Genomic DNA, 115343 nt, shown 5'->3' with positions numbered 1-115343 from the left:
GCGTCACCGTGACGTCTAACTGGGGATCGCTCTCAAAATCAAGCGCCACCCCGGCCGACAGGAACAGCTCCGTGCCGTCAATCTCGAAAAGGCCTGCATCCGCACCGGCCAGCGCCAGCGTGTTCGCGCCCAGCGCGTCGTCTGTCACCACGATATCGGCCACCTTCGTGCGGGTGGTGGTGTTCACATCCTCCGCAAGGCTGGGCAGGACATTCAAAAGCGAAAGCGAGGGCGCTTCGTTGACGTCGAGCAGTGGCAGCGCGGCGATGATCGTTGCTTCCGGCCCTGATCCGATGCTTGGATCATCCACGGCTATCGTAACTTCAAAGGGGTGCTGCATTTCGAAATCGAGTGGCTGGCCAGCTCTAACATAAAGCTCGGTTCCATCGAGTTGGAACAAAAACCGGTTCGGCCCTTCTAGCGACAGGATCTCATCCCCCAGTGCATCATCCGTGATAACAACATCTGCGACCTTCACCCGGCCGAGCAGAAAGCCGGTTTCTTCAAGGCCCAGATTGAGGTTGATCAGCGATAGACTGGGCGCCTCGTTTACATCTGTAATGCTCAGGACAAGGTCGACAGAGTCGTCCGGCGTGCCCCCCACCGCGGGGTCATCAACGGCCACGCTCACGGCGAGGCTGAGTTGCGTTTCAAAATCCAGCGCCGCACCAGCGGCAAGGAACAGCTCTGTCCCGACAATCGTAAATAGCCCGGCATCCGCCCCTGAAAGAGACAGTACGTTGGTGCCTAGCGCATCATCCCGAATCTCCAGATCGGCAATCTTGATATCGACAGTGGTGTCGCTGTCTTCGGGCAGGCTGCCAATGACATTTCTGGCCAACACTGACGGCGGTTCGTTCACGTCTGTCACATTCAGCGTGAATGCCGCCCGGTCCTCACGACCGGTGCCCAGCGTGGGGTCATCGACATCGACAAAGACATCGAGCTCCGCCTCACCCTCGAAATCCAACGCAGCCCCGGCTCTGAGGAACAGCTCCGTCCCATCCAGCTCAAACGCCCCGCTGTCCGCGCCACGCAAGGTCAGCAGATTATCGCCTCGCGCATCATCGGTGATCACCACATCCGCCAACTTGATCCGCGCGGAGGTGTCCGTGTCTTCGGGCAGTTCATCGAGAAGCGTGGTGATGGAAACCGTCGGGGGCTCATTCGGCGGCAATATCTCTACCGAGAAGCTCACAGGAACGGAGGTTGCTGCAAAGTCGCTGTCACTGTCCGTGATCGTCAGGTCAAAGGTGTGAATGCCCACCTGATCAGAGGAGAAGGTCAGCCCCTGCAGCAGCAGCGACAAGACGTCATACTCATTGGTGATCGGATCATCAGCAAAGTCGATTCTCAGGGCGGCGCCGTTCTGCCCGTCTTCGGTCGCGGATACATCTCCTATCAAAGAGAGACTACCATTCGAAGGAGACACCCAGATATTCTCACCGGCGGAAATCTCAGTGTCCTGAGTGCCGATGATCAGGGGAATGCTCGCCCCGACATCCCCCATCTGAAGGGGGAAGTCCCCACCGATCACACCGAAATCGCCCGCCAGACCGCTCGTCGGGGTGATGAGCACATGGCCGAGTGGCGCATCAGGCGCATCCCCATCAGTAATCAGCGCATCGCGGCCTGCGTCGATCAGGACGATCTCGCTCACTTCCGCCGTCACACTGTCGCCGTCGAGGTTGTCGATCACCGGCGGGAGAGACCGGACAGCGATGGTGAAATCGCCGTTGTCCGTCTCATCGCCACCATTTGCCGTGCCATCCCCGTCATTGAGGGTGACCAGAAAATCCCGGTCGCCCTGACCGCTCGGCGCGGCATAGGTCAGGTTTTGCAACAGCAGCGCCACGTTGGCTGCGGTCGCATCGGCGGTCGTGAAATCAATGGTCAGGTTATTGCCACCCTGACCGTCATCGGTCACATCAACCGTGCCGATGGTCACGCCGTTGATCTGAACGGTCTCGCCCGCAGAAATTGTGCCGTCGCCCCCAGAGGTCGCGACCGTGCCATCCACGCCCCATGCGCCGTTTGCCGTCCCGGATGATTGCGCCAGCGTCAGCAAACCACCGCTGAAATCACCAGAATCGGGGTCAGCTACCGTGGCATCATCCAGATGATCCAGGTTCATCAATCCGCCCTGGCTGATGGTGGATGTCTCGGTATAGGCATTGCCCACCACAGGCGGATCGTTGACAGGCACAACCGTGACTGTGGAGGTGAGGGAGAGCGCCGCAGAGTTGTTGCTGGTGCCGCTGTCGGTGATGTTGGTGATCGTGACAACCCGGTTGGCACCGGTCGAGGGGGCATCGTTGTCGTTGCGATAGGTCAGACCATCAACAAGGGTGTTCATCTGCGCCTCGGTCAGCGTGGCACCGGTGAAAGACACTGTGGCGGTCGAGCCAGAAACCGACACGCTGACCAGCAGGCTATTGTTTGCTGTGGTGACCATCGTGCCATCGGTCAGCGCAACATCGCTGCCGTCGATCGTCAGAACCTCATCGGCACCGTCCGCCAGGTTCGTGACTGTCAGGGTCAGCCCGGTGAAGTCTTGCCCGTTATCAACCGTGTCGGCACTCACTGTCGAAAACAGATCTGTCGACTGGCCCTCATTCGCGCTGGGGTTCTGGCCGGTTGCGGCCAGCGTAGGGGCATCGTTCACATCTGTGACCGTGATCGAGGCCGTGGCGGTGTTGCTGGAGAACGCCGTTGACCCGCCATTTGTCGTCGTATCGACCTTGTATGTTGTCGCGCTGATGGAGGCCGTACCACTGCTCCGGTCCCAGCCACGGAACGTCAGCGTTGCTGTCTCGCCGTTGTCGCCATCGGGGACATAGCGCACGAGCGTACTGCTGGACAGCAACAGCGATGAGGTATCCGATACCGCCCCAAATGGGCTATAATTAAAGACATCCGTCGAGAATTCCCACGTGCCATTGCCGGTGGTGCCCGTGACGGCCATGCCTTGCTGACCGCTGCCATCCGGGTCGGAAAAACCACGGTTGGATAGAAGAGTGGAGACCGCGGTGCCGCTGGATGTGGTGTCTTCGTCTGTTCCCGGCAGCGTTGCTGTGCCCGAATTGACTGTCGGCGCGTCGTTCACCGCCACAACCGTCACAGTGGAGGCAAGGTTGAGCGCCGCTGCATTGTCGTTCAACCCAGTGTTTGATCCGCTGTCGGTCAGGCTGGTAATGGTGACAACCCGGCTGGCCCCTGTCGTCGGAGCGTTGCTGTTGTTGGTGTAGGTCATCCCATCAACAAGGGTCTGCATCGCCGCCTCGCTCAGCGTACCGCCTGACAATGTGACCGTCGCGGTCGAGCCTGTAACCGAAACACTGTAGCTCATCGAATTTGTGGCTGTTGTGCCGGATGTTCCGTTGGTCAACACAACAGCGGTGCCGTCGATGTTCAGCCGTTCGCTGGATCCATCAGAAACATTGGTGACTGTGAGCGTCAGACCCGTCAGGGTCTGCCCTGTTTCAACTGTGTCGGCGGTTACCGTGGAGAAAAGATCAGTGGCGGTCTGTTCATTGGCATTCGGGTTCAAACCCGTTGCGGTCAGCGTGGGTTCGTCGTTGATCGGGGTAACATTGATCGTCACGGTATCGGCTGTGCCATTGATGGTGCCGTCATTGGGCGTGACGGTTAGCGTCGCGGAAGACGTATCATTCTGCCCTGTGGTAAATGTGATCTTGGTCGTGATATTGAGATAGGCGTTGATATCTGCGACAGCGCCGGTCAACGTCATGGACGTTGTTCCGCTGCCGGCAACGGTGACGCTGGACGCTGGACCATTGCCATCCGTAGATGCAATTGTCCCCTTGTTCACCGCCAAGGTCAGCGTAACGGTATCGCCTTCTGCATCGGTGAGATTGTAGGCCGACAGGTTAACCGCACTGGTCACGTCTTCGTTGACGGTTGCATCCGGCGGTGTCCCGCCCAGCGCAGGCGCGGTGTTAACCGGCGCGGCAGGGCCGGTGGAAAACGTGGAATAGGCGGCAGAACTGACAGAGGTCTGGGAAGTGACGGAAAAAGCCGTTCCGTTATTGAGCGTGGTGTAGGCGATCTCGTTTGTCGGGATCACAAATCCGCCAGCGCTGCCGGCCCCCCAGACTGCGGTTCCACCATCGCTGAAAACCAGAGTGCGCAGGCCATAAATGCCCGATACCGAAGGCGCGCCCGTATATCCCAGTTCAGCAGTCGTTCCACTTGGGTTGTTATCGATGTCGCCATCGGGGCTAGTTTCAATGCCGTCACGACGTCCACCAAAAACATTGCCACTGCCCGCGAATGATCCTGTTACTCCAGAATCCGTCGCCCATACATAAAAGGGTGCTGGCATTTGAAATCTCCTAAATCTAAATAACGACTTGCTACCCGTCAAACGCTAGCAATATGACTTTTTCTGCTGCTGAAATGCGGCGATTTTGTGCGTTCGATGCACAGCACTACCTTCAATGCCGAAAAACCTGTACTGTGTGAGCACCATGTCGCGGCTAGGGGTTTTGCGCAAGGCCGATCAACTTTGCATTTAATGGGAAACCAACGGCACAGACCGGCTCACATTGGACTTGGGGGGCCATTGCAGCTTTAGCGGCTTCACAAAAGAACGCAAATTATGTTTTTTAACAGAGTGTTGCGTGGTAAATTTGGTATGAAAACCCACTATTCTCACCCGTGACTGGAAAAGTGCCGCAAATTGGCAAAATGGCGTGAGCCAAAAAGCCGATAGCAGAGATCGCGGATCGCTTGGGTAGAGAAGCCTCGACCATCCATCGAAATTTCAAGCGGAACCGATACTCGAATTCCGATCTGCCGGGGCTGAACGGCTATTGCGATAAGCGCCGCCCGATGCAGCGCAAGATGATGATTAATCGGAACTCAAGGACGCCATTGAAGATCGGCTGAAGGCCGCTTGTTCCCCAGGACAGATCGCAGGCAAGACGCCTGCCTGGAGCGCCACCCGATTCGGGTCAACCACCAGGCGATCTACCAGCCGCACAGAGCCGTTCTATCGCCACCTGCCCGAGTACCGCCGTCACCGCAGGGCACGCAGCTATCGGCGACTGACATCTCTGATCTTCGCACGCATGCAGATTTCGCGTATCTCTGTGTCGTCATCAACCTGTCCTAGTGGCGTGTTGTTGGCTGGGCTTTGTGTCGTGTCAGAGGGCAGAACGCGCCATGCAAGCATTGCTGATCGCGATCTGGCGGCGAAAATCTGGACCCGGCCAGTTGATGCACTCGGACCAAAACGCAGAATTCACCAGCCGAGAATGGGCCGCGTCCCAGCGCGAACACAAACTCGAACACTTTTTGAGCCGTAAGAGAAATTGTCAGGAAAACGCCGTCGCCAAAATCTTCTTTCAATTCTTGAATCAAGAAAAGTCAGGCGGCGAAAGAAACACGGGAGCAAGCCAGGCACGACGTATTGAAATACATCGAGCTATTCTACAACACGAATCGCAAGCACACGAACACCGGCATATTGTCGCCGGTTGATTGCGAAAACAGACTGCGCAAACTGGCAAAAGCTGGTGTCTAGGAAATTAGCTGCACCTCTGCCTTCTATTCTTGAGGTTACTTGTCCTTCATGGTTCCAAGGATTTGTTTGTTCAGGCAATAATCTGGCGGCGCGTCCAACCGATCGTTTTTCGACAGCAACTCAAGACAATCCGTCTGTTGGTCACACTTTGAACACCGCAACGTAATTGAGCGGAAAACCTTGCCCGCTGCCACAGGGTCTTGCGCGATCCTGCCGCTGATATCCACGCCAACCTTGTCCGCCATCTGCTGGGACAAGTCAGCGCTCTTGCCTACTTTTAAAAACATACTCAATTCTCCACCCTCCGATTTTGCCGCACCTTGACACAGTATTAGTTGGCGGGGCAGACGGTGTCTTTGACATGTATCAAGAGAGCGAAATGGGGGTCAGTGCCTGACTTTTGGGGTTAGAACAGGGGCAGTCTTGCCAAAATTAAACACATGTTTCCTGTCTGTCTGGCAGACTTTCCGGTTCCTACCGGCAATGAAGCTTATGGTTTTGTCACGGTTCACGCAGACAGGGCAGATGTAATGAATGGGCTGTTCATCAGCCATGTTGTTCTTGATCCGGAACACAAAGTCGCCCTCGGATGTTTCAACCAATTCATATCGGGATCTCTCTTTTTCGAACTCCTCATTGCGCGAAATCTCTTCGTTCAGGCTTGTTAGCTTGGCACTGAGCCGTGCATGAACGACTGCTGTGGCCAAGAGATCGGCATCCAGTTTCTTCAGTGTTTCAGTGACCTCGGGATCCCGTTTCGGTTTTGCGCGGTTCAGAAGTTCACGCAGTGCTGAAACCGCGTGAATGGTTCTGTCGCAGAACGCAGCGGCAGCAGAGGCAAGCCCAAGCATTTCTTGAAGTCTGTTTGGGTTCATTTTCGCTGCTCTTCTCTTGCTCATGCCAGGTTGCATCTGTGAAATCTGACACTGACAGCAAGACGGCTGCATCTCAAGCGGCGTCAGACAAGGGGTCGCCGCTGGGATGGCATGAGACAATGCTCGGCAAAGAAATTCAGGTTGGAAACGCGAGCCAGCGCCTGAGTTGCCTGAATGATCCCCCGAGGTTTCGGTTTTCGCAACAATCATCCCAGAATGCTCCGATTGCGCCATAATTTAAGCGCTTTCTCAGGGCAATGATAGAGTTCGGGCCAATCGTGCCAGAACGGGATGCCCTGCGCAGTCCGGCTTTCTAACGTTATGCCGAAAGGGGGTATTCAGTGTCCTCAAAAAACAAAATCGAGTGGTTTCAGGCAGTTATTCTGGTTGTCTTCCTCGGCCTGTCATACGTTTCCTTCCTTCTTGTGCATTCCATTGCCCAAAGCCGTTCGCATGAGAGTTTTCAGATTCTGGTTGATCAAAGTCTGGTGTCGCTCGACCGGCGTTTCGAGGAATACAGCCGCGTTCTGGACGGGGTGTCCGGTTTGGTGCTGGGGTCGGATCTTGTCACAGCCAAGGATATGTCGAATTACGCCAATGCCCTGAAGGTTCAGGATAACATGATCGGTTTGGATGCAATCGGTCTGGCCATGCCCAAGGACATGGGCAAAGGTTTGACGGGCGCGACTGCTGCTTTGAAACAGAATATCTCTGTGGTGCAATATGTCGAACCCTCGCTCGATCATGGCAATCTGGTTGGGTTGGCGTTTTCCAAGCACCCCGAACTACTTGCAGCCTCGCAAGAGGCACGCAGGACAAGACAAACCCTCGCGGTAAGGGATCTTCCCGGCCTTTCCGCGCCGGACGGTCAGCCTTTGGCATTATTGATCAAACCGATCTTCAGACCTTTCAGCGATGGGCAAAATGCCCAGTCGCCCGGTGAGGAATTGGTCGGATTTGCATTTGCCGTGATGAATATCGAAAATGCATTCAAGTGCCTGACGGCCGCACAGTCGGAGCTTATCGAATTGAAGGTGATGCCAGACCCCGATGGCCTCGCCGCAGGTCAGGGCGATCTGGCCGTCACCGCTCCCATCACATCAGATTTCACGGCCAGCCAAACGATCAATAAACTTGGTCAGACCTTTGCGCTGTCTTGGAGCAGCACCGAAAAATTCGATGCTTCTCAGCCATTTCGGGCCCGGTGGATTGTCCTGATGCTGGGGCTTTTGATCACTGCATTGGTCAGTATGATGTTGCGCTTTCTGATCAGAAAGAACCAGACGATTGCACTGACCGTTGCCCAAAAGACCCGCGATCTGGAAACCCAGGACAAAGAGAAACGCTCGATCCTCGAAAACGCGATGCTTGCCATTGTTTCCGTGACACCGGCAGGGCGGATCTTGCATTCAAACGATGCGGCACAGAAACTTCTGGTGCCTGCGGCCACCCAGATCGACCTGACGCGGTTTTCCCTTGGGGAGGTTCTGCCCGATTATGATCTTTGCCGCAGTCAAGGCAGGACAAAATTGCATCTGCCTCCGGCCGGGGGCGATGCAGAGCCCTGGATCGTCGAGATTGAAAAGAATACATGGTTCACAGCAGACGGTGAAACACGGTTCACACTGATGATGCGCGATATCACCCAAAGTGAGCGCCACACACAGGAAATTGCCAAGACTGAACAACGCTGGAACCTCGCCCTGACCAGCGCCGAAATCGGCGTCTTTGACCTGGACCTGCACAATCAGACCTCTGTGGTTTCAGAAACCTGGAAAACGCTCTTGCACCGACCTGAAATGGAAGGCGGTGCCGACCCCTATTCCTTTCAGGTTGCACTGATGCATGACGATGACGTTGCCCTACTGGAGGAAGCCAAGGCCGCCTGCATTGACGGCGGCGCGGATCGTGCATCTGTGCGGTTCCGCGTGCAAGTGGCCCAGAATGAGTGGCGCTGGATGCAATCCGATGCCGTGGTGGTGGAGCGTTCTTCTGATGGCACGGCGATCCGGATGCTGGGCATCCAGATGGACATCACCGAAAGCTATAAGTTGGAGCAGCTCAAACGCGATTTCGTCGCAACGGTCAGCCATGAATTGCGCACGCCCCTGACATCCATCAAAGGGGCACTCGGGTTGTTGCAGGTTCAACTGAAAGACGTGGACACCAACGGCGCGGACCGTTTGATCGAAATCGCCTCGTCCAACTCAGAACGGCTGGTCAGTCTGGTGAATGATATTCTGGACATGGAAAAAATCAGTGCAGGCAGTATGGCGCACGACGCAAAGCCTGAGCGCTTGAGTGACATTATGGCCCTCGCCAGCAAACATACCGAGACCTACGCATCGCAATGGGACGTGCAATTGTCCGTAGAAGCCCCCGAAGGCGAGCAAGACATCTGGACTGACAAGAAACGGACCATTCAGGTGTTGAGCAACCTTCTGTCCAATGCATGCAAATTTGCCCATTCCGGCACGACTGTCCGCCTCTGTGCGGAGTTTCTGCCCGATTGCGCAAAAATATCAGTGATAAACCAGGGGATCGGCATTCAGGAGGAATTTCGCGAAAAGGTTTTCCAACCGTTCTCACAGGCTGACAGTTCCGACACTCGCCAAAGGGGCGGAACCGGGCTTGGCCTGAACATCTCGCGCCAACTGATTGAATCGATGGGCGGGCAAATCGGCTTTGAAAGCGAGCCGGACAAAGAGACCGTGTTCTGGTTTACTTGTCCTTTGGCCAAAGGGGACGAGATCGCGCAGGTCGCGTGAGGGTATCGGTGCCTTCTAGACCGCCCTGCCGACCGAGCCCCTGAATTTCGGACGTAATCTGGCGCGCTCAGGAATATGCAAAAGACCGATAAGCCGCACGCGCGACATCCAACGTCCATGACCCGAATTGAATAGGTAGGGGCACCAAACCGCCACACGCCCAGCTCAAGCCCGTCCGAACCTTAGGCTGGACAACCGATCGTTATCTGCACAGTCTTTTTGTATCTCGATGCTCGTTTCCTCAAAGGATCTTATGCAGAATGCGAATTTACCACAGTGAAGATCACCGACTACATTTTCCACAGGCTGAATTGTCGGGTGGGCAGTTCGTCACGCCTTTTGAGCGGCCGTCACGGGTGGAATACGTTCTGAACCGCCTCAAGGCGCAGGGGCTAAGCGATATTCTGGCACCTGATCCCGTCGATATGGAGCCGGTGAGGGCCCTGCTTGATCCCGGATATCTGACATTCCTTCAAACAGCGTGGGACGAGTGGAAACAGGCGGGGATGGCGGGCGAGATCATTGCCGCCAATGTTCCCGCCCGTGGCATGCATATGGACCGCATCCCGACAAATATCGATGGGAAGGTCGGCTATTACTGTCATGCGTCCGAAACGGCAATGACGCAGGGGACGTGGCAAGCGGCACTTGGATCACTTGGCTGCGCGCAGGCCGCACAGCGCCATGTTGCGGCAGGAGCGCAGAGTGCTTTTGCCCTGTGCCGTCCACCCGGACACCATGCGACTGCAGATCAATATGGCGGCTATTGTTTTATCAACAATGCGGCCGTTGCGGCCCAGATGTTCCGTGCATCGGGCGCAGAACGTGTTGCGATCCTCGATATAGATTTTCACCACGGAAACGGCACGCAATCGTTGTTTTATGACCGTGCGGATGTGATGTTCGCCTCCCTGCACGGCGCGCCGGCAGAAACCTACCCTTATTATCTGGGATATGAGGATGAAACCGGTCGGGGCGCAGGTGAAGGGAGCAACCTGAACTACCCAATGTCGGAGGGCACTGGATATGACATCTGGTCGGCAGCTTTGGACGATGCGATTGGCAAGATCAGGAACTGGGGCGCCGAAGCGCTGGTGCTGTCGCTGGGTGTGGATGCCTACAAAGAGGATCCGATCAGTTTCTTCAAATTGGAAAGCGATGATTTTACCGATGCCGGTCGGCGGATCGGGCGCATGAAACTTCCCACCGTAATCTGCATGGAAGGCGGATATGCGATCGAAGCTGTCGGCATAAATACCGTGAATGTCCTTGAAGGTTACATGGGTGCGTAAGCTGGCTTTTGCCGCCTTGAAAATTGCGACAGATCCCGATGACGCTCAGAATATGGATCAAGCCGGCGCGGGATCGGCATGCGTGGGGAATGTTTCGCGTCCGCCGAACCGATCTTTACGGTGTGCCGGGCAGCTTTGACTCAGCGCGGCGCTGATCCCGCAGCAAAAATGCGGGGCGTTACACCGCCCCGCATTGAGGGTTTATTTCAGCAATTCAGTCCAGATTGCCGTATAGAGATCAGTCGCTGATTGCGGGCATGTCGGAAGGAACTTACCACCTGCCGCAAATTCCGCTGGCGTGACGATCTCGGGCGCGGTTTTCATGTCTTCAGGCATGAACTCTTCTGAGCCTGCGACGCCATTCGCGTAGCGTGCAAATGCTGAAATCATCGCGGCGTTTTCCGGCTCAAGAATGAAGTTGATGAACTGGTATGCCTCATCGACGTTTTGCGCATCGGCCAGCAAGGCGACAGAATCCATAAACAACGGATAGCCTTCCTTGGGGTATCCATAAACCACGTCAGGGTTATTGATCCGTGCGCGCATGGTCGAACCGTTCCAGTTAACCGACGCGGCATAGTCACCCGAGGATAGTTTGTCTGTGGTGCCGTAATCCATCGATAGCCACTTCGGCTTGGCTGCCATCAGACGGTCGCGCACTTTCTTGAGAACTGTCAGGTCTTCGGTGCAGGCCTCACCGCCCACATTGAAGATCGCCATGTTCAAAACATCCGTCATCTCAGGAACCACGTTGATCTTGCCAACCAGTTCGGGCGGCGGGTCCATGAACAGTTCAGAGGTGTTCACATCGCCGCTATAAACGGAAGTATTGACCGCAATCCCGACCGAGCCCCATTGCCACGGTACGGAATGGGTGCGGCCCGGATCCCATGGAACATCTTTCCACTCAGCAGCAATATTGCCGATGTTCGGAATTTTGGAATGGTCCAATTCCGCGATCAGGCCCTTGCGGACATAGACAGGAATATAGTTGGCCGAAGGCACCACCAGATCATAGCCCGAGCCGCCTGCTTCGACCTTTGTCAAAGCGGTTGTATTGCTGTCGTAATCGGTGACAGTGACAGTAATCCCTGTCTCTTCGGTAAATTTCTCCAGCATCTCGGGGCTGGTGTAGTTGCCCCAGTTAAAGAGGTTCAGTTCCCCTTCGGCATAAGCGCCCATGGTGCTGCCCAGTAAGGCTGCTGTTGCGATAATGTAGGTCTTCATCTTAATCTCCCTTATTGGTTTTTTGCAGGTTATTCCCGCTTCTTGGTTACGAAAACGAATGCCGTCAGGATCAGCACCGTAAGCGCCAAAAGCGCTGTTGAAATGGCGTTGACCTCGGGTGTCAGGGCGCGGCGCAACTGGCCGAGCATATATGTCGGCAGTGTATCCTGCCCTGCAGATTTCACAAATTCCGTTATAATCACATTGTCGAGCGAGATAATGAAGGCCAGCATCACACCAGCGATCACACCGGGCAACAGCAGCGGCAACGTAACATAGTAAAACGTCTGCCATGGGGTCGCGTAAAGGTCAGCGGCCGCGGTTTCCATACTGGTGTCCATCCCCTCCAGTCGGGCCTTGATCGGCAGATAGGCGAAGGGGATGCAAAAGGCGGAATGGGCAAGGATCAGATAGCCAAGGCCGCTATAACCCGTTGCGATCTTGACGGAGGAAAAGAAGATCAGCAGCGCCACAGCCGTCACAATCTCGGGCACCATCAGGGGTTGGTTGATGATGATATAGATCACCGTCTGCCCCTTGAACTTGCCCCGCCGCGTCGTGCCAAGTGCGGCCATTGTTGCCACGGTGGTTGAGATGACAGAGGCCCAGAGCGCAATGATCAAGGAACGCGCAGTGGCGTCCTGAACGGCCTCATTGTTCCAGGCCACCATATACCATTGCAGTGAAAGCCCGCCCCATTGATTGACCGATTGTCCACCGTTGAACGAGTAGATAACAAGCGTCACAATCGGCGCATACAGCAAGACAAACGCGAGGATCGCGATAAAAGTGAACCCCGGCAGCGTTGTCACATCAAAGGCGCGCTTTTTAGTCACGGGGATCATCCTTGGTGGAGACGCGGGTATAGATCACCAAAGAGATCAGAACCACCGCGAGCAGGAGGGTTGAGAGAGCGGCCCCCAAGGGCCAGTTTTGACCTTGTCCGAATTGCAGCTCAATGAAATTCCCAATCATCATATTCTTGCCGCCGCCCAGCACGCGCGGCGTCACATAGGCTCCGAGACTGGGAATGAAGACCAGAATACTGCCCGCGATAATCCCCGGTTTGATGATCGGTATGATCACACCGCGCAGCACCTGCCAGCGCGAGGCATAAAGATCATATCCCGCCTCGATCAGACGGAAGTCAAAACGGTCGATGGCGGCATAAAGTGGCAGCACCATGAGCGGCAGATAGACATAGGCCATCCCGATCAGCACCGCAGTATCGGTATACAGAATCTGTATCGGCTCGGAGATCAGACCCGTCCACATCAGAAAGGTATTCAGGATCCCCTGATTGCGGATCACCTCCATGATCGCAAAGGTGCGGATCAACAGATTTGTCCAGAACGGAATGGTGATCAGGAACAGCCAGAACGCACGTGCCTTTGCGGGCCGTGTGGCAATGAACCATGCGGTTGGCAGGCCGAAACCGAACGTAATCAGGGTTGTCATGATCGACAGTTTCACCGACCGCCAGAAAATCGTGAGGTTTGCATCTGCAAGGCTGATTGTCTGATCGAAAATATCGCGCTGCAGGAACACGCTGAACCAGCCATCACCCGACAGTATCCAGCGCACGCCGGAATAATCGCCCTTCTCCAGCACCGAATAGAGCGCGACGATCAGCAGCGGACCGCTTGCAGCGAGGATCAACAGAACAAGCGCAGGTGCCGAGAGCAACCAGCCGTTCACCCCTTTGCTGCGGCCGATGGTTTTCCTGTTCATGAGGTCAGCACCTGCACGGCCTGCGTATCGATGTTGACCGACACATCCTGACCCACCGCAAAGCTGATTGCAGAGTTGGACTGGACCCGCGCGACAAGGTGGCTGTCGTCACTTAGGGTAAGTTTGTAATGCGTGTCGGTGCCCATGTAGGTTTTCTCGACAATGCTGGCGGTCATCCCCCTGCCCGTCGGGGCAAGGCTGACCTGCTCCGGCCGAATGGCCAGAGTGACCTTGCCTTGTGCCGCGCCCAGCGTCACAGCCAGCACATCGCCGGTTCCGATGCGCACACCGCCCTGTTCGACCTGTCCGTCCAGAAAGTTGGTCTCGCCAATGAAATCCGCAACAAAGCGGTCGACGGGTCGATCATAAATATCGTGGGGTGTTCCAACCTGCAAAAGCGCGCCTGCAGACATTACGCCGATGCGGTCGGACATCGTGAGTGCCTCTTCCTGATCGTGAGTCACAAAGACAAAGGTAATACCCGTTTCTGTCTGGAGGCGTTTTAGCTCGCTTTGCATTTCCTTGCGCAGCTTGAGATCCAGCGCCGACAAAGGTTCGTCCAGCAGCAGCACCTGAGGTTCAGGTGCGAGGGCCCGCGCCAGCGCGACACGTTGTTGCTGACCACCTGACAACTGCGTCGGCAGACGGTTTGCAAAATCCTCCAACTTCACCAACGCCAGCACACGCTCTACCGCGCGCTTGACTTCCGATGCGGGCTTCCCCTGCATTTTGAGGCCGAAACCGATATTTTGGGCCACCGTAAGATGCGGAAACAAGGCGTAGGATTGAAAGACCGTGTTCACCGGTCGCTCGTTTGGCGGGGTGTAGGTAATGTCCTCGCCAGACAAGTAAATGGAGCCGGCTGTCGGGGTTTCAAAACCTGCGATGCAGCGCAGCAAAGTGGTTTTTCCGCAACCCGATGGACCCAAAAGCGTGAAAAACTCGCCTTTTTCGATCGCAATAGACACGTCTCCCAACGCTGTGATTGCGGTTTGTCCTGCGCCGTAAATCTTGCCTACGTTACGTGCTTCGACGGCTATCTGTGTGTGCAATATTGGTCCCCCATAATTAATCTTGCTATGCATTTTGGTCCCGCGCAAGTGAATCTGTCAGCATGGCGTGCTGTATGGGTTTTCGGCCCAAATTCCAAAGATGCCCGCTTGGGGACGTGGACCTTTGGCCTTATTGGATCGTCGCTGGCACGCCCTCAAGGCACGTCCGCGTCCTGTTTCAAATCAATGGTGGGGCCACAAAACAAAACGGTGCCGTCCCATCAACGAAGGAGCAACACATCTCAATAATCCACTATCAGCGGGTCACGGCACAATGGCACGCTACCGCCAGTTGACTTCGAAGTAGAACAGATCAAACTGAAAAAGGCAGGTGTCTAAGAAACCGGGGGCGCCTCAACCTGCATTGGTGCCAACAATAACTAGACGGGTTCCTTCTGGGGAACTGTGACTTAGGGAGAAGAAAGTGGCAACTGCAAAGGTATATTTCAGATTTTCGGGAGTAGGCAACGGCTGGGGCGGCGCGCAAGGGTATGGAAGCAGCAACATGGCGGACAATAACGGCGCCGAAAACCATGCAGAGCGGCAGGCGTGGCGCGAGGCCCAAAAGAAGCTTCAGTCATGGTACGATAACGCTCATGAAAACTTTGATGGCAGTCCTGAAGTAAAGATATGGGTTGATCAAACCATCTGTCCGCAATGCAAGCTTTGGATGATCGCGGGGGTGCTGCGAAATCTCGCTGCGTTCGAATTCAAGCCGAAGCTTTTCGTCGAGGTTAAATCAGGAGGTCATACGCGGATAAACGAGGTCACGCGAGACGCCATCTGGGAGGCTGGCATGAGCGATCACAACGGAACGTTGGCTGAGCTCAGCGCTGCAACGACAATCCGGGATTGACGATTTGTCGCCTTCGAAGGGGTGTTGGGCGTAAATCTGAGAAACGAGAGAAACAGGTTACGGGAACCACTGAGGCGGGGCGGCGTATCAGTCAGGCAGATCAAACATTACCCGCCAGAGCAGTCTGGACAGTTCAGGCTGCAGTGAACAACCCGGAAATCTCGGCCTTTGCCAAGAAGGGTCGCGCTGTCTCACCAAAAGCCCGCTGGACATCGGCATCTTCTGTGCAGCCCATCAGTCTCGGGAAATGGCGGAAAAGGTCCGAACGCGCGTCCTTCGACATCATCTGCATCGCCATCTGGCCAGGGTAAAAGCTTTCGCTCGGAGCGCCCTCCGCAAAGATGACTTGATGTGCATCGAACATCAGATGGAAATAGGTCACTTCACGTTTGCCATGGGCGACCCTGACCCCTTGCATCGTTTCCGCCAAATGGATCGCCCTGGCGAAATGGTTCTGCCCCAACAGCATTGCATGCTGGCGCGACACCAACAAATCCCGCTGAACTCCCAATACGCCTTTTCGGATCAACACGGGCCGCAGCGTTTCATCCCTCTTAAGGTCTTCAAAGTTGCAATGGCGTTGGCCGATCCAGGCGATTGGCTGCGGACCATTGTCCAAAGTGGTGACCATGTCGCCCGGAGATAGGCTTTCTATCGGAACTTCGCCCCTTGGCGTGAGGATCATCGTGTTCATTGTAAAGCAGACCACGCCGGTGTTGTCATAGGTGTAGCTGGAGGCATCCGCACCCTGCACCGTCATTGAGCCGCTGCCGAATTGGGCGTTGTCGGAATAATCGACAGCCTTGCCTTCATCATCGACGGTGTTGGACTGATTTAGAACACCATCGTCCGCTTGGTCCGCCCGTAGCTCGCCGAGGCTGTCGTAGTAGCTTCCAACCGACAGGAAATCGTTGTTGAAAATATCTCCGTCACCCAGCGCACCGGTATTGCCAGTGTTGAAATCGCTGATGGTGTCGTTGCCATCGCTGACCAGGAACAGATCGTTTCCAGCCCCACCAACCAAAAGATCGTCACCAGCATTGCCGTTCAGAACGTCGTCACCGGCTTCGCCATAAAGCGTGTCATTGCCCCCGACCGATGAGAAATCGTCGCCGTTCAGAACGTCAGCTTCATTCCCGCCGTAGAGCACGTCGGCGCCTTGGCCACCGTAAAGCGTATCCGCTCCGTCGCCGCCGAATGCAAAGTCATTTCCATCGCCGCCCCAGATAATGTCATCGCCGGTTTCGCCATGGAGATAATCTGTACCGGTGTTCCCGGAGATATTGTCTCCTCCGGTACCACCCCAAACAGTGTCATTGCCGTCACCGCCATCAATCTGGTCAGCGTCATCACCGCCAAAGAGACTGTCATTGCCTGATCCGCCGTCGATCGTATCGTTGCCGGAGCCGCCGTAAACAGTATCGGCGCCCAGACCGGCTGCGACGGAATCATTGCCGTCCAGCGCTTCGATGAGGTTGTCGTTTGTTCCAGCGCCGCCAGCCCAGCCGTCATCGACTTGATCGCCCTGTGGGTCACCGGTGTAAGACGCATCAATGGTGTCATTGCCCGCCGATCCTGAAACAGTGCCGTCGCGTGCATCAACTGTGGTGTAAGGCTCGGCCGAGGCAACACCATCGGCACTATCGGCCGGATCACCGTCGCGGCCACCTGTGGGCGTGAATGTTTCGCCAGCGGTTGGTTCTTCGCCGGATTGATATACGAAACCTACATTTTTGCCGGCAATTCGAAGCACCCAAACCTCGTTGCCGAGGCCGTCAATCAAGGAAAATTCGTTCTCTACCTGCGATCCGGCTGTGTAAAGCGTGCCGTTGATCGTTACATCTTGCGCAAGAGTTTGGATGCCGCCGGTTTCTACATACCCGTCTTCGAAGTTGCCATCATCATCGTCGACCAGAATCTGGTAACCGACGCCACCATTGAAGGTGAAATCTTCACCGATCCACGTCGGAGCGCCGCTAGAGTAATCAGGATGCGCCGGATCATTGGGTTGGGTGTTGCCCTCAATATCCGACATCGGAATACTGGATGGCAGAGTATATAGCGCCCAGTCAAAAAGCTTGAGATAATAGCTCATTGCAAGTCATCCTCATGGCTTGCTTCGGCTGAACAAATGAGGTGAGGAACAGGGCGCACACTGCATCCCTTCGCAGGTTTGGCTGTGCCAAAAGCATGAGCAACGTGAACCGCTGCTTTGCTCAGGTTGCAATGGTGTACTGGCATCGTGAAGTTCCCTTCATGATCGTACGACAATCATACGCCTTCTGCCGTGACTGTTTTCCTCATGTTCATCAATACGAGATCATCCAGACGCGATCAGGACGAATAAAAGGCGGTATCAGGGCGGGTATGCACCCCCTTGCCCAATTCATGACACAAAGTCTGAATGACCGATGAACCGGCCGGCTTATCTAAACGTCTGATTGAGGTGTGAAGCCGGCTTTGCAATAGCGCCCGGACAGATACAGCCAGGACCCCACCAAGGTCACCGTACCTCCGGGAAATTGTCGCGCCAGTCACCCACTACCGCGACATCTGCCCAATCCGGGTATCTCACCCCCAGCATCGGAATTTTGATCTCGCCCCCTCCTTTGGGGTTATCAAGAAAAACAGCTCTTCCATGGCCGATTGCCATGAGGTTGAGATTCATCGTAAAGCCCTGCGGAAAAATGCAACCGGAACCATTGTGCCGGAACGTGGATGTCAACGGACGTGGCTTGCGGGCGTGCCACAGAGATTCTCAGGACGTGTTATCTGAATGCAGGACCATGGGCCCAGACCGTCAAGGAATGGCGCACTCAACATCGGACGGGCACGACCTGGTGAAGTGTAAAGCTAGGGAAGATGCTGACACACCCTTGGGAGCGGCTGGCGGACAGGATTTGAGCACTTGGCATGATTTCCAGTTCGCCGCCCTCGTATGAGCTTGGCAAGCTAAGCTGAAGCACCAATGTGAGCTTGCGTTTGCGTGCTACGGGACCATCTCCAATGTCGGAATGCCAAGCAAAATGTCCACTGTCAGTAGCCCTATAGCTTGCGACCTGCGGGCTTTCGGCAAATTCGTGCAGGTCGAAATCAAACTGGTCTACATTGGATTTTCGAACTATTTCGATCAGCCGCTCCATGACCCAGCCCAGCCCGTCAACGTCGTCGATCCATACCAGCTGAGCGGTCCGCAGAACGTGATCCTCATTTTGCCCCACAAGCATCGCATCTTTGGAAGGGACCGCGGTGATAGCCGCAATAATTCGGTCACATTCGCCCGGACTGAACGCCTCCGGCTTGGAGTAGAGTGCAGGCATGGTGGTCACCTTCTATTATTTGGATTGAGGCTTCAGTCCGGGTATGGGCTGCCAATCTGCGCGCGATTCAACCCGGCCAATGCGGTCATGCTTGCGATCTATACGCTTGGGGTGACCGTTTTTTACGGCTGGTCCATGCTACAGGCGTAGTTTGAAATTGTTTATAGGTCCGGGGTAGACGTGCGCTTGGCAGGCAAGATCGGGGTTTCCCTAACGGCCCCCCGTTCTGCCAAACCCGCCCATAACGACAATCCGACTTTGTCCGCTTACCATACCTCGGGAATGCCGCGGCGCATTCAGGGTCGGCAATGAACCCAAAGCTGCCGGTTGCTGCATCAAGTGTGAATGTCGGCATTCTTGCGATAGCCTAATCCTCCTTCATTCGATAACTTCGCTTTCGAAGAGGTGTATTATGGCGCGGCGACTTGCAGCGATAATGATGGCGGATGTGGTCGGGTTTTCACGCCTGATGAACGATGATGAACTGGGCACGCTGTCCGCTTTGCAAAAGCATAGGGCTGAGGTGTTTGATCCGGTTATCGCAGCGCGAGGTGGCCGTGTAGTCAAACTGATGGGCGACGGTGCTTTGGTCGAGTTCACCAGCGTGGTCGAGGCGGTCGAGGCCGCTTTGACGATCCAACAGCGGACAGTCCAAGCGGACGGCCAGATCCGCATGCGGATCGGGATCAATCTTGGCGATGTAATCATTGAAGGGGAGGATATCTTTGGTGATGGGGTGAACATCGTCGCTCGGCTTGAAGCTTTGGCAGACCCAGACGGGATTTGTATCACCTCAATTGTTCAGGAAAGTATCGATAATCGAATTGATGCCAGCTTCGAAGATGCCGGTCAGCATAAGGTCAAGGGGATTGCACAACCGATTCATGTCTATCGGTGGCCCGCGACCGGTGCCGTACAAAGACAAAGCGAGATACCCTCAATCGCAATTCTGCCCTTCGAGAACGTCTCTCGGGATTCAGAAGATACGTACTTTGCACATGGCATGACGGATGACATCGCCACTGACCTCTCAAGGATATCAGGCGTGCTTGTCATCGCCGGCAGCGCGACCCTTGCCTATAAAGATCGGTCTGTTGGCCCAAGCCAGGTGGCTCAGGAACTGGGCGTCCGCTACGTACTTGAAGGAAGCGTTCGAAGGGGCGGCGGGAGGGTTCGGGTCAACGCCAGACTGACGGACGCCGAGAGTTCAGCCCAGCTTTGGGCAGATCGCTTTGACGGAGATTTGCAAGAAATTCTCGACCTTCAGGATCGGATTAGTGAGAGCATTGTCGCAACTCTGTCCATAACTCTATCGCGGGCCGAACAAGAACGGGCATTTCGAAAAGACGTCAAAGATCTGCGTGCCTATGATTACGTTTTGCAAGCGAACGCACTGCACAGTCAATTCACAAAGGAGACGAATGCACAGGCATTGGAGCTCTACAAACGTGCGATGGAATTGGACCCTGACTATGCCCCGGCCCATGCCGGTTTTGCCTGGGCGATGACCCATGAATCAAACCAGGAATGGAGCCCGGAGCCCAAGCAAGCACTCGAACTGGCATTAAAACATGCGCGCTTGGCCGTGCGGCTGGCGTCAGGTCTGGCGAAGGCGCATATGGTTCTTGGGGATGTGTATTGTTGGATGAGACAGCATAGCCTTGCTGTTTCTGAGGGGAGAAAGGCGGTTGAGCTGGATCCGAACAATGCAGATGTGCATTTCGCGCTTTCCTACTATCTGGTGACGGCAGGTAAATCTGATGAAGCGGTGGAAGAGGCGCGGCTCGCACTGAGATACAATCCGATTTATGCCCGCTGTGACTACTATGAAATGCTTGGCAAATCGCTCTACCTGACAAAGCGATATGCAGAGGCGTTGATACCTCTCGAAGAGGGCTTGGCGCGCTTCCCTGATTATGACGGACTTCATCAGTGGCTGGCACCCACCTATGCCCAATTGGGAAAGCAGGTAGAGGCGAGAAAACACGCAGAAATTTACATGGCTCTCAAACCAGGCGTCACTCTGAGTGGACTGGCAAAAAAGTTGCCTTACAAAAATCAGGCTGATCTGGACCACTTGTTTGACGGGATGCGCAAAGCAGGTGTGCTTGAATAATCATGACCCTGAGGCGATAGACCTGCTGTGCGTCTGGCAAATTTCAAAGTAATTTTGAGCCAGATCGAGATTGGAAAATAGACATTGAATTGATCTCACTTGATGTTTGTTTCGCGCCAGCAAGCTGACATCGGGCAGTTGCAAACGTCCGAACCCGACTTGATCGACAGAGGCCCCTTTAAAACGCGTCCGCACCTCCGCATGTGGGGTAAATTACAGCAAGGACATCGCATTGACAGGAATTCCCCGCCAGATTGAATTGACGTAACTTCAATGAACGTCAACGACTCTCAAGACCCAAAGTGATAAGGTGCGCTATCGGCAGAAATGAATTGCAGATCATCTGCATCGATTTGCCGTGCTCCATATCCTTGGAAGATTTTGCAAAATGGCTCTTTACATGCTGATGATAAAGTACACCCCGCAGGCGACAAAAAACGATTGTCGAAGGGGACACAGATCGAGAAGACGTCGCGCGTGCAGTCTGTGAAGCTGCCGGAGGGAAGCTGATTGGTTTTTACGGCCTTCTTGGCCAAGAGCACCACGTCGCCCTCATTGCAGATATGCCCAGTGTTTCTGAATATGTCGGCACGGTTTTGGCTGCGACTATGGGCGGTGCGATTGAGAGCTTCAAAACAATTCCAATGTACAGCAGCGCCGAAAGCCATAAGGCACGAGATGTCTACAAGCAGGTCAAGGGCACCTACGCACCTCCGACGAACTGACCTTCGGATCCCATCAAATCAAAGCCAGTTAGGTTTCTGTATGCTTGCTGAACGGGCTATAAAATTTCGATCCGCCTGCCGGTTTGTCTGGGCGGTCGACAATTTGTGGCTGATGGCTGCAAGCCCGTTCGCGCCCGGCACATATGGTTCGTCGTCGGCGTCAGGACCAAGTTTAGGTCAACTGACATTGTAATTCGGGCATTTAGCGGCTATGTAATGGGTACAAAGTTGTGGATTTTCGCGGCACAGGCGCATCGCCCGCCATCGCAAACTGCAATTATCCTTCACGAAAATTCGAATGTCACATGCCGTAGCGGGATTTGATGCTTGAGAGGTTGCCGATGCGATCGCGCACAACCTCATCGTCCGTGCTGTAGGTTCATGCGTTTTGGCGGTTGGAAATGAACAGAGTGCTGTCGGTCTAGCGACGATGCGACGGCGCTGACAAAATGTTTTGTCAGTGCCAAAAAACAGTGAGGCGGCGCTTTCCCCGTCAAAGGATCAAAAGATGACTTTTCCAGAATGGACGAAACCCGGTATCTACGGGGCGTTGGTTGGCGCGATTGCGGTTTCTATCCTTGGCTTTACTTGGGGAGGCTGGACAACAAGCAGCAGCGCCCAAACCATGGCACAGAACCTGGCATCCGAAGAAGTGACCTCGGCAATGGTTCCGGTTTGCCTCGACATTTCGGCAACCGATCCAGAACGCGCAGAGAAACTTGCAGCGCTTCAGGATCTCTCGGGCTTCGGCCGCCGCAATGCAATGTTGGAAACCGGTTGGGCAACGCCTCCAGGCTCAGATGCGCCAGACCGTGATCTTGCCGTTGCTTGCCTCGCGGGGCTTGCCCTGGATGGATCATAATTCAAAAACAGAATTGCCTTTGCAAAGATCGCTTTGCGAGACCGGTGGATCAACGGACGCCAGAGTGTTCTGGCTCGTTTTTCTCGGACCTGTTTTTGGTTTGCTTCTCTTGGCGATGCCCGCATTTGCCCAAACCATGCCGGAAAACGCCAGCGCAAAGAGCTATGGTGAGGGCTGGGATTGCGACATCGGATATCGGCCGGATGGCGACAATTGCGCAGCCGTAGCCGCACCGGAAAACGCATATGAAACAAACCGTTCATATGGGACCGGATGGGCATGCGTTCATGGCTATCGCCAGGTCAATGAAACAGCCTGTGTCGCGGTCATCGTTCCCGAGGGAGGGTTCCTGGACCCTTCTGGCGAACGGTGGCACTGCTTGCGCGGATTCCACAGAGTTGACGACAGCTGCCAAAAGGTCGTCGTGCCTGAAAACGCCTATCTGGTGGAAGCCTCCTTTGGGTCTGCTTGGGACTGTGAACGCGGGTTCGAGAAAACCGGTCAAAGCTGCACCGCAGTTGTGGTTCCGACCAACGGGTATTTGAACGGATCTCGCTATGGCCAGTTATGGAGCTGCGAACGCGGGTTTTTCGAACAAGACGCCGTTTGCAAGCCCGTTGTTGTCCCGGAATTCGGATATTTGGACGATGCCGCTTATGGCGAAGGATGGAAGTGCCACAGGGGGTACGAAGCCTCCGGCGCTGCCTGCAAAGAGATCGATATCCCGGAAAATGCCCATCTCGACCGGTCAGGAAATCGTTGGGAATGCAATTGGAATTTCCAGAAGTCCAAGGGGCTATGCGTTCTCAACCACTGAACGTGTCGGACCCTGACACCCGTTCAGACATGCCGCCCGGCGACACCTAAGACTTTACAAGGAAAACACGATGAAAACCGATTTCCAGACGGTAGATACCGTTCGCCGTCCCTCTGAGGCCTCTCAAGCGCCTTCCATGGTCAGCAACACACCGACACGCCCAACTTCGCTAACCCCGATCACCGCCCAGCCTACAGCAGTTGTCTATTGCGAGGGCAACTTTGCCAAGATTGATGGCAAGACAGCCAACGGCCTTGTGCGTCACTCCGAGGCCTACAGGATCGTATCGGTTATCGATAGCACCCACAGCGGCAAGAACAGCGGGCAGGTTCTTGATGATGTGATCAACACCATACCAATTTGCAAAAACCTAGACGCGGCCATCGCGACCGAAGCAGCCATGCCTGATACCTTTATCTACGGAATGGCCCCCTCAACGGGGCGGCTTTCACCCGCAGATCGTGGCGTCGTACTGGACGCGATTGCACGGGGAATGAATATCGTCAGTGGCCTGCACGAGTACCTGAGCGATGACACCGAATTTGCGCAGGCCGCTTTGGAACGACAGATCACCATCCGCGACATCCGCAAACCCAAGCCCAGCAAAGACATGCGCTTGTTCGATGGCAGTATCGCAAACGTCCATGCGTTGCGCATCGCCGTGCTCGGAACCGATTGCGCCATAGGAAAGCGGACCACTGCGACGGTTCTGGCCCGTGCGTTGAACGCGAAGGGCATCAAGACTGTATTGATTGGTACCGGCCAGACGGGTCTGATGCAGGGGGCAAAACATGGCGTGGCGATGGACGCCGTCCCGCCGCAGTTCTGCTGTGGTGAACTTGAGGGTGCGATTGTTGCTGCCTCAGAGGCAGAGCAACCGGATGTTATCTTGATCGAAGGGCAAGGTGCGCTCAGCCATCCGGCATTCTGTACATCGGCCTTTATCTTGCGCGGCAGCCAACCAGACGCGGTCATCCTTCAGCACGCCCCAAAACGTGCACATCGCTGCGATTTTCCCAATATGCCAATGCCCACCCCGGCGAGTGAAATCGCGTTGATCGAGGCGTTCTCGGACACCAAAGTGATTGGCGTTACGCTCAATCACGAGGGCATGTCCGAAGCCGAGATCACCAGCACGATTGAAGCGCAAAGCGAAAAACTTGGACTGCCTGTCACTGACGCGCTTAGCCGGCCAGTGGCGCAGTTGCTCGCGATGGTTGTTGCCGCCTACCCCGGCTTGCAGCAAGGAACCCCCATGGCCACAATTTGAATAGCCCGCGCCTGGAAGTTGATCTGCGCAAGTTGCGCCACAACACGCGGACCCTTGTCGAACGGTTGGCGGTGGGTGGCATCCGCGTAACGGCGGTAACCAAAGCGGTTTGCGGGCATCCGGCCATTGCGCGTGCCATGCTGGATGGTGGCGCTGTGGGCCTGGCTGAATCGCGTTTGAGCAACGCAAAGCGATTGCGCAAGGCAGGAATAGACTGTCCGATCACGATGATCCGAACTCCGATGCTAAGTCAGGTTGATGATGTCGTAAAAACCTGCGCGGCGAGCTTTAACACACAGACCGCCGTGATCTCGGCTTTGGCCGCCGCTGCGCTGCGCCAAAACAAGGTTCACGGCATTCTTCTGATGGTCAAAATGGGCGACCTCCGCGAAGGGATCAGGCCAGATGATCTGGGCGATATCGCCCAGAAGGTGACGGACATGCCCGGCGTGGCGCTGACGGGTATCGGGGCCAATTTTGCCTGCATGCAAAGCATCGCCCCGACCGCTGCAAAGATGCGGGCCCTGTCGGCCATGGCCAATGATGTCGAGGCAAGATGTGGCCCGTCTCTTCGAACGGTGTCTGGGGGCAATTCTGCGAACCTGCCTTGGGCGCTTGGCCCGCACGCGACAGGCCGGATCAACGATCTGCGCATCGGCGAAGCGATACTGCTTGGTGTTGATCCGATCACGGGGGAGCCGATTGCCGGTCTGCATCAGGACGCCTTCACGCTCGTTGCCGAAGTGATCGAAACGGACGCAAAGCCCATGCGCCTGCTTACCGGCAAGGTGGATCATACCTTGGTTAGAATTCGGCCCGTTCCTGAAGCATCAGATGTCACACGGATCATTCTTGCCCTCGGAAACCAAGACACCGATGCAGCATCGCTTTTGATGCCCTCCGGATGCAGCCATATCGGCGCGACGAGTGATCATCTGGTCATTGGTACGAAAGATCCCGCGCTGTGCGTCGGGGCGGAAATGCGGTTTGGGATGACCTATAGCGCTCTCATGCGCGTCATGGTCGCGCCCGATATTCAGATAGAACTCTACAATGGCCGACCGGAGCCAACGGTGCGCAATACCGATGGCCCAGCAAAACACCTGGCGTTGGTTTGAACTGCTTTGTTCAGACAAGGGTTAGGACAAATCAAAGAGGAGAGTGCCCCATGGCAAAGCTGACAAAAACAAGCGTGTTCAAAGCAAGCAGCCCGAAAGCGGAAACCGCGATGGACAAGACAACCCGCATCGTTCGGCAAATGGTCTAAGAAGAGGCGGAGAAGCGACAAGCCAGAAACGCCCGCCTCCGCAAGGCGCGCCTTGAACGGGAGGCAAATACGCCGACACCGCCCTCGCGCTAGTGAATGTGAAAAAGTTCATGTAAAGCCGCAGCAAAGATATGATGCATGTTTCTGGAACACCTCTTTTTTTGCGGGGCGACCGGACACACCTGAAGGGACCGCCCATGACCGACACGAACGAGAGCACAGAAAAGGTTCATTATATCTGCCAGACATATGTGGAACAAAAGCCCGTGCGTGACGGACAGGCAATCCTGAAGATCGACAAACAATTTCAGTATTCGACAGCAGCAGAAGCCCAGAACAGAGCCGAGCGGGAAGCCCAATCAGAGAATTGCGCCGGCGCCGATGCCTATATGATTTCGGAAGACCCAGACAGTGGCGAAGTCGGATCCCCCAGCTTTCTTGTCAGGCTTGGGATCGTCCCGGAGTCTGATGATTTCTGAGAGTTGTGACAGGCCAGGGAGGCCTGCACGAGACATCGGATAGAAGATAGGTGTCCGTCCAAACGCGTCGCCCAACAGAGATGCGTTCAGGATGCTTGTTCCCAATAGCGCCTTTCGAAGGGCAAAGCCGCTATCCCGACCAATCCGGTGCGGACAAGGCGTGATGAACCTGCTGCAATTCCTTGCGCAAACTCTCCTGCGAAATCGGTCCTCCCAAACAAATCCGCAGTTTGTCCTGCCCTGCCCCGCTTGGAATGAAAAAATCGCTAGGCAGTATGCCTATTTGCCGGCCAAACAACCGCGCGAGTGCTTCTGCCCGATTTAATCCATCTGGAAGTGTCAGCCAAATATTGAATGCATCCGGAGCACTGTCAAAGGTCATCCCGGTCAGGGCTTCCTTGGCGATCTGCTGCCGCTCTCTGGCGGCGCTGCGCACAAATGCCTGCACCTGCGCGGCGGTTCCATCTTCGATCCAGGTGCTGAGCAAGGCCAGACTGATCGGGGAGGTCATGACATGCGCCGCCCGCACCGCTTTTACAAACGGGCCCAGGAAAGCCGCATTAGGCACCTGTACATAGGCAAGGCGCAGCCCTGCACCGAACACCTTGGATATGCCCGCGACATGCCAGCCAAGATCTGGCAAACTGTCACAGATCGGCGCGGGCGCATTTGTGGCCACAAACCGGTAGGCATCATCCTCAATCAGTGGTGTCTGATGGGCCCGCAAAACGCGGGAGATTTCGCTGCGCCTCTGCGCAGGAATGGTGTGCGTTGTCGGGTTTCGCAGGGTTGGATTGAGGTACAGTACAGCGGTTGGATGGCCGGCGATCGCGGCCTCAAGAGCGTCAGGGGAAATCCCATGTTCATCTTCGTCCACCTCGACCAGTTCCAAACCAAGACGGGCGGCAATGGCGCGGATGCCCGGATAGGTCACCTGTTCGCACAGAACAACGGTGCCTGGCTGGCGCAAAACCGTTAGCGCGGCATCAATCGCGGCATGCGCCCCCGGCGCGACAGCAAACCGTTCCGGCACAAAGGACAATCCGTTTGCATGCAGCCATTTTCCGGCGATTTCCTTGTCCTTGTCGCCTCCCAATGGGGTTTGATACCGCAACAGCGGGACGATGTTGGCGGCAACATGGCTCAGCCCAGCCTGCATCTTTGCAATCAGCTTGGGGTCTTCGGGTTCCGGCGGCATGTTCATGCGCGGATCTTCTTCGCTGGTGCGCCTCGGATCGGCCGATGGTTTACCCGCGCGTGGATCCAAGACAAAGGTGCCGCGCCCGACATGGGCTTGCACATATCCGCGCCGGGCGGCTTCTGCGTACCCTCTTGAAATAGCGGATATATCCGTCCCAAGAACCTCTGCGATCTGCCGCTGCGGCGGCAAGCGATCGCCGGGTTTCAAGCGGCCTGATGCAATGTCGGCGCCAATCGCTTCGGCGATCCCGACATAGCGCGGCAAGTCGGTTTGCCGGATTTCGGGAACCCAGTTTTTGGGGGACATCAAGCTCACCTTTTACCGCAGGACACAGCCGGAATGGTAAGGGCGCACAGCCATTGCCGCAAGTCAGATCATAAAATTGCACCACATTTATTCGAAATTGATTGCATTCAATTTGAGCAAAGTGTTAACATTGCCACATATGACAGGCTGGAGGCCAGACATGACCGGGATTATCCGTTTATCGGTGGACACAAGAGCCATGGCGCGCGCCCTCCTCTTGCGGCACTGACATGCCAAGCGTCACTGCATCATTCATTCGCGCCACCGCACGCGCCGCCGGGCTGGCCATGACCGAGGGCGATGCAATTCTTTCCGATGGCGCGGTTGTGCAGCGGGTGAGAGCGTCAGACAGCGGGCTGGCTCCGAACATGGAATATTTTGCCCTCATCGACTGGATCCGGGCCACCCAAGACGACGAGGCAGAGCTTGTCGCCGCCTATGCCGAGATGATTGAGCCAGAAGACCTTGGCGTGCTGGGCCTTGCGGTCAAGTCAGCCCCCACCCTGCGTACTTCCCTTGAATTGCTTGCCCGGTATTTCCGGCTTTTGTCAGATGGCGCGGCTTACGGGTTTGAGGAACGCGGCGCCCTGGCATTTCTGACGGTAGAAGAGCCGAACACCCCACACCCGACCCAGCAGTTTCGCAACGAATGCGCATTGGCGGCGATTGCACGCTACATCCGGCACTATATCTCGGCGGATATCCGGTTTGACTCCGTCTCGTTTCGCCATAGCTGCCGCAGTACGCCCGGAGCATATAATACCCTCTTTGATTGCGAGGTCCGTTTTGCAGCGGATCGTTGCGCGATCTCGATCCCCCGGACAATGCTGGATGCCCCCAATATGTCCGGCGATCGGGCTGTCTGCACTTTCCTGACGCAACACCTCGAACAGGAGCTGGGCAAGTTGCGCAGCGAGTCGCCGCTGGGCGTTGAACTGCTTGGCCTGCTGGCAGAGGCGCTGGATAACGGGGCACCGCAGGCCAGCAAGATTGCCGCGCAGATGGGGATGAGCGAACGCACGCTCTATCGCCGCCTTTCCAATGAGGGGCTGACCTACCGCGATGTGTTGCGACAGGCCCAGACTACCTTGGCGCAAAAATTACTGATCGACAGTGATTTTTCCATTGCCGAGATCGCCTTTCTGACCGGGTTTTCCGAGCAAAGCACCTTTAGCCGCGCCTTTAAACGCTGGGTCGGCCAAGCGCCCGCGCAATTTCGGCAGCAAAGATCCGCGTGATAAGCCGCGCAGCACCACAAGATGGCAGAAACAGCCCGAAGCTTGGCAGACCCGGCTAAGACCCTGACCCCTTCGATTGAATAGACCAAAGGCAACAAGCCGCATTGGCAGCCTTCCGCGAAGGAAGGGCTTTTGTCGGCACTGATCTATTGGAGATGTTCAATGCCGATTTCAGACAGAACCAAAGCGAGCGCTGCGCCGACACCGCGCTCGGCGGGCATTCCCCCATTCTGGTCCAAGGTTCGCCCCGATGCCTGATATGAAATGTTTGAAAACCATCGCAATGGCTGTCGGCCTCACCTTTGGGCAAGCCGCGCAAGCCTCTGAACTTGTTATTGGTTCTGGTGTGGTGGAATTCAACTCCAACCTCGCCGCCAATGACCGGCAGTTCACCTTTGAATATCGGTTCGATCCCTACCGCGAGTGGGACAAGGGCCAGATCAGCTGGGGCGTGGCGGTTGTTGGCCATGCTTCGGGTGATGTCTGGGCAGGTGCAGGGTTGATCGCGCAGCGTCATTTTGGTGATCGCTGGTTTGCCGAGGCAAGCCTGATGCCCGGTCTTTATTTTGAGAACGGGCCAGCGACGGCATTGGGCCATACCATCGAATTCCGGTCGGTGCTGGCGGTTGGCTATGAAATCACAAAAACCTCGTCGATATCTCTCGCCATTGATCACCGATCCAACGGAGGTTTGTCGGAATTCAACCCCGGCTCAAATGGTTTAAGTCTTAGATTTCACCACAAGTTCTAACTCCAATCTCATGCCGAGTGAGATCAGTCTGAAAGGCCGCCGTCAATTTCACGGGTAGCCACGAATGTCGGCTGCCGCACTGCCTTCACGCTTGCATCATTGTTCCGGCCAAACAAAGCCTTGGACATTGCCACGGGCAAAAGCAGAACGCTGACCGCGATACCTGCGGCGATGGCTGTGAGGGTCAATGAAGTCAAGCTTTGCATCTGGCTTGTCCTTAAATTTGCCGGGAGGCAGAGGTGGGTTTTTTCGATATCAGAACACTCTATAGGACGTTTGTGATACGCTCTTGCCCGCCACCGCCAAGGGGATGGCATTTTCTGCCAAACACAGCATGCCTATCTGCATTAACCCACTGTTTATGCTGAACTTGCTCAGCAGCATATAACGCCAATGGCATCATCGCACGCAACTGACCATCATTTAGCCTATCCATACAGATTGGTCTACGGGAGAAAGTGAACAGAAACACCGTATTTTGAATGATTTGGCTTTGCCAGGCGTGGAAAACTATGCAAAATATAGACAGAACAGTCTGATTGGTTTTGAGAACATGGCAAACCCTCGTCGCGACGATCTCGTCGAAACAGCGTTAAAGCTCTTCTACACGGGCGGCTTTAATGCCACCGGGATCGACAAGATCCTTGGCGAGTCCGGCGTGGCCAAGATGACCCTCTACAATCACTTCCGCTCCAAGGATGAACTGATCCTTGCCGCTCTGCGCCGCCGTGATGAGAAGTTCCGCAATTGGCTCATGGGCGAGATGAAGAAAGCTGGCCCTGACCCGCGCGCCCAGATTTTGGCAATGTTTGACGCGCTTGAGGATTGGTTCAAAGGCAGAGCTTTCAAGGAGTTTGGTTTTTACGGCTGTGCGTTCATCAATGCAGCCAGCGAATTTGGCGATCAAAAGCATCCGGCCCACCGTTTGGCCGCAGAGCACAAACAGAGCGTTGTTGACCACCTTGAGCAGATTTGCCGCAAGGCGGGTGCGGCCGCGCCCCTCGAACTGGCTGAGCAGATTGCCCTGATCAAGGAGGGGGCGATTGCCACGGCCCATGTCCGCGGCATGCCTGAGGCGGCGCTAAATGCCAAACGCGTCGCAGCCGCGCTGATGGATGCGGCGCTTGGCGCGGATGGACCCAACGGTTACGCGTGATCTTCTTTCCCGCCGCGTGGGGCCTTTAGATATCTCGCGAATATCCGGATCGAGGCAGGAGAATTTGCCCGCCCCCTTCCATCTGCCACTTGCCCTTTAGAACTTCCAACGGGCACCGATCACGGCGACGTTGATATCCTCAACGGCAACGGCGGCCCCTTTCAATTCATAGCGGCGGTAACCTGCGTAGAGTTCAGTGTTGTAGCGGTCCCATTTCTGGACAATCCCAATGCCATAGGACGTGGACTGTGACCCGATTCCGGCCAGATCATCCCCCTCAAACACATCAAGGGACAGTGCTGTTTCGCCCAGATCATTCCAACGCCGCTTTAGACCAAGTTTGAGGTAGGCGTAATTGGCCCCCGTTTCCTGTTGCCGCCCCGTGGCAGCCGCAAGGTTGAGGCCGCTGGATGTGTGCAAGAACGCGATGGAAGAGGCGACCGATGACCGGTCAGAGCCCGCACGGGCGTAGCCGATGCGTCCGGAGACTTTGAACTGGTCCAGATCCCGATCAAAGCGGAGCGCCAGATCGTAATAATCTCGATCATCGCCATGGCGCAGCACTTCTTGTCCGGCGGAAACCGTGAGGGCGAAACCACTGACCGCGGGGCTGTCATAACGCAGGCGAAACCGGCGCGCGCCATCGAAGTTTCTGAATGCTGCGTTGATGTTGCTGCCGGACCCCGCGCCGCCCGCGTCCCGGAATTCAATGGTGCCCGCCAGTGCATTGATACTGGAATAATGCACAACGCTGGTGCCGGAAAAGTCCGTTTCTGCAACGCCATCTGTTGCGGTGCTTCCCTGACCAAAAGACAAGGCGCCATAGGCGGGCGTGCTGTACACCACCTCCAATTTTCGCAACTCGGTACGCCGCCATTTCAGGTTCAGGTCATTGTCGTCAAGGGTTGCCGCCGCCGATCCGGAAAATCCCAATCCGCTTTCGAAATGGAATTTCAGCCTGTGGCCATTGGCCAGTTCGGTCTGGTGGATGATGCCGATCCGGCTGTTCGAATTGTCATTGTCGGTAAGGTAGGTGTCATAGTCCTGCCCATCGTCGACATGAAAAATGCCGAAGTTAAGCTGCCCGTAGAATTTGAATGCTGTCTGCTTGGCGCCATCTGCGCGGGCCAAACCGGCAGTGGCCAGAAAGGCGACAACCGTTGCCGCCCCAACGCCGGACAACCGCAACCTGATTTTGCTTTTGTTAGGATACTGATGCCCCGCTGCGGTTGCGTTGTGATCTGTTGTTTGCTGCATTTCAGATGCTCCTTTTTAATGCGCCTCTGGGGCAAACCGGCATTTGATATTGTCGTATGGCACCGGCCTTCCCCAGATCTAGTCAGGCTCGCGACCGTCTTCTTGGCCCTACCGGTCAGGGCTTTGCCCCGCCCTGCCAATCGTTGATTTCTCCTGAGAAATATCGGGCTTACGCATCACTGCGGCATGGTCAGATATTTGTGTCCTTTGTGCAGGGAACCGACCGACAGCGCGATGTTCGGGGGATATCAAAGCGGCAGAAGGCAAAGCAAAAAAGTCATTCTGATCAGCTAGAAAGAGCGCGCTGCCTTCCAAGAGACATCACATCTGCGCAAGCCCCTTTGCCGCACAAAATCGCCGGCGAAGGCCATAAGCGGTGCAGCCGAACAGCCCGTCAAAGCATGGCAGGATTTGCCCAAACCTTGGCTGAAAGGGCCAATATTTGCGGAGCCGCACCGCCTACATCTGGCTCATCGATCAACCGAGAGGTGCCAATTGGCCGATGCCCGATTTCCCTAGGGCAAAGGCTTGGCATCACTCCGCACGGAGAAGCTGGAATGACCCATCCGGACCACATGACCTGCCCCGTCAGGCGCACTGCGGCACCGTCCCCCCGCCGCAATGAGCGCCGCGGTTCCGGGCGCCTTCCGGCTTCTCCGCCCGTGATCTTCCAGACCCCATTTGGGTCGGGAACACGGCGCCCCGACGACCGGCTGCTTGCGATCGCGACGACCCTCATCGTCTGGCTTGTGTTGGCAACCCTGGTGGAGGCCTGCCACCTTGGCCCCACGGTCAGACACCACATTTCCCCAAGCCATTTTCGGACCCTCCCATCTGTCCAGCTCCCGAATGTGGCAAACTCCAGCGCCCCGGCATTTACCCGACCTACCACTTTGTCCGGGGCGCTTTTTTCTCAAACCACGAGGCCTTGATATGACGCGTCCACCCTTTCCGCCGTTCACATTGGAAACCGCCGAGCAAAAGGTTCGGATGGCCGAAGACGGCTGGAACTCCAAGACCCCAGAAAAAGTCGCTCTCGCCTATTCTGTTGATAGCGTTTGGCGGAACCGCACGACCTTTTTGCAAGGGCGCAAAGAGATTGTGTCCTTTCTGACAGACAAATGGGCGCAAGAGCTGGAGTACCGCCTGATCAAAGAGCTTTGGGCGTTCTCGGGCAACCGGATCGCCGTGCGGTTCGCCTATGAATGGCACAGCGCGGCGGGGCAATGGTTCCGGTCCTACGGCAATGAGAATTGGGAATTTGCTCCCGATGGCCTGATGCGGAGGCGGATCGCGTCGATCAACGATTTGCCGATCGAAGAGGCAGACCGTCTGTTTCATTGGTCCGAGCCCGCCCGCCCGATGAGCCACAAGGGGCTGACCGATTTGGGCCTCTAGCCCCAAGATCAAATGAATTCCGGCCTGCGTTTCATGCGGGCTGGCGCAAAAGGAAGGTGGATCCACCGCAGATGCATTCTGACCAACACGGCCCGTTTTGCCGTGAACGGGAAAGATCTGTCCAAAGGTCCGCCGCCCTGACACCCGCAGCGCGATCTGCGCTGCACAAGCAAACCAAGGAGACAATCAATGACACATAAACCTGACCACGGTTGCGGATGCGGCCACACCGAAGAAACCGTAGATCTGGCCCGCCGCCGCGTTTTGGCCAGCGTTGCCGCTGCTGGTGTGGCCGGTGTAGCGGGCAGTGGCGCTCTGGCTGCAACAGACGAGGCCAAGGCGCTTTATGCCGATCCGGAAAATCCGGGCCTGCCGCAGATTGATATGACAATCGAACCGGGGCGCACCGCATTGGTGGTCACAGATCCTCAAATCGACTTTCTGTCCGAGGACGGCGTAACCTGGGGCGTGGTCGGCGAAAGCGTCACCGAGCAGGGCACCGTAGACAACATCGAAGAGCTGTTCAAAGCGGCGAAGGCAGCTGGCATGCCGGTTTTTATCTCGCCCCACTACTATTATCCGCATGATCACAAATGGAACTTTGAAGGCACCCTTGAGGCCACAATGCACTCCATCGGGATGTTTGACCGGCTTGGCCCGCTCAACCTCGACAATTTCGAAGGATCCGGCGCCGATTGGATGCCGCAGTACAAGAAATACATCGAAGACGGCGAGACCATCGTTTGCTCCCCCCACAAGGTTTATAGCCCAGCGCAGAACGATCTGAACCTGCAGCTGCGCAAACGCGGGATCGACAAGGTGATCCTTGCGGGCATGTCCGCGAACCTGTGCACACAGGCCCATCTCTATGACCTGCTTGAGCTGGGCTATGAGGTTGCCGTTGTGCGCGACGCAACCGCCGGCGCGAAGGTGCCAGAGGGTGACGGCTATCTCGCGGCGCTGATCAACTTCCGCATGGTGGCCAATGGTCTTTGGTGGACGGATGACGCCGTCAAACGCATCGCCAGCTCTGCCTGATCTCTCCCCTCTCAAAACTTCAATTCATAAAGGAAATAGCAATGAAATACTCTCGCACTCTGACCGGCATCGCCACCGCAATGACCTTGGCCCTCGCAACATCCGCCTTTGCCGCGGACGAATACAACGTCAACAACGGTTTGACACTGGCAGGCCATCCCCTAGGCCTGCACGGCGTTGATCCTGTCTCGATGTTCCAGGGCGGCAAACCGGGGCAAGGGGACGCCGCCTTTACCTCTGCGTATGATGGTGTTGACTATTACTTTTCCTCCGCCGAGGCACAGTCAAAGTTTGACGCCGATCCCGCGGCATACCTTCCCCAGTTTGGCGGTTTTTGCGCCTTCGGTGTTTTTGTTGGCAAGAAACTTGATGGCGATGTCCGCTATGCCGATATCGTTGACGGCAAACTGTACCTCTTCGTCAACGCAGCCATCTTTGACAAATACCTCGAAGACAAGGACGCCGTGATCAAGGGCGCCGAGGCCAAATGGCCAGAGATCGTGAACACGCCCATCAGCGCGCTCTGATCCGGCTTAAGGGGGGACGGCAAAACGACTTTTGTGCCGTCCCCCCTGCCCTTCTCAACCGGCGAAACGACCTCTTCCCTCCCTCAAAGGATACCGACCCAATGACCAACTTTGTCACCCATGACCTGAACACTGCCCCTGACGCTGCCAAACCCATCCTGCAGCGCGCCCTGAATGATTATGGATTCGTGCCCAATCTTTATGGCGCAATGGCCGAAGCACCTGCCATTCTCGAAGGCTACACCACCCTTTCGGCGATCTTTGGCAAGGCCAAACTGTCGGAAACCGAACGCCAGATCATCCTCATGACCAACAACCGGATGAATGGTTGCGCCTACTGCATGGCGGCCCATACGACCCTTTCGCAGATGGGCGGTGTGTCTGAAGATGTCATCGATGCCCTGCGCAACAATACACCGATTTCCGATCCCAAGCTGGAGGCCTTGCGTCAATTTGCGATTGCTATCAACGACAGCCGGGGCTGGCCCACGCAAGCGCAAACCCAAGCGTTTCTGGAGGCCGGCTATACCCGCCAGACCATGTTGGAGGTGATCTTGGGCACGGCGCTCAAGACCATGTCCAACTACACCAATCACATCGCCGAGACCGAGTTGGACACGGCCTTTGCGCCGAATGTCTGGACCGGACTTGCGAAGGACGCGGCCTAATCGCAGATATTGATCGAATATGGCCACTTTCAAAAACTGCGAATTGGGAGTGGCCAAACAACCTCAGGATTGTGACTGCAGCCAAAGGTTCTGTGGCATTTGGGCCAAGCCGCCGTTTCAGTTGCGGGGAAACGGCATGAAGAAAAACCATCCCAACCTGATGCGCACAGCTCTGTCCCAGTTCAGGTGGCCCCTGCTTCCAAGGACATCTGTCACCGGAACACCGCCACGGCATCTGGCAGCTTTGCTGTGCTCACCGTTATGCAGCAAACCTTCTTTGATCTTCATTCCGCTTTGCAGGCGGCGGATTGCCATCCCCACAAGCATTGCATTCGACATCCGTCAATTCTTCGAGGCCAACAATGGGTCGCGCTGTCGGGCCGTAGATACGCTTAATGTCTTCAGGGCTGTTTGCGGTCGAGAGTTCAGGGAGAACCTGAAGCAAGTCCTCCAATGCGCCCTCGGTCAGCATTTTGACCGCGTTTGCGCCTGGGTAGAAGCTTTCGGATGGCACGTTTTCGACAAATACGATTTGGTGTTCATCGAACATCAGGTGAATGTAAGTGACTTGCTTTTTCCCGTGCGCGATCCGTGCTGGCAGGCCTTTGGCGCCGGTCAGGTGGATGGCTCTGGCCAAACGGTCACTGTCAACGAGCACTGCGTGCTGGCGTGACACCAAGAGGTCGCGTTCGGCCCCAAGCATACCTTGAGGGATCAAAACAGGCCGCAATCTCACGTCCGCGGCAAGCTCTTTGGAACTCACCTCGCGTTGCCCGATCCAACGGACGGGCTGTGGCCCATTGTCCATGGTGCACACCAGATCCCCAATACGCAGATCATCGATCAGCACATCGCCTTTGGGGGTTCGAATGCTGGTCCCGGATGTGAAACAGACCACGCCTGTGTTGTCCGCAGTGAAGAACGAATTGTTGCTGCTTGCGCCGGTGAAGGTCAGCGATCCTGTGCCAAAGCTGGTGTTGTCGCTGTAGTCCACCTTGCCAACGCCATCGTTGGATTGGTTGAGGATGCCGTCATCCGCTTGGTCAGCGTAAAGTTCCGACAGTCTGTCGTAATAGCCGCTCAGGTCGATGAAGTCGTTGTTGGTGCTGTCGTCATCGGCAATTGATCCGGTGTTGCCGGCGTTGAAATCGGTAATCGTGTCGGCACCATCACCTACGTTGTAGACAAACGTATCGTTGCCCAGACCGCCGGTGATCGTGTCATTGCCGGTGCCACCGATCAGGACATCGTCGAAAGATGTGGACAGGTTGGCGCTTTCCAATCCGATAGGCACGCCGCCTGTATCCGGCCCGGTCAAATCCACGCTCAGTGTTTCGGCGCCGCTCTGGTCGAAATAGAGAATCTCGATGAGGTGCTCACCTGCGTCCAATGGGGTGGACGCCGACGCACTTGATCCCGAACCGGTGATTTCGATCAGCGATACGCCGTCGATGTAGATATGTGCGCCATCATCGGCGGACACACCAAAGGAATAAGAGCCAGCGTTGGTGACCGTCAGGGTGGTCGACAGTTTGACCGCAAAGGTATCGCCGTTGCCGCCATGGAAGGCGTCGATTGCGGCGGGGTCAATGCTTTGTACAACGCCTTCGCCATCGGGGGGGTTGTCGTTTTCAGTCCCTGATGTGAAACCGGCATCCGCAAAACTGTTGAGCGAACCTGCGCCGTCCAGCTCGTAATATTCATAAGCGAAAAGCAGGTTCGGCTCGACCAGACCCGTGGTCTCGAAGTCGCCCATGAGGACGTCATCACCGGAGCCGCCATCCAGGCTATCATCGTCGATCCCGCCAATCAGCGTATCGTTGTCTGCGCCCCCTTCGAGGGTATCGTCACCTGCCGAGGCAACCAGTTTGTCATCGCCAACGCCGCCAACAAGGCTGTCATCGCCGGAGGAGTTGTTCAGAATATCGTTACCCTCACCGCCGACGAGCGTATCGTCGCCCGTACCGGTGTAGAGTACGTCATCGCCATCACCCCCTTCGATGAAGTCCGATCCGCTGCCGCCATGGATCGTGTCCGCACCGCCGCCGCCAAAGACGACATCAGCCCCCGTGCCGCCGGAAATTTCTTCGTTGTTGGAAGACCCGACAAGTTCATCATCGCCCCCGCCGCCATAGATCTTGCCCGCATCGGTGAGAAATTTGTTCTGAAAGTCGCTTGTGTCATTGGAGGCGAAAAACCCCATGGTCTCAAGCGTTTCAGGGTCGAGCGATGCAGGATCGATGCCTTTCAACGTGATGGTCGAACCATCAGGCAGGTTCAGGACGGCATCGCCCCTGCCATTGCCGATCGTGTCGGTGATCTTCACGTCATTCGTCGACAGCCCCATGGCCCCAAGATAGTCGTGTGACGACAGAACCAACATATCGGTTCCGATCTCGAAATCCTCAATGGTGACGTCCTTTGCCAGATCGAGGATGTCCTGCCTGCCAATTGCAGATGGGTTTTGTTGGTCAGCAAGATCATTGTATTGCTGGTCGATGTCCTCTTCGACGGCATCCTCGATCCGCTTTGCGGTTCTGTCGCCATAGATCGGTTTCAGGAGATCACTTATGTCTTTGGACACATCTATGGCATCAAGGTGGCCAAGAGGGTTGGTCAGAACCATTCCGGTTATCGTGGTCTCAACCAATGTGGCAATCGCTTCGACGGTTATGTCATCGAGATCTGCAGGTGCTGCGTCACGCACGGCGGCACCAATGGATTGAACATCAAGCGAAGTCGCCTGAAAATCAGGAGTGTCGTTCGAAGAGGGGTCATGCGCCTTCTTGGCGGCCCAACCTCTGAGATCCGAGAGATTTGAACGCAGGATTGCGTTGGACACTTCTTCTGAGTTGCCAAGAGGAGAGAAATCGGCCTTTTCGATCACAAAGCTGTCAGCGCCGCGGCCGCCAACCAAGATGTCCTCGCCCATGCCACCATCAAGGGTGTCATCGCCATCGCCACCCATCAGCAAATCATCGCCGCCGCCGCCCGAAAGGCTATCGTCGCCCTCATCCCCGATGAGAGTGTCGTTGTCCGTGCCGCCATCAAGCGTATCTGCGCCATCGCCACCGGACAGGTGGTCTCTGCCCTCACCGCCATCAAGGCTGTCATTGTCACTGCCACCGTCCAGCGTGTCGTTGCCGTCACCCCCACGCAACGTGTCAGTTCCAGATCCACCGGAAAGATTGTCATTCTGGCTGCCGCCATCAAGAATGTCGTTTCCGGAGCCGCCGTCCAGCGTGTCGTTGCCATCCCCGCCGCGCAGCGTGTCTCTGCCATACCCGCCGGTCAAGCTGTCGTTGTTGCTGCCGCCGTCGATATAATCATTGCCGCCATCACCATGCAGCGTGTCATCGCCTTCGCCACCTTTCAGAGTGTCATGGCCAGAGCCGCCTTCAATGACGTTGTCGTTGCGATCACCGGTCAAGACATCGTTGAACCGCGACCCTTTCAGATTTTCAATATCCGTGAGGGTATCACCTTCCGCGTCGCCGCCTGCGCCGGTGCCCTCTTCCAGATCGACCGTCACCCCGGCATCGGAGCTGCTGTAATCCGCGACGTCAGACCCAATGCCGCCGTCCAGTTCATCTGCCCCGGCGCCCCCGATCAGCGTGTCCGACCCAGTGCCCCCGAACAGGGTATCCGTGCCTTTTCCACCGTCGATGTAATCATTACCGCTATAGCCATAGATGGCTTCGTTGGTGCCGTCGGTGCCGTCAATCTGGTCCCCCTGACGGTCCGTATATTCGCTTTCCATGACGTCATCTTGGTTTGTCCCGTCAACGGTAACGAGCCAAGGCGTTTGGTAGTTTGCATAGTCGGTCGACCCGATGTTGCTGCCGCCAACCTTTTGATAGTTGGTGCCCGGCTCCAACAGCGTATCGGTCGCAAATCCCCAAATATCTCTGGTGACGCCGTTTTGAGAAAGAACATAGATGTTGATGACCGGGCCGGTCGGTGTACCTGCGTCTGTCAGCTCGCGCAGCTGAATGACGGATTCCGCCTCGATCCCGGTTCCATTGCTGACCAGTCCCTTGCCATCAATAACAACATGGTTCCAATGGTTGTCATCCTCTAGCCTGTCGGCATTGCCGCCGCGATCATCGACAATGACCTGCCGTGTCGAATATCCTGTGCCAAAGGCATATTGGGTTCCGTTCGGAGAATCCGAATTGTTGATGACATTATCCCCAACGCTTTGCGTTCTGGAATACGTCACTTTCAATGCTTCACTGTCGATGGCGTATAGACTACGAGCGACCATGGATTTCTCCTGAGATAGAACTTTCCAACGCCGACAAGTAGACGAGAATTTGGCCATAATAATGGCGCTCATTCGTCAGAACGGGGTCAATATGCCTCCCCGCGGCGAGGTCTTTCCCAGTCAAAACCTGGCGGTGAGAACGGGGCGGGACACCATCCCCAGTTCTTTCGTTTTGTGGATCGCAGTCAGCCGTGGAGCAGGAAACTCTCAAGGACTGGATATAACGGGCCTTCGGCTGTGTTGCCCTTATGCGAGTGCCGGATCTTTCATGTGCAGTCTGCTGATCGAAGTGAAATCGTCACTACAATGGACGACTGTCTCCAGCCCCATCGCAAGCCGGCCAAATTGCCCCGGCTCCCTGAGCAAAGCGGTCGGAGCTGATGTTGCCCTGCGGATTGCCAGTGTTTCGCTGTCGCCGACCTGATCCCTCATCACCGCAATCGCGCGGGGCATTTCAAGATCGGCCCCTGCCAATGTGCCATCGGCCAGAGTGAGGCGTTGATCCTTTCGGAACACGTCACGTCCGTTGATGGAAAACTTCTGGATGGAAGAACCCGCTGTTGCCATTGCATCCGTCACCAGAAAAATCCGTTCGGAGTGGTCGCAGGCGGCCAAGGCCGCGCGGATGGTCGCCGGGTGCACATGGATGCCGTCCGCAATGAGGCCTGCGCATATGTCATCGCGGACAAGGGTTGCACCGACCAGACCCGGTTCGCGGTTTCCCATCTGGCTCATTGCATTGAACAGATGCGTCACACAGCGCGCGCCTGCATCAAACGCGCCCATGCAGGTGGCAAAATCGGCGTCTGTGTGACCAAGCGATACAACGATCCCGGCGTCAGACAGGATTTTGATCTGGTCGCTGGTGGCGTTTTCCGGGGCAAGTGTGACCATCACATTGGGCAACCGATCTGCCGCGTCCTGCAGGATCGCGAGATCTTCATCCGTCATGGTTCGGATTAGATTTGGATCGTGGGCACCTTTGCGGGCAACGGACAGATGAGGTCCCTCAAGGTGAATGCCGACAATACCGCCGACGCCATCTGCGATGGCCTGTTCCACGGCGTCAATTGCCTTGCGGGTGCGCTCAATCGTGTCGGTGATCAAGGTGGGCAATATCGCGGCTGTGCCTGTCGCCTGATGAGCCTGTGCAATGGTGCGCAACGCGCGGACTGATTGATCATCATTGAACATCACCCCGCCGCCGCCATTGACCTGCAAATCCACAAAGCCGGGCATAATGATCCCGCCCTTCAGCACGTGTGTGGGGCATCCCTGCGGAAGGCTGCCCTTCGGTCGCACGCTCAGAAGATCCCCCTTGCCGACCACAAGCGCGTGATCGGCATAAAGATTGCGACCGTCATGGATTTTTGCGCCGACAAAGGCCTTGGTTATGCGGGTCATACCGTTTCGGTCACCTTTTTCAGATGGCGCGGTGTGTCTGGATTGATGCCGCGTGCCGCCGCAGTTTGTTCGACCATTGCATAGAAACTTGCGATCAGGGCAATGGGATCGGTCAGCGCGTGGCCGGTTCTGATAGCCGGCAAGGGGGTCGCCTTTTGCACCTTGTCGCTTGTGGCAAAAACAGTGGCACCCTTGGCTGCGATCTCATCCGTGACGGCGGCCAGCGCGGTTTCGGCCTCGTCTTTTGCACCCAGGGCAATCACGGGGAACCCGCCATCCACAATGGAAACCGGACCGTGCAGCACTTCGGCAGAGGAGTAGGATTCAGCGTGGATCTGGCAAGTTTCCTTGAATTTCAAAGCCGCCTCATTGGAGATGGCGTTGGTTGTTCCCCGCCCAAGGCAAAAGATGGAGCTGCGTCCGGCCAAGGCCTCTCGGACTTCGGGCCAGTCGTTTCTGACGGCCTTTTCCAATGCCGCGGGCAGGTTCCGAATGGCGGAGCGGAGTGCGTCATCCTCGGCCCATTCTGCCAGCAACCAAATGCCAGCGACGGCCGAGTTGACGAATGTTTTTGTGGCTGCGACGCTCAGCTCCGGCCCCGCGTGCAGATTCAACGTGTGATCCGACACCTGCGCCAATGGGCTGGCAGGGTCGTTGGTCATGGCGATGGACAAGGCCCCGCCTTCGCGTGCCATCTTGGCCATCTGCACGATGTCAGGGCTTTTGCCCGATTGCGACACGGACAGGCAAACAGAGCCATCAAGGGCCAGCTTGCGGTGATAGATCGAGGCGACCGATGGGCCGATAGAGGCGATGGGCGTGCCCATCAGCAACTCTGACGCATACTTGAGATAGGTTGCAACGTGGTCAGAAGACCCCCGCGCGACACTGACCATAAAGGCAGGCGCACAGGCGCGCATTGCATCCGCAGCGCGGGCAATATCAGCGCCGCCATTTTGCAACAAACGGTCCACAGCAACAGGAATTTCGAGCACTTCACGGCGCATTTGTGTTTGAGAGGCAGACATTGGACGTCCTATTCTTTTGCAAGTCGAAGCTCGGCCACAAAATTGTAGGCGTCTCCGCGATAGATGGATTGGGTGAATTCAACAGTGCGTCCGTCCGCAAGATACGACGTTCGCTCGATGCTCAGACCGGCCATACCCGGCTCAACCTCCAGAAGTCTGGCGTTGTCCTCTTCGAGGTTGATCGCTGAAATTTTCTGCAAGGCCCGAACCGGGCGCAGGCCCGTTTCCGCAAGCACTTCGTAAAGTGAGGTTTTGACCAAAAGCGGATTGGGCAGCATTTCGGTAGACAGTGACGCGCGTTCGATCGCCATGGGTTTGTTGTCAGCGGTTCTGAGCCGGGCAATGCGGGACACGGATGCATCCGGAGACAACGCAAGGGCAAGCACTTCGTCGGGGGATGGCATAAAGATGCCCCGCTCAAGCCAGATGCTGGAGGATTCCATGCCGCGCCGGGACATATCCTCACTAAAGGAAGTCAGCCGCGACAGGGATTGTTCGATTTGCGGGGTATCCGAGGCGACAAATGACCCCGAGCCCTGCTTTTGAACGATTATACCATCCTCGGCGAGGGCATGGATCGCCTTGCGAACCGTCACGCGGGATAATTCGGTGATTGTTGCAATTTCACGCTCCGGAGGCAGGGAGCTGCCCGCCTTGAGCAAGCCCTGATCCACACCATCGCTGAGGCGTTGACGCAGTTGCAAATACCGCGGCCCTCCGCCTGGCTCCAGCCAGTTATGCGGCGCGAGAAATTCAGTGATGCTCATCCGAAGCTCCTTCGCATTTCAGGGGCAGATGACTTGACCAGATGGAGGGCTGCGCCAGTTCGACGCGCGCACTCAACCCCGGCAAAATGACAAGCACAGGTGCCGCGCTGCAAGTCCGTTACATGCTTTGATGCAAGATCTACCATAAGATACCTTTATAATACCTATTTAGAAAAAGGAAAGACCTATATGGGCATATAAGCATGTATTTGGTATTATAATCCCGCAAACTTCCAATCAAGAATTAAATGGTAGACAAAAGGTATCTAAAAGGTATTAGATTAGGCAGGGAGATTCGAATGCCGCCACCAACCACTGAACAACTGCCCCAGATAGGCGCGATTGACATGCTTTCACCGCATGCTGCCACTCAGGCACTTCTGGATGGCCAGATGGCTGCGCTCGACGCGGTCAGGTCCGCATTGCCCACCCTGGCGGATGCGTCAGAAACGATGGCTGCGACCATTCGGACCGGCAACTCTCTTATCTACATCGCGGCTGGCAGCTCCGGCCTTATGGCCCTCGCCGATGGGTGTGAGCTGCCCGGAACCTTCGGTATCCCCCCATCATCGATCCAAATTCACATGGCAGGCGGCATCCCGACAGATGCCAGCATGCCCGGCAACACCGAAGACGACACGCAGGCCGCAGAGCTGGCCACCCAGAACATCCAGAAGGGCGATACCGCCATCGTAATAAGTGCCAGCGGATCAACCCCCTTTGCCGTGACTGCCGCGAAATCAGCCAAGGCAAAGGGTGCTACGGTGATCGCCATCGCCAACAACCCGGCATCACCGCTGCTGAAGATCGCGGATATGCAGATCTGCCTGCAAACGCCGCCCGAAGCCATTGCCGGGTCGACCCGCCTTGGGGCAGGCACGGCGCAAAAGGCCGCGTTAAACATGTTGTCTTCGATGATGGGCATCCGTTTGGGCCATGTTTATCAAGGGCAGATGGTTAACGTTGTCGCAGACAACGCCAAACTCGTGCAGCGCGCGACTGGCATCATTACCAACATCGCCGGCGTGCCATCCGAAATCGCCAAGGCCGCGTTGCATGACAGCAACGGCAACACCAAGCAGGCCATTTTGGTGGCGTCTGGCTGTTCTGCACAAGAGGCCAACGACCTTTTGCTCGCGCATGACGGTCAGCTCGGGCCTTGCCTGCAATCCATAACATCAAACAAAGACGCAATCGTCTAACCAGGGAGAAGACCATGAAAAAATCCAATCTGATCGGTGCCATGCTGGCCTCGACACTCATCGCAGGCGCAGCCTCGGCCGAGGATGTGACACTGACTATCGAAAGCTGGCGCAATGACGATCTTGCCATTTGGCAAGACAAGATCATTCCCGCGTTCGAGGCCGCACACCCCGGCATCAAGCTGAATTTCACCCCCTCCGCCCCCGCAGAATACAACGCGGTGCTGAATTCCAAACTCGATGCGGGCTCTGCCGGTGACATCATTACCTGCCGCCCTTTCGACGCCTCGCTTGCATTGTATGAAGCCGGCCACCTGGCCGACATCAGCGGACTTGAGGGCATGGCCAACTTTTCGCCTGTTGCCAAGTCTGGCTGGAGCACGGATGACGCTTCCGTTCAATTCTGCGTGCCGATGGCCTCGGTGATCCACGGCTTCATCTACAACAAAGAAGCTTTCGAAGAGGTCGGTGTCGAGGTTCCAACCACCGAAGCCGAATTCTTTGCGGTCCTCGACAAGATCAAGGAAGACGGCAACTACATCCCGATGGCAATGGGCACCAACGATCAGTGGGAAGCTGCGACCATGGGCTACAACAACATCGGTCCGAATTACTGGAAAGGTGAAGAGGGCCGTCTGGCGCTTCTTTCTGGCGATCAGAAGCTGACGGATGAGGCCTGGGTTGCACCATACCGCCAGCTGGCAAAATGGGGTGCCTATCTGGGTGATGGTTATGAGGCGCAAACATACCCGGACAGCCAGAACATCTTTACCCTTGGCCGCGCGGCGATCTATCCGACCGGTTCATGGGAAATCTCCGGCTTCAACGGGCTGGCAGATTTCGAGATGGGCGCCTTTTACCCACCAGTCCAGAATGCCGGTGATACCTGCTATATTTCGGATCACACGGACATCGGTATTGGCATGAACGCCGCAACACCCAACAAGGAAGCGGCGGAAACCTTCCTGAACTGGGTTGGCTCGTCCGAGTTCGCGACCATCTTTGCCAACGCCCTGCCCGGCTTCTTCCCATTGTCATCGGCCCCGGTCGAGCTGGAAGACCCGCTGGCGCAAGAGTTCATCTCATGGCGCGGCGAGTGTGAAAGCACCATCCGCTCAACCTACCAGGTTCTCTCGCGCGGAACGCCCAACCTTGAAAACGATACGTGGAATGCCTCTGTGGCCGTTATCAAAGGCGAAGAAACTCCGGAGGCCGCCGGTGCACGCCTGCAGGAGGGTCTGGCCAGCTGGTACGCGCCTCAGCAATAAAAGGCTAAGACAGCCCGCTTTGTCCCGGCGTCCTTCCAGCCGGGGCAAGCCCCCCTGTTCGACCCGGTCAATCCATTGAGGGTATCGCCGGGTTGAATTCGCCGCCGATCGGGCAATCACTTTCTGCCCCAATCGTTCCATTCGCAATACTGTGTCGCCGTCCACCGGATTGTCAGGAGATCACCATGTCAGACCAACCTTCGCGTCCAAAGTTTCGCTGGCACATTGTCGTTTTCCTAGCCCCTGCCGTGCTGGTCTATACGGCGGTGATGATTTACCCGCTGTTCAACACGCTGCGTTTGTCACTGTTCACCGAAATTGATCAGGAACGGGTGTTCATTGGCTTGCAGAACTTCCAGACGCTTTTTGGCGAAACCGTTTGGTCCAACCAGTTCTGGAATGCGCTTGGCAATAACTTCTGGTTCTTCATCATTCACATGCTGGTGCAAAACCCCATCGGCGTGGCGTTGGCCGCAATCCTGAGCCACCCCAAATTGCGTTTTGCCAGTTTCTATCGCTCTGCCATCTTCATCCCGACCATCCTCAGCTTTGTGATTGTCGGTTTCGCCTGGAAACTCATCCTGTCGCCCATATGGGGCATCGCGCCGGGCATGCTGGATGCGATCGGGCTGAAATCGCTTTATGCTCCTTGGCTGGGCAAGGAAGCCTATGCACTGACCACCCTATCGCTGGTCTCTGTCTGGCAGTTCGTCGGGATCCCGATGATGCTGATCTATGCCGCGCTTCTGTCGATCCCTGACGAGATCCTCGAAGCTGCCGAAGTCGAAGGCATCACGGGTCTCTCTGCATTCTGGAAGATCAAGCTCCCGCTGATCCTGCCATCCATCGGGATCATCTCGATCCTGACCTTCGTTGCCAACTTCAACGCTTTTGATCTGATCTATGCCGCGCAAGGGGCGCTGGCCGGGCCGGATTTCAGCACCGATATTCTTGGCACATTTATGTATCGCACCTTCTTTGGCTTCCAGCTGCAACTGGGCGATCCTCACATGGGGTCCACAATCGCATCAGCCATGTTCGCCATCATCCTTGTCGGTGTGTGCCTGTACCTCTTTGGTATCCAGTCACGCATGCGCCGCTATCAGTTCTGAGGAGACAGCCATGAACGCCGCCCGCCAGAACCGCCTGAACACCGTTGCCGCCCATGGCGCGTTGATCCTCTACACGTTGATTGCGCTCTTCCCTGTTTTTGTGATCGTCATCAACAGCTTCAAGACCCGCAAGGCGATCTTTCGCGAACCGCTGGCATTGCCCAGCGCCGACAGTTTCTCACTGATTGGTTATGAGACCGTGCTGAAACAGGGGGATTTCTTTCTCTACTTCCAGAACTCGATGATCGTCACCGTCGGATCACTGTTCTTTATTCTTCTGTTCGGGGCGATGGCGGCCTTTGCATTGGCCGAATACCGGTTCAAGGGGAACATGATTATGGGCTTATACCTGGCCCTTGGCATTATGATCCCGATCCGGATCGGTACGGTCGCCATTCTCGAAATGATGGTGCAAACCGGGTTGGTGAATACGCTCTGGGCGTTGATCCTTGTCTATACGGCGCAGGGTTTGCCGCTGGCCGTTTTCATCCTGTCTGAATTCATGCGCCAGGTGAGTGATGATCTCAAGAACGCGGGACGGATTGACGGGCTGAGCGAGTACCGCATTTTCTTTCGGCTGGTGCTACCGCTGGTGCGGCCAGCCATGGCGACTGTGGCTGTGTTCAACATGATCCCGATTTGGAACGATCTTTGGTTCCCGCTGATCCTCGCCCCCGCAGAAGAGGTCAAAACCCTAACTCTTGGCAGCCAGGTGTTCATCGGGCAATTTGTCACTGACTGGAATGCGGTGCTCTCCGCACTATCGCTCGCGATCCTGCCGGTCATGACTCTTTACGTTATCTTTTCACGCCAGCTTATCCGCGGCATTACATCTGGAGCTGTCAAATGAAAGTCGTCGTCGCCGGTCTCGGCAATATGGGGCAAAGTCATGCGCTGGCCTATCACGCACATCCGGACACCGAGATTGTTGGGTTGGTCAACCGTTCCGAAGTCGAGCTGCCCGACGTATTGAAGGGGTATCCACGCCTGAGCACCTTTGAAGAAGGTCTTGCCCAGGCACCTGATCTGGTCTGCATTGCGACCTATTCCGACAGCCACGCCAGCTATGCCATAGCGGCGATGGAGGCCGGGGCCGATGTGTTTATCGAAAAACCTTTGGCCACCACCATCGAAGACGCAGAGCGTGTCGTTGCCACGGCCAAAAGGCTGGGCCGCAAAGTGGTTGTTGGCTATATCCTGCGCCACCACCCCAGCTGGAAGCGCCTGATCACAGAGGCGCGGGCACTGGGCGGGCCTTACGTGTTCCGGATGAACCTCAATCAACAGTCGGACGGCCCCACTTGGGAAACCCACAAGGCGTTGATGCGCGACACCAGCCCCATCGTGGATTGCGGCGTGCATTATGTCGATGTGATGTGCCAGATCACCGATGCCGCGCCCGTGCGTGTAAGCGGCATGGGCCTACGGCTTTCGGATGAAATTGCGCCGGACATGTACAACTATGGCCAGTTGCAGGTTTGGTTCGCCGATGGCTCTGTCGGCTGGTACGAGGCCGGATGGGGCCCGATGATGTCCGAGACCGCCTTCTTCGTCAAAGATGTGGTGTCGCCCAAGGGCGCCGTGTCGATTGTCGACAGCAACAAGGGCGCATCGGATAATGTGGATGGTCACACAAAGGTCGGCGGTCTGCTGGTGCACCGCGCCGAAGGCGATACCCTTATCGAGTTGCCCGATGAGCCAGATCACCAACGTCTGTGCGACGCTGAACAAGCCTTCATGATCGATGCGATCACCAAGGACATCGACCTCACACGCCACATGAATGACGCGGTGAAATCCCTCGCAATCTGTCTGGCAGCGGACGAAAGCATCCGCACAGGCCGCCCCATAGAACTAGGAGACATCTGATGACCGCTCTTACCCTGACCAATGTCTGCAAGTCGTTTGGCAATGTCGAGGTTCTGAAGGACATCAACCTGACCGTTGAAGACGGTGAGTTCGTGGTGTTTGTCGGCCCGTCCGGTTGTGGAAAATCCACCCTGCTGCGGGTCATCGCGGGCCTGGAAGACGCGACCAGCGGAACGGTGGATATCGGCGGCACCGTGGTGAACCACATCCCTCCCGCCAAACGCGGCATCGCGATGGTGTTTCAGTCCTACGCGCTTTATCCGCATCTCACTGTGCGCGACAACATGGCGCTGGGTCTCAAACAGGAAAAGCAACCCAAGGCCGTGATTGATGAACGGGTGAGCAAGGCCGTCGATATGCTTGACCTTGGCGCCTATGTTGATCGCCGCCCGTCCGACCTGTCAGGCGGTCAACGGCAACGTGTGGCCATCGGACGCGCCATCGTGCGGGAGCCGAAATTGTTCCTGTTTGACGAACCGCTGTCCAATCTTGACGCCGCTTTGCGTATGAACACACGGATCGAGATTGCGGAGCTTCACCGCACCCTCAGCGCGTCGATGATCTATGTGACCCATGACCAGACCGAAGCGATGACATTGGCCGACAAGATTGTCGTGTTGCGCGACGGTCAGGTTGAGCAAGTTGGCTCTCCGATGGAGCTTTACAATAACCCCGCCAATCAATTCGTTGCAGGGTTTCTTGGCTCTCCCGCAATGAATTTCCTGCACAAAGCGCCACTGCCTATTCCCCAAAACGGTGCCTTGGGCATCCGCCCTGAGTATTTGCGTGTTCAGAAAGGCGGGCGGATCAAAGGCACTGTCACCCATGTTGAACGCCTTGGCGGAGATACCAATCTGCTTGTTTCCACGGCGCAGCAGGAGCCGCTGACCGTGAGGATCTTTGGACAGGACAACACACAGGTGGGCGAGAGCATTCAGTTGGATTTTGACGACCGACAATCCTTTGCCTTCGACGAAAACCGCCAACGCATTTCGGCGTGATCAGCTTCTACGAGAGCGAAAATTCGTCAAAACAAGGAAGCTACAGCGATCCGGATTTGCTGGAGTGAAACGGTTGGCTTTTTCCGGTTCCACCACGAAGACAGTAGACAAGCAGGTTAAAACTTTGAATGGTAGCGCAAACATTTGAGTGCAACGCCAATCACGGTGAGCCGGCCTGACGCCGGTTTTCATCGGGAAGAAAGTTCAAACCTATGAAGACGCTCGACCTGATCACCATCGGACGGTCATCCGTCGATCTTTATGGCGCACAGATCGGTGGCAAGCTGGAAGATGTACGCAGTTTCCGCAAATACATCGGCGGCTCTCCCACCAACACCGCCTGCGGGACCGCCAAGCTGGGGCTGAAATCCGCGGTGATCACCGGCGTGGGCGATGAACATATGGGCCGCTTTGTCACCGAAGAACTTGAGCGGCTTGGCGTTGATACCACGGGCGTTAAGGTTGATCCTGAGCGGCTGACAGGGCTGGTTCTCTTGGGCATTCGCGACAAGGAGCAGTTTCCCCTGATTTTCTACCGCGAGAATTGCGCCGATATGGGGCTGACGCCGGATGACATAGATCCCGATTTCATTCGCCAGGCGCGTGCGCTGGTCGCCTCGGGCACCCATCTGAGCCATCCACAAGTGGCGGCGTCCACCATCAAGGCACTGGAGATTGCGCGCGAAGATGGGATGCAAACTGCGCTGGACATTGATTACCGGCCCAACCTCTGGGGTGTTGCCGGTCATGGGGACGGCGAGAGCCGCTTTGTCGAAAGTGCCGAGGTAACAGCCAAGCTGCAAACGACGTTGCATCTGTTTGATCTGATCGTCGGTACCGAAGAAGAGTTTCATATCGCCGGGGGGTCAACAGACACCGTGGCGGCCCTGCGTGCAGTGCGGGACAAATCCGATGCCACGCTGGTGTGCAAGCTGGGGGCCAAGGGGGCTGTGGCCTTTACCGGCGACATTCCCGATCATGTTGAGGCCGGACCTGTTGTGCCAGGCTTTCCGATTGAGGTGTTCAATGTCCTGGGCGCAGGTGACGGTTTTATGGCCGGGTTGCTTAAAGGGTGGCTTGATGGCGAAGACTGGTCACAGGCGATCACTTACGCCAACGCTTGCGGCGCATTGGCGGTCTCGCGTCACGGCTGCACCCCCGCCTACCCTTCCTTGCAAGAGTTGCGCTTTTTCCTGTCGCGCGGCGTGACCCGTCCGGATTTGCGCAACGACGCCGCATTGAACCAGGTGCATTGGGCCACCAACCGAACCGGCGACTGGCCGGATCTGCGGGTCTTCGCCTTTGATCACCGCATGCAGTTGGAAGAACTGGACGGCGCAACCCCTGACAAGATCGGCCGGTTCAAAGAATTGTGCCTTGATGCGGCTCACCGCGTGGCCGGGCGGCAGGATGGATATGGATTTCTTTGTGATGACCGGCTGGGCGAGACCGCTTTGCACAAGGCGGCGGGCGGCAGCCTTTGGATTGGGCGTCCGGTGGAGTGGCCGGGATCGCGGCCCTTGACGCTAGAACCCTCACTCGGGCCCGATTTTGGTGGGCTTGATACATGGCCGGCCGGTCAGGTCGTCAAGGTCTTGTGCTTTTGCCATCCGGACGATCCGGCGGATATTCAGCGTGCGCAAGAGGACACAATCACCCGCCTGTTCACGGCTTGCCGGAGGCATGATCTGGAATTCCTCCTGGAGGTCATTCCATCCAAAGTTGGTGATGTCGCCGATGACACGACCGCCCGTTTGATCCGGCGGTTTTACGAGATTGGCGTCTTTCCTGATTGGTGGAAACTTGAACCGATGCAATCGGCAAAAGCCTGGGATCTGGCCAGCGCCGCGATCTTGGAAAATGATCCTCATTGCCGGGGGATCGTGGTACTGGGGCTTGGCAAAGACCAGGCGGCACTTGCCGCGAGCTTTGAAGTCGCCGCGAAACAGCCGCTTGTCAAAGGCTTTGCCGTGGGGCGAACCATCTTTGCAAAAAGCGCCGAAGCCTGGATGAAAGGCGCGGTATCAGATGCCGACGCAGTAGCGGAGATGGCCGCGAACTACCAACGTTTATGTGACATCTGGGACAAGGCAAGGGGTTGACCGCTTAGGCCAGCTCTAATGCGTCCTTGTCAAAAGGCACCTCACGGCGGCTGCCGTCTTCGCCACAAAGAACAAGCTGCCCGCCTGCCAACTCGACAGAGCGGATGGCCGAGCCCGATGGCCAGGCAACTGCGCCGATCACATGCGAGACCGACATCGCGCATTCATTATTAAGCTTGAAGTCTCCCGGTCCGGTTAAGGGCAGACCATGATCCTCGCCCAACATGTGCTGCGCCGCGCCCTCTTCGACACCCAGACACGCCCTATGCCGTCCTGACCACGGCTCGTAGTCGCGGCCGCCATTAGAATGCCACAGCATCGTCATCGGCAATTGATCCGTGCGGCGCAGCGACAAGAACACATCCCCTTCAGCGGGCCGCGTCACCGCCGTCCACCCCAAGCGGTGGCCCGGTGCCTCGACCGCCGAAACAAAATCCTCATGCCGATCAAACCATGGATATCGGGTCAGATCAGCCGTGCCAGCACCGGCAGGGAAGGCCGTTGGATCAGTAGAAGTTGCGGGATAGGTCAGCCCGGAGCGCCCTCTGCCTGCATCGGGTTCAAGCGGCGTAGGCGGCGTCACCCAAACCTGTTTCGGCGACGTTCGGATCAGCCCGCCATTGGGCAGCGAAACATTGGCATGGTTGGACACCGGCACCCGGCCGGAGCCGCCAACAAATGTGTGCCGCTGATAGACAAACGGCTGATCGGGGCACAACCACAATTCCTTGGTCACGATCGCCCCTTGAACCGTTTTTGACAGGCGTGCCGACAAGCGGTCCGGTGAGGCGTTTTGCAAGTGCCAGCGGGCATTCGCGGGCCAGCCGTGCGGCGGCGCCCCATCCTTCTCCGCGGCAAAAGGCGCACAGAAAAAATCGCCGCCCAAATGATAGAGATGTGGAGGCAATCCATCGGGCAAAACCTCGCCTGTTTCGTCCCAAGGCGCACGATGAAGCGGCGCGATTTCACGCGCGCCCTCTGTTACCACAAAGCGAACGATCTGGCCCAACGACGGATCGAACGCCAGGCGAATACCCCGAGAAGCAAGAACAATCATGTCAAAGCGCCAGTGCCGCTCAAGACCGTGTCTCAAGTTGGTTGCGGAAAGCGTCCAACTCATTCTCCGGCATCTTCACCAGATGCTCGTCCTGCGGAAAAGCACCGCTATCCACATCCGCGACAAACTCTTGGAAGGCCGCGATCCTCTCCTTTTGCAGGCGATCATATTCTGCCTGAAAGTCACGGTAGACCTTGGCGTGGCGCGGAACGCGGCCTTCGGTGTAGCCAAGGATGTCGTTGGAAAAGAGATATTGCGCATCGCAGCCCGCGCCGGCACCCATCGACCAAACGAGGATATTGACACGTTTGGAAATTTCGGTCGCCACTTCTTCTGGCACCACTTCCAACTCAATCGCAATGGCCCCGGCATTTTCATAAGCCTTTACTTCGTCAAACAGGCGCAAGGCGTCGGCGGCTGTTTTACCAACGGCACGATAGCCACCTGTCCATGTGGCGCGGGCCGGCACCAGACCGACATGGCCAACGACGGGAATATACTCACGCGCCAACATCTCGACCGTCTGCATCGAGCCGGAGCAATAAAGCGCATCCGCCCCGCGTTCGACCGCGTCATTGCACCAACGCAAGTAATCCAGCGGCGTGCCGCATTGCGTGTGGGTTTGGCCGGTCATCGAAAATATCGACGGCGCAACATCGCGGTAACGTGGATCGAACAAAATTTCAGGCGGCACCGAAGCGATATCGATGCCGGCGGCTTCCGCGGCGGCGGCCTCTTCGATCGTGAAATAGCGCAGCATGCTGAGCTGTCTTTTGCCCTTCAGGGCACGCAGATCAGCGACAGTGGGCAATCTACGGCTCACGGCACGTTCACGAATATCCGATCGCCCTCTTTCTTGGTTTCATATGTGCTCAGGTGTTCACAGGCCGGGGCCCGCAGGGCCTTGCCAGTGCGATAGTCAAAGATCCCGTTGTGGCGGGGGCATTCGATTTCGTTGTCCATCACCATCCCGTCAGACAGGTGAACATGCTCGTGCGTGCACAAACCGGCTGTGCAGTAAAATTCGTCGTCAGGGCTGCGGATGATCACATAGGTCTTGTCATCGTGGTCCCAGCGGATGACGTCTTCTTCTTCGACATCATCTGCGGCAATTGCGTCAATCCAGGGCATGTATAGCTCCGCTTGGTTGGGTGAGGGGATCAGCTCGCATCGCTGCGGTCCGGCACGTGTTTGTGCAAAAATTCGTTGTAGGGTTTCGCGGTGGGCGGCAGTGTTTTCCGCACCGCGTAACTGGGGTCGCTCCGTTGCTTCATCACCGCGCCCATCATCTCTTTATAGCCATCCCAGATCGAGGTGTTTGGCGCGGGCAGGTCATGTTTTACCTCCTCGTGCAGGGCAGGAAGCGAATAGTAGGGCACCATCGGGAACATGTGGTGTTCGATGTGATAATTCATGTTCCAATAGATCCACCGGCTGATCGGGTTCATGTAAAGCGTGCGGGAATTCAGGCGGTGGTCGGTCACATCCTCGGGCAGCCCGCCATGCTGCAACAACGCGGTCAACACCATGTGCCAGCAACCATAGACGCGCGGCCCGCCGACCAGCAGGACCGGGATTGCAGATTTCCACCCCATGCCATTTGCCAGCATCAGCAGAACAGCCAGCGCCGTAAGCGCAAAAAGCGCCAAATGCACCCGCGCCCAGAACGCCGCCTTGGGCCATTCGGTTTCAGGAATGTAATTTTTCTCATCCTCTGACAGAATACCAAGTGCATTGCGCGCCAGCGTCTTGAACGAGGTCCATGTATCTACAAACCCAACAAAAGCCAGCGCCTTCAGAAACAGGTTGATCGGATGCATCCACGCAATCTCGGGGTCGCGCCCGACAATGAGCGTGTCCGTATGGTGGCGGGCATGGCTCCAACGCCAATTCACCGGGTTTCGGATGAGTTGGAAGGACGCGATGTGATAGACCACATCGTTCATCCAGCGGGTGCGAAACGGTGTGCCATGGCCACATTCGTGCCAGCGACTGTCGCTTGCCGAGCCATACATCACCCCATAAGCCAGCCAGAACGGCACAGCGATCCATGAGCCCCAGAAATAAATGCCGCCAGCCGCGAAAATAACATGCAGCGCGATCCAGATAGCCGTGTCGCGCAAGGCCGGGCCGTCGCGCCGTTTCATCAACGCTTTCATGGTCTTGCGCGGAACCTCGCTGTGATACCATTCGGCCGCGGCAAGCCCGACCTCTTCGGCGTGGCGGCTTGATGCCCCCGTCAGCGAATAGTCTCGTGCTGCGGGTATCTCGGAATGTGGTTGGGCTGCGTCGCTCATCGGCTCTCATCTGGTTGTCGTTTCGTCTGCGGCCCAAAAAATGCGCGAACTGCTTTGCGTCTTGGCAATTAGCGCGACCTGTCTTCGGGTTCGGTCCAATGTCTTGAGTTCGCTTGTGTCCTGCAAGGCCGCAACACATCAGATCACATCAGACCGGCCCAAGATCTGAGGTTTCGAAGGCGGATTCTGTGAAACCTGTTTTGTTGACATGGCACTTGAACAGGCCGTTGTGAGGCATTTTGATGGAATTGATCGGGACTATTGTCCCCTGCCCCTCCACTATTGCAGTGGAATATTTGATTCGAGAGTAGGAGGCGCCCTGTGCCGCTGGGAACAATTTTGGTCAGGCCCAGGGCAGCGCCGATCGGGCAACGATCCGCAATGGGTTGAACCCGTGATCCAATGGGGCGACCGGACACGCAAACAGAACGGACCTTTCCATGACACAAGGCCTTGAAAATATGGTTCTCGTTATCACCGGCGCGGCCAGCGGCATCGGCAGGGCAGTCGCCATTGAGGCCGCGGCACAGGGCGTACGGCAAATATTGGCCACCGACCTCAACCCAGAGGGAATGGCCTCTTTGGCCGCCGAACTTTCAGGGCATGCAGAGGTTGCCTGCGTCGTGGCCAACCTTTCAGAAACAACGGCGGCACAGAAAATTGCCGATGGCGCGAGGGCAGCATTTGGACGGATCGACGGGCTTGTCAACGCCGCCGGCGTCACCACCCGCGCCAGCGTTGCCGACGGCAACGCCACAGATTTCGACATGATTTTCGCCATCAATACCCGTGCGCCATTCCTGCTTATGCAGGAGGCCGTCAGGGATATGCAGAACCGCAATGCTGGCGGTGTGATCGTCAACATCCAGTCGATGAATGCCCATTGTGGCCCGCCCGAGCTGGCCCTCTATTCCGCTTCAAAAGGGGCCCTCCAGACGCTGACCAAAAACGCCGCCAATGCGCATCTGCATGATGGCATTCGTGTTAACGGGATCAATTTGGGCTGGGTGCTGACCGAAGCCGAGCACAACATGCAAGCGAACGTTCTGGGCCATGGCGAAGACTGGATGAAAAAGGCCGGAGCCAATCTCCCGCTTGGTAGGCTGGTGTCACCTGAGGAAACGGCGTTGACCACGATGTTCTTGCTGTCACCGTCATCGGCGCCAATGACCGGTGTGAACCTGGATTTCGAACAATCCGTCACCGGCGCACCCAATGCAGGTATCGGCTGAGGACCGCGATCAGGTCCGTAGCGGCGCAGTGCTTTCGCGGACAATCAACTCAACCGGGATCGGCACTTCGGGTGTACGCTCAAGGTTTTTGTCTCTCAACCGGTCCAAAAGCACCCTTGCGGCGCGGCACCCCAACCGGTGGCGATCTTGCCGGATCGTGGTCAGCGCCGGAATGTAGTATTCTGACATTTCAATGTCGTCGAAGCCGACAACGGAAATGTCTTCCGGCACGCGCAATCCGCCGCTCTTCAACCCTGCCATCAAGCCAAACGCCACCATGTCCGCGGAACAAAAAACCGCGGTGGGCCGGTCCTCCATGCCGAGAATACGCGTCGCAGCCTCATGACCAGACTCCAGTGAAAAATCGCCCCTGATGATCCATTCCGGCTTCGCAGGCAATCCAAGGCGCGCCCGTTCGGACACCATTCCCTCACGCCGTGCCGTGGTCAGCACATTGCCGTCCGGCCCGGTGATATGAGCGATCTTGCGATGCCCAAGATCATGAAGGTGCCGAATGGCAAGCCGTGCCCCTTCGGCATTGTCACTGGAGATCACAGGGAATTTCTGGCCCTCGACCCATTCGCACAAAAAGACGATCCGATCTTCGACACCCAGATCGACACATTCGCGCAAGGCCGACGCACCCAAACCGCCGTCCAACGATATCGCGCCGTCAACACGGCCATCCAGAAAGTACCCCGCCAGTGCCGTATCTACATTCGGATCGCTATCTGTATCGGCGATCAATACCGCGTAGTCTGTGCCGGAAAACTCTTCGCTGATGCCTGCAAGAATGCCCGAATAAAACGGCTTTCCCAGGTTGGGCACCAAGACAAGGACCGCGTTTGCCCGCTGCAGCCGTAGATTTCGCGCTGCCTGATTGACCCTGTATTCCGTGCTCTTGATCGCATCAAGAACGGTTTCGCGGGTGGCGTCACTGACCAGACTGGGGTTGGTCAAAACCCGGCTAACCGTCGCAGCCGACACACCCGCCGCACGGGCCACATCCTGAATTGTCGCGGGTTTCTGAATCATCTGCGCCGGTCGCCATCTATAATTTTTCTGTTGACACGAATCTCTTGTCTTGCCGATTATGTAATCGATTTCATGATCTGAAAAGACTTAATTGTCCGAAATGAAATCGATTTCAGAACGCATTTTGTGCGTCATAGGGGGATGTCATGAAACCGGCCAAATCCGGCAAAACAACGACTATGTTGCTATGAGCGCAGCGGCGGAATTTGATTTCTCCGGCGCCCGCATCATCGTGATCGGCGCCAGCCGTGGCGGCATCGGGGCCGCGATTGCGCGCGCGTTTCAGGATGCGGGTGGTGACGTGGAAATCACCGGCGCCGAACCCGAATGCTTGCCCGAAGATGCGGCGCGCTTCGGCTATACGCAGCTGGATGTGACCGACACGGACGCCGTAGACAGCTTTGCCAAAAGCCGGGATGAAGTGGATGTTCTGGTCAATTGCGCCGCCATCACAAAACGCGGCGAAGAAATGGACGCAGAGTTCTTTCAACATGTGTTGAACGTCAATCTCGTTGGCTCCATGCGCTGCGCCAAGGCGTTGCATGGAGCGCTTGCAAAACGTCAGGGCCGCGTCATCAATATCGCGTCAATGTATGCCCGCTTCGGCTCCCCCCGGAACCCGGCATATGGCGCATCCAAGGCCGGGGTCGAGCAGATGACCAAGTCGCTGGCAATTGCCTGGGCTTCGGATGGCGTCCGCGTCAATGCCATTGCCCCCGGTTTCATCGTGACGGAACAATCTGCCCGCGCCAGACAAGATCAGGCGTTCACCGATGCCGTCGAGGCCCGCACGCCGCTTGGCCGCTGGGGCCAGCCGGATGACATCGCCGGTCTCGCGCTGTTTCTGGGATCGGACGCCTCGAAATTCATGACCGGGGTCTGTGTCCCCGTGGATGGAGGATATTCTGTTGTCTGAGGAGAAACACCTTGTCTGATGTTTCGCAAATCAATGCGGCGGTCATCGGGACCGGATTCATTGGCACCGTGCATGTGCAGGCGCTGCGCCGTCTTGGTGTGCGCATTGCGGGTGTTCTGGGATCATCGCCAGAACGTGGTGCTGCGCGTGCGGCTGAGATCGGTGTCGGGCATGCCTATGCCTCGCTTGACGATCTGTTGGCCGATGATGCTGTTGATGTGGTGCATGTCACATCGCCCAATCATGCGCATTACCCGCAAGTGAAGGCGATTATTGCCGCGGGAAAACATGTCGTTTGCGAAAAACCATTGGCAATGACAAGCGCCCAGTCGGCGGAAATGGCCGCGCTGGCCAAGGCCTCCGGCAAGATTTGCGCGGTGTGCTACAACATCAGGTTTTATCCCCTCAACCAACAGGCACAGGGCATGGTGAAAGCCGGAGAACTGGGTGACCTGCGCTTTGTCACCGGGCACTATCATCAGGACTGGCTGGCAAAGGCGACAGATTGGAACTGGCGTTTGCAGTCCGAAGTGGGCGGCGCCCTGCGTTCGGTGGGAGATATCGGAACGCATTGGGTGGATTTGACCAGCTTTATCATGGGGCTCAAAGCCAAATCGGTGTTTGCCGACCTCAGCACATTCCTGCCCGAGCGGCAGCGACCAACAGGGCCGGTTGAAACCTTCTCAAGCGCGGAAGGCAAAACAGAACCCGTTACGATCGACACCGATGACGCGGCAGCGATCATGATCCGATATGAGAACGGCGCCAAGGGTGTGATGACCACATCACAGATCAACATTGGCCGCAAAAATTCGCTGCAGTGGGACATCGCCGGCAGCGCGGCAAGTGCCTCTTGGGACAGTGAAACGCCCGATCATCTGTTCATCGGGCATCGCGATGCCCCGAACCAAACGCTTATGCGCGACTTCACATTGATGAACGAAACCGGCACCCGTGCGGCATCCCTGCCGCCCGGTCACGTCGAAGGATTTGCAGACAGCTTCTTTGCCTTTTTTGGCGCGGTTTACGCAGATGTTGCAGCAGGTGAACGCGGGGACCACAGCACTTGGGCCACATTTGACGACGGTCATTACGAGATGAAATTCTGCGACGCCGTCCTGAAATCCGCGCAAGAGGCGCGTTGGGTCAATCTGGACGAGATTTGAGGGGAACGAGATGAAACTTGGGATTCTGAGTGTGCCATTTGAAGACCAGGGCCTGATGGAGGTTGCCGATTGGGCAAGCACCAACGGGTTCTCGGCGATGGAAATCGCCTGTTGGCCAAAATCAAGCGGTGACAAGCGGCGCTATGCGGGGACCTGTCATATCAATGTGGATGGGCTCAGTGCAGCGCAGGGCAAGGACATCAAGGACGGGCTGGAGGCCAAGGGCATCGAGGTTTCCGGCCTTGGGTTCTATCCCAACCCGCTGCACGCGGAGGCGGCGCACCGTGAGGATGTGATTGCCCACCTGAAGAAGGTCATTACCGCGGCTGGTGTCATGGGGGTGCCGGTGGTCAATACGTTTGTGGGCGGGGATCGGACGTTGAACGTCGATGAAAACTGGGCCCGCGCGCAAGAGATCTTTGGCCCCGTTGTGGCGCATGCCAAAGATGCGGGCGTCAAGCTTTGCTTTGAGAATTGTCCAATGATCTTTTCCTATGACGAATGGCCCGGCGGGCATAACATTGCCTATTCGCCCAAGATCTGGCGCCGCATTTTTGAGGAATGGGGCACCGATGTGGGGATGAATTTCGACCCTTCGCATCTGATCTGGCAGTTCATCGACCAGACCAGATTCATCAAAGAGTTTGGCCCCCAGATCGGTCATGTGCACGCCAAAGACCTGATGATTGATCACGATGGTCTTTACGAAAACGGTATCATGTCAGCAGGCATGGGCTGGCAAGTGCCACGCCTTTGCGGGCTGGGGGATGTCAATTGGTCGGATTTCTTTTCCGGCCTTTACCGGGCTGGCTATGACGGCCCGGTCATTATCGAGCATGAAGACAGGCTGTTCGAAGGCACGGACGAAAAGGTCAAGCGCGGCTTTCTATTGGCGCGCGACGTGCTGCAACCGTTCATCAAGTAATTGGGCGTCAAAGCCCAGCAATCACCACACGAAATCTTCATTTGGGAGGAAATAACATGAAGAAACTACTCACAAGCGCGGCGGCTCTTGCGATCGCGGCCACCATGGCCCCGGCGGCATTCGCGGCGGATTATACCATCGGCATATCCAATACTGTGCAGGGCAATGGTTGGCGCGAGCAGATGATCTGCGCCATGCGTGCGCAGGCACTGGTCGAAGAGGATGTGTCCAATCTGATCGTGGCACACCGCAACACTGATTCCGCAGGTCAGTTGGAAGATCTCAACAACCTGATTGAGGCGGGCGTAGACGCGATTGTTCTCAACCCATCCAACCCCGACGCATTGAACTCTGCGCTGGAAATGGCGATGGAAAAAGGCATCGTTGTGGTCGCGGTTGACGCGGGTGTGTCGGCGGAAGGTGCCTACATCCTGTCCAACAACCAGGAAGAATATGCTTATCTCGGCGCCAAGTGGCTGTTTGAGCAGGTCGGCGGCAAGGGCGACATCGTCTATATGCGCGGCATTGCCGGTGTCTCGGCAGACAGTGACCGTGACAATGGTTTCAAGCGGGCCTTGGCAGAATACCCAGGTATCAACGTTGTCCATGAAGTGTTCACCGGCTGGCAGCAGGACCAGGGCAAGCAACAGATGTTTGACTATCTGGCAACGGGCATTCCGTTTGACGGCGTCTGGACCTCTGGCATCGACAACGTGATCGTGGATGCCTTTGTTGAATCCGGTGCACCGTTGGTGCCGATCGTCGGTGCTGACAACGCGGGCTTTGTTCAATACCTGAGCGAAGTGGACGGACTTACCGGCGCTGCCGTGACCAACCCCGGCTCGGTTGGCGGTGCGGGCGTTGCGCTTGCAGTCGACATTCTCAATGGCAAAGCGCCAAGCGAGAAAACCGTGCTGGTTGATCCGGTTCTTTGGGAAAATGCCTCTGACGAGGGCCGTGCCACGATCACCGCGGCGCAGAACCCGAACCTCGATCCTGAATGGCCCGTGTCCGTCACTGTGCCGGGCTGGACCGATTACACGATGGATCAGATCATCGCCTGTAAAGGCCCAGGCGACAGCTGATCAACACCCGGAACGCCCCCGCCCGACCTGTCGGGCGGGGGCACCCATTCGAGAAAAGAACACGCATTCCCATGAACGCAAATCAGATCCTAGATGCCAGCGGCATCGCCAAAAGCTTTGGCGCTGTCAAAGCGCTCGTTGATGCCAGCCTCAGTGTCTCGGAGGGCGAGATTGTCGCGCTGATGGGTGCCAACGGCGCAGGCAAATCGACATTTGTGAAAATTATAACCGGGGCGCTGAACCCGGACAGCGGCAAGGTGCTCATTCGCGGCAAGCAAGCCCGAGTTGGAAGCCCGGCCGAAGCCCGTCGTTCCGGCCTTGTGCCGGTATATCAAGAACCCTCGTTGATCCCCGATCTGGACGTTGCCGACAATCTGCGGCTGACCGATACACCCGTCGCCCCGTTTGAGCGTTGGGTCAAGGAATTGGGCATCGAGGGGCTGGCCCTGTCAGACATGGTGGGCGATCTGCCACTGGCCACTTTGCGCATTCTCGATCTGGCCCGCGCACTGGCAAGCGAGCCGGATGTGCTGTTGCTGGATGAAATGACTGCCGCATTGCCATCGGATCTGGTTGAGCGTGTGCTGAAAGTGACGCGGCAACAGGCGGACAAGGGCATGGGCGTCATCTATGTCTCGCACCGCTTTAACGAAATTTCCGAATTATGCGACCGCGCCACGGTGTTGCGCGACGGGCGAACCGTTGGCGATCTGGTCATTGAACCGGGCGTGGAGGACCGCGCCGTTGAATTGATGCTGGGTCAACGGCTCGACCTCGCAGCACGTGAAGTGGACAAAACGCGCGGCACCATCGGTGACACACCGCGGGTCCGTGTCAAGGGCGTGGCGATTGCCCCGAAGGTCAGTGATATCTCCTTTGACATGTATCCCGGCGAAGTCCTGGGTGTTGTCGCCTTGGAGGGTCAGGGACAGGACGAATTGTTTGAATGTATGGCCGGTTTTATGCCGCCCACGGCGGGCAGCATCGAAGTGAACGGCACCACCACGGCCTTTCGTCATCCGGCAGATGCGATTGCAGCGGGGGTCAAATTTGTGCCCGGCGACCGGGCTGATGCGTTGCTTGCGCAGCGGTCGGTGCGCGAGAATATCGCGCTGCCGTTTTCGGCACGGATGTCGTCTTGGGGGTGGCTCAACATGCGCCACGAACGCGAGCGGGTGGCCCATGCCATCGACCGCTTGCAGATCGATACAAGGGCGCAGGGCGAAGTGCAGCGTCTGTCCGGCGGCAACCAGCAAAAGGTCACTATCGGGCGTTGGCTGGCAACCGGCGTTGAGACGCTTTTGTTGTTTGACCCAACCCGCGGGATCGATGTGCGCACCAAGCGCCAGATCTACCCGCTGGTACGCGAATTGGCCGAACAAGGTTCATCGGTTCTGTTCTACACCTCGGAACTGGAAGAGATCCCCTTGGCCTGCGACCGCGCTGTGGTGATTTTTAACGGCCGCGTTGTTGATATCATCGACGCAGAGAATGCGGACGAGCAGACGCTGCTGAGGGCGGCCTATGGACTAACGGCACAAGAGGGCGCGGCGTGACCGATATTATCAAGAAAAATGCATGGGTTGCTGGCCTTTTCGCCCTGCTCATCGTGCTGTTGGTTCTGACCAAGGTCATCCAACCCTCTTTTGGCATGTCTGGCCTCGAAAGCGTGGCCCGCGCCGCCCTGCCCTTTGCCTTTGCCACCGCTGGCATGGCGGTGGTCGTCATCGTTGGCGGCATCGACCTTTCGGTTGCCTCCATGATGGCGGTCTGCGCGGTCACAGCGGCCGTATTGATGGAAAGGATGGCCGGCGTGCCTGCCATCCTGATCGTATTGGCCTTGGGGTTTGTCATGGGTCTGATCAACGGCGGGCTGATCGTACTGACGCGCGTGCCTGACATCGTCGTGACATTGGCAATGCTCTTTGTCTGGGAAGGTGTTGCCCTGCTCATCTTGGAATCGCCAGGTGGCGCAACAACCGAATGGCTCAAGCAAAGTATTCGCGGCAGCGTGATCCCCTTTGTGCCCAACGCGCTGGCGATCATTGCCGCATGCGTGGCGGTGGTCTGGATCCCGCTGCGCCGCTCGAAACTGGGCATCTCGATCTACGCCACCGGCTCGGACGATCTGGCCGCGTTCCGCTCTGGCGTGGCGGTTGGACGCACCAAGATCATGGCCTATGGCGTCTGCGGGATCTTCTGCGCCTTTGGTGGGCTCAGCCTCGCCTCGCTCACCGGGATCGGGGAGCCGGTGCCGGGGCCATATCTGATGGCATCGGTCGCGGCCGTGGTTCTGGGCGGTGTGGTTCTGGGCGGAGGTCGCGGCGGATTGCTTGGTCCGATCATCGCGGTCTTTATCTTGCGGATCGTGCGGACGATCCTGACACTTTTGGCTGTTGACCCAAATGTCACAACCATCATCGAAGGCACCATCATGGTGGGTGTTGTGATGTTGGGCACAGCCGCAACTTTGCGGGGAGCCAGAAAATGAACATGGCAACGACCGATTCATCGATGATCCGCTTCGGCCGCTTTCTGCGCGACAATCCGGTCATTCCGCTTTTGGCCTTTCTGGTCTTGATGATCGCGGTTCTCGAGGTGATCCGCCCCGGCATCGTGACGCCGTTTCGCGCGGGCCGGGATGGCCTGATCTCGACCTTCTGGGTCGGCAACCTGATCAAGTTCGCAATCCCGCTTGCGATGCTGGCGGCCTGTCAGGTCTTGACCATGCTGACCGCCGGCATTGACCTGTCGGCAGGTATTGTCGCGACCGTGGCTGCCTTTGTCTGTGCAACCCTATCGTCCATTTGGGGGCCGGTCCCCGCCGTGCTGGTTGCGATGTCGATGGGACTTGTGGTTGGTGTGGTTAATGGTATCGGCGTAGGCATCGTGCGGGTGCATCCGCTGATCATGACGCTGGGTACCGGCCTGATCGCGACCGGCTGTATGCAGGTCTATCAGCGCCTTGTGATCAATGCCGGATCTGACATCCCCGCCGCTCTGTCATGGCTTGGCACGGGTCGCACGCTGTCTATGCCGAATGGCTTGTTTTTGTTCGTGCCCTTCGCGCTCTTTATCTTTTGGCTCATGCGCTTTACCGGATTTGGCCGTTTGCTTTTTGCGCTTGGCTCTAACGAGAACGCGGCCAAGCTGTCCGGGGTGCGGTCATGGCAGGTCTATATTGCACTCTATGCCCTTTCAGGTCTGATCGCCGCACTGGCCGGCTTGCTTTATCTTGGCATGATCCGCCAAACCTCGCTGAGCCTCGCCACGCCGTTGTTGCTGCCATCCGTGGCTGCGGCGGTGATTGGCGGAACCTCGATCTTTGGCGGGCGTGGCAGCTTTGCCGGAGCGATTGTCGGCGCGTTGATCATCCGGGTTCTCGATACGATGCTGACCCTGATGCAAATGCCCGAAGGCGCCCGCACGATGTTGTTCGGGCTCATTATTCTTACCGTGACTGCCATCTATGTGCGCATCACGGGCAGTCGATAGGAGAAAAGCCACATGACCAAATTTCGCGTCGTTGGAATTAGCTTTGATCACATGCACATGGGCGATCTTTTGCGGATGGTGCATGCGCACCCCGAAGCGGAGATCGCAGGAATCTACGATCCCGACCGCGCCAAGATGCAGACGGCGATTGATGCGTTTGATCTGCCTGAAGATCGCGTCTTTACCGATTTCGACGCCTGCATGGCAGCCGGCCCTTATGACATGGCATTGCTTTGTGTGGCCACCGCCCAACACGCCGAGATGACCGAGCGGTTGGCGCCGCATGGATGTCATGTTCTTGTAGAAAAGCCCTTTGCGGCCTCGGCAGATGATGCCCGGCGGATGATTTCGGCGATGCAAGGCACCGGCAAACAAATGCTGATCAACTGGCCCCTGCGCTGGGTCGAAAGTCACGTGACCGCCAAGCGTCTGATTGACGAGGGGCTCATTGGCGAGCTGCGCGAGGTGCATTTTTATGACGGCAATCGCGGCCCGCTTTATCATCTGGCCGACAAGGTCGAGGTTAGCCCCGAAGAGGTCGAACGCCAGAAGCCGGACTCCTGGTGGTACAAGAAGGCGTCCGGTGGCGGCGCTTTGTTGGATTACATGGGATACGGCGCAACGCTAGGCACCTGGTACATGGACGGTGAAGCGCCATTGGAAGTAACCTGCACCGTGGATGAAGCCGCCGGGATCGAGGTGGATCAACACGCCATCGCCGTGTGCCGTTACGCCCGAGGTCTGTCCAAGATGGAAACCCGTTGGGGCACATTTACCGACCCATGGGCGATCCAGCCGCAACCGACCTGCGGCTTTGTGTTTGTTGGCTCCGATGGGACCATATCCTCGCCCGATTATGCCAGCCACGTCACCGTGCAAACGCGGGACCGCCCCGAACGACATGAGATTGCTGCCGATCCGCTGCCCGCAGGCGAGACCAATGTCATCGAATACGCCGTCAGCCGCCTCAATCGGGGCGACGCCATCGACGGCCCGCTGGCCCCTGATCTGTGCCTGACTGCGCAGCGCATCGTCGATACGGCCATGCAATCGGCCACAGAAAAACGGACATTGAGCTTGCTGCCATGAGTGACGATTCTGCCGATAGCGATACCTATGCACTGAAATCCGGCGCCCTGCCCGAAATCGCCGCGCCGGAGGTGAATTACCTGCCGCCCGCGCCCAAAACTTATCGCCCAAAGATCGGGATGATCGGCACAGGTGGCATTTCGAACAGCCACCTTGATGCCTATCGCAATGCAGGTTGGGAAGTTGCAGGCCTGTGGAACCGCAGCCGCGACAAGGCCGAGGCAAAAGCCGCCGAGTTTTGCCCAGATGCGCAGATCTTTGACGATGTGCAGTCCCTTCTGGAACGAGATGACATCGACGTTCTCGACATCACCTTGCCGACCGAGGTCCGCGCCCCGGTAATCGAAGCGGCCTTGAAGGCAGGCAAACATGTCCTCAGCCAAAAGCCGTTTGTGTCCGATCTTGATACCGGCGAGGCGCTGGTCAAGCTCGCGGAAGACCAAGGCGTGCAATTGGCGGTAAACCAAAACGGCCGCTGGTCGCCGCATATGGCGTGGATGCGCAACGCCTGCCGGGACGGTGTGGTTGGCGATGTCATATCCGTGCACGCCTCCCTGCATTGGAACCACGGCTGGACCGCCGGCACACCGTTTGACAAGATCGAAGACCTGATCCTTTACGATTTTGGCATCCATTGGTTCGATTTCCTGTCCTCCATCGTTGGGGATCGCGCCGAGAGTGTGACCGCCTCAGCCGCCCATGCCCGCGGTCAGGCCAACACCACGCAACTGCTCGCGCAGGCGTTGATCAAAATGGACGGCGGTCAAGCCAGCCTTGTTTTTGATGGCGGCACGCCGCATGGCCCCCGCGACACCACTTACATCGGTGGAACCGAGGGCAGTATCGTGGCCAATGGTCCCGACCTTGGCAGCCAGTCTGTGACCCTGACCACAGGCGAGGGTATCGCCCATCCCAAACTACAAGGCACATGGTTCAATGACGGGTTTCAAGGCGCGATGGGCGCTTTGCTTTGTGCCATCGAAGAGGGTCGCGCTCCGGTCAATTCGGCACGCGAAAACCTGACCTCACTGGCGCTGACCTTCGCCGCAATCGCCTCACGGAAAACTGGGCAGGAGGTTCGGATTGGCGACGTGCGCAGCCTGCCCTAGGTGTTTGCCACTGCGCTCGCGCCGCGGCGTTCTCATAGTGTCGCGGCACCGAATGTTCAGAGGCCAAGCCAAAGGCAGACCGATCGCCCACATCGAGGATCAAGGTCTCCCTCGAAGTCAGATCCGGCTAACGCTTTGTACCCTTTCCACGCCTGCCAGCTAACAACCAGGGCCAGACCGGCGAATACACATATAGAATAGAGCGTTGCAAATGAAGCTGCGTTTACAAAACGGTGCGCTCTCCCGCTGCCTGCAGCCAGACCACCATCACCCAGCAGGGGTGAAGTCTCTGGAGTGTCTCCGTCCGCTGCGCAGCAAGGCAGCTCTGGTCATTGTTCTGGTCGAACAATTCTTTGAGCTCGCCCAGTTGGGGCGGGCAGGTTTGGTATGCGCGTCGCGGCGGCATCATGATTTCAGGACCAACAACGCCTACCAAGCTGACTGCGCCTGAAACGGATTGGACCTGCCGCAACACATGAAAAAAGCGGCACCTCGAAAGGTGCCGCTCCTTGGACGCTACTGATCTTGGATCAGATGATGAATTCTTCCATTTCATCACCCGAAGTAGCATCCGTGTCTTCTTCGGTGCCTGCCCCGCTCATCAAGGACATGACATCTTCGAGAACGATATCGCTGTCGGCCTCACCGTCGCCATCCATAAAGTCAGGATGATCACTGCCCGAGACACCAAGAACTTCACCGCCGGTTCCGTCGCTGTCGACGATCACCCGCATTCCGTTCAGGTCAATATCGTCAACCGTCACCGGTCCGTCGTCTGACCACAGGGTAAAGCTGGCGTGATTAACACTGCCCTCTGAGCTGTCAGGCTCCGTGCCGAATTGCAGCCCAACATCAAAGTTTTGACCGACCCCGGCGCCATTTGGCAAGGCAGAGACACCGTTTGCATCGGCTTGGATATCCGTGACGTTATGACTGTTTTCTTCAGGGTAGAAGTTGAGCGAGCTCAATTTACTGTCATCGCTCAGATCAAAGAAGATCCCGTCGATATCCGAAGGCTGATCTGCGAAATCGGTTTGGCTCAAGTTGAAGTGCAACTGACCATGGGGGGTTTCAGTGACGGAGATATTGATCTCAGCCGGATCGCCCATCACGAAGTTCAAAACCGATTTGTCGTTTGCAGGTGGATCGACAGGTCCACCGCCGCCAGCGGTACCACCAGAGCCGGAGCCTCGCGTACCACCAGAGCCGGAGCCCTTCGTGCCGCCAGAGCCGGAACCTTTCGTACCGCCAGAGCCGGAACCTTTCGTACCGCCAGAGCCGGAACCTCTCGTACCGCCAGAGCCGGAACCCCGCGTGCCGCCAGAGCCGGAACCTTTCGTGCCGCCAGAGCCGGAACCTTTCGTACCGCCAGAGCCGGAACCTTTCGTACCGCCAGAGCCGGAACCTTTCGTACCGCCAGAGCCGGAACCTCTCGTACCGCCGGAGCCGGAGCCTTTCGTACCGCCAGAGCCGGAACCCCGCGTGCCGCCAGAGCCAGAGCCCTTCGTGCCGCCAGAGCCGGAACCTTTCGTACCGCCAGAACCGGAGCCCTTCGTGCCGCCAGAACCGGAACCCTTTGTGCCGCCAGAGCCAGAGCCCTTCGTGCCGCCAGAGCCGGAACCTTTCGTACCGCCAGAACCGGAGCCCTTCGTGCCGCCAGAGCCGGAACCTTTCGTACCGCCAGAACCGGAGCCCTTCGTGCCGCCAGAGCCGGAGCCCTTCGTACCGCCAGAGCCAGAGCCCTTCGTACCGCCAGAGCCGGAGCCTTTCGTACCGCCAGAACCGGAGCCCTTCGTGCCGCCAGAGCCGGAGCCCTTCGTACCGCCAGAGCCGGAGCCTTTCGTGCCGCCAGAACCGGAGCCCTTCGTGCCGCCAGAACCGGAGCCCTTCGTGCCGCCAGAACCGGAGCCTCTCGTGCCGCCAGAGCCGGAGCCTTTCGTACCGCCAGAGCCGGAGCCTTTCGTACCGCCAGAGCCGGAGCCCTTCGTGCCGCCAGAACCGGAGCCTCTCGTGCCGCCAGAGCCGGAGCCATTGGCTTCTCCGTCGTCATCCGCAAACTTGGCTGCAAGGTGCTGGTCATACCACTTGGAGAACCGTGATCCTTCTACACCACCATTGTGATAGGATTTCGTTCCGCTGGCACCGCTGCCATCAGAGTCTCTATCCTGTGACGACTTCCAATTGCGAAATCTGTAACCCATAGCGTCTTGCTCCAATTCTGTTGTCGGCGGCCAAGAAGGGAAATGCGGGCACGTCCAGCCTTGGCCAATCAATGAGCGAAGTTACGAGAAACGCTTACTTTTCAGCAAATAATTTGCACATTTCGGCCATATTTGCCCAATTTTGGGTTTTTTTCAGAAACAGTAATTATCGCCTCCAAGGGATTTGCGCAGGAACTGGATACAATCAATTCCCGGTCAAGAGGGAATCACCTTGACGTAAGGTCCGGTTAGCTACGTTTTGCCACGGCTCTGCCACAGTGATGCCCTCTTGTGCTGATTTATCTCAAAGGGAAACCACTATTGGGACAGTCTGATGAGCAAGAGCAACGAGCAAAGCACACAGGATAAGATCACTGAATGTGCTGAGGCGCATTTTGGCGCGCCAGTGAAAAAGATCACCGCGCCCGGCGGTGAAGGGCGGTCAAGTTTTCGGTTGTCCGTGGCCGGACAATCGGTCATCGCAACCTTGCGCCCAAACTTCCGGCGAACCCACCTTGAGGCGCATGTTCTGAATGAACTCAACGCGCATTGTGATGACCTGCCTCAATGCCTGGGCGTCGTCGGCGAGATCATGTTCCAATCCGATGTGGGGGACCGGCGGTTGAATGTCGAGATTGCCGAGGTTGCACCCGATGTGCGGCTGGATCTTGCACATGAAGCGGTGTCAGCAATCTTTCGCATTCAATCAGCCGCCCGGAAAACGCAGTTGAATGAAATGATGCCGCATCTGGGCAACAACGAAGACTGGATCCTGAACTTCGTCGATGCCATCGATTTCCTGCGTGATCTTGGCGGCGGCATTTCGGACAAATTTGATCGCGAAGCGGCCTATGAACGGGTTGCGGTTGCCGGCACCCAGTTTGTGAAATGGGACTGCCGTTCTGGCAATGCAGCCATCGACAGCACGGACAAACTGCGCTGGTTTGATTTTGAATATGCCGGTCTGCGGCATGGTGCCGAAGATATTGCATGGTTGATTGGTGACGAGGCTTGGCCCATTCGGCCGCAAGACATGGTCGATATCGTGATCGATACTTTTGACCCCGAATGCGGTTATGAAATGGATGATTACCTTGATTACCTATCGGTCTATTTGACGTTTCACTCGGTCCAGCGCCTCAAACTGATCAGCAAAGAAAGCCGCAAGCGCGGCTGGCTCAGCAAGGAAAAAATTCGCAAATACGATGACGCAGGCGTGCATCCTGAGTTTGCCGCGCAGATTTGCAGGGTCGGGGCGTATTTCTCGGCACAATCGCCGTTGACCGCGCCTTTGTCGCGCAATTTTCTGGCTGCTTTGCATGGCTTTATCCAGATCAGCAATCAGCAAGATCAGCGTAACCTGCGCCGGGCTTAGTCCAACAGCCTGGCGTGGTGTCTCCCTGCCAAAGCATGTCAGCGACAGGTGCAGCGTACCTTGACTCGCGTTGATCGCGGGACAATCCGCTCGGTCTTGCCAACAAATGTTATCTAAAGCCCTGGGCGCCCAAGTTGTGCGCCTGTGATCTTGCGGAGGCCATCCCATACTCCGCACGGGGCGAGAACGATCCAGCTTGATCCTGATTTGACTTTTGCAGTAGCTACATCAAATTGCATCAGATCACATCAAGGTAAGGCACCGATGAAAGCGACCATAAGTGACATCGCGGCAGCCGCCGACGTCTCCACAGCGACTGTAGACCGGGTATTGAACGGCAGGTCCGGTGTGAAAGCGGCCAATCGGTACAGAGTGCTGGATGCAGCGGCCAAGCTTGGTTATTTGCCCGAAACCGGTGATCTGTGGATGCCTGCCAAACCCGCCCGGTTGGAGTTCTTCCTGCCGGTTGGAGGCAATCGGTTCTTGGAAAACCTCGCCTTTCAAATTGAGGATTATTGCCTGCGTCTGCCGCTGGTTTCTGAGTGCAAAGTCACGCGGCTGCCGGATGCATCGCCGTCCACGTTGCTGGCGGCGCTGGATGATCTTGATCCAAAAACAGCCGGCCTTGGCGTTGTGGCAGTCGACGATCCCAAGACCAGAGCCGCAATCCAGCGTTTGGTTGAAGCCGGAGTGCGGGTTGTGACCATAGCATCTGATCTGCCCTCTTCGATGCGGGCCAATTATGTTGGTGTGGACAACCGGATCGCGGGGCGCACCGCCGCCAAGTTGATGGGATCAATGCTCAGCAAGCAGAATGCCAAGATCGCGCTGTTCCTGGGGTCAAGGCGTTACCGCGGCCACGATGAGCGGGAATCCGGTTTCCGTTCGGTATTGTCCGAAGAGTTTCCGCATCTGCAGGTGATTGATGCCGTTGAGATCAATGACGATGCACAACGTGGCTATCAGCGGGCGGCGTCTATCCTTGCCCGCCATCCTGATTTGGGTGGAATCTATGTCGCGGGCGGCGGTCGGTCAGGGGTGATCAAAGCGGTGGAGGACAGAGGGGATGTCGACGGACTGGTTTTGTTTTGCCATGATTTGACGGACCAGACCCGAAAATTCCTTCTGAACAATCGGGTCAGCGTCGTCATCGATCAAAACGCCAGGTTGATGGCTGAACAGGCCACCATCCAGCTGCTTGGCTCACTGGCCTCGACCGCGCCCTATTTGACCAAAAAGTTCATTGAACCACGGGTCATCACAAGGGAGAATATCCCCGCCATGTGATGCGCCCGTCAGGTCGCCCGTTCTGCGGCCAGCATCTCGACCATCTGATCCCGCATAACAAACTTCTGCGGCTTACCGGTGATCGTCATTGGCAGCTCTTCAACCACGCGGATGTGCCGCGGCACCTTGAAATGGGCGATCTGGCCCTGACAGAATTGGCGCAGTGCATCCGGCGTCAGATTTGCGCCATCTGCCGCGACCACCCATGCACAAACCTCTTCGCCCAGTCGGTCATCCGGTATACCAAAAACCTGCGCCTCGCGGACTTGCGGATGGGAATACAAGAACTCTTCAATCTCCCGGGGATAGATGTTTTCGCCGCCCCGAATGATCATATCCTTTACGCGCCCGGTGATGGTACAGAATCCGTTTTCGTCAAACACAGCCAGATCTCCGGTGTGCATCCAGCCATCGCGGATCGCCTCGGCGCTGCGACCCGGATCGTCCCAATAGCCCTTCATCACTGAATAGCCGCGCGTGCACAGCTCGCCCTGGGTTCCTGCGGGCACAATCTGCCCGTTCTCATCGACAATCTTGACCTCCAGATGCGGATGCACCCGCCCGACTGTTTCGCAGCGCTGGGTCACCGGATCATCGACAAAACTTTGGAAGGACACCGGCGCGGTTTCGGTCATGCCATAGCAAATTGTGACCTCATCCATATGCATCACGGAATTGACCGCTTTCATCACATCCACCGGGCATGGCGCCCCGGCCATGACCCCTGTGCGCATCGCCGAAAGATCGCGCGGCGTTGCTTCAAGGTCTTGCAACATGGCCACAAACATCGTCGGCACACCGTAAAGCGCGGTGCAGCGTTCCTTTGCCAATGCGTCCAAGGTTTGCGCCGCATCAAACCCCTCTCCGGGGAAGACCATGGCCGCGCCTTTGCTGACAGCCCCCAGAACGCCCATGACCATGCCAAAACAATGATAAAGCGGCACGGGAATCGCCAACCGGTCATTTTCGGTCAGTTTGATCCGGTCGGTGACAAACCGCGCGTTGTTAACCACGTTGTAGTGCGAAAGAGTGGCACCTTTGGGCTGTCCGGTTGTGCCAGAGGTGAACTGGATGTTGATCGCATCATCAGGCTCCAGCGTGGCGCCGATCTGCGGCAGGCGCAGTTGCTGGGCCGGGCCGCCGAGTTCGGACAGGGCATCAAATGGCCAGATCCCCTGGTCGGCGGGCGCCTCTCCCATCACGATGACATGCCGCAGATGCGGCAGTTTGGCGGCATGAAGCTTGCCCCGCTCCGCCGTAGCCAACTCTGGCGCAAGGGTCCGGATCATTCCCAGATAATCGGAACTCTTAAAGGCAGGGGCCAGTACAAGTGCTTTGCACCCCACTTTGTTGAGCGCATATTCGAGTTCGGACAATCTGTAAGCCGGATTGATGTTGACCAGGATCGCGCCGATCCGCGCGGTGGCGAACTGCGTCAGCACCCATTCCAAACGGTTGGGCGACCAGATGCCTACCCTGTCCCCTTTTTCGAGGCCCAGCGCCAAAAGGCCGGAGGCCAATGCATCCACAGCGCGGTCGAGATCATAATAGCTGAGTGTGCGATCGGGAAACACCAGCGCATCCCTTGGCCCGTACCGCGCCACGGCATCCTGCAACAACTGGGGGATGGTGGCGAAAGCCAGCGGCGGGTGTGTGGGGCCTTTCACATAGGATTTGCCATCTTGCGGCGACAGATCGGCCTGCTCCGCGCTGGTGTCATTCACCCCAAACTTCTGGATCTGGTCTGCAATGCTTTCGTTCAAAATGGTCATCTCGAAGCCTCCCCGTTTACATGTCGCGCCAGTCGCCTGATTGTTCAAACGCATGGGCAGCTTGGTAAATCTTCATTTCCCCATAATTCGGACCAACAAGTTGCATCCCGATTGGCAGCCCTTCGCTCAGCCCGCAAGGGACGCTCATCGCGGGCAAGCCGCCGTTGAAGGGGGCCGTGTTAGGCACCATCTCAAACGCCCGCTGAACATACAAGCTGAGCGAGCAATCGGCAGGTGGATGTTCCTGCGGTTTTATCGGCAGGGTGGGCATCAACAACAGGTCATATTGCTGAAGTGCGGCGAGATAGCGTTCGTTGACCTTGCGCATGATGTTTTGCGCCTTGCCATAGAACCGTCCGCGATACTGACGCTGAAAATGCTCGCCTACGAACATGCAGGCTTTCAGGGAATGACTCAATTCATCAGCCCTGCCCTTCCACTGCGCCATGTGATCGGTCATCGACGGCAAGAACAGTCCGCGATAGTTGGTGCCGCTGGAATTGCCCCACATCATCCCGTCCTGAAGCCCCTCCAGCGTGATTGCGGTCCAGGCGTCCATGGCGGTGTGATGCTCCGGCACCGAGATTGTCTCGACCCTTGCACCCAGTTCGCGGAACCTTTCGGCGGCAGCCATGACTTTTTGTTCCACGTCACTTTCAGAATTGGGATGACCAAACCCCTCAGACAGGATCCCGATCCGCATACCTTGGGCGCCGCGTCCCAGACTTTCGGTATAGCTGTAGGTCTTGGGTTTGTACTGCCGCGGATCAAGCCCGTCTTCGCCTGCCAAAACCTCCAACAAAAGGGCATTGTCGGCAACGTTGTTCGTCACCGGGCCAAGATGGTCGATGGTTTGTTCAATCGGCATGGCACCAGTGTAGGGCACCAACCCATGGGTGGGCTTCATGCCGTAGACGCCGCAATTGGACGATGGGATGCGAATGGATCCGCCCTGATCGCCCGCGATGGCCATGTCGACCTCGCCTACCGCAACCAAGGCCGCAGAGCCGCCTGAAGACCCGCCCGCCATATAGCCGCGTTTCCACGGGTTGTGGATCGGTCCCTTGGCATTGGTGTGTGAGCCACCGGAAAGACAGAAGTTTTCGCAATGCGCCTTGCCTGCGATCAGCGCCCCTTCATCCAACATGCGGGTCACGATGGTGGCATCGATCTCGGGTGTGTACCCCTCCATGATCGAGGAACCGTTCATCATCGGAACGCCAGCAAGACAGATCGTGTCTTTCAACGCGATGCGTTTGCCGCGCAGCTTGCCATCCGGCGCGCCGCGCACTTCGGTCTTGACGTACCATGCGTTGAGCGGATTCTCGGTCTTGTCGGGGAAATACCCCGGACTGCGCGGATATCTGACCTGGGGCAGGTTGTCGGGCAAGGCATCCAGCCGGTCATAGGCCTGCATATAGGGCTCGATGATCTCGGTGTATTCGGACAGATCTTCGTCAGACAGGCTCATCCCGAACCGGTCCGCCATGGCGCGCATTTGGGACAATGTGGGGCGTTTGATGGTCATGGCTGTCACCGTGGGGCTGTTGGGTTGCGAATGAAGCGGCGGCGATGGCTTCGCAGCGCTGTCTTTTGGGAAGGTTTGCGGGCGGCGGCCTGCGGGCGGCGCGGCAGGCGCGGTTGTGGGCGTTTCGGCTCGCGTGCCCGATTTTTGACGGGTGCCGCGCGCCGCACCGAACCCAAGGAATTGATCCACTTTGGCCTGATCCGACAAGTCTGCCCGCGTCAGCGTGCCGGTGATGCGGCCCCGCTCCAACACCAGAACCCGGTCAGACAGATCCGCGATGAAGTCAAAGTTTTGTTCGACCAGCAGGATTGAAAGCCCGCGTTTTTCGCGCAGGAGCAACAGGGTTTCGGCCATCTCTTCGATGATCGAAGGCTGAATGCCTTCGGTCGGTTCATCCAAAAGCAGGAAATCAGGGTCACCCATCAGGCAGCGGGCCAACGCCAGAAGCTGTTGTTCGCCGCCCGACAATGCGCCGCCTTCGCGATCCAGAAGGCGTTGCAGGCGCGGGAAGTCGGCAAGAACAGCGTCCATCACTTCGGTCTCGGACCCGCCGGCGTGATCGCGCCAGGCAAAGCGCAGATTGTCGCGCACGGAAAGCTGCGGAAAGATCCCCCGCCCCTGCGGTACATAGCCGATGCCCATCTGCCCGCGTACATTGGGCGGTGTTCGGGTGATATCGGTTTGGTCATATCGAACCTGCCCGGCGGTGGCAGGCAGGAACCCCATCAATGTCTTGAGCAAAGTTGTCTTGCCCATGCCGTTGTGCCCAAGCACACCGACAACTTCGTTCTCGGCCACGTCCAGATCAATGCCGTGCAGGATCGGCACGCGGCCATAGCCACCCGATATCCCCTTGGCGGACAACAATATCTCGCGGTCTTCGGTCATCTTATGCCTTCTTTCCAAGATAGACGGCGCGGACCGTCGGATCAGACATCACGCGGTCGACGTGGTCTTCCATCAACACGGCCCCTTGATGGAAAACTGTGACCGTCTCGGCGATGGAGCGGATGAACTGCATGTCATGTTCCACGATCACCACCGCGGCACTGCGGGTCAGCTCGTGAATAATTTCGGTCATCCGGTCCACGTCTTGCGCACTCATCCCGGCGGCGGGTTCGTCCAGCAGCACAAGCCATGGATCGGCCACTGCAACCAATCCCAGTTCCACCCGTTGGCGTTCACCATGGGCCAATTGTCCCAGTTCCGTGCGGGCAATCGCGCCCAGAGCCAACCTGTCGATGATGGTATCAGTGCGGGCCTTTGCCTCTGCCGCATCATGAAAGCGGCGAGCGGAGAGCCATATGTTTTCATGCACATTCAGCGCATCCATCACATTGGGCGTCTGTGTTTTGATCCCAACCCCGAGCGAGGCTATCTGATGGGGCTGCCAGCCCGTGACATCCTGACCGCGCATGAACACCTGCCCCTCGGTTGGGGTCAGAAGACCGGTCACGCATTTAAAGAACGTGGATTTGCCAGCACCATTGGGCCCGATCAAACAGCGCAATTCGCGTGCCTTGAGAGAGAAATTCACGTTGTCGCTGGCTGTGACGCCGCCAAAGCGCATGGTCAGCCCATGGGTTTCCAATACAGTTTCAGCCATGTCTTGCTTTCCGTCTTTGCCGCGCAAGTGGTCTGCGCCGGGCCCGGCCAAAGCTGGCCTTCCACAAGGCGGATACTGCGGGCACCAGACCTTTGGGCAGGAACAGCACGAACAGCACGAGGATCAGCCCGGTGATCAAGGTGTTGTCGATCAGGCTTTGCTGGCCCAGAACAAATTTCAGATAGGCCAGCCCCGCCGCGCCAAGGACCGGCCCAAGCCGCGTGCCCAAACCCCCGACAATGCACCAGATGATGATCTCGGCCGATTGGCCCAGCGAGAACAGCCCCGGCGTGACGATCTCACCCCAATTCGCAAAAAGTGCCCCGGCCAGCCCGGCGATGGCCGCGCCGGTGGCAAACAGCACAGTTTTGCGGGCGGCCACGTCATAGCCCATCAGCGCCATGCGGGTCTCGTTTTCGCGGATACCGATGGCAACCCGACCAAAGGACGAGCGCAGCAACCATGTGACCAGCAGGAAGACAATCACCAGCGCGACGGCGCAGAAATAGAAATAGGGGTCGCCCCAGATATAGGCATCCGGATTGCCCGGCACATTGAGGGTCTGGAACCCCGGAATACCGTTGTAACCGCCCAGTCGCGCGTTGCCGATCACGTATTGAGGGCCTGCGGTGGAGTTCACAAACTTGAAAAGGATCAGCGTCACAACAAGGGTGATCACCCCCAGATAGACATCCGTCAGCCGCCCGTAGAACATGAGTGCGCCCAGCACAGCCGCAAAGATCAGCGGCACCAGCACCGCCAAGAGCATTGGCACCGTGCTTTCCCCAAGATTGATCGCCGCGATGGCATAGGTGTAAGCGCCAAGGCCAAAGAACGCCGCCTGACCAAAACACAAGATTCCGCCGAAGCCCCAAATCAGACCAAGGCTCAGCCCCAGCATGCCGTAGATCACCAGCACCGTCAGCGTATAGGTTGCGATCACCATCGGCAGAAGCCAGATCAGCAGCGCCGATACGATCAATGTGGCGATGATCTCTTTCCCCAATGACCGCTCCATCACAGTTTACCTTTGAAAAAGCGGCCCGTGATCCCTTGCGGCATCAGCCGCAGCAAGACAACAGCCGCAACAAGAAGCGCCACCTCACCAATCACCGGCGAGATCGCGAAGGTGAACACTTGATTAACGACACCAAATGAGGTGGCAGAGCTGAGCAGACCTGCAATCAACGAGGGGCCGCCAGCGATCACCGTGATGAATGCCTTGGCGATATAGGCACCGCCCGATGTCGGCACCAAGCCAACCAGCGGCGCAAGGACGGCCCCGGCCAGCCCTGACAAGGCAGAGCCGCAGAAAAACGTCGCCATATAAATACGGTCCGGGCTGTAACCGAGGGCGGCGGCTATATCAGCGCGCTGCATCGTGCCGCGTGCAATCAGCCCCGCGCGGGTGCCACGCAGCACCGCCAGCATCGCGATTACCAGAACGGCAGCCACCACAATGATAAAGAAGTTATAGCCGCTGATCTGGTAGTCTCCCACGGCAAAGCCGGGGATCGGGGTGGAGATGCCTGTGGTGGTATTGCCAAAGATCATCGTGGCCAGACCAATGAACACAAGGCTGAGACCCCATGTGGCCAACATCGTATCAACCAGCCGCCCATAAAGGTGCCGGATCACCAATCGTTCCACAATCAGCCCGACCAGCCCCACGACCAGTGGAGCAATCACCAGCATCGCAACAAAGACATTCACGCCCAGCCCAACTGCTGTGATTGTTGTGTAGCCACCCAGCATCATGAACTCGCCATGCGCCAGATTGATGACCTTCATCATGCCAAACACCACGGCCAATCCGGCGCTGATCAAGACCAGCGAGGCAACCGCGTAAAGCACTTCAACCGCTATGACAAAACTGAGATCCATGGAGACCTGCTTGAAAGAATAAAAGGGGTGGCGGGGCGCCAGAGGCACCCCGCCTGGGAGATACACGCGGTTAGATTTGGATTTCGTACTGCGTGTTGTCATTCGGGTTTGCGCTCAGATCGCAAACCGCTTGCGTGTCGACCGGCTGCCGCTGTGGCAGGGTTTCAATCACTTTCATCTGCTGGTCCTGCATCTGCATCAAATGCACATCCAGAACCGCGTGATGGGTTTTGGGATCAACCGTCACTTTGCCGCCCGGCCCCATGATCGAGATGCCGGTTTCCAAGGCTTCGATGATCGCCATCCGGTCAAGTGACCCGGCTTGGCGCACCCCTTCGGCCCAGGTTTTGATGCCGTGGTAATGCGACACGGCAATCTCGTGCATCGACTGATCGCCATCGAACATCGCGGCCCATTTTTCCTTGAACTGGGCGTTCTCCGGCGTGTTCAGTTCCTGGCTGTAGTTGTAGGCGCACATGATGCCGTTGCCCTCTTCGGGGGTCAGAACCTTGTGTTCGTTGCCAACGCCCAGGGTGGTCGAGGCCAGTGCAATCTTGTCTTTCATGCCAGCGGCGGCCCACTGACGGAAGAAGGACAGATGCGCGCCGCCAACCAGCGGGGCAATCACCAGATCGGGGCTGGCGGTCTGGACCTTGGCGATGGTGGAGCCAAAGTCGCTTACATCCAACGGGAAGAAATCGGTGCCGACAACTTCGCCGCCGTTGTCCGCCACAAACTTTTGAATCCAACGCGCAGTGATCTGGCCATAGTTGTAATCAGCGGCAAGGATATAGACCTTCTTGCCGGAGTTTTTCATCGCGAAAGGCACCAATGCCTCAACCTGCTGGGCTGGGGTTACACCGTTGATAAAGATGTTCCGGTCGCATACGCCACCTTCATAGAGCACGTTGTAGAAATACAGCGTTTTGGTCTTGCGCATGGTTTGGCGGATCGCCTCGCGGGAGGCGGACAGGATGCCGCCGTGCACCACATCAACTTTGTCCTGGCGGGTCAGCTGCTGACCGTATTGCGAATAAAGCGCCATGTCCGATTGGGTGTCATAGGCGGTGACCTCAACCTGACGGCCCAGCAGACCGCCGGCCTCGTTGATCTCAGCCACGGCCATGCGCATGGCTTGATCCATCGGTTTGCCATAAGCGTCAAACGGGCCGGATGCGTCCAGAATGGAGCCAAGTTTGATGGTGCCATCCGCAAATACGGCTGTTGGCAGCATCGCGGTCGTGGTCAATGCGGCCGTGCGGCCAAGGAAATCTCTTCTGTTCAGAGACATGTGTAAGTCCTCCGTTCGGTTACTGTTGGATTTTTGGAAGGGTGATTTAGATCACTCTTTGTCTTTGGTTTTGTGGTCGTCTTTTGCCTTTATCCGGTTGGCATAATCCGCCGTTCGGCCTGCGATGTTTGGGTCGAAATCAAGGCCGATCTCATCGCCCATCTGTTTCATCGCGGGCAGGCGCACGGCCATGCCAAGGATCTGGTCCATCGCGGCACCAAAGGCCCCATCGACACCTTCGGTCTGGCCAGTTCCGCCGCTCCCCAGGCCGCCGATCTGGTTGATGCGGATAGAGTCGATCTTTTCAACCGGCTTCATCATCTGGGTCATGATTTCTGGCATCCGGTCCAGCTTGCGCTCTTCGAGGCGCATCCGGATTACCGCATCGCTCAGTGTGTTTTCTGCCGAGTTCAATGCGGCCTGCCCTGCGGCCTGAGCCTCCATCGCTTCTTTCTCGGCGCTGGCTGCGGCGGTTCTGGCAGCGGCATCGGCCTGCGCACGGGCCAGCAGGGTGCTGACATCACTTTGGACGCGTGCGTCTTCGAGTTCGATGTCACGCTCTTGCTTGAGCTTGGCAATCTCGCGCTCTCGCTGGGCAATTGCCCGTTCTTTCTGAGCCTGCACATTTTCGGCGGCCAGGATCACCTGAATGCGGGCTTCTTCCTCATCGGCCTTCGATTTGGCCTCTTTGGCGCGGGCCTGAGACAGCTTGATGTTGTTGGCGATCTTTGCCTCTTCCAGTTGCATGAGCGCGGTCATCTCGGCCTTGCGCAGGGCTTCGTCATTGGCAACCTGCGCAGATTTGGTCATACGTTCTTCGGCGATCCGCACGGCCTCTGATGCACGGTGCGCCTCTGCGCGGGTCTGGGCAGACCGGCTTTCGGCTTCGGCTTCGAGACGGGCGAGATGCTCTTGTTGGGCAATCTCGGCCTCGCGCTCGGCCTTTTTGAGTTCAATTTGCCGCTGGTGTTGTGACAGGCGGTGTTCGCGCACTACCACTTCGGTAGAGGTTTCAATGGCGATCCGCGCCTTGCGTTCCTCGGCCACCAATTCGGCCAAACGGCGCATGCCTGTGGCGTTGAAGGCATTGTTCTCGTCCCGGCCTGACAGATCGCTTTGATCCACCGAAATCAGGGAGGCAGACACCAGATCCAACCCAAGACGCTTGGCGTGGTCTGCAACCATATCTGCCACATCCTTGGTAAACTCAGCCCGATTGAGATGAATTTCGGTGAGCCCCCGCGCTGCGGCGGCACTGTGAACCGCGTTGATCAAGGCGCCGGACAAGACCTCCGCAATCGCGTCACCGCTGCGGGCAATCCGGTGTCCAAAAGCCTGCGCCGCTGTGGCGATACTGCCCGTGTCAGGGGCGATACGCAGTTCGAATTCCATTGCGAGATCGGCCCGCAACTGATCGGCAGTCAACACTGCATCGCGACCACTGCGGACGATTTCGATGGCGGCGGTCTGCATGGAGACCCGTTGCACCTGATGCAGGATCGGCAGGGCAATGCAGCCCCCGTCGGTCAACACACGTCGTCCTCCCATGCCGGTCCGAACCAAGGCCGTTTCTAGCGTCGCCTTGGCGTAGAAACGCTGAAGAAACCAGATGCCGACCAACAGCACGACGATAAAAATGACAACAGCTAGCGCCCAATACAAAGTAATTTCCCCCACCTGTCATGCAGCGCTCGAACGGCCTGCACGATTCTGTTGCTTTACGGTGGGCGAGATTAGTTTCCAGTTCAAGTATTTTATTTGAATTGGAAAGTTAATTTTGTTTTTCTTTTATTTACAAAAGCTTGAAGTCACAAAATTGAACACCATCGGCCCGCGCCATGTATACCGAGGGGCGTCTCAGACCGGGAGAATGTGTAAAATTGCGACCGCTGGCATAGCTGACGGGCAGTTGGTCACGGGTTGATCTGTGCTGCCAGACGTCGCCGAACTGGCCGATAAGACCGGCAAGATAGTGCAGACCTTCATAGGTCGATTGCCCCAGCGCATTCAGCGCCGGAGCCGTATCGCCGTGCATCCCGTAATATCGTTCCTTGAAGGCGGCATTTTCGTCATTGGATATGGAGCCAAAATACGAAGACACCGAGAAAAGACGCTCCAGATTGCCACGCCCGCAGGCCATGAGGCCGTTTTCTTCGAGCGCCGTGGACAGCCGGACAATGTTTTTGTGAAGCCCGCGCCGCCCGAAGGTGCGGTTGAACATCACCGCATCCTGGCCCACCAAAGACACCAGAACGGCATCCGCGCCAGAGGCCTCGAGCTTTGACACCAGACCGCTCATGTTCGATAGGCCAAATGGCACGTAGCATTCCATCGTCAGATCAACGTTCATCTGTTTGAGGCAGGACTTTGCATAGTCATGCGAACTGCGCGGCCAGACATAGTCATTGCCGATCAACGCCCATTTGCGCGGCTTGAACCGCTTTTGCATGAACATCATTGCGGGGCCAAGTTGCTCCTTGGGGGTTTCGCCAATGGCAAAAAGACCCGCAGTCGTTTCGCCGCCCTCGTAAAGCGGTGTGTAGATATAGGGTATACGCTGGCAAACCACCTTGGACAGCCTTTGCCGGATCGCGCTGAGGTGCATGCCGACAATCGCGTCGATTGCGCCCAGATCGATCAAATCGTTGACGATCTCTTCGATTGGCTCCGCCGCCTCAACCGCGGCATCGATCATGATCAGCTGCACCTTGCGCCCTTCGATCCCGTCCGCTTTGTTCAGCTCTGCCACGGCGACCTGCGCGCTTGAGATGCAGGACGGGGCCCAGATGCCCGCCGCCCCGCACAGAGGAATCAATAGCGCAACACGATAGACGCCACTTGCGTGAAACTGTCCATTCTCGCGAAAATCTGCGAGTTCAATTGGCATAGTCACGTCGTGTCGCAGCGTCCCTCCCCCTCTGCGATATGCGCTTGATGCAAGCTTGATGGCACATTGCAATTGAATTTGCTTTCCAAGTCAACTAAATTCAGGGCAGTGATTAACGGTGGTAGAGATGTCTGAGCAGCCCAGTTCGTTTGAAAACCATATTTCCTATGCCGTGGCCGCTGCGCATCGTTCGGTCAATCAGCGGATGACGACGCGCCTGAAAAAGCATGGCATCCAGATCGAAGCCTGGCGGGTAATGGAATGCCTTGATGCTGGCGGGCGGCTGACGATGGGCGCACTGGCGAGCAAGGCGCTGATCAATCCGCCTACATTAAGCAAATTGGTGGATCGCATGGTCTCTGACGGCTTGGTCCACCGGCAGATCTCGCAGAGCGATCAGCGTGAGATCAATCTGTTGCTGACCCATCTGGGGCGTATGCGCATGCTCGACATTCGTAAGGATGTCGAAGAACAGGACGGCGCACTGAACGGTTTGCTTGAGACAGAAGACGGGGCGTTGCTGCTCAAGCTATTGTCGAAGATCACGGTCTAGTCACGGCATTCACCCTGCGCCGGACAATCGGGATGGATCGGCATTTGGCCCTAGGTCAAAACGAAATCGCAACGCTCAGCGGCCATCCGGCAACAGCCGATTACCCTCGCATTGCCCCATAGGTCCGATCGGCAATATCAATGGCAGAGAGTTCTGCCGCGATGGCGGCAAGAAACACTGCGTCGGCCTCTGACTGCCGACGGGCAGGATTGCTGATCAGATAGATGTTAACCATCGGCAGGTCTTCATAGGGCGGCAATTGACGAATGTGACCGGCCACAACGTCTTGTTGCGCCACGTGCAGCGGCAAGGCGCCGATCCCGATGTTGGCCATGATCATACGGCGGATCTCATTGAGGCTGGATGACACCCCGCGCCATGTATTGGCCAGCCCCAAACGGGCGCGCAGATGGGCAATTGCCTCAAGCGGGCCACCCTCGGCCTCGGTCTGGAAGGCCACGAATGGCTCGCCCTCCAATTCTTTGGTCTCAATATCCGGTACATTGAACAGCGGATGGCGGGCACCGCAGTAAAGACCAAAGTATTCGCGATACAGGATCATCGTATCGAGGTTTTTCGGCGCTTTCGACAACAGGCAAATCCCGCAACTGGCCCGGTTTTGCGAGATTGCAGTTTCCACTTCATCGCTTTCGGACACGGTAAACGAATAGGTCACATTCGGATGCGCCTTGGAGAACCGGTTCAAGAAGTCGTCGAAATGATCCGAGATCACATAGCTGGTGATCGCAATCGACAAATGGCCACGCAGATCCGTGTTGTCGACATCCATCAGGGCTGGCAATTGTGAGATCGAGCCAAAGATCGTCGCGCATTCGGTATAAAGCACCTGCCCCGCACGGGTGATGGTAAACTCATTGGGCTTCCGGATGATGAGAGTGCGGCCCGTGGACAATTCCAGGCGTTTGAGCGCCGCTGAAACGGTCGGCTGTTTGAGCCCCAGAAAATCCGCCGCTTTTGAAATGCCGCGTTGCTCAACCACCACCATAAAGGTCCGCAGCAGGTTCCAGTCGAGGTTCCAGGGAAAACGCTGCTGGTGCGGGAGTCTCATAAATTTCATCTATATTGAAGATATCTATTATTTATTTGCACGATGTTAGGGGCCATGCAAGTGTTTTTGCAGAGCGGGGAATCCGCCAATATCGCCTGGGTCAAACCCCGGCGCAGTATAAACTGGGAGAAAAAAATGACTGTTCGCCGCACCATTCTGAAATCTGCAATTGCCGCAGCCTCGCTGGCGGTTCTTGGGCTGACCGCAGCAGCCGCAGAGGAATTGGACACACTGAAGGAAAAGGGCGTCATCCGCATCTCGATGTCCGGCGCTTATCCTCCGTTCAACTTCGTAAACGATGAAAACAAGGTCGTCGGTTTTGACCCCGCGATTGGTACCGAAATTGCCAAACGCATGGGTTTGGAGGCCGAGATCGTGACAACTGCCTGGGACGGGATCATCGGGGGGCTTCTCGCCAACAAATACGACGCCATCGTCGGGTCGATGACCATCACCGAAGAGCGGGACGAAGTGGTGGATTTTGTCGGGCCCTATTACTCCGACAAGCGCGCCATTTTTACCAAGCCGGGATCGGACATCACCAGCCTGGCGGATCTTGAAGGCAAGAAAGTCGGCCTGACTTTGGGTGAGACACATGAAGATTGGGCGCGCGCGCAGGGCTATTCCATCAATACCTACAAAGGCCTGCCTGAGCTGCTGTTGGAGCTGGAAAATGGCCGTGTGGACGCCATCGTGAACGATTCAATCGCGGCCATCCTCGCGATGACCGCCAAAGGTCAGGAATTTGCGATGTTTGACGATCCGGGCACCAAGCCCTTCGGCGCGGGTATCGCCATTCGTGAGGGCAACCCCGAACTGGCCGCAGCCATGCAAGCGGCACTGGATTCCATGATGGAAGACGGCACCTATCTGGCGCTGGCCGAAAAGTGGATCGGCGCTGACATCCGCTGACCTCCCTGCCCCTGCCGCGCCTTTTGCGGCGGGGGATTCTTGCAAGCGGTTTGACTGCCCTGCCATCCTGCCTGACGATGGGCAATAGGTCCGGGGCAGTCTTGGCGATCAAGGCCGTTCAATTCAAGCTGCCCTTCATGTTCTTCTGCACAGGATTTCATTTGATGACGCACAGGCAGTCTCCCCTCTTGGCACACAGCGTTTTTGGCGGAGGCCGGCATGGACTTTGAACTGATGCTGAAAGTCTATCCGTTCTTTCTTGAGGCGGCTTGGCTGACCATACTTCTTTCTGTGCTGACAGCCATTTTGGGCCTGACCTGCGGGGCGCTGGGGGCGGCGGCTCGGCTCTCGCGCTTTCGCACATTGCGGTTCATCGGTGCGGCATATGTCAGCGTCATCCGCGGCACGCCCGCACTGATCCAATTGTTCATTCTCTATTTTGGCGGGCCGCAGATCGGCATCCAACTGGACGCCTTCGAGGCCGGAGTGATTGGCCTTGGCATCAACGCGGGTGCCTATATGACCGAGACCATTCGGGGCGCAATCATCGCCATCGACAAAGGTCAGCGCGAGGCCGCGCGGACCCTGGGTCTGAGCCAGTGGCAGGCGATGTACAAAGTGATCCTGCCGCAATCGGCGCGCCTGATGATCCGCCCCCTGGGCGTCAACATCAATGCGCTGATCAAGGCAACAGCACTTGTTGCGGCGATCTCTGTGGTGGAGCTGACCTATACCGCCCAGCGTTACATCGGTTCGACCTACAAGCCGTTCGAAATGTTCCTGCTGGCCGGGATTCTTTACATGATCATCATCTACGTGGCTGGCCGGGGCATCACCTGGCTGGACCGTAAAGCACAGATCAACTGATCACGAAAGGACACGGTGATGGGTCTCGATTTTTCTATTATTCCCAAATACATGGATGTGATCCTTCTGGGCTGTGCCTGGACCATCGGGATCACGGTTGCCGCCGCTTTGCTGAGCTTTTTTGGCGGGATTGTTTTCGCGGTGATCGCGCTTTATGGACCATGGATTTTGCGCCAGCCTTTCCGGCTTTTTGCGTGGCTGTTCATGGGCACGCCGCTGCTGCTGCAACTGTTCTTGATCTACTTTGGCTTGGTCCAGATCGGCATTGACTTGCCGGCCTTTGTCGCCGGTATCATCGGCCTTGGTCTACACTTTGCGGTCTACAATTCAGAGCTGATCCAGACCGCGATCCTCGCGGTGGACAAGGGCCAGATGGAAGCCGCACGCACCCTGGGCCTCAGCCGGAGCGAGGCGCTGCGCAAGGTGGTGATCCCGCAGGCAGTACGGGACGTGCTGCCGCCGATTGGCAACAATATGATTGCCCTGCTGAAAGACAGCGCCCTGGTCTCAGTCATCGGGGTGAGCGAGCTGACCCTGTCGGCGCAGCGGGTCATCGGCAAGACCTACCGACCTTTCGAATTCTATCTGCTGGCTGCGGCCTGCTACTACGTCATCAATCTCGGAATGGAATGGGTGCAGCGCCGGATTGAGCGTCGCATCTCCATCTCTCGCTGATCTCAAGGGGCCAGACATGACCGACACATCCGATTTCGTCAGAATCGAACACGCACAAAAGTCCTTTGGCAATCTTGAGGTGCTCAAGGACATCAGCCTGACCGTGGAACGCGGCCAGATCGTTGCGATCATCGGCCCGTCGGGGTCAGGCAAATCAACCCTGTTGCGGGCGATCAATGATCTTGATGCGCTGACCGGCGGTGAGATCTGGCTGGACGGGGTGCAGGTCAACAAGACACTACCCCATCGCCAGTATGAAAAGCACATAAACGAGATGCGCCAGCAAATCGGCATGGTGTTCCAACATTTCAATCTCTTTCCGCATTTGACCGTACGCGAGAACGTCACGATGGCGCCGATGCTGCTCAAGGATCTGTCCAAGGCCGAGGCCAACAAATTGGCCGAAGAACAGCTAGACCATGTCGGGATGTTGGAACGCATTGATTATTACCCCTCGCAATTGTCCGGAGGCCAGAAACAGCGTGTTGCGATTGCCCGTGCCTTGGCGATGAAACCCAAGCTGATGCTGTTTGATGAGGCCACGTCCGCCCTTGATCCCGAACTGGTGGACGAGGTGAACCAGGTGATGAAGAAATTGGCCGAAGATCATATGACCATGATCATCGTCACTCACGAGATGGATTTTGCCGCAGCAGTCTGTGATCGGGTTTTATTCATGGATCAGGGCGTGGTGGTTGAAGAAGGCCCGCCCGAGGTTGTGTTCAAGAACCCTGTCAAAGACCGCACCCGCGAATTTCTGCGCAAACATATTGCAGGTGCCAAGTGACCGACGCGCCCTCTTACCTGTTTTACCAATCGCGCAACCCGCGGCCCTTTCTGGATCGGGGCGAAGGCATCTATCTGTTTGACGAGGATGGCAAACGTTACATTGATGGTTCATCCGGTGCGATGGTGTCCAACATTGGCCATTCCAACCCGCGCGTGCTGGCCAAGATCAAGGCCCAAATGGACAAAGCAACCTTCGGGTATCGTCTGCATTTCCGCACTCATCCGTCTGAGGATCTGGCGGCCAAGACGGTCGCCATGACGCCCGAGGGGCTGGACCGGGTGTTCTTTGTTTCTGGCGGGTCGGAGGCGGTTGAAAGCGCGCTTAAACTCGCCCGGCAATATGCACTGACACAGGGGCAAGGCAGCCGCAGCAAGGTCATCTCTCGGTTTCCATCTTATCACGGGTGTACGTTGGGGGCGCTTGATCTGACGGGCTATGACCCGCTGCGTGCACCCTTTGCGCCGATGATGAAGGGCATGCCAAGCATCCCGGCGCCCGCCACCTATCTGGACCGTGACAACCTGAGCGAAGAGGCACGCGGGCTGAAATACGCGGAAATGCTGCGCGACAAGATCATCGAGGAAGGCGCCGAAACCGTGCTGGCCTTTTTGATGGAGCCCGTTGGTGGAGCCTCCACCGGCGCTCTGGTCGCACCGGACAGTTACTATGGCCGCATCCGTGAAATTTGCGATGAATTTGGCGTTTTGCTGATCTATGACGAGGTCATGACCGGCGCGGGCCGCACCGGCAAATTCCTTGCAGCTGAACATTGGGGCATCACCCCTGACATCGTGGCCATGTCCAAGGGGTTTGGGGCGGGCTATGCGCCCTTGGGCGCGATTGTCGCCGGGGCGCGGCTGGTCGAACCGGTACTGGATGCGGGCGGGTTCTTGCATGGCTTCACCTACGCGGGCAATCCCCTGGCCTGTTCGGCGGGGCTGGCCGTGCTGGAAGAAATGGAAGACCAAGGTCTGATCGAAAACGCCGCAAAAATGGGCGAGGTGCTGATGGCACGGCTGCGCGGATTGATGGAGCGTTATCCGTTCATCGGGGACGTGCGCGGCAAGGGGCTTTTGACCGCGTTTGAATTTGTCAGCGACCGCGAAACCATGGAGCCTTTGCCGCCCAGCCTTGAGGCGCATGCGCGGCTGGTTGAACTGGCCTATGAGCGCGGTTTGATCATCTATTCGCGCCGCACACGTGGCGGCACGGCGGGCGATCACTTTCTGCTTGCCCCGCCGTTGATCATCACCGAAGCCCAGATTGACGAGATGATGACGATCCTTTGCGCGGCGCTGGATGCTTTTGCGGCTGAGGCCGGGCTGCCCGTCGAGGGCGCAAGATGAGGCTGCCCGACAAGCGATGTGACATCGCGGCGGCGGTGGGCCGGATCAAGGATGGCGACACCGTCATGATCGGCGGTTTTGGTGTACCCGGCACGCCCTTCACGCTGATCCACACACTTGTCCAGCATGGCGCGCGCAATCTGACTGTGATCAAAAATGATGCCAATGAACCTGACATGGGGGTTGATCATCTTTTGCGCAGCGGACAGGTGGCGCGGCTGATCACAACACATCTGGGGCTGAACAGCCGTGCCATCGAAATGATGAACTCCGGCGCGGTTGCAGTCGAATTCAACCCCCAAGGCATCTTGGCAGAACGTATTCGCGCTGGCGGCAGCGGACTTGGCGGGGTGCTGAGCGATATTGGCATCGGGACGGAACTGGCCAAGGGCAAACAGGTGGTGGAGATGCAGGGAAAAACCTATCTCGTTGAACCTGCATTGCGGGCCGATGTGGCCCTGATTCACGCGGATTGCGCCGACACCTTCGGCAACTTGACCTATGCCGCCACCGCGCAGAACTTCAGCCCGCTGATGGCCATGGCCGCTGCTTGTGTCATCGTCGAGGCCGAGACTGTGGTTCTTCCCGGCGAAATTGCAGCCAATGCGGTGCAAACCGCGGGCGTTTTTGTGGATCACGTGACCCAATTGGAAAACCTTACCGAGGAATATGCCGTTGTCCGACGCTAGAACCCGTATGATCGCCCGCGCGGCCCGCGAGATCGCGCCGGGGATGGTCGTCAATCTTGGGATTGGTATGCCCACCCAAGTGGTCAATCATCTGGCCTCTGGCATTCCTGTCTGTCTGCATACGGAAAACGGCATGACCGGGGTTGGCCCGACCTTGCCGCCCGAACAGGCTGATCGCAACCTTATTGATGCGGGAGGGGCCTATGTCTCGACCATGCCGGGATCGGCGTTTTTTGACAGCGCCACCAGCTTTGCCATGGTGCGATCCGGACGGCTGGACCTGACGATGCTGGGCGCGTTTGAGGTGGCAGCCAATGGCGATCTGGCCAACTGGAAAATACCGGGCAAATTCTCACCCGGCGTCGGCGGCGGTGTTGAACTGGCCCAGAAGGCGCGGCGGGTGGTGGTTCTGACAACCCATCTGGACCGTGCCGGCAAGTCGAAATTGAAGGTCAAATGTACCCTTCCGATCACCGCGCAGGCCTGCGTGGCGCGGATCTTTACCGATATGGCAGTGATTGATGTAACTGCGGATGGCTTTGCCCTGATCGAGACCGCCAAAGGGGTCAGCCCGGCAGAGGTTTGCGCCGCAACCGATGCGCCCCTGATCCTTTCGCACTCGCCGCTGCCCAGTTTCTAAGGAGCCAGATCATGCAATCAGATCTACAAGCCCGCCTGTTTGATGCCGTTGATGCAGCATTTGACCTGCAGGTGGCATTCCTGTCTGACCTGACCGCTTTTCCTTCGACCAGAGGAAAGGAACAGGCCGCGCAGGATTTCATGGCCCATGCCCTGACCGCGCGTGGCTATGAACTGGACCGCTGGCAAATCGACGTGGCAGACATCCAGCATCTGCCGGGGTTTTCGCCTGTGCTTGGCTCTTATGAGGATGCAGTCAACGTGGTCGGCTCGCACCGGTCAAAGACCAAAACCGGACGGTCCCTGATCCTGAACGGACATATCGATGTGGTGCCCGAAGGGCCACTGGATATGTGGGACAGCCCGCCCTATGAACCGCGCGTTGAAGCCGGGTGGCTTTACGGGCGCGGCGGCGGCGATATGAAGGCGGGTCTGGCGTCGAACCTCTTTGCGATGGATGCCTTGGCCGCCTGCGGCTTGGCCCCTGCCGCAGATGTGTTTTATCAATCCGTGGTTGAGGAGGAATGCACCGGAAACGGCGCCTTGGCCTGCCTTGCGCGGGGTTACAAGGCAGACGCCGCACTGATCCCTGAACCGTTCTCGGAAAAGCTGGTCACAGCGCAATTGGGCGTCTTGTGGTTTCAGGTGCATCTCAAGGGTCGCCCGACCCATGTGGCCTACGCGGGCAGCGGGGCCAACGCGATTGAGGCCGCCATTCCCTTGATCAAAGCCTTGCACGAGATGGAGCATCGCTGGAACGCAGTTGAGAACCGCCCTGATGATTACGCCCATATGGATCACGCGCTGAACTTGAATGTTGCCAAAATCCAAGGCGGCGACTGGACCAGTTCAGTGCCCGCATGGGCGGTGTTTGACGTGCGCATGGCGATCTTTCCCGGACAATCCATTGCGGCGGCCAAAACCGAGATCGAATCCGTCATTCTGGACGCGGCGCGAGAGAATGACTTTCTGCGCAATTCCCTGCCCGAGATCGTCTATCACGGCTTTGAGGCCGAGGGCTATGCGCTGTCTCAAGACAGCTCGGAACGCGCGCGGTCTGCCATCGACGCACTGGATGATGCCCATCAGGCAGCCACCGGCACGGACCTCAAGAAGGCGGCGATCACGGCGACCACAGACGCGCGGTTCTTCGGGCTATATGCCGATACACCTGCGCTGGTCTATGGGCCAAGAGCCGAAGCGATCCATGGGTTCAACGAACGGGTAGAGCTGGAAAGCATGCGCCGCGTGACCAAGGCTACCGCGTCATTCATCGTCCGCTGGTGCGGCACCGAAGAGATTTGAGGGCGGGCGCAATGGGCCATTTTCACGATGGAACATACTCTGCGTGGATCGGGCGCGGGTCACTTGGGCAGGTTGCAACGTGACCCACCGCCGCGATCTTCCGTGCAGCTCTTGGTGTGACATTTACCCAAGCCGCATTGCACGAAATCTGGCGCTGGCCTGCGACCTGTTGCCAGAGCGGTCGCAGTTCTGTGCGGTTCTCAAGGCGGATGCTTACGGGCATGGTATCAAACAGGTTGTGCCATTGGTGATGGCGCAGGGCATCCGCTGCATCGGGATTACGTCCAACACAGAGGCCCGCGCTGTACGGGAGGCAGGTTTCGCAGGCGGGATCATACGCCTGCGCGCCGCAACCTTGAGCGAGATGGAAACAGCCGTGGCTGACCGCGTGCAGGAGCAGATCGGATCGCTTGACGCAGCCCGCCAGTATCGGGGGCTTATGGACGATGGCCACAACCTTTCCAAAGTTCATCTGGCCCTTGATGCGGCGGGAATGTCACGGGACGGGCTGGAGCTGGCAACTCAGACAGGCAAAGCGGCTTGCCGAGAGATCCTTGGTCTACTTCGCAACCAGATCACCGGAATCTGCACCCATTTTGCGTCAAATGAACCAAATCACCTGCGCCAAAGTGCCACCCTGTTTCAGCAGCAAGTCGCGTGGGTTCTGGCCAACAGCACCCTGCGCCGTTCGGACCTGACAATACATGCAGGCAGTTCGCTCTCTCTGGTCTCGGGCATTGCGGTCGAAACCGACATGTACCGCTGTGGCGCCATCATCTATGGGATTTTGAAACCGGAGCTGGGCTTTGTCCCGACGATGGAGTTGAAGGCCCGTGTTGTTGGACTTGGGGCATACCCCGCAGGCGCCGCGGTTGGCTATGACCGGGCCAATCTTCTGGAGCGGGACAGCCGACTGGCCTGCATTTCCATCGGCTATGCCAACGGGTTTTATCGCAACGCCCACAATCGCAGCGCCGTAATCATCCGGGAAAAAGTCGTGCCTGTACTGGGCAAAATGTCCATGAATACAATTGTCGCCGATGTGACCGGAAACGATGATGTGCAAGTGGGCGACGAAGTGACCATCTATGGCCGCGGCGGCGAGCAGGTCATCAGCAACGTACAAGCCGAGGCGCAGTTCGGCACCATCATGGCCGACCTGTATTCAGACTGGGGGTTGCGCAATCACCGGATCTACCGCTGAGCTATTCGCCTGTTCATTCGTTCAGATCATGTAAAAGCCGGCTGTGTTTGCGGGTCTCTTCGATCAATTGGCCAAAGGTGCACACACCCCTGCCTTCCAAAAGCGGTAGCAGCTTGACCAGCGCCGCACCGGTCGCATGGGCATCACCGTAGGCAGTGTGGCGCAGCTCTGCCGGGATCGAAATGGCAAGCCGTTCGCATAGGGCGTCGAGTGAATGGTCCTCCGTGACCCCAAAGATCACGGCAGACAACAGCACCGTGTCCAGCACTGGATGGTTCCATTCCACCCCCATTTCCACCTCCGATTTGCGCAGCAGCCCGATGTCGAAAGGTGCATTATGGGCGACCAGAATGGCGTCACGGGCGAAATGGTGGAACGCGCGGCCCACCGTGGCGATATCGGGTGCATCCGCGACATCATCATCCGAGATCCCATGCACAAGAGTAGAGGCAGGCGGTATTTTACGGCCAGGATGCACAAAGCGATCGAATGTTTCGCCCGCGATCATCTGGCCGTTCAGGATCCGCACACCACCGATCTGAATGATTGCATCCTTCTCGACCGATAGGCCGGTGGTTTCAGTGTCAAACGGCACGTAACACAGATCGCGCAGTGGGCTGTCCCTGATCTCTTTGGTTTCGGCGACATTCATCAGACCAAAATCAAATACCAAAGGCCGCGCCTTGAGAAGCTGGCTGGCGATGGCCTGCACGTCGATCAGAACCATATGGCCGCCATCGCCGAGCGATTTCACCTGCGCGTCGAAGACCCGTACGGCGGTCTTATCGCCCAGTTTGAACGGCACCTCGGCGATGTCATCGGACAATTGGTCAATCGCATCGGTGAGCGTGGTGAGGTCAAAGTAATCGGACAAAGGTGCCTTGAGGCGCGGCGGTGCGATCTGTGACAGGACATCAGCGGCCTGACCGTCATAAAGAACAATCTCATGGGCCGGGTTCAACAGGATCGTTGCAATCGGAATTTCCGTCAGCAGCGCCGTCAGGCGCTCGCTTTCGTGTTTCAGGCGTTGTGTCTCATGCGCGACCTGCTTGGCTGTGTCCATCATCGACGCGTTCAGGGTGCGTGACAGCGCCCCTGCCGCCGGTGCCAGATCGCCCAAGTATCGCGCGGCGTCAGTGTCAACCGGCCCATCAATCCCCGAATGGGCCCGCAGCCGCAGATCGGCGGACAGCTTGTTGATCGGCTTGGCCACGTTTTCATCAAACAACAGCCAGACCGCTACGGCGAGGCCGGTGTTGAGAAAGGCAAACACGATGAAAGTGGTGATGAAGGGCGCGGCGGGCATGACCGTATCGGCCCGCGACCAGCCAAACCAAAGCGCCCCACCCGCCAGCGCCGCGCCTCCCGCCGCCAGAAGGCAGAAAAACAGGAAGATGCGCAAACGCAGGGACAGGCGGGTGAACATGTCAGCCCTCGCAGACCAGTTTCAGGATCGGATCATCGGCTGGCACCGTTTGCCAATCGGCATTGGCCACAGCACCGTCTGCACCAAAATCAGCCCCGTCGATCAACAAGGCCGAGCGCGGAGTGGCGCAATCAAACAGCATGGGCGCCTGACTGATCGGGGACCAGCGGCCAAAGAAATAGACATCGGCAAGCCGTTGATCCGGCAGATTTTCATTGCGGCGTGCCGTGCCAGTGTCGACTGCCGAAAACCGCTTGGTATAGGGCCAGATCTTGGTCCATGGGCGCATCCAGCCTTCTTCGTCGACCTTGAGCGCGATCTCGACACCTTCGGGCAGGCGCTCGGCGGTCCGGTCGAACCACGTATATTCGTTCGATATCGTCATGCCGATCATGCCCGCCCCTGCAGCGATGGGCATGATCCATTTGGGCAAGCGCCGACCTGTCGTGATATTCAACAGCATCACCACCCCGGCGCAGGCGATGCCGGCAAAAACCGTGGCAATCAATTCTACAAACATAATCCTATCCTATCGCACCTTTACCGGATCCCACGGCTGATTGCATTGTTTTGACCACCACAAAAGCATCGCGCAAATGGCTGCGCTCAAAATCAGACAGCCTCGATGGATCAAGGTAGTTGCCGGGCTTTTCTCCTGCCTTGATCTGCGCGGCCTGATGTTCAAGCCGTGTGACGGCGATCAGGTCGTAAGCGTCCAGCAGATCGGCACCGCCGGAACTGGACAACACGCCCGCAGCCATGGCCGCTTCTAACCGGGCGCGGGTGTTCACCGGGCTCAGACGGCCTTGCAGGGTGTAGATCCGGCCCAGATCCACCACCGGCACCACGCCTGCATGTTTGAGATCAAGCTGGTTGCGATGTTCACCGGATCGGATCGTCGCCAGCCCGCGCAACAGCCCCAAAGGAGGCTGATGCTTGAGAGAGTTCGAGATCATATGCGCCGTGAAGATCGAATTTTTGGACGCCTGTTTGAGGGTCTTTTTTTGCAATTCGGTAAACAGGCTTTGATCGCCGCCGATGGGCCGCAGGTCAAACATGACAGAGGCCAGCATCTGCGCTTCTGGGTCCGGCTTGGCGATCCAGCCTTTGAAATAGCCGCGCCAGACCTTCAATGGCTGGCACCAGCGCGGGTTGGTCGCCATCATATCGCCGGGGCAATAGAAATATCCGCAAGTATTCAGCCCATCGCTGACATATTTGGCGAGCGCGGCGAAATAGGGCATGTCAGCATTGGTCACATCATCCGACAGGATCAGACAATTGTCCTGATCCGAAACGCCGGTTTGTTCCTGCCGCCCTTGCGAGCCGCAAGCCAGCCACAGATACGGCACCGGCGGCACGCCAAGCTTGGCCTCAGCCAGTGCCAGCAACCTTCGGGTGGCAGTGTCGGCAATGTCGGTGATCAGGCGCGTGATGACCTCGTGACGGTTTCCGGCCTCTACCAGTTGCACCAACAGTTGCGGGATCTCGGCCGTGGCACGGGCCATCGCGGCGGCATCAGTGGCCTTGGCCACCCGGCCGACCAGATCCGCCGAGGACATGGCCTGGGCGCGGGTCAGATCGGTCTGGGTGACAATGCCCAGCAGGTCACTGCCCTCCACAATCGGAATATGACCAATGCCGCGTTCCACCATCAGATGCAGCACATCTGTGACCAGCGCCTTGGGGCCAAGGGTCAGCTGGGTCCGGGTCATCACGTCACTGATCGGGCCGTTGATATCGGCGCCCTGCGCAACAACACGGCCCGTCATGTCGCGTACTGTCACGATCCCCTCAAGCCCGTCCGGGCCGGTGACGCAGATGGATGAAATATGCGCCTCATGCATCATCGCGGCGGCGTCACGAATGGTGGTCTGCGGCGGACAAGTGACAAGATCGCGGGTCATCAATTGATCAACGGGCAAGGTGGTCAGGTCTTTGCGGTCCGCCCGCGCGGGGCGGCGGCGATCAAAGAACCGTGCGACAGCGGGCTGTCCCTTGATAAGTTCAAAAAGTGTTGCGGCGGGCATAACGATCATCCGCGATTGCGCGATGACTGTGGCGGTCCGGGAGGCGGTATCGCCGCGCAGCAAGGCGCGTTCGCCAAAGGAATTGCGCGGACCAAGGATCGACAATTGCACGCCGGTCTCGTCGGTAATCTCCACCTCGCCCTCGGCTATGATAAAAAGATCCGCAACAGTGTCACCCACGGCAAAGGCCAAATCCCCCGGCGCGAACTCTCGCGCCTCGCAGACAGAACCCAGGGCGTTCAGATCCCCTTCGGACAGGCTGTCGTAGGGATGAACCGAGGCAAGAAACTGGATCAGGTTGGCCGGAAGAGGCATATCGCAGGCCTTTGTAAATGAGGTGTCCCGCCCACAGTGACGCGGGCAGGACGGAATTGGAATGCGAGACACCGCCGCAGATTTGCAGCGGTGTCAGGCGTTTGTTTAGTGGTCTTCGACCGCACCGCCCGCACCGCGCGGGATGCGCACGCTTTGCACCAGATCCTTGATCTCTTGCGGGGTCTCTTTGGTCATGCCGGAGACCACATAGGCCACCGCAAAGTTGACCGCCGCGCCGATCGCACCAAAGGAGGTGGATTTGATCGGGCCAAGCAGAGGATCTGCATCGGTGAAGGCGTTGGTGTCAGGGATAAAGAACCACCCCTTGTGCAGGAAGATGTAGAGCAGCGTCACAACCAGACCGGCCAGCATGCCAGCAACCGCGCCCGTGTTGTTGATGCGGGTGGAGAAGATACCCATCATCAGCGCCGGGAAGATCGAAGCTGCAGCAAGACCAAAGGCAAGCGCCACGGTTTGCGCCGCAAAACCCGGCGGGTTAAGGCCCAGAAGAACCGCCACCACAATCGCCGCCGCCATCGAGATACGCGCCGCCAAGAGTTCTGATTTCTCAGACATGTTCGGGGTCAACTGACCCTTCAGCAGATCGTGAGACACCGCAGAAGAGATCGCCAAGAGCAGGCCCGCCGCTGTGGACAGAGCCGCCGCAATGCCACCCGCCGCCACAAGACCGATCACCCAGCCCGGTAGGCTTGCGATTTCAGGGTTGGCCAGCACAAGGATGTCGCGGTTGAAATTGGTCAACTCATTCCCGGTCCAGCCGTTGGCTTCGGCCTTGGCTTGCAGATCCGCGTTCTTGTCGTTGTAGTACTGGATCATGCCGTCGCCGTTTTTATCTTCCCAACCGAGAAGACCGGTTTTCTGCCATGTTTCCATCCAGGCGTACTGCGGATCGTTTTCGATCTGCTCAACGCTGACCGCTGCGCCGTCGGTGCCATTTGGCCACATCAGCTCAGAGATATTCAGACGCGCCATGGCACCAACAGCAGGGGCTGTGAGGTAGAGCAAGGCGATGAACACCAATGTCCAACCTGCGGACCAACGTGCGTCAGACACTTTGGGTACGGTGAAAAAGCGCATGATGACGTGCGGCAGACCTGCGGTACCGATCATCAGAGACAGGGTAAAGAGCACCATGTTGATGGTCGAGCCATGGGCGGCGGTGTATTCAGCAAAGCCAAGATCGCGCACGATCTGGTCCAGCTTGGCCAGCAGTGGCTCACCCGATGCCGTATGCTCGCCAAACAGGCCAAGCGCCGGGATCGGATTGCCTGTCAGTTGCAGCGAGATAAAAACAGCCGGGATCGTGTAGGCCGTGATCAACACGCAATATTGTGCAACCTGCGTGTAGGTCACACCTTTCATGCCGCCAAAAACCGCATAGGCAAAGACCACGCATGAGCCCAGAAGCAGGCCAAGCGTCGCGTCGATTTCCAGAAAGCGGCCAAAGGCAATGCCCACGCCCTGCATCTGGCCGATCACATAGGTGATGGAAGCCACCAGCAGACAGATCACTGCCACCATGCGTGCGGTCTTGGAATAGAAGCGGTCGCCGATGAACTCGGAAACTGTGAACTTGCCAAACTTGCGCAGGTAAGGAGCCAGCAACAGCGCAAGCAGCACGTAGCCACCGGTCCAACCCATCAAGAAGGAAGAGTTGTCATAGCCAGTAAAGGCAATCAGTCCCGCCATCGAGATGAAGGAGGCCGCAGACATCCAGTCCGCCGCCGTGGCCATACCGTTGGTGACAGGGTGAACACCCCGGCCAGCCGCATAAAATTCGGACGTGGACCCGGCACGGGCCCAGACCGCGATGCCGATGTAAAGCGCAAAGGACGCGCCAACAAACAGCAGGTTAAGTGTAAACTGATCCATTGTGATTATTCCTCGTCCACGCCGTGCTCACGGTCGAGCTTGTTCATCCGCCATGCGTAAAAGAAGATCAAAATCAGGAAGATGATGATCGACCCTTGCTGGGCGAACCAGAAACCAAGGTCGGTCCCGCCCACGGCGATGCCCGACAATGCCGGGCGCAGGATGATCCCGAACCCGAATGAGACCAGCGCCCAGATGGCGAGGCTGATCAGGATCAGACGCACATTGGCGCTCCAGTATGCGTTATTGCTTTCGTCTTGTTGGGACATGTGTTTGAGCCCTCCTTCGTTTGCTTTCTCAAGGCCCGGGTGGCGGGCCTAGGGTTCAAGCGTTATGCCGTGGCTTGCGACACAACGGCGTTGAGTTCGGCGGCAATATCGTCAATTGCGCCCATCGCAGGGACAGCACAAAGCGCCCCTTTGGTTTGGTAATAATCAATCAGTGGCGCGGTCTGCGCGTGATAGGCCTCAAGCCGTTGTGCCACGGTTGCCGCGTTGTCATCGGCGCGGCGCTTCATATCTGTTGAGCCGCAGTTGTCACAGGCGCCAGCCTTGGCGGTGGGTTTGAAATTGTCGTGATACCCTTCGCCGCATGCCCCGCAGGTGAACCGCCCCGAGATCCGTTCAACCATCGCCGCGTCCTCAACCTCAAGGCTGATGGCGGCGTTGATCCGCTGACCCGTGCCCGCAAGCAGGGCGTCCAATGCTTCGGCCTGAACCGTGGTGCGGGGAAAGCCGTCAAGGATCACGCCCTTGGCGCAATCAGGCTCGGCCAGACGGTCACGCAGGATCGCGATCACGATGTCATCGCTGACCAGATCGCCGGCTTCCATCACGGCCTTGGCCTGTTTTCCCGCGTCGGTGCCTGCCGCAACAGCGGCCCGCAGCAGATCACCCGTGGACAGTTGGATCAGCCCGTGAGTCTCTTCGAGCATCCGCGCCTGCGTGCCTTTGCCGGCGCCCGGAGGGCCAAGCAGAATAAGAACGGGTGCGGCGGTCGGTGTGCCTGCGCCATCCATCACGAGGCGCTCCGGTTCATGCGGTTGTTGATCAGATCATCCACAACGGATGGATCGGCCAAGGTCGAGGTATCGCCCAATGCACCAAAATCGTCTTCTGCAATCTTGCGCAGGATACGGCGCATGATCTTGCCTGACCGGGTCTTGGGCAGGCCGGGCGCCCATTGAATCAGATCCGGCTTGGCAATTGGGCCAATCTCGGTACGAACCCAAGTTTCCAGCTCTTTACGCAGGGCATCGGACGGCTCTTCACCGTTCATCAAGGTGACATAGGCGTAGATCCCCTGCCCCTTGACGTCATGCGGATAGCCGACCACGGCGCTTTCGGCGACTTTGGCGTGGGCGACCAAGGCGCTTTCGACTTCTGCCGTGCCCATGCGGTGACCGGAGACATTGATCACATCGTCAACGCGGCCCGTGATCCAATAGTCGCCGTCCTCGTCACGGCGACACCCGTCACCCGAGAAATAGTAACCTTTGTAATCGCCAAAATAGGTTTTCTCGAAACGCTCATGATCTTGCCAGACGGTGCGCATCTGGCCGGGCCAGCTGTCTTTGATGCACAGGACACCTTCGACACCATTGCCCTCGATCACCTCACCGCTGGTGGGTTCCAGCACGACCGGTTGCACACCAAAGAACGGCTGTTGCGCAGCGCCGGGTTTGAGCTGGGTTGCGCCGGGCAGCGGGGTCAACATGTGACCGCCCGTTTCGGTCTGCCAGAAGGTATCGACGATAGGGCAATTGCCCTTGCCGACAACCTCATTGTACCAGTTCCATGCTTCGGGGTTGATCGGCTCCCCCACAGATCCGAGCACCCGCAGATCGGACAGGTCGTGTTTTTCCACCCAGCTTTTGCCCGCGCCCATCAAGGCACGGATCGCGGTCGGAGCAGTATAGAATTGATTGACCTTATGCTTGGCGCAGACCTCCCAGAAGCGGCCCGCGTCGGGATAGGTCGGTACGCCCTCAAACATGATCGTGGTCGCGCCATTGGCCAGCGGTCCATAGACGATATAACTGTGGCCCGTGACCCAGCCCACATCTGCCGTGCACCAGAAGACATCGCCATCGTGATAGTCAAAGACGATTTCATGGGTCATGGAAGCATAGACCAGATAGCCGCCTGACGTATGCACCACGCCTTTGGGCTGACCGGTGGAGCCTGAGGTGTAGAGGATAAACAGCGGATCTTCGGCACCCATCTCGGCAGGGGCGCATTCGTCAGACGCCGCGGCCATCAAGGCGTTACAATCGTGATCGCGGTCGGTCCAAGTGGTCTGGCTTCCGGTGCGTTTGACAACCAGACATTTCACACTGTCCTTGCAATGCAAAAGCGCGGTGTCGGTGTTGGATTTGAGCGGCGTTTCTCGACCACCTCGGGGGGCGTAATCCGCGGTGATGACAACTTTCGCGTCACAACCGTTGATACGCGCCCCCAAAGCGTCCGGGGAGAACCCTGCAAAAACGATGGAATGAATGGCCCCGATCCGGGCGCAGGCCAACATCGCGTAGGCGGCCTCGGGGATCATGGGAAGATAGATAACAACGCGGTCGCCTTTTGCGACACCCAGATCCGTCAGGACATTGGCCATCTTGCAGACCGATGCGTGCAGATCCTTGTAGGTGATGTGCAGGGCCGCTTCCTTGTTTGGATCATCCGGTTCCCAGATGATCGCTGTTTGGTCGCCGCGGGTTTCGAGATGACGGTCGATACAATTGGCGCTGACGTTCAGCGTGCCGTCCTCAAACCAGCGGATGTCGATGTTGCCAGGCGCGAAGGAGGTGTTCTTGACGGTCTTGAACGGCTTGATCCAATCGATCCGCTTGCCTTCCTCTGCCCAAAAGGCGTCAGGGTCGGCTACCGATGCCGCATACATACGCGCGTAATCCTGTGCGGTTACATGGGGCGTGCGGGATGAATCTTTGGCTGATGGTTGGCTTGACGTGTTCAGCGGATCTGCGGTTGTCATGGTATCCTCCTCGTGCTGCGCGGCCTGTCTCGCAGTGAGAAACAGACAGCATCTTCTGAGGGAACATACTTAACTTTGTAAATAATCCGCGATTTCCGTTGGCTTTATTGCCACTTTCTGTAAATTTTTTTCGATTCTCCGAAAGCCTTTGTAAATAATTTCTCAAATCGCGAGAATCCGCAGAGTTTACTGACCTATAGTCAACTGCCGGGAAAATGGGGTCAGCGCTAACAGTATACAAACGTATACTGCGACACAGGTTCAAGCCGCGCCAACGCGCTGCGACAAATCGTCAACTGATGGTGAAATTGCGTACGAAAGAGGCGAATCGCACATTTTTTGAAGGAGGAAAGAAGCGAAGCGCGGAAATCTTGTGCCGCCGTCAAAACAGCAGGCCGCGCGAAACCGCTTGTACACCAAAGAATGATTTGGTGATCCGGGGCGCATTGGCTAGCGTGATCAAATGACAGATCCCCTTCCTCCGTTTTATGCCGCCGTCCCCGTTCAGGATGATTTTGCCGCCCTGTCGGACACCGAGAATTACACTTCATTGCCCGAGGATTGGTGGGTTGGCACATCGGACATCGTCGGATCAACGCAGGCCGCTGCCGCAGGCAAATACAAAACGGTCAACATGGTTGGGGCGGCTGTCATTTCTGCCCAGATCAACGCCCATGGCGGGGTCGCCTTTCCCTATATCTTTGGCGGTGACGGGGCAGGATTTGCTGTTCCGCCCGAATGGAAGGACCGCGCGACCGAAGCATTGGCCGCGGTTCAGGTTTGGGCCGCTGAGGAGTTTGATATGTCGCTGCGGATCGGCATGGTTCGGATCTCAGACGTGCGCGCGGCAGGTCATGATGTGCGGATTGCCCGGTTTGGCGCGGCGGCAGGCGTGGACTACGCCATGTTCGCAGGTGGCGGGCTGGCCTGGGCGGAGGCGCGTATGAAGGATGGCGCAAACGGCGTGCCGCCCGCACCGCCGGGGACACAGCCGGACCTCACCGGATTGTCCTGCCGTTGGAGTCATATGCCAAGCCGCTATGGCGCGATCCTATCCGTGGTGATCATGCCCGCCCGCACCGCAGAAGACCCCGCATTTGCAAAGCTGGCCGGCAAGGTTGTTGCTTTGGCGGGCGGTCTGGATCGGTCCGGTCATCCCGGCGACACCAGCGGCCCCGGCGTGGACTGGCCGCCTGCTGGCGCCCAGCTTGAAGCCCATGCTCAACACGGTGCAGGATCGCTCGGCGCTGCGCGACGCAAGGCGCTGTTTGAAAGCTTCGTCGCCTGGCTTCTGATCAAGACAGGGCTCAAGATCGGTGGATTTGACGCGCGCCGTTACCGCCGTGTGGTCGGCCAAAACGCCGATTTCCGCAAATTTGAGGACGGGCTGAAGATGACCGTTGATTGCGATCCTGGAACAGAGGCCAAATTACGAAGCCTTTTGGATCAAGCCGTGGCGGAGGGCGTTGTCAAATATGGCATTCATGCCCAGTCAGAGGCGATGATGACCTGCATCGTCCCATCCATCATGACAGACGATCACGTGCACTTCGTCGATGGTGCGTCTGGTGGGTATACCGTTGCCGCGCAGGCCATCAAAGGATGACCCGCGCAGCCGGCTGAGCTTTGGTGCGGGGCGATCAGCCCTCAAATACCTTGGCACCGTGCAGGCGGAACATGGCTGCACGTCGGTGCCCCTCCATTTCTTCGGTCGCTGCTTGACGGCCCGCAGGCAGCGCCACGGTCTCAACGCCCCGATCTTCAAGCCATTGGTGGGTGCAAATCTTGACAAATGAGCCGACCCAGAGCCCGCCCGTGTAGCGCCCTGCCCCCATCGTCGGCAGCGTGTGATTGGTGCCGCAGCATTTGTCGGAATACACAACCGAGGCATTCTCGCCGATAAACAACGACCCGTAGTGGCGCAGCTTCTTGCCCGTCGCTTTGGCGTCGCGGGTGTGGACCTGCAAGTGTTCGGCCGCGATGATGTCGGAATAGGCGATCATCGCCTCTTCGGTCTCGCACAGGACAATGGACCCGTAATCGCGCCAGGCAGGGGCGGCAACAGCAGCCGTGGAAAGATGGGTCAGCTGGGCCTCGACCTCTTTCAAGGTGGCCTCTGCCAGCGCCGCGTCGGTGGTGATCAAACCTACACGGGTGCGCACATCATGTTCGGCCTGCGCCAGCAGATCTGCGGCAACCATCACCGGGTTTGCTGTCTCATCCGCCACGATGAAAATCTCGCTTGGGCCTGCCAACTGGTCAATTCCGACCGGGCCAAACACCTGCCGCTTGGCCTCGTTCACGAACGCATTGCCGGGGCCGACAATCTTGTCCACCGAAGGCACGGTCTGGGTGCCAAAGGCCATCGCTGCGATGGCCTGCGCACCGCCAATGCGGAAAATCCGGTCTGCGCCAGAAAGGTGACAGCCGGCGATCATCGCGGGATGGGCGTTGGGCGGCAGACAGGCAATCACCTCATCGCAGCCCGCGACTTTGGCTGGAACAAGGCTCATGATCGGGGCAGACAACAACGGGAATCGGCCGCCGGGCACGTAGCACCCGACCCGCTCAATCGGAATGACCCGATGCCCCAAATGAATGCCCGGATGCAACTCGACCTCAAGTGGCAGGATCGTGTCCATTTGCGCCTGCGCAAACCGCCGGACATTATCGATGGCAAACTCGGTATCAGCGCGGGTTTGCGGATCCAGTTGCGCCAACGCCGCCTCGCGGTCCTGCGCTGTGACTTCAAATGCCTCAAGGTCAGAGTTGTCGAACTTGCGGGCATATTTTGCAACCGCCGCATCCCCATCGTTGCGGACATCGTCGAGGACCGTTTTGACCAGCCCTTCAATTTCTGCGGTGTCTTGCTCGGCGCTGCGCTCTGGCTGTTTCACAAAGGTCAGCTGCGCGTTCAGCGTGTCATCAATGTGCATCATGGTGGTCACTCTTTGCTGTGAAGGTCATTGGCCGCAATCATCCTCTCTAGCGGATCACCAATCAATTGACTTGAAGCGCTTGGTTAAGATAATGGACACCACAGGGAGTTCTCCATGGCCAAAGTCGGAAAACGTGTTGCCACATTGCGGCAAAGGCGGATGCTTACAGTGAGAGAGCTGGCAGCGCGATCGGGCATCGCGCATTCGACCATATCACTGATTGAAAGGGATAAAGTCAGCCCATCCGTCGATACACTGGCCGCCATTGTCGATGCACTGGGCGCGACCTTGACCGCATTTTTCGGCATTGAAGGTGTGCAAGAAGGCATACCCCCCTTCTATAGCGAGGCCGATTTGGTCGAAATAGGCTCCACCGAGCAAATCTCCTACCGCATGGTGGGAATGAACTTTGCCGAGCGGCAGATGCTCTTGATGATGGAAACCTATCAGCCCGGCGCGGTGTCGACCGAAGCGTTAAGCCACAAGGCCCAAGAAGGCGGGTTCGTGCTTCAAGGTGCAGTGCGGGTATCAGTGGGCGACGAGGTGCGCGTCCTAAAAGCAGGGGATGGATATTACTTCGACAGCCGCATACCCCATTCATTTGAGAACTTGTCAGATGGAGAAAGCAAGATCGTCAGCGCGGTCACGCCGCCAAATTACTGATCTTCGCTCGCGGCCAATTCAACCGCGCGAAAGTCGGGCTTTTGACAACTGTGATCGGTGGCGCGTTCGAACATCTGTGCCACCTGCAACACCTTCATATCATCATGCCGCGCCCCGACGATCTGGAGACCGAGCGGCATGCCATCCTGCATCCCCACCGGAACGGAAACCGCGGGTTGACCGCTCATGTTGAACGGGATGGTTCGCATCGGGGTCCATGTCGCCTTGCCATCTTCAAAGCTGTCGAACCGCTCTGCGGGGCGCAAGGTGGTTGGCAGGATCAACACGTCAAACTTTGCCATCGTCACTTCGACTTGCCGGGAAAAGTCCTGCACCACGGCTTGTCCTTGCGCGTAGGTCTGATCGTCCACACCACGACCGGCTTGCATCGTATCAAGCAGCATTCGGCCGACCTGATCAGAGGCCCGCGAAATCTCCGACCAGTGATTGCGCACTTGTTCATACAGCAATACGTCACAGGCCGCGGTCTCCAGCGGCGCATAGTCGGGCAAGTCCACGAGGGTCACTGACGCGCCTGCCAAGCTGAGATCGGAGGCGGCTTTGTCAAAATACTGAACGGTCTGGTCATCACACCAATTGCGAACAAAACCCACACGCAGCTTTTCCGATTGCCCGTCGGGCACTGGCATTCCGGCCATTGCCGTCATTGCAAATGACGCATCTTCCGCGGTCTGCGTGAGCAGCCCAATGTGATCCAAGGATTGCGACAGCGGCATGACGCCTTCCATCGGGAACCTGTCAAAGGTCGGCTTGAACCCAACGACGCCGCAAAAGGCCGCCGGGCTGCGAACAGACCCGCCCGTATCCGTGCCAAGCGCCAAGGGCACCATCCCGCCCGCCACTGCCGCTGCTGATCCCGAAGAGGATCCGCCGGTGATATGATCGGCATGCCACGGATTGCGCGGCTGGGCATAAAGACTGCTGGGGTCTGGCCCAACGGTGGCCATCTCATAGGTGGCGACCACCCCCACCAGCACTGCGCATTGCTCCCGTAGGATTTCAACGACCGGTGCATCCTGCGCCGCAATCCGATCCTCACAGAGAGACGAGCCCCAGCGTATCGGCCATCCCGCCACGTCGATCACGTCTTTGATGGCAACGGGAATGCCTTGCAGCGGACCATGGTCCAGATCTTCGGCAAAAGCGGCATCCGCCGCCGATGCGGCGGCAAGTGCCCCTTGCTGATCAACATGCACAAACGCACCGATCTGCGGATTGCGGTCCGTGATGCGGGTCAGAAATGCGCTGACAAGCTCAACCGAAGAAAGCCGCCCCGCCCGCAGCGCCGCCGCCATTTGCACCAGCGTCAGATCTGCGGGGTTGCCATCGGGGCCTTGGAGAATGGCCTGCATGTTGTGCATCTCACCCCTGCCAGGTCGCCCCTGCCGCATCATCGGTTGCGATGATGTGGTAAAGCGCGGCCTCGCCGGTCATTGAGGGCAAGGCGCGATGCATGACCCCTTCTGGCACAGACATCGTATCACCGGGCGCCAATGTGGCGGACCCGCCCTCGTAATCCACGCGCCAATGGCCTTTGACCGGCATCAGGACCGAAGGCCGGTCATGTTTGTGCATCTCTTCGGAGGCGCAGGCGCGGGTGATGAAATCAATCTCGAACCCTGGTTTATCCCGAATGATTCCCTTCTCGCCGATCACCTTAACCGGTGCCTCCTCTGCCAGCGCGACCATATCCAGATAGCGGCGCACATAGCCGCCGATCACCTGCATGGCGCTTGGGCAATCGACCTTGTCCAGCTCTGCTTGGGTCAGCAGCGGCATTGGGCCAACACCATCGGGCAGGTTTTCACCTTTCTTGCTGTCATAGAGCTTGCCGTTCTCACCAAGGATCAACCCGTGCGCCTTGGCGTCTTCGATCACATGGGGCGCCCAGATCACGCCGCCGCCTGCATCGTCGCCGCCCAGAACCGCCATGATCATCCCATAGTCGGTACCGATGTTTTCGAACCCGCGAAAGATGTTCGTGGGAATGTTGAAGATGTCGCCCTCTTCCAGGATGACCTCGCCTGCATCGCCATGCTCACCCCAGAAGAACCGCCAGCGACCGCTGAGGATGAAGAACACTTCTGCTGTGCGGTGGTTGTGCAGGGAATTGCGGCACTTGGGCGGCTGGCCTGCTGCGCCAATGTTGAACCCATGCGGAATACCGATATGCACATGCTGGTCCGGGCTTTCGCTGACACCGCCGCCGATAATCGTGAAGTTTTCCTTTTGATCGCTACCGGGGGTGTGGGCGTCGATAAATGCAGTGCGGCAAGGGCGTAAATCGCCATAGCGCACGATGCGGCTTTCCATGTCCTGTGGTGTCATCTGGTTATCCTTTGTTATTTCGCACGCCTTTGGCGCGGTTTGTTATCTCATGCGGCCTTGCTCAACCTTGTCTTTGGCTTGGCCCGCCCGTTGACCCACGCACGATCAGCTCCCCTTTGAGGCGCAGCTTTTGCGCAGGGCTATCAGCGTTGTCGATCTGGCCCAACAGAACTTCGACAGTCTGCGCCACCATCCGGTTGATGGGCTGGCGGTAACTGGTCAGATCATAGGCAGGCCAGGCGGCAATCGGCACGTCGTCAAACCCGGCGACCAGCAGGTCTTCGGGAATACGCAGGCCGATTTTGTGGCGCACCGCATCGACAAAGGCGAAGGCCATGTGATCGTTGCAGACAAAGACCGCATCAGGCCGGTTCCGCCCCGCGCAAAATTCCAGCGCGGCGGTACGGGCCAGCGGGTATTCAAAGCCGCCGACCTCGCGCATGGCAAGGGACAGCCCCGCCTCTTCCAATCCTTGCAAGAAGCCCTTCTCACGGTCGATCTGGGTCGAGGCTCCTTCAAAGCCGGCGACATAGCCAATGCGCTCCGCGCCGCGTTCGGCAAAATGCTGCGCAATGGCCCGTCCGCCTTCGATATTGTCGGTGGTGACCGCGCTCATCCGTGCGTCGTCTTGGTCGCGGTTGAACAGAACCACCGGAATACCGTGGTCCTCACATTTGCGGGCCAGGCTGGAGGACATGGAAACCGAGGCCAGCACGATCCCGTCGACTTGGTAATCAAGCAGCTGCCGCATCACATCGTCGGTGTCACCAATCGTGGGCGTCGCCATGAAGACCAGCGCGTGATAGCCCTGTTCCTGCAAGGCCACGGCCAGCCGTTCGATGGCTTCGGGATAGAACTGGTTGTCCAGATATGCCACGACCAGCCCGATGATCTGGCTGCGGCCTGTGGTCATGGCGCGGGCCAGAACGTTGGGGCTATAGCCAAGGCTTTCGGCGGCCCGCATTACTTTTTCGCGGGTCTTGTCCGACACGCTGCCGCCGGGGGTAAAGACCCGACTGACGGCGGACTGGCTGACCCCCGCCTTGTGGGCCACCTGCATGGACGTCACTCTGGATTTGTTCACTTTCCCCACCTTGCGCGGCCGCCTTGCAAGGGCAGATGTCGCCGCTGGCAACATGTCGCCCCGGATGCCTTGGCCGGCATCTATCGGTCCGTAGCTCCGTGATAGAACAAAACCACCACGGATAGGAGTGCCCTGTCCAAATTCTTCGCCCAACGTGATTACTCCGCCGCGTCCTGCCACTGCGCCGCCTCGCCGTATGGGACGTTCTGGCCACCGTAGCGGCGGACGCGCAAGTTGCATTGTTCGGCGTGGCCGACAAAGCCTTCGAGCAGGCACAGGCGTGAGCCATAGGCGCCGATCATCGCGGCGGCTTCGTCCGTGGTGACTTTCTGATAGCTATGGGTCTTGAGGTATTTGCCAACCCACAGACCGCCCGTGTAGCGACCGGCCTTCTTGGTGGGCAGCGTGTGGTTGGTGCCGATCACCTTGTCGCCATTGGCCACATTGGTGCGCGGACCAAGAAACAGCGCGCCATAGCTGTGCATGTTCTCCAGATACCAATCATCGCGGTCCGTCATCACCTGCACATGTTCATAGGCCATGTCATTGGCAACCTGCAGCATCTCGTCATGGCTGTCGCAGAGCACCACATCACCAAAGTCTTCCCAGCTCACCGACGCCGTGTTGGCGGTGGGCAGGATCTTCAGGATACGCTCGATCTCGCCCATCGTCGCCTCGGCCAGTTTGCGCGAGGTGGTGATCAGACAGGCGGGGCTGTTGTAGCCGTGTTCGGCCTGCCCCAGCAGATCGGTGGCGCACATCTCGGCATCCACCGTGTCATCGGCAATCACCATGGTCTCGGTCGGCCCGGCAAACAGATCAATGCCCACCCGGCCAAAGAGCTGGCGCTTGGCCTCGGCGACAAAGGCATTGCCCGGCCCGACCAGCAGATGCACCGGCGCGATGCTTTCGGTGCCGATGGCCATCGCGCCCACCGCCTGAATGCCGCCCAGAACATAGATCTCATCCGCGCCGCCGATGTGCATCGCGGCAATCACTGCCGGGTTCGGCTCTCCGTTGAAGGGCGGTGTGCAGGCGATGATGCGCGGCACCCCCGCCACCTTGGCCGTGGCCACCGACATATGCGCCGAGGCGACCATCGGGAATTTGCCGCCGGGCACATAGCAGCCCACCGATTGCACCGGGATGTTCTTGTGGCCGAGGATCACACCGGGCAGCGTTTCCACTTCAATATCGGTCATCGAGGCCCGCTGCGCCTTGGCGAAATTGACCACCTGTTCCTGGGCAAAGCGGATGTCGGCCATGTCACGCTCGGACACCTTGGCGATGATCGCCGCGATCTCGTCATCCGACAGGCGGTAGGACGGACGGTCATAGCCGTCAAACTTCACCGCCAGTTCGTGCACCGCAGCATCGCCGCGCGCCTCGATATCCGCCAAAGTGGAGGCCACAACATCCCGCACCTTCGCGTCATCTTCTGCTTTTTCTGTCTCGGGCTTGCTGCGTTTGAGAAATTCGATCGCCATTGCTCTTATCCTTGAAATTCTTGGTGTTGCTTAGTCCAGCGCAATGCGCGCACCTGTTTGCGGGTCGAACAGATGGCAAATCTCGGCTGGGATTGATCCTTCAACGATCTGGTCGATTTCGGCGCGGTAATCCTTGTTGGTTTTGATTGATACCAACGCGCCGCCCTGACGCCATGTGATCATGGTCGCATCGCCCAAGAGTTCCACCGAATAGACCGGGCCGGTGATCTGGCCGCCAGTGTCGCAGACATCGGCATCCTCAGCGCGAAAGCCCAAGGTTACGGGGCCATTGTGTTTGGTGTTCAGCCCCAGGATCTTCATCCCCTCAGCGGTAAAGGTGCCGCCCTCGATGTGCCCGTCGATCAGGTTCATTGCGGGTGAACCAATGAAGCTGGCCACAAAGGTATTGGCGGGTGTGTTGTAGATTTCCGTGGGCGTGCCGACCTGCTGGATCTCGCCTGCATTCATCACCACAACGCGGTCGGCCAATGTCATCGCTTCGATCTGATCGTGGGTCACATAGACCGTTGTCACCTTCAGCTTGCTTTGCAGGTTCTTGATCTGCGCACGGGTGGAGACCCGCAGCTTGGCGTCCAGATTGGACAGGGGTTCATCCATCAAAAAGACTGTGGGCTTGCGCACGATGGCACGGCCCAGTGCCACACGCTGCCTTTGTCCGCCCGACAATTCGGCAGGGCGGCGGTGCATGAAGTCTTCCAGTTCGACCATCCGCACGGCCCGCATCACCATCTCGTCGTGTTGTTCCTTGGGCACGCGGCGCACCCGCAACGGAAAGCGGATATTCTCATAGACTGACAGGTTTGGATAAAGACCATAGGATTGGAACACCATGGAGATATCGCGGTCTTTCGGGGGCAGATGGTTCACCACCTTATCGCCCAATAGGATCTCGCCCTCGCTGACCCCTTCAAGGCCCGCAATCATCCGCATGGTGGTGGATTTACCGCAGCCGGATGGGCCCAGCAGTACCAGAAATTCTTCATCCGCAATATCGAGGTTGAGGTCTTTCACGCCGACAAAGGCGCCCCATCGCTTGTTGATATTCTTGAGTTGAAGTCGGGCCATGACAGAGACCTATCCTTTGACTGCGCCAGCGGTCAGGCCGCTGACAATTTGGCGTTGGAAAAACATGATGAGCACAAAGAGCGGGATGATGGCCGAGACCACGGCGGCGACCGCATACATGACCTTGCCCTCTTCCTGAGTGGAGCCGAGGAAGCTGTTGATCTTGGGAATCATCGTGGCGTTCTCTTCGGTCAGCAGCATCGAGGTGGTGGTGAAATCGTTGTAGGCCAGCAGGAAGCTGAACAATCCGGTGGTGACAACGCCGGGCCACATCACCGGGATGATGGCCAGACGGAAGGCCTGAAACCTTGTGCATCCATCGACCATCGCGGCCTCATCCAGATCCTTGGGGATCGACAGGAAAAAGCTGTGCAGCATCCAGAGGGTGAAGGGTTGGTTGATCGCCACCAGAACGATGATGGTGGTCGGCAGATAGCCCCAGATATTCAACTGAAAGAACGGCAGCAGATAACCAGAGACCAGCGTGACATGTGGCATGGCGCGAAACACCAGCGCGGCGATGAGGATCCAAAAGGTGTAGCGGAAGCCTGAACGCGCCAAGGCATAGCCGCCCAGCGTGCCAAGTGTGAGGGAGATCAATGTGACGCAAAGCGTCACGATGCCGGTGTTCATCGCGGCACGCCAGAATTCCTTTTCGATCCATGCCCCGCGGTAACCATCGAGGGTAAAGGCACCGCCGGTTTGCGCCGTGGTCGCGGGACCGGTGATTGCGTTCATCCAATCAGCACGGGAGAAGAAATCGCCCTCCGCCTTGAACGATCCCCATGCCGTCCAGAGGAAGGGAAAGGCCGCGATAAACAGCCAGACCAGAACGAATGCCACGGAAAGGACTGCAAGAGCGGTGGATTTCTGGGCCGCGGGATTGTCGCTTGTTGTGTTGAAGAGGGCCATGGATCAAGCCTTTCGATTGAATTCGCGGGCGTTGCGGAACAGCACCGGCAGCAGCAGGATGATCACTCCGACGATCGTCAACATCGACGTTGCAGCAGCGGAGCCAAACAGCGGGGTCTCGGCCTCGCGCAGGTCGGTGTAGATCAGATAGCTCAGTGATGTGGCGCTGGCGGAAGCAGAGAAACCGATGATTGGCTCAAAAATCCGGAAGTTGTCCATCAGCTGCATCAGCGCCACAAAAGTCGCCAGCGGCAGCAGATAGGGCATCACCACAAAGCGGATCTGCTCCCACCGATTGGCGCCATCGACCATGGAGGATTCCAGCGTATCGGAGGGCACGGTTTGCAGTCCGGCGTAGAAGACAACAAAGGCAAAGGGCGCAGAGTGCCAGACGCCGTAAACAAACAACGTGACCCAGGTCAGCGTCGGGGAGGCCTTGAGCGATAGCGATGGATCGGCAAAGAGGTATTGCAGGAAAGCCCCCACAACACCGCGGCTGTCGATCATCCAAAAGAGAACCAGCGAGCCGACCAGCGGCGTGACGATCATCGGCAACAGAGAAAAGAAGATCACCGGTCCTTTGAGGACACTCGGGATCGAATTGACCACCACGGCGATGATAAACCCAAAAACAATCACCAGCGGCGTGACGATAAAGGTATAAGACAGCGTAAAGATCAGCGCTTTGTAGAACGGCAGGTTCATGATCCGGTCGCGGATTTCGCCAAAGTTCTCAGAGGTCGCTACAATCTCGGTGATCTCATCAGTCGCGAGGTGGCTGGAGTTTGTGTAGGTTTCCAACCCATTGAAGCGCCCGGCGGGAGCCTCCTCGCGTATTTTGCGCATCGCATCCTGATCAACCGCGACTTCAGGCGTACACCCAAACGGGCCGCAAGTTTCGGTTTCGATCATGATCTGCTCGTGTTCGACAAACATCGACTGATAGGCGACCGAGATAATCGGAATGGCGATGAACAAAGCCATCGCAAGAAGTGACGGCCAGATAAAGGCCATGAATTCTTTGTGGGTCATTGCGCCCTGCCCCCCTAATTGCCGGATGCGGATCGAATAAACGTAAGGGGGCTATGCCGCCCCCTTACAATGTCTGGCACAAAGCTTAGTTCAGGAAACCAGCTTCTTTTGCTGCGGTGTTGTATGCAGCGGTAATGTCATCCAATGCCTGCTCCGCGCTTTCGCTACCTTGCAGATATTCGATGACATTGTCCCCCAGAGCCGTGTGCAGGAGGCCCATGTAAGGGACCATCGGGTAGGGGCGCGCCTTGCCTTGCAGGTTGGCAACAACACCATCAGCAGCAGGTGTTGGCTCATAGCCATCCACCAGCCAGACAGCCAGCTCCTGGTTTTCCGCGATCACTTGGGGGGAGATTCCCTTCATCATTGCGCGGAAGGAAGCTTCGGCATCTTCGTCAGAGATATTCTTGGCGATGGTGAACCCATCCCACCACAGCGCCGCGGACGGCACGCCGCCATCCGTCAGTGCCGGCATCGCGGCAAGTGCTGTTGCTTTGGCGATCTCTGGTGCAGGGCTGTCGTCGCCGATATAGGCGCTGGCCCGTGATCCCCAGGATGTTGCAAAGGCAAGCTCATTTGCCTCCCAGATCGGTTTGACGCCGTTGGTGTCATAGGTCACGTAATCGGGGCTCATGTAGTCGGTCATCGCCTTGAGCGTTTCAAGCGTCTTGATGCCATTGGCATTGTCGATGTCCAGCTCTGCAGAACCCGCCTTGAAGAAATCGCCACCGGTGCCGAGGTAGGTGTTCACAAACTCTGCCGCGAGGTTCCAGCCGGGCTTGAAGTTCGCCGCCAGCGGATATTCCATCACGCCTTTGTCTTTCAGCATTTTGGAAGCTTCGATCAGTTCGGCATAGGTGCCAGGAACGGCGATGCCATGCTCATCAAGAATGTCCTTGCGATAGAACAGGTGCTGCGCGTTGGCCATAAAGGCAATCGCCATCACCTTGCCATCCACCTTGATCAGCTGTTGCGGCAGCAATTGCTGACCAAACTTTTCAACATAGGCATCCAGCGGGCGGATCAGATCTTCGTTCAGCAACGGCACGATGGAGTTGGTCGCAACAATCGGCACGGTATAGCTGGCCGGATTTGTGGTCAGCGCTGGCACCTGAATGTTCTTGTGCTCGGTCGTGGCGTTGCTGGTGACTTCGACACTGTCGCTTGCGCAAGTCTTGGCCGCATCCGCAATGACATGCAGCGCTTCAAAGTCGTTGGACAAGATCCGGACAGAGCCGCTTTCGATGCCGCAATCGGCCAACGCCGCTGTGGTCGACATCGCCAGACCACAGGCAACGAGTGCTGTTGTGAGTTTGAATTTCATTTGAAACCTCCCATTGGTTTTTTGTCTTCCCCTCTGGCGTCCGGATCCGCTCCCAACGCCACGCGAAACCCGATTCCGAGTCTCGTTGTGGTGACATTTGTGCATATTTTGAATACGCATTCAAGAACAGAATTCGCCACCCCTTCGCTGTTGTTTGCAACCATATCTCCATTTTTTCGCTATAAACTCGCCCTTGCGATCAAAATCGCCACTAAATGGCAACTGGTCAAACCACATCAAAAAGAAATATTTGCAAGCGTATTCACAACTAGATAGCCTTTCATCCAAACCCCCGATTCTGAAGGTGACCTATGAACAAACAACAGCCCACGAAACCAGCGCCGGCCGCAAAGACCCCAGACGTTCTTCAGGCAGAGCGCCTTGATTTTGTTGATCTGGTCCCCGAAGACCGTCCACGTGCGCAACCTATGCGCGGGTTTGATCCGATCTATACCGACATCGTCGACTATATCATTCGGTGTACCCACAAGATCTGGGATGAACGTGATGTAGGGCTCATCTATACCCATTATACACATGATTGCGTGGTCTATGGTGCGACCGGCACGATCTATACGCGCGAGCAGGTTGTGCAGGACACCATTCAACGGATGTTCATGCTGCCGGAACGGCGCGGGATGGCCACCCAGGTGATCTGGCGCGGCAATGAGGATGACGGATTTTACACCTCGCATCTGGTCACCGGCTCTGGCCGGCACACACAGCCCGGCGTTTACGGCAAACCGACAGGGCGCAGTTTT

The 115343-nt window shown here is 57.4% G+C and carries 99 protein-coding genes (2 of these 99 only partly in view); 51 read left to right on the top strand and 48 right to left on the bottom strand.

Features of this window, described 5'->3' with window-relative positions:
• Nucleotides 1-4345, bottom strand: partial view of a DUF4214 domain-containing protein gene (locus tag JNX03_RS17565; RefSeq protein WP_203210284.1) — the 5' portion only. 2840 nt of this gene lie to the left of the window's left edge; only the first 4345 of its 7185 coding nucleotides appear in the window; it begins with the start codon at nt 4343-4345; its stop codon lies off the left edge, out of view.
• Between the two features lie 1089 nt (nt 4346-5434).
• Here JNX03_RS17565 and JNX03_RS20730 point away from each other — a divergent pair.
• Nucleotides 5435-5548, top strand: a complete 114-nt coding sequence (locus JNX03_RS20730; RefSeq protein WP_419584934.1) for a hypothetical protein — start codon at nt 5435-5437, stop codon at nt 5546-5548.
• A gap of 35 nt (nt 5549-5583) precedes the next feature.
• On the opposite strand, the gene JNX03_RS17555 is transcribed toward JNX03_RS20730, so the two are convergent.
• Together JNX03_RS17555 and JNX03_RS17550 are read right to left on the bottom strand one after the other, a co-directional pair.
• Nucleotides 5584-5835 (bottom strand): DUF6455 family protein, encoded by a 252-nt coding sequence (locus JNX03_RS17555; RefSeq protein WP_231024391.1) that lies wholly within the window; start codon nt 5833-5835, stop codon nt 5584-5586.
• A 99-nt stretch (nt 5836-5934) separates the two neighbouring features.
• Complete coding sequence (locus JNX03_RS17550; protein WP_203210281.1) at nt 5935-6657, bottom strand: hypothetical protein; 723 nt, start codon at nt 6655-6657, stop codon at nt 5935-5937.
• A 107-nt stretch (nt 6658-6764) separates the two neighbouring features.
• Here JNX03_RS17550 and JNX03_RS17545 point away from each other — a divergent pair, with 107 nt between their 5' ends.
• Nucleotides 6765-9191, top strand: coding sequence for an ATP-binding protein (locus tag JNX03_RS17545; protein ID WP_203210280.1), 2427 nt, complete (start codon nt 6765-6767; stop codon nt 9189-9191).
• A gap of 260 nt (nt 9192-9451) precedes the next feature.
• On the top strand, nt 9452-10483 hold the full coding sequence (locus tag JNX03_RS17540) for a histone deacetylase family protein (protein ID WP_203210279.1): 1032 nt from the start codon (nt 9452-9454) through the stop codon (nt 10481-10483).
• 201 nt (nt 10484-10684) lie between these two features.
• On the opposite strand, the gene JNX03_RS17535 is transcribed toward JNX03_RS17540, so the two are convergent.
• The 4 genes from JNX03_RS17535 to JNX03_RS17520 are packed head-to-tail and all read right to left on the bottom strand — an operon-like array spanning nt 10685 to nt 14493.
• A complete protein-coding gene (locus JNX03_RS17535; RefSeq protein WP_203210278.1) occupies nt 10685-11710 on the bottom strand; it encodes an extracellular solute-binding protein in 1026 nt (341 codons plus the stop codon).
• Between the two features lie 29 nt (nt 11711-11739).
• The gene (locus JNX03_RS17530) at nt 11740-12546 is read right to left on the bottom strand and encodes an ABC transporter permease (RefSeq protein ID WP_231024386.1); all 807 of its coding nucleotides are present in this window, start codon (nt 12544-12546) and stop codon (nt 11740-11742) included.
• Nucleotides 12539-13441: an ABC transporter permease gene (locus JNX03_RS17525; protein ID WP_203210276.1), complete on the bottom strand. Its 903-nt coding sequence runs from the start codon at nt 13439-13441 to the stop codon at nt 12539-12541. Before JNX03_RS17525 ends, JNX03_RS17530 begins: the two co-directional genes overlap by 8 nt.
• Complete coding sequence (locus tag JNX03_RS17520; protein WP_275290525.1) at nt 13438-14493, bottom strand: ABC transporter ATP-binding protein; 1056 nt, start codon at nt 14491-14493, stop codon at nt 13438-13440. The genes JNX03_RS17525 and JNX03_RS17520 overlap by 4 nt, the downstream gene beginning before the upstream one ends.
• A gap of 424 nt (nt 14494-14917) precedes the next feature.
• Here JNX03_RS17520 and JNX03_RS17515 point away from each other — a divergent pair, with 424 nt between their 5' ends.
• Nucleotides 14918-15349, top strand: a complete 432-nt coding sequence (locus tag JNX03_RS17515) for a hypothetical protein (RefSeq protein WP_203210274.1) — start codon at nt 14918-14920, stop codon at nt 15347-15349.
• A 133-nt stretch (nt 15350-15482) separates the two neighbouring features.
• Here the strand turns inward: JNX03_RS17515 and JNX03_RS17510 are convergent, their stop codons facing one another.
• From JNX03_RS17510 to JNX03_RS17500, 3 genes are all read right to left on the bottom strand, one after another.
• Nucleotides 15483-17444 carry a Hint domain-containing protein gene (locus JNX03_RS17510; RefSeq protein ID WP_203210273.1) on the bottom strand — a complete coding sequence of 654 codons (1962 nt, stop codon included), beginning with the start codon at nt 17442-17444 and terminating at the stop codon, nt 15483-15485.
• Nucleotides 17445-17852: 408 nt separating this feature from the next.
• Entirely contained in the window at nt 17853-18017 is a 165-nt protein-coding gene (locus JNX03_RS17505; protein WP_203210272.1) for a hypothetical protein, read from the bottom strand.
• Nucleotides 18018-18165: 148 nt separating this feature from the next.
• Complete coding sequence (locus JNX03_RS17500) at nt 18166-18669, bottom strand: 2OG-Fe(II) oxygenase (RefSeq protein WP_203210271.1); 504 nt, start codon at nt 18667-18669, stop codon at nt 18166-18168.
• A 412-nt stretch (nt 18670-19081) separates the two neighbouring features.
• Between JNX03_RS17500 and JNX03_RS17495 the strand changes: the two genes are divergently transcribed.
• The 7 genes from JNX03_RS17495 (at nt 19082) to JNX03_RS17465 (ending at nt 26205) form a co-directional block, all read left to right on the top strand.
• Nucleotides 19082-20785, top strand: coding sequence for a tetratricopeptide repeat protein (locus JNX03_RS17495; RefSeq protein ID WP_203210270.1), 1704 nt, complete (start codon nt 19082-19084; stop codon nt 20783-20785).
• 440 nt (nt 20786-21225) lie between these two features.
• A complete protein-coding gene (locus JNX03_RS20725; protein ID WP_203212285.1) occupies nt 21226-21510 on the top strand; it encodes a GYD domain-containing protein in 285 nt (94 codons plus the stop codon).
• Between the two features lie 508 nt (nt 21511-22018).
• Complete coding sequence (locus tag JNX03_RS17485) at nt 22019-22372, top strand: hypothetical protein (protein WP_203210269.1); 354 nt, start codon at nt 22019-22021, stop codon at nt 22370-22372.
• Nucleotides 22373-22436: 64 nt separating this feature from the next.
• Nucleotides 22437-23189, top strand: a complete 753-nt coding sequence (locus tag JNX03_RS17480; protein ID WP_203212284.1) for a hypothetical protein — start codon at nt 22437-22439, stop codon at nt 23187-23189.
• Between the two features lie 70 nt (nt 23190-23259).
• Nucleotides 23260-24459, top strand: a complete 1200-nt coding sequence (locus JNX03_RS17475) for a DUF1611 domain-containing protein (protein WP_203210268.1) — start codon at nt 23260-23262, stop codon at nt 24457-24459.
• Entirely contained in the window at nt 24456-25577 is a 1122-nt protein-coding gene (locus tag JNX03_RS17470) for an alanine/ornithine racemase family PLP-dependent enzyme (RefSeq protein WP_203210267.1), read from the top strand. Before JNX03_RS17475 ends, JNX03_RS17470 begins: the two co-directional genes overlap by 4 nt.
• A 346-nt stretch (nt 25578-25923) precedes the next feature.
• Nucleotides 25924-26205, top strand: coding sequence for a hypothetical protein (locus tag JNX03_RS17465; protein WP_203210266.1), 282 nt, complete (start codon nt 25924-25926; stop codon nt 26203-26205).
• 130 nt (nt 26206-26335) lie between these two features.
• On the opposite strand, the gene JNX03_RS17460 is transcribed toward JNX03_RS17465, so the two are convergent.
• Nucleotides 26336-27712, bottom strand: coding sequence for a PLP-dependent aminotransferase family protein (locus JNX03_RS17460; RefSeq protein ID WP_203210265.1), 1377 nt, complete (start codon nt 27710-27712; stop codon nt 26336-26338).
• Between the two features lie 230 nt (nt 27713-27942).
• On the opposite strand from JNX03_RS17460, the gene JNX03_RS17455 reads away from it, so the two are divergent.
• Together JNX03_RS17455 and JNX03_RS17450 are read left to right on the top strand one after the other, a co-directional pair.
• The gene (locus JNX03_RS17455; RefSeq protein ID WP_203210264.1) at nt 27943-28950 is read left to right on the top strand and encodes an AraC family transcriptional regulator; all 1008 of its coding nucleotides are present in this window, start codon (nt 27943-27945) and stop codon (nt 28948-28950) included.
• Nucleotides 28951-29200: 250 nt separating this feature from the next.
• Nucleotides 29201-29701, top strand: a complete 501-nt coding sequence (locus JNX03_RS17450; RefSeq protein ID WP_203210263.1) for an acyloxyacyl hydrolase — start codon at nt 29201-29203, stop codon at nt 29699-29701.
• Between the two features lie 23 nt (nt 29702-29724).
• On the opposite strand, the gene JNX03_RS17445 is transcribed toward JNX03_RS17450, so the two are convergent.
• The gene (locus tag JNX03_RS17445; protein ID WP_203210262.1) at nt 29725-29907 is read right to left on the bottom strand and encodes a hypothetical protein; all 183 of its coding nucleotides are present in this window, start codon (nt 29905-29907) and stop codon (nt 29725-29727) included.
• A 347-nt stretch (nt 29908-30254) separates the two neighbouring features.
• On the opposite strand from JNX03_RS17445, the gene JNX03_RS17440 reads away from it, so the two are divergent.
• Nucleotides 30255-30857 (top strand): TetR/AcrR family transcriptional regulator, encoded by a 603-nt coding sequence (locus JNX03_RS17440; RefSeq protein ID WP_203210261.1) that lies wholly within the window; start codon nt 30255-30257, stop codon nt 30855-30857.
• A gap of 96 nt (nt 30858-30953) precedes the next feature.
• Here the strand turns inward: JNX03_RS17440 and JNX03_RS17435 are convergent, their stop codons facing one another.
• The gene (locus JNX03_RS17435; protein WP_203210260.1) at nt 30954-32114 is read right to left on the bottom strand and encodes a porin; all 1161 of its coding nucleotides are present in this window, start codon (nt 32112-32114) and stop codon (nt 30954-30956) included.
• A gap of 933 nt (nt 32115-33047) precedes the next feature.
• Between JNX03_RS17435 and JNX03_RS17430 the strand changes: the two genes are divergently transcribed.
• From JNX03_RS17430 to JNX03_RS17415, 4 genes are all read left to right on the top strand, one after another.
• Nucleotides 33048-33512 (top strand): DUF1348 family protein, encoded by a 465-nt coding sequence (locus JNX03_RS17430; protein ID WP_203210259.1) that lies wholly within the window; start codon nt 33048-33050, stop codon nt 33510-33512.
• Between the two features lie 189 nt (nt 33513-33701).
• Nucleotides 33702-34550 carry a cysteine hydrolase gene (locus tag JNX03_RS17425; RefSeq protein WP_203210258.1) on the top strand — a complete coding sequence of 283 codons (849 nt, stop codon included), beginning with the start codon at nt 33702-33704 and terminating at the stop codon, nt 34548-34550.
• A gap of 41 nt (nt 34551-34591) precedes the next feature.
• Nucleotides 34592-35077 (top strand): YHS domain-containing (seleno)protein, encoded by a 486-nt coding sequence (locus tag JNX03_RS17420; RefSeq protein WP_203210257.1) that lies wholly within the window; start codon nt 34592-34594, stop codon nt 35075-35077.
• Nucleotides 35078-35178: 101 nt separating this feature from the next.
• The gene (locus JNX03_RS17415) at nt 35179-35745 is read left to right on the top strand and encodes a carboxymuconolactone decarboxylase family protein (protein WP_203210256.1); all 567 of its coding nucleotides are present in this window, start codon (nt 35179-35181) and stop codon (nt 35743-35745) included.
• A gap of 259 nt (nt 35746-36004) precedes the next feature.
• Here the strand turns inward: JNX03_RS17415 and JNX03_RS17410 are convergent, their stop codons facing one another.
• The 4 genes from JNX03_RS17410 to JNX03_RS17395 form a co-directional block, all read right to left on the bottom strand.
• A complete protein-coding gene (locus JNX03_RS17410) occupies nt 36005-40012 on the bottom strand; it encodes a Hint domain-containing protein (RefSeq protein WP_203210255.1) in 4008 nt (1335 codons plus the stop codon).
• 246 nt (nt 40013-40258) lie between these two features.
• Nucleotides 40259-41416 (bottom strand): N-acetylglucosamine-6-phosphate deacetylase, encoded by a 1158-nt coding sequence (gene nagA / locus JNX03_RS17405; protein ID WP_203210254.1) that lies wholly within the window; start codon nt 41414-41416, stop codon nt 40259-40261.
• Entirely contained in the window at nt 41413-42444 is a 1032-nt protein-coding gene (locus JNX03_RS17400; protein WP_203210253.1) for an SIS domain-containing protein, read from the bottom strand. The genes nagA and JNX03_RS17400 overlap by 4 nt, the downstream gene beginning before the upstream one ends.
• Before the next feature lie 8 nt (nt 42445-42452).
• Complete coding sequence (locus JNX03_RS17395; protein WP_203210252.1) at nt 42453-43211, bottom strand: GntR family transcriptional regulator; 759 nt, start codon at nt 43209-43211, stop codon at nt 42453-42455.
• A 299-nt stretch (nt 43212-43510) separates the two neighbouring features.
• Here JNX03_RS17395 and JNX03_RS17390 point away from each other — a divergent pair, with 299 nt between their 5' ends.
• The 7 genes from JNX03_RS17390 to JNX03_RS17360 all read left to right on the top strand — a co-directional run bounded on the left by JNX03_RS17390 (nt 43511) and on the right by JNX03_RS17360 (nt 51765).
• Nucleotides 43511-44413, top strand: a complete 903-nt coding sequence (locus JNX03_RS17390) for an N-acetylmuramic acid 6-phosphate etherase (RefSeq protein ID WP_203210251.1) — start codon at nt 43511-43513, stop codon at nt 44411-44413.
• A gap of 14 nt (nt 44414-44427) precedes the next feature.
• Nucleotides 44428-45681: an ABC transporter substrate-binding protein gene (locus JNX03_RS17385; protein ID WP_203210250.1), complete on the top strand. Its 1254-nt coding sequence runs from the start codon at nt 44428-44430 to the stop codon at nt 45679-45681.
• 185 nt (nt 45682-45866) lie between these two features.
• Nucleotides 45867-46793 carry a carbohydrate ABC transporter permease gene (locus JNX03_RS17380; RefSeq protein ID WP_203210249.1) on the top strand — a complete coding sequence of 309 codons (927 nt, stop codon included), beginning with the start codon at nt 45867-45869 and terminating at the stop codon, nt 46791-46793.
• A 10-nt stretch (nt 46794-46803) separates the two neighbouring features.
• Nucleotides 46804-47643, top strand: coding sequence for a carbohydrate ABC transporter permease (locus JNX03_RS17375; RefSeq protein WP_203210248.1), 840 nt, complete (start codon nt 46804-46806; stop codon nt 47641-47643).
• The gene (locus JNX03_RS17370) at nt 47640-48662 is read left to right on the top strand and encodes a Gfo/Idh/MocA family protein (protein WP_203210247.1); all 1023 of its coding nucleotides are present in this window, start codon (nt 47640-47642) and stop codon (nt 48660-48662) included. The genes JNX03_RS17375 and JNX03_RS17370 overlap by 4 nt, the downstream gene beginning before the upstream one ends.
• Nucleotides 48662-49663 carry an ABC transporter ATP-binding protein gene (locus tag JNX03_RS17365; RefSeq protein WP_203210246.1) on the top strand — a complete coding sequence of 334 codons (1002 nt, stop codon included), beginning with the start codon at nt 48662-48664 and terminating at the stop codon, nt 49661-49663. Before JNX03_RS17370 ends, JNX03_RS17365 begins: the two co-directional genes overlap by 1 nt.
• Nucleotides 49664-49875: 212 nt before the next feature.
• The gene (locus JNX03_RS17360) at nt 49876-51765 is read left to right on the top strand and encodes a bifunctional 5-dehydro-2-deoxygluconokinase/5-dehydro-2-deoxyphosphogluconate aldolase (protein WP_203210245.1); all 1890 of its coding nucleotides are present in this window, start codon (nt 49876-49878) and stop codon (nt 51763-51765) included.
• Between the two features lie 4 nt (nt 51766-51769).
• On the opposite strand, the gene JNX03_RS17355 is transcribed toward JNX03_RS17360, so the two are convergent.
• From JNX03_RS17355 to JNX03_RS17340, 4 genes are read right to left on the bottom strand one after another with little or no spacing between them, the layout of a single operon-like run.
• The gene (locus tag JNX03_RS17355) at nt 51770-52822 is read right to left on the bottom strand and encodes a hypothetical protein (protein WP_203210244.1); all 1053 of its coding nucleotides are present in this window, start codon (nt 52820-52822) and stop codon (nt 51770-51772) included.
• Between the two features lie 19 nt (nt 52823-52841).
• The gene (locus tag JNX03_RS17350; RefSeq protein ID WP_231024385.1) at nt 52842-53645 is read right to left on the bottom strand and encodes a 3-methyl-2-oxobutanoate hydroxymethyltransferase; all 804 of its coding nucleotides are present in this window, start codon (nt 53643-53645) and stop codon (nt 52842-52844) included.
• Complete coding sequence (locus JNX03_RS17345; protein ID WP_203210243.1) at nt 53642-53953, bottom strand: MocE family 2Fe-2S type ferredoxin; 312 nt, start codon at nt 53951-53953, stop codon at nt 53642-53644. Before JNX03_RS17345 ends, JNX03_RS17350 begins: the two co-directional genes overlap by 4 nt.
• A 29-nt stretch (nt 53954-53982) precedes the next feature.
• Nucleotides 53983-55119, bottom strand: a complete 1137-nt coding sequence (locus JNX03_RS17340; protein WP_203210242.1) for a fatty acid desaturase — start codon at nt 55117-55119, stop codon at nt 53983-53985.
• Nucleotides 55120-55559: 440 nt separating this feature from the next.
• Here JNX03_RS17340 and JNX03_RS17335 point away from each other — a divergent pair, with 440 nt between their 5' ends.
• The gene (locus JNX03_RS17335; protein ID WP_203210241.1) at nt 55560-56351 is read left to right on the top strand and encodes an oxidoreductase; all 792 of its coding nucleotides are present in this window, start codon (nt 55560-55562) and stop codon (nt 56349-56351) included.
• A 9-nt stretch (nt 56352-56360) separates the two neighbouring features.
• On the opposite strand, the gene JNX03_RS17330 is transcribed toward JNX03_RS17335, so the two are convergent.
• Nucleotides 56361-57386 (bottom strand): LacI family DNA-binding transcriptional regulator, encoded by a 1026-nt coding sequence (locus JNX03_RS17330; RefSeq protein WP_203210240.1) that lies wholly within the window; start codon nt 57384-57386, stop codon nt 56361-56363.
• A gap of 187 nt (nt 57387-57573) precedes the next feature.
• Between JNX03_RS17330 and JNX03_RS17325 the strand changes: the two genes are divergently transcribed.
• The 10 genes from JNX03_RS17325 (at nt 57574) to JNX03_RS17280 (ending at nt 67622) form a co-directional block, all read left to right on the top strand.
• Nucleotides 57574-58302, top strand: coding sequence for an SDR family NAD(P)-dependent oxidoreductase (locus tag JNX03_RS17325; protein ID WP_203210239.1), 729 nt, complete (start codon nt 57574-57576; stop codon nt 58300-58302).
• Between the two features lie 11 nt (nt 58303-58313).
• Nucleotides 58314-59468 (top strand): Gfo/Idh/MocA family protein, encoded by a 1155-nt coding sequence (locus JNX03_RS17320; RefSeq protein WP_203210238.1) that lies wholly within the window; start codon nt 58314-58316, stop codon nt 59466-59468.
• Nucleotides 59469-59478: 10 nt separating this feature from the next.
• Complete coding sequence (locus JNX03_RS17315; protein WP_203210237.1) at nt 59479-60393, top strand: sugar phosphate isomerase/epimerase family protein; 915 nt, start codon at nt 59479-59481, stop codon at nt 60391-60393.
• Nucleotides 60394-60449: 56 nt separating this feature from the next.
• Complete coding sequence (locus JNX03_RS17310; RefSeq protein WP_203210236.1) at nt 60450-61478, top strand: ABC transporter substrate-binding protein; 1029 nt, start codon at nt 60450-60452, stop codon at nt 61476-61478.
• Nucleotides 61479-61549: 71 nt separating this feature from the next.
• Nucleotides 61550-63034, top strand: a complete 1485-nt coding sequence (locus JNX03_RS17305) for a sugar ABC transporter ATP-binding protein (RefSeq protein WP_203210235.1) — start codon at nt 61550-61552, stop codon at nt 63032-63034.
• Entirely contained in the window at nt 63031-63969 is a 939-nt protein-coding gene (locus JNX03_RS17300; protein ID WP_203210234.1) for an ABC transporter permease, read from the top strand. Before JNX03_RS17305 ends, JNX03_RS17300 begins: the two co-directional genes overlap by 4 nt.
• Nucleotides 63966-64973 carry an ABC transporter permease gene (locus tag JNX03_RS17295; protein ID WP_203210233.1) on the top strand — a complete coding sequence of 336 codons (1008 nt, stop codon included), beginning with the start codon at nt 63966-63968 and terminating at the stop codon, nt 64971-64973. The genes JNX03_RS17300 and JNX03_RS17295 overlap by 4 nt, the downstream gene beginning before the upstream one ends.
• Before the next feature lie 12 nt (nt 64974-64985).
• Entirely contained in the window at nt 64986-66062 is a 1077-nt protein-coding gene (locus tag JNX03_RS17290) for a Gfo/Idh/MocA family protein (RefSeq protein ID WP_203210232.1), read from the top strand.
• Nucleotides 66059-67171 carry a Gfo/Idh/MocA family protein gene (locus JNX03_RS17285; RefSeq protein WP_203210231.1) on the top strand — a complete coding sequence of 371 codons (1113 nt, stop codon included), beginning with the start codon at nt 66059-66061 and terminating at the stop codon, nt 67169-67171. The genes JNX03_RS17290 and JNX03_RS17285 overlap by 4 nt, the downstream gene beginning before the upstream one ends.
• 211 nt (nt 67172-67382) lie before the next feature.
• Nucleotides 67383-67622, top strand: coding sequence for a hypothetical protein (locus JNX03_RS17280; protein ID WP_203210230.1), 240 nt, complete (start codon nt 67383-67385; stop codon nt 67620-67622).
• 79 nt (nt 67623-67701) lie between these two features.
• Here JNX03_RS17280 and JNX03_RS20625 read toward each other — a convergent pair whose 3' ends face one another.
• Nucleotides 67702-69372, bottom strand: coding sequence for a hypothetical protein (locus JNX03_RS20625; protein ID WP_231024382.1), 1671 nt, complete (start codon nt 69370-69372; stop codon nt 67702-67704).
• A gap of 334 nt (nt 69373-69706) precedes the next feature.
• On the opposite strand from JNX03_RS20625, the gene JNX03_RS17270 reads away from it, so the two are divergent.
• Both JNX03_RS17270 and JNX03_RS17265 read left to right on the top strand, forming a co-directional pair.
• Nucleotides 69707-70747: a hypothetical protein gene (locus JNX03_RS17270; protein WP_203210229.1), complete on the top strand. Its 1041-nt coding sequence runs from the start codon at nt 69707-69709 to the stop codon at nt 70745-70747.
• 264 nt (nt 70748-71011) lie between these two features.
• Entirely contained in the window at nt 71012-72034 is a 1023-nt protein-coding gene (locus JNX03_RS17265) for a LacI family DNA-binding transcriptional regulator (protein WP_203210228.1), read from the top strand.
• An 8-nt stretch (nt 72035-72042) separates the two neighbouring features.
• On the opposite strand, the gene JNX03_RS17260 is transcribed toward JNX03_RS17265, so the two are convergent.
• The 8 genes from JNX03_RS17260 to JNX03_RS17225 all read right to left on the bottom strand — a co-directional run bounded on the left by JNX03_RS17260 (nt 72043) and on the right by JNX03_RS17225 (nt 83002).
• A complete protein-coding gene (locus JNX03_RS17260; RefSeq protein WP_203210227.1) occupies nt 72043-73806 on the bottom strand; it encodes an AMP-binding protein in 1764 nt (587 codons plus the stop codon).
• A 16-nt stretch (nt 73807-73822) separates the two neighbouring features.
• Nucleotides 73823-76222: an amidase gene (locus JNX03_RS17255; protein ID WP_203210226.1), complete on the bottom strand. Its 2400-nt coding sequence runs from the start codon at nt 76220-76222 to the stop codon at nt 73823-73825.
• Nucleotide 76223: 1 nt separating this feature from the next.
• Nucleotides 76224-76940 (bottom strand): ABC transporter ATP-binding protein, encoded by a 717-nt coding sequence (locus tag JNX03_RS17250; RefSeq protein WP_203210225.1) that lies wholly within the window; start codon nt 76938-76940, stop codon nt 76224-76226.
• On the bottom strand, nt 76933-77958 hold the full coding sequence (locus JNX03_RS17245; RefSeq protein ID WP_203210224.1) for a branched-chain amino acid ABC transporter permease: 1026 nt from the start codon (nt 77956-77958) through the stop codon (nt 76933-76935). The genes JNX03_RS17250 and JNX03_RS17245 overlap by 8 nt, the downstream gene beginning before the upstream one ends.
• Nucleotides 77958-78824 (bottom strand): branched-chain amino acid ABC transporter permease, encoded by an 867-nt coding sequence (locus JNX03_RS17240; RefSeq protein ID WP_203210223.1) that lies wholly within the window; start codon nt 78822-78824, stop codon nt 77958-77960. The genes JNX03_RS17245 and JNX03_RS17240 overlap by 1 nt, the downstream gene beginning before the upstream one ends.
• A gap of 70 nt (nt 78825-78894) precedes the next feature.
• A complete protein-coding gene (locus tag JNX03_RS17235; protein ID WP_203210222.1) occupies nt 78895-80115 on the bottom strand; it encodes an urea ABC transporter substrate-binding protein in 1221 nt (406 codons plus the stop codon).
• A 51-nt stretch (nt 80116-80166) separates the two neighbouring features.
• Nucleotides 80167-81777, bottom strand: coding sequence for a flotillin domain-containing protein (locus tag JNX03_RS17230; RefSeq protein ID WP_203210221.1), 1611 nt, complete (start codon nt 81775-81777; stop codon nt 80167-80169).
• A 130-nt stretch (nt 81778-81907) separates the two neighbouring features.
• Nucleotides 81908-83002 (bottom strand): substrate-binding domain-containing protein, encoded by a 1095-nt coding sequence (locus JNX03_RS17225; RefSeq protein WP_203210220.1) that lies wholly within the window; start codon nt 83000-83002, stop codon nt 81908-81910.
• A 127-nt stretch (nt 83003-83129) separates the two neighbouring features.
• Here JNX03_RS17225 and JNX03_RS17220 point away from each other — a divergent pair, with 127 nt between their 5' ends.
• Nucleotides 83130-83555, top strand: a complete 426-nt coding sequence (locus JNX03_RS17220) for a MarR family winged helix-turn-helix transcriptional regulator (protein WP_203210219.1) — start codon at nt 83130-83132, stop codon at nt 83553-83555.
• 100 nt (nt 83556-83655) lie between these two features.
• On the opposite strand, the gene JNX03_RS17215 is transcribed toward JNX03_RS17220, so the two are convergent.
• Complete coding sequence (locus JNX03_RS17215) at nt 83656-84624, bottom strand: LysR family transcriptional regulator (RefSeq protein ID WP_203210218.1); 969 nt, start codon at nt 84622-84624, stop codon at nt 83656-83658.
• Nucleotides 84625-84759: 135 nt separating this feature from the next.
• On the opposite strand from JNX03_RS17215, the gene JNX03_RS17210 reads away from it, so the two are divergent.
• The 9 genes from JNX03_RS17210 (at nt 84760) to alr (ending at nt 93051) form a co-directional block, all read left to right on the top strand.
• Nucleotides 84760-85536 (top strand): transporter substrate-binding domain-containing protein, encoded by a 777-nt coding sequence (locus JNX03_RS17210; protein ID WP_203210217.1) that lies wholly within the window; start codon nt 84760-84762, stop codon nt 85534-85536.
• 219 nt (nt 85537-85755) lie between these two features.
• The gene (locus JNX03_RS17205) at nt 85756-86403 is read left to right on the top strand and encodes an amino acid ABC transporter permease (protein ID WP_203210216.1); all 648 of its coding nucleotides are present in this window, start codon (nt 85756-85758) and stop codon (nt 86401-86403) included.
• 18 nt (nt 86404-86421) lie between these two features.
• Entirely contained in the window at nt 86422-87078 is a 657-nt protein-coding gene (locus JNX03_RS17200) for an amino acid ABC transporter permease (RefSeq protein WP_203210215.1), read from the top strand.
• Between the two features lie 16 nt (nt 87079-87094).
• The gene (locus JNX03_RS17195; protein WP_203210214.1) at nt 87095-87865 is read left to right on the top strand and encodes an amino acid ABC transporter ATP-binding protein; all 771 of its coding nucleotides are present in this window, start codon (nt 87095-87097) and stop codon (nt 87863-87865) included.
• Entirely contained in the window at nt 87862-89214 is a 1353-nt protein-coding gene (locus JNX03_RS17190) for an aspartate aminotransferase family protein (protein ID WP_203210213.1), read from the top strand. The genes JNX03_RS17195 and JNX03_RS17190 overlap by 4 nt, the downstream gene beginning before the upstream one ends.
• Complete coding sequence (locus JNX03_RS17185) at nt 89211-89903, top strand: CoA transferase subunit A (RefSeq protein WP_203210212.1); 693 nt, start codon at nt 89211-89213, stop codon at nt 89901-89903. Before JNX03_RS17190 ends, JNX03_RS17185 begins: the two co-directional genes overlap by 4 nt.
• The gene (locus JNX03_RS17180; RefSeq protein WP_419584933.1) at nt 89890-90543 is read left to right on the top strand and encodes a 3-oxoacid CoA-transferase subunit B; all 654 of its coding nucleotides are present in this window, start codon (nt 89890-89892) and stop codon (nt 90541-90543) included. The genes JNX03_RS17185 and JNX03_RS17180 overlap by 14 nt, the downstream gene beginning before the upstream one ends.
• An 11-nt stretch (nt 90544-90554) precedes the next feature.
• A complete protein-coding gene (locus JNX03_RS17175) occupies nt 90555-91847 on the top strand; it encodes an ArgE/DapE family deacylase (RefSeq protein WP_203210210.1) in 1293 nt (430 codons plus the stop codon).
• Between the two features lie 79 nt (nt 91848-91926).
• Nucleotides 91927-93051 carry an alanine racemase gene (gene alr / locus JNX03_RS17170; RefSeq protein ID WP_203210209.1) on the top strand — a complete coding sequence of 375 codons (1125 nt, stop codon included), beginning with the start codon at nt 91927-91929 and terminating at the stop codon, nt 93049-93051.
• Between the two features lie 13 nt (nt 93052-93064).
• Here alr and JNX03_RS17165 read toward each other — a convergent pair whose 3' ends face one another.
• The 7 genes from JNX03_RS17165 to acs form a co-directional block, all read right to left on the bottom strand.
• Nucleotides 93065-94477, bottom strand: a complete 1413-nt coding sequence (locus JNX03_RS17165) for a 3'-5' exonuclease (RefSeq protein ID WP_203210208.1) — start codon at nt 94475-94477, stop codon at nt 93065-93067.
• A 1-nt stretch (nt 94478) separates the two neighbouring features.
• The gene (locus JNX03_RS17160) at nt 94479-94997 is read right to left on the bottom strand and encodes a hypothetical protein (RefSeq protein ID WP_203210207.1); all 519 of its coding nucleotides are present in this window, start codon (nt 94995-94997) and stop codon (nt 94479-94481) included.
• 4 nt (nt 94998-95001) lie between these two features.
• Nucleotides 95002-96822, bottom strand: a complete 1821-nt coding sequence (locus JNX03_RS17155; RefSeq protein ID WP_203210206.1) for a DUF294 nucleotidyltransferase-like domain-containing protein — start codon at nt 96820-96822, stop codon at nt 95002-95004.
• A gap of 105 nt (nt 96823-96927) precedes the next feature.
• Nucleotides 96928-98715, bottom strand: coding sequence for a sodium:solute symporter family protein (locus tag JNX03_RS17150; RefSeq protein WP_203210205.1), 1788 nt, complete (start codon nt 98713-98715; stop codon nt 96928-96930).
• A gap of 5 nt (nt 98716-98720) precedes the next feature.
• On the bottom strand, nt 98721-98984 hold the full coding sequence (locus JNX03_RS17145) for a DUF4212 domain-containing protein (protein WP_025047491.1): 264 nt from the start codon (nt 98982-98984) through the stop codon (nt 98721-98723).
• 62 nt (nt 98985-99046) lie between these two features.
• On the bottom strand, nt 99047-99733 hold the full coding sequence (locus JNX03_RS17140) for an adenylate kinase (RefSeq protein WP_203212281.1): 687 nt from the start codon (nt 99731-99733) through the stop codon (nt 99047-99049).
• Entirely contained in the window at nt 99733-101706 is a 1974-nt protein-coding gene (gene acs, locus JNX03_RS17135) for an acetate--CoA ligase (protein ID WP_203210204.1), read from the bottom strand. The genes JNX03_RS17140 and acs overlap by 1 nt, the downstream gene beginning before the upstream one ends.
• A gap of 463 nt (nt 101707-102169) precedes the next feature.
• Here acs and JNX03_RS17130 point away from each other — a divergent pair, with 463 nt between their 5' ends.
• Nucleotides 102170-103312: a DUF3095 domain-containing protein gene (locus JNX03_RS17130; RefSeq protein ID WP_203210203.1), complete on the top strand. Its 1143-nt coding sequence runs from the start codon at nt 102170-102172 to the stop codon at nt 103310-103312.
• Between the two features lie 34 nt (nt 103313-103346).
• Here JNX03_RS17130 and hisD (JNX03_RS17125) read toward each other — a convergent pair whose 3' ends face one another.
• On the bottom strand, nt 103347-104645 hold the full coding sequence (hisD, locus tag JNX03_RS17125; RefSeq protein WP_231024378.1) for a histidinol dehydrogenase: 1299 nt from the start codon (nt 104643-104645) through the stop codon (nt 103347-103349).
• A gap of 114 nt (nt 104646-104759) precedes the next feature.
• On the opposite strand from hisD (JNX03_RS17125), the gene JNX03_RS17120 reads away from it, so the two are divergent.
• Complete coding sequence (locus JNX03_RS17120) at nt 104760-105308, top strand: cupin domain-containing protein (protein WP_203210202.1); 549 nt, start codon at nt 104760-104762, stop codon at nt 105306-105308.
• Here the strand turns inward: JNX03_RS17120 and JNX03_RS17115 are convergent.
• The 8 genes from JNX03_RS17115 to JNX03_RS17080 all read right to left on the bottom strand — a co-directional run bounded on the left by JNX03_RS17115 (nt 105302) and on the right by JNX03_RS17080 (nt 114582).
• A complete protein-coding gene (locus JNX03_RS17115) occupies nt 105302-106681 on the bottom strand; it encodes an amidase (protein WP_203210201.1) in 1380 nt (459 codons plus the stop codon). The two genes, JNX03_RS17120 and JNX03_RS17115, sit on opposite strands and share 7 nt — an antisense overlap.
• A 10-nt stretch (nt 106682-106691) precedes the next feature.
• Complete coding sequence (locus tag JNX03_RS17110) at nt 106692-107657, bottom strand: cupin domain-containing protein (protein ID WP_203210200.1); 966 nt, start codon at nt 107655-107657, stop codon at nt 106692-106694.
• A 61-nt stretch (nt 107658-107718) separates the two neighbouring features.
• A complete protein-coding gene (locus JNX03_RS17105; RefSeq protein ID WP_203210199.1) occupies nt 107719-108741 on the bottom strand; it encodes a LacI family DNA-binding transcriptional regulator in 1023 nt (340 codons plus the stop codon).
• 158 nt (nt 108742-108899) lie between these two features.
• Complete coding sequence (gene hisD / locus JNX03_RS17100) at nt 108900-110228, bottom strand: histidinol dehydrogenase (protein ID WP_203210198.1); 1329 nt, start codon at nt 110226-110228, stop codon at nt 108900-108902.
• Between the two features lie 30 nt (nt 110229-110258).
• Complete coding sequence (locus JNX03_RS17095) at nt 110259-111314, bottom strand: ABC transporter ATP-binding protein (protein WP_203210197.1); 1056 nt, start codon at nt 111312-111314, stop codon at nt 110259-110261.
• 9 nt (nt 111315-111323) lie between these two features.
• The gene (locus tag JNX03_RS17090) at nt 111324-112226 is read right to left on the bottom strand and encodes a carbohydrate ABC transporter permease (protein WP_203210196.1); all 903 of its coding nucleotides are present in this window, start codon (nt 112224-112226) and stop codon (nt 111324-111326) included.
• A 3-nt stretch (nt 112227-112229) separates the two neighbouring features.
• Nucleotides 112230-113258: a carbohydrate ABC transporter permease gene (locus JNX03_RS17085; protein ID WP_203210195.1), complete on the bottom strand. Its 1029-nt coding sequence runs from the start codon at nt 113256-113258 to the stop codon at nt 112230-112232.
• Nucleotides 113259-113343: 85 nt separating this feature from the next.
• Entirely contained in the window at nt 113344-114582 is a 1239-nt protein-coding gene (locus tag JNX03_RS17080; RefSeq protein ID WP_203210194.1) for an ABC transporter substrate-binding protein, read from the bottom strand.
• 311 nt (nt 114583-114893) lie between these two features.
• Between JNX03_RS17080 and JNX03_RS17075 the strand changes: the two genes are divergently transcribed.
• Nucleotides 114894-115343 carry the start of an ester cyclase gene (locus JNX03_RS17075; protein ID WP_203210193.1) on the top strand. 699 nt of this gene lie beyond the right edge of the window, so only the first 450 of its 1149 coding nucleotides appear in the window; its start codon is at nt 114894-114896; the stop codon falls past the right edge of the window.

Source organism: Sulfitobacter mediterraneus, from assembly GCF_016801775.1.
Lineage (GTDB): Bacteria > Pseudomonadota > Alphaproteobacteria > Rhodobacterales > Rhodobacteraceae > Sulfitobacter > Sulfitobacter mediterraneus_A.
The sequence above is the reverse complement of the archived record's forward strand: the minus strand, read 5'-3'. Positions and strand labels throughout refer to the sequence as shown.

Excerpts from the sequence above, each read along its gene's own strand:
- JNX03_RS17240 (WP_203210223.1), bottom strand. The coding sequence starts at position 78,824 with ATGGATCTCAGTTTTGTCATAGCGGTTGAAGTGCTTTACGCGGTTGCC.
- JNX03_RS17340 (WP_203210242.1), bottom strand. The coding sequence starts at position 55,119 with ATGAGCGACGCAGCCCAACCACATTCCGAGATACCCGCAGCACGAGAC.
- JNX03_RS17435 (WP_203210260.1), bottom strand. The coding sequence starts at position 32,114 with ATGCAGCAAACAACAGATCACAACGCAACCGCAGCGGGGCATCAGTAT.
- JNX03_RS17500 (WP_203210271.1), bottom strand. The coding sequence starts at position 18,669 with ATGCCTGCACTCTACTCCAAGCCGGAGGCGTTCAGTCCGGGCGAATGT.
- JNX03_RS17085 (WP_203210195.1), bottom strand. The coding sequence starts at position 113,258 with ATGACCCACAAAGAATTCATGGCCTTTATCTGGCCGTCACTTCTTGCG.
- JNX03_RS17390 (WP_203210251.1), top strand. The coding sequence starts at position 43,511 with ATGCCGCCACCAACCACTGAACAACTGCCCCAGATAGGCGCGATTGAC.
- nagA (WP_203210254.1), bottom strand. The coding sequence starts at position 41,416 with ATGACCCGCATAACCAAGGCCTTTGTCGGCGCAAAAATCCATGACGGT.
- JNX03_RS17090 (WP_203210196.1), bottom strand. The coding sequence starts at position 112,226 with ATGGCCCTCTTCAACACAACAAGCGACAATCCCGCGGCCCAGAAATCC.
- JNX03_RS17385 (WP_203210250.1), top strand. The coding sequence starts at position 44,428 with ATGAAAAAATCCAATCTGATCGGTGCCATGCTGGCCTCGACACTCATC.
- JNX03_RS17355 (WP_203210244.1), bottom strand. The coding sequence starts at position 52,822 with ATGATTGTTCTTGCTTCTCGGGGTATTCGCCTGGCGTTCGATCCGTCG.
- JNX03_RS17360 (WP_203210245.1), top strand. The coding sequence starts at position 49,876 with ATGAAGACGCTCGACCTGATCACCATCGGACGGTCATCCGTCGATCTT.
- JNX03_RS17250 (WP_203210225.1), bottom strand. The coding sequence starts at position 76,940 with ATGGCTGAAACTGTATTGGAAACCCATGGGCTGACCATGCGCTTTGGC.
- JNX03_RS17445 (WP_203210262.1), bottom strand. The coding sequence starts at position 29,907 with ATGCAAAGCTTGACTTCATTGACCCTCACAGCCATCGCCGCAGGTATC.
- JNX03_RS17175 (WP_203210210.1), top strand. The coding sequence starts at position 90,555 with ATGCAATCAGATCTACAAGCCCGCCTGTTTGATGCCGTTGATGCAGCA.
- JNX03_RS17290 (WP_203210232.1), top strand. The coding sequence starts at position 64,986 with ATGACCAAATTTCGCGTCGTTGGAATTAGCTTTGATCACATGCACATG.
- JNX03_RS17345 (WP_203210243.1), bottom strand. The coding sequence starts at position 53,953 with ATGCCCTGGATTGACGCAATTGCCGCAGATGATGTCGAAGAAGAAGAC.
- JNX03_RS17225 (WP_203210220.1), bottom strand. The coding sequence starts at position 83,002 with ATGCCAATTGAACTCGCAGATTTTCGCGAGAATGGACAGTTTCACGCA.
- JNX03_RS17555 (WP_231024391.1), bottom strand. The coding sequence starts at position 5,835 with ATGTTTTTAAAAGTAGGCAAGAGCGCTGACTTGTCCCAGCAGATGGCG.
- JNX03_RS17145 (WP_025047491.1), bottom strand. The coding sequence starts at position 98,984 with ATGTCCCAACAAGACGAAAGCAATAACGCATACTGGAGCGCCAATGTG.
- JNX03_RS17095 (WP_203210197.1), bottom strand. The coding sequence starts at position 111,314 with ATGGCCCGACTTCAACTCAAGAATATCAACAAGCGATGGGGCGCCTTT.
- JNX03_RS17370 (WP_203210247.1), top strand. The coding sequence starts at position 47,640 with ATGAAAGTCGTCGTCGCCGGTCTCGGCAATATGGGGCAAAGTCATGCG.
- JNX03_RS17455 (WP_203210264.1), top strand. The coding sequence starts at position 27,943 with ATGCCAAGCGTCACTGCATCATTCATTCGCGCCACCGCACGCGCCGCC.
- JNX03_RS17235 (WP_203210222.1), bottom strand. The coding sequence starts at position 80,115 with ATGTCTCTGAACAGAAGAGATTTCCTTGGCCGCACGGCCGCATTGACC.
- JNX03_RS17475 (WP_203210268.1), top strand. The coding sequence starts at position 23,260 with ATGAAAACCGATTTCCAGACGGTAGATACCGTTCGCCGTCCCTCTGAG.
- JNX03_RS17395 (WP_203210252.1), bottom strand. The coding sequence starts at position 43,211 with ATGAGCATCACTGAATTTCTCGCGCCGCATAACTGGCTGGAGCCAGGC.
- JNX03_RS17080 (WP_203210194.1), bottom strand. The coding sequence starts at position 114,582 with ATGAAATTCAAACTCACAACAGCACTCGTTGCCTGTGGTCTGGCGATG.
- JNX03_RS20625 (WP_231024382.1), bottom strand. The coding sequence starts at position 69,372 with ATGGGTTACAGATTTCGCAATTGGAAGTCGTCACAGGATAGAGACTCT.
- JNX03_RS17245 (WP_203210224.1), bottom strand. The coding sequence starts at position 77,958 with ATGGAGCGGTCATTGGGGAAAGAGATCATCGCCACATTGATCGTATCG.
- acs (WP_203210204.1), bottom strand. The coding sequence starts at position 101,706 with ATGACAACCGCAGATCCGCTGAACACGTCAAGCCAACCATCAGCCAAA.
- JNX03_RS17195 (WP_203210214.1), top strand. The coding sequence starts at position 87,095 with ATGACCGACACATCCGATTTCGTCAGAATCGAACACGCACAAAAGTCC.
- JNX03_RS17155 (WP_203210206.1), bottom strand. The coding sequence starts at position 96,822 with ATGCCTCTTCCGGCCAACCTGATCCAGTTTCTTGCCTCGGTTCATCCC.
- JNX03_RS17330 (WP_203210240.1), bottom strand. The coding sequence starts at position 57,386 with ATGATTCAGAAACCCGCGACAATTCAGGATGTGGCCCGTGCGGCGGGT.
- JNX03_RS17460 (WP_203210265.1), bottom strand. The coding sequence starts at position 27,712 with ATGTCCCCCAAAAACTGGGTTCCCGAAATCCGGCAAACCGACTTGCCG.
- JNX03_RS17205 (WP_203210216.1), top strand. The coding sequence starts at position 85,756 with ATGGACTTTGAACTGATGCTGAAAGTCTATCCGTTCTTTCTTGAGGCG.
- JNX03_RS17215 (WP_203210218.1), bottom strand. The coding sequence starts at position 84,624 with ATGAGACTCCCGCACCAGCAGCGTTTTCCCTGGAACCTCGACTGGAAC.
- JNX03_RS17110 (WP_203210200.1), bottom strand. The coding sequence starts at position 107,657 with ATGACACCACAGGACATGGAAAGCCGCATCGTGCGCTATGGCGATTTA.
- JNX03_RS17220 (WP_203210219.1), top strand. The coding sequence starts at position 83,130 with ATGTCTGAGCAGCCCAGTTCGTTTGAAAACCATATTTCCTATGCCGTG.
- JNX03_RS17325 (WP_203210239.1), top strand. The coding sequence starts at position 57,574 with ATGAGCGCAGCGGCGGAATTTGATTTCTCCGGCGCCCGCATCATCGTG.
- JNX03_RS17550 (WP_203210281.1), bottom strand. The coding sequence starts at position 6,657 with ATGGCGCAATCGGAGCATTCTGGGATGATTGTTGCGAAAACCGAAACC.
- JNX03_RS17450 (WP_203210263.1), top strand. The coding sequence starts at position 29,201 with ATGCCTGATATGAAATGTTTGAAAACCATCGCAATGGCTGTCGGCCTC.
- JNX03_RS17285 (WP_203210231.1), top strand. The coding sequence starts at position 66,059 with ATGAGTGACGATTCTGCCGATAGCGATACCTATGCACTGAAATCCGGC.
- JNX03_RS17130 (WP_203210203.1), top strand. The coding sequence starts at position 102,170 with ATGACAGATCCCCTTCCTCCGTTTTATGCCGCCGTCCCCGTTCAGGAT.
- JNX03_RS17535 (WP_203210278.1), bottom strand. The coding sequence starts at position 11,710 with ATGAAGACCTACATTATCGCAACAGCAGCCTTACTGGGCAGCACCATG.
- JNX03_RS17270 (WP_203210229.1), top strand. The coding sequence starts at position 69,707 with ATGAGCAAGAGCAACGAGCAAAGCACACAGGATAAGATCACTGAATGT.
- JNX03_RS17150 (WP_203210205.1), bottom strand. The coding sequence starts at position 98,715 with ATGGATCAGTTTACACTTAACCTGCTGTTTGTTGGCGCGTCCTTTGCG.
- JNX03_RS17485 (WP_203210269.1), top strand. The coding sequence starts at position 22,019 with ATGACTTTTCCAGAATGGACGAAACCCGGTATCTACGGGGCGTTGGTT.
- JNX03_RS17255 (WP_203210226.1), bottom strand. The coding sequence starts at position 76,222 with ATGACCGAAGACCGCGAGATATTGTTGTCCGCCAAGGGGATATCGGGT.
- JNX03_RS17465 (WP_203210266.1), top strand. The coding sequence starts at position 25,924 with ATGACCGACACGAACGAGAGCACAGAAAAGGTTCATTATATCTGCCAG.
- JNX03_RS17495 (WP_203210270.1), top strand. The coding sequence starts at position 19,082 with ATGGCGCGGCGACTTGCAGCGATAATGATGGCGGATGTGGTCGGGTTT.
- JNX03_RS17410 (WP_203210255.1), bottom strand. The coding sequence starts at position 40,012 with ATGGTCGCTCGTAGTCTATACGCCATCGACAGTGAAGCATTGAAAGTG.
- JNX03_RS17380 (WP_203210249.1), top strand. The coding sequence starts at position 45,867 with ATGTCAGACCAACCTTCGCGTCCAAAGTTTCGCTGGCACATTGTCGTT.
- JNX03_RS17120 (WP_203210202.1), top strand. The coding sequence starts at position 104,760 with ATGGCCAAAGTCGGAAAACGTGTTGCCACATTGCGGCAAAGGCGGATG.
- JNX03_RS17310 (WP_203210236.1), top strand. The coding sequence starts at position 60,450 with ATGAAGAAACTACTCACAAGCGCGGCGGCTCTTGCGATCGCGGCCACC.
- JNX03_RS17365 (WP_203210246.1), top strand. The coding sequence starts at position 48,662 with ATGACCGCTCTTACCCTGACCAATGTCTGCAAGTCGTTTGGCAATGTC.
- JNX03_RS17335 (WP_203210241.1), top strand. The coding sequence starts at position 55,560 with ATGACACAAGGCCTTGAAAATATGGTTCTCGTTATCACCGGCGCGGCC.
- JNX03_RS17185 (WP_203210212.1), top strand. The coding sequence starts at position 89,211 with ATGAGGCTGCCCGACAAGCGATGTGACATCGCGGCGGCGGTGGGCCGG.
- JNX03_RS17415 (WP_203210256.1), top strand. The coding sequence starts at position 35,179 with ATGACCAACTTTGTCACCCATGACCTGAACACTGCCCCTGACGCTGCC.
- JNX03_RS17400 (WP_203210253.1), bottom strand. The coding sequence starts at position 42,444 with ATGTCTGCCTCTCAAACACAAATGCGCCGTGAAGTGCTCGAAATTCCT.
- JNX03_RS17160 (WP_203210207.1), bottom strand. The coding sequence starts at position 94,997 with ATGTTTGTAGAATTGATTGCCACGGTTTTTGCCGGCATCGCCTGCGCC.
- JNX03_RS17140 (WP_203212281.1), bottom strand. The coding sequence starts at position 99,733 with ATGGATGGCGCAGGCACACCGACCGCCGCACCCGTTCTTATTCTGCTT.
- JNX03_RS17525 (WP_203210276.1), bottom strand. The coding sequence starts at position 13,441 with ATGAACAGGAAAACCATCGGCCGCAGCAAAGGGGTGAACGGCTGGTTG.
- hisD (WP_203210198.1), bottom strand. The coding sequence starts at position 110,228 with ATGGCGATCGAATTTCTCAAACGCAGCAAGCCCGAGACAGAAAAAGCA.
- JNX03_RS17210 (WP_203210217.1), top strand. The coding sequence starts at position 84,760 with ATGACTGTTCGCCGCACCATTCTGAAATCTGCAATTGCCGCAGCCTCG.
- JNX03_RS17430 (WP_203210259.1), top strand. The coding sequence starts at position 33,048 with ATGACGCGTCCACCCTTTCCGCCGTTCACATTGGAAACCGCCGAGCAA.
- JNX03_RS17540 (WP_203210279.1), top strand. The coding sequence starts at position 9,452 with ATGCGAATTTACCACAGTGAAGATCACCGACTACATTTTCCACAGGCT.
- JNX03_RS17280 (WP_203210230.1), top strand. The coding sequence starts at position 67,383 with ATGAAGCTGCGTTTACAAAACGGTGCGCTCTCCCGCTGCCTGCAGCCA.
- JNX03_RS17200 (WP_203210215.1), top strand. The coding sequence starts at position 86,422 with ATGGGTCTCGATTTTTCTATTATTCCCAAATACATGGATGTGATCCTT.
- JNX03_RS17315 (WP_203210237.1), top strand. The coding sequence starts at position 59,479 with ATGAAACTTGGGATTCTGAGTGTGCCATTTGAAGACCAGGGCCTGATG.
- JNX03_RS17425 (WP_203210258.1), top strand. The coding sequence starts at position 33,702 with ATGACACATAAACCTGACCACGGTTGCGGATGCGGCCACACCGAAGAA.
- JNX03_RS17510 (WP_203210273.1), bottom strand. The coding sequence starts at position 17,444 with ATGAGCTATTATCTCAAGCTTTTTGACTGGGCGCTATATACTCTGCCA.
- JNX03_RS17420 (WP_203210257.1), top strand. The coding sequence starts at position 34,592 with ATGAAATACTCTCGCACTCTGACCGGCATCGCCACCGCAATGACCTTG.
- JNX03_RS17265 (WP_203210228.1), top strand. The coding sequence starts at position 71,012 with ATGAAAGCGACCATAAGTGACATCGCGGCAGCCGCCGACGTCTCCACA.
- JNX03_RS17165 (WP_203210208.1), bottom strand. The coding sequence starts at position 94,477 with ATGTTCACCCGCCTGTCCCTGCGTTTGCGCATCTTCCTGTTTTTCTGC.
- hisD (WP_231024378.1), bottom strand. The coding sequence starts at position 104,645 with ATGATGCACATTGATGACACGCTGAACGCGCAGCTGACCTTTGTGAAA.
- JNX03_RS17505 (WP_203210272.1), bottom strand. The coding sequence starts at position 18,017 with ATGAATCTCAACCTCATGGCAATCGGCCATGGAAGAGCTGTTTTTCTT.
- JNX03_RS17295 (WP_203210233.1), top strand. The coding sequence starts at position 63,966 with ATGAACATGGCAACGACCGATTCATCGATGATCCGCTTCGGCCGCTTT.
- JNX03_RS17260 (WP_203210227.1), bottom strand. The coding sequence starts at position 73,806 with ATGACCATTTTGAACGAAAGCATTGCAGACCAGATCCAGAAGTTTGGG.
- JNX03_RS17115 (WP_203210201.1), bottom strand. The coding sequence starts at position 106,681 with ATGCAGGCCATTCTCCAAGGCCCCGATGGCAACCCCGCAGATCTGACG.
- JNX03_RS17440 (WP_203210261.1), top strand. The coding sequence starts at position 30,255 with ATGGCAAACCCTCGTCGCGACGATCTCGTCGAAACAGCGTTAAAGCTC.
- JNX03_RS17375 (WP_203210248.1), top strand. The coding sequence starts at position 46,804 with ATGAACGCCGCCCGCCAGAACCGCCTGAACACCGTTGCCGCCCATGGC.
- JNX03_RS17305 (WP_203210235.1), top strand. The coding sequence starts at position 61,550 with ATGAACGCAAATCAGATCCTAGATGCCAGCGGCATCGCCAAAAGCTTT.